The 110226-nt window shown below is 65.8% G+C and carries 111 protein-coding genes, 2 tRNA genes and 3 pseudogenes (2 of these 116 running past the window's edge); 50 read left to right on the forward strand and 66 right to left on the reverse strand.

From position 1 onward, the window contains the following. The 6 genes from KHC28_RS11175 to glpK form a co-directional block, all read left to right on the forward strand. Positions 1 to 807, forward strand: partial view of an ABC transporter ATP-binding protein gene (locus KHC28_RS11175; RefSeq protein ID WP_214008435.1) — the 3' portion only. 285 nt of this gene lie to the left of the window's left edge; the window shows 807 of its 1092 coding nt (coding positions 286-1092); its start codon lies beyond the left edge, outside the window; it ends in the stop codon at positions 805 to 807. A gap of 80 nt (positions 808 to 887) precedes the next feature. Beyond that, complete coding sequence (locus tag KHC28_RS11180; protein ID WP_214008436.1) at positions 888 to 1790, forward strand: carbohydrate ABC transporter permease; 903 nt, start codon at positions 888 to 890, stop codon at positions 1788 to 1790. Further along, complete coding sequence (locus KHC28_RS11185; RefSeq protein WP_214008437.1) at positions 1787 to 2596, forward strand: carbohydrate ABC transporter permease; 810 nt, start codon at positions 1787 to 1789, stop codon at positions 2594 to 2596. The genes KHC28_RS11180 and KHC28_RS11185 overlap by 4 nt, the downstream gene beginning before the upstream one ends. Before the next feature lie 10 nt (positions 2597 to 2606). Next, positions 2607 to 2912, forward strand: a complete 306-nt coding sequence (locus tag KHC28_RS11190) for a DUF2160 domain-containing protein (RefSeq protein WP_214008438.1) — start codon at positions 2607 to 2609, stop codon at positions 2910 to 2912. Positions 2913 to 2972: 60 nt separating this feature from the next. Continuing rightward, complete coding sequence (locus tag KHC28_RS11195) at positions 2973 to 4736, forward strand: ABC transporter substrate-binding protein (RefSeq protein ID WP_214008439.1); 1764 nt, start codon at positions 2973 to 2975, stop codon at positions 4734 to 4736. Positions 4737 to 5100: 364 nt separating this feature from the next. Further along, positions 5101 to 6600, forward strand: a complete 1500-nt coding sequence (gene glpK, locus KHC28_RS11200) for a glycerol kinase GlpK (RefSeq protein WP_214008440.1) — start codon at positions 5101 to 5103, stop codon at positions 6598 to 6600. A 604-nt stretch (positions 6601 to 7204) separates the two neighbouring features. Here glpK and KHC28_RS11205 read toward each other — a convergent pair. Then, positions 7205 to 8086: a methylated-DNA--[protein]-cysteine S-methyltransferase gene (locus KHC28_RS11205; RefSeq protein ID WP_312893165.1), complete on the reverse strand. Its 882-nt coding sequence runs from the start codon at positions 8084 to 8086 to the stop codon at positions 7205 to 7207. Positions 8087 to 8160: 74 nt separating this feature from the next. Beyond that, positions 8161 to 8724: a DUF2244 domain-containing protein gene (locus KHC28_RS11210; protein WP_214008441.1), complete on the reverse strand. Its 564-nt coding sequence runs from the start codon at positions 8722 to 8724 to the stop codon at positions 8161 to 8163. Between KHC28_RS11210 and nth the strand changes: the two genes are divergently transcribed. After that, complete coding sequence (gene nth, locus KHC28_RS11215; protein WP_214008442.1) at positions 8723 to 9634, forward strand: endonuclease III; 912 nt, start codon at positions 8723 to 8725, stop codon at positions 9632 to 9634. The two genes, KHC28_RS11210 and nth, sit on opposite strands and share 2 nt — an antisense overlap. On the opposite strand, the gene KHC28_RS11220 is transcribed toward nth, so the two are convergent. After that, entirely contained in the window at positions 9609 to 10280 is a 672-nt protein-coding gene (locus KHC28_RS11220) for a sulfate transporter family protein (RefSeq protein ID WP_214008443.1), read from the reverse strand. The two genes, nth and KHC28_RS11220, sit on opposite strands and share 26 nt — an antisense overlap. Positions 10281 to 10647: 367 nt before the next feature. On the opposite strand from KHC28_RS11220, the gene KHC28_RS11225 reads away from it, so the two are divergent. After that, the gene (locus KHC28_RS11225; protein WP_214008444.1) at positions 10648 to 11982 is read left to right on the forward strand and encodes a flavin monoamine oxidase family protein; all 1335 of its coding nucleotides are present in this window, start codon (positions 10648 to 10650) and stop codon (positions 11980 to 11982) included. Between the two features lie 300 nt (positions 11983 to 12282). Here KHC28_RS11225 and pheT read toward each other — a convergent pair whose 3' ends face one another. From pheT to KHC28_RS11250, 5 genes are all read right to left on the reverse strand, one after another. Further along, positions 12283 to 14688, reverse strand: coding sequence for a phenylalanine--tRNA ligase subunit beta (pheT, locus tag KHC28_RS11230; protein WP_214008445.1), 2406 nt, complete (start codon positions 14686 to 14688; stop codon positions 12283 to 12285). Between the two features lie 21 nt (positions 14689 to 14709). Further along, the gene (gene pheS / locus KHC28_RS11235) at positions 14710 to 15810 is read right to left on the reverse strand and encodes a phenylalanine--tRNA ligase subunit alpha (protein ID WP_376772673.1); all 1101 of its coding nucleotides are present in this window, start codon (positions 15808 to 15810) and stop codon (positions 14710 to 14712) included. 200 nt (positions 15811 to 16010) lie between these two features. Next, a complete protein-coding gene (gene rplT, locus KHC28_RS11240; RefSeq protein WP_214008446.1) occupies positions 16011 to 16379 on the reverse strand; it encodes a 50S ribosomal protein L20 in 369 nt (122 codons plus the stop codon). 34 nt (positions 16380 to 16413) lie between these two features. Beyond that, a complete protein-coding gene (gene rpmI, locus KHC28_RS11245; RefSeq protein ID WP_213353165.1) occupies positions 16414 to 16614 on the reverse strand; it encodes a 50S ribosomal protein L35 in 201 nt (66 codons plus the stop codon). A 253-nt stretch (positions 16615 to 16867) separates the two neighbouring features. Next, the gene (locus tag KHC28_RS11250; protein WP_214008447.1) at positions 16868 to 17758 is read right to left on the reverse strand and encodes an SH3 domain-containing protein; all 891 of its coding nucleotides are present in this window, start codon (positions 17756 to 17758) and stop codon (positions 16868 to 16870) included. 238 nt (positions 17759 to 17996) lie between these two features. Here KHC28_RS11250 and KHC28_RS11255 point away from each other — a divergent pair, with 238 nt between their 5' ends. Beyond that, positions 17997 to 18803, forward strand: coding sequence for an undecaprenyl-diphosphate phosphatase (locus KHC28_RS11255; protein ID WP_214008448.1), 807 nt, complete (start codon positions 17997 to 17999; stop codon positions 18801 to 18803). A gap of 82 nt (positions 18804 to 18885) precedes the next feature. Here the strand turns inward: KHC28_RS11255 and KHC28_RS11260 are convergent, their stop codons facing one another. Next, positions 18886 to 19911, reverse strand: a complete 1026-nt coding sequence (locus tag KHC28_RS11260) for a complex I NDUFA9 subunit family protein (protein WP_214008449.1) — start codon at positions 19909 to 19911, stop codon at positions 18886 to 18888. Positions 19912 to 20191: 280 nt separating this feature from the next. Here KHC28_RS11260 and KHC28_RS11265 point away from each other — a divergent pair. Then, a tRNA-Leu gene (locus KHC28_RS11265) sits at positions 20192 to 20276 on the forward strand. A gap of 118 nt (positions 20277 to 20394) precedes the next feature. On the opposite strand, the gene KHC28_RS11270 is transcribed toward KHC28_RS11265, so the two are convergent. The 3 genes from KHC28_RS11270 to KHC28_RS11280 form a co-directional block, all read right to left on the reverse strand. After that, complete coding sequence (locus KHC28_RS11270) at positions 20395 to 20946, reverse strand: hypothetical protein (RefSeq protein ID WP_214008450.1); 552 nt, start codon at positions 20944 to 20946, stop codon at positions 20395 to 20397. Continuing rightward, positions 20943 to 21470, reverse strand: a complete 528-nt coding sequence (locus tag KHC28_RS11275; protein ID WP_214008451.1) for a hypothetical protein — start codon at positions 21468 to 21470, stop codon at positions 20943 to 20945. The genes KHC28_RS11270 and KHC28_RS11275 overlap by 4 nt, the downstream gene beginning before the upstream one ends. A 378-nt stretch (positions 21471 to 21848) precedes the next feature. Continuing rightward, positions 21849 to 22988 (reverse strand): site-specific integrase, encoded by a 1140-nt coding sequence (locus KHC28_RS11280; RefSeq protein ID WP_214008452.1) that lies wholly within the window; start codon positions 22986 to 22988, stop codon positions 21849 to 21851. A gap of 79 nt (positions 22989 to 23067) precedes the next feature. Here KHC28_RS11280 and KHC28_RS11285 point away from each other — a divergent pair, with 79 nt between their 5' ends. Both KHC28_RS11285 and KHC28_RS11290 read left to right on the forward strand, forming a co-directional pair. After that, positions 23068 to 23409, forward strand: coding sequence for a hypothetical protein (locus KHC28_RS11285; RefSeq protein ID WP_214008453.1), 342 nt, complete (start codon positions 23068 to 23070; stop codon positions 23407 to 23409). Positions 23410 to 23531: 122 nt separating this feature from the next. After that, the gene (locus KHC28_RS11290) at positions 23532 to 23969 is read left to right on the forward strand and encodes a hypothetical protein (RefSeq protein ID WP_214008454.1); all 438 of its coding nucleotides are present in this window, start codon (positions 23532 to 23534) and stop codon (positions 23967 to 23969) included. Positions 23970 to 24022: 53 nt separating this feature from the next. On the opposite strand, the gene KHC28_RS11295 is transcribed toward KHC28_RS11290, so the two are convergent. Beyond that, positions 24023 to 24406: a DUF2513 domain-containing protein gene (locus tag KHC28_RS11295; RefSeq protein ID WP_214008455.1), complete on the reverse strand. Its 384-nt coding sequence runs from the start codon at positions 24404 to 24406 to the stop codon at positions 24023 to 24025. 135 nt (positions 24407 to 24541) lie between these two features. Between KHC28_RS11295 and KHC28_RS11300 the strand changes: the two genes are divergently transcribed. Continuing rightward, positions 24542 to 24859 carry a hypothetical protein gene (locus tag KHC28_RS11300; protein ID WP_214008456.1) on the forward strand — a complete coding sequence of 106 codons (318 nt, stop codon included), beginning with the start codon at positions 24542 to 24544 and terminating at the stop codon, positions 24857 to 24859. Between the two features lie 76 nt (positions 24860 to 24935). After that, the gene (locus KHC28_RS11305) at positions 24936 to 25304 is read left to right on the forward strand and encodes a DUF6173 family protein (RefSeq protein ID WP_214008457.1); all 369 of its coding nucleotides are present in this window, start codon (positions 24936 to 24938) and stop codon (positions 25302 to 25304) included. Between the two features lie 8 nt (positions 25305 to 25312). Here KHC28_RS11305 and KHC28_RS11310 read toward each other — a convergent pair whose 3' ends face one another. The 13 genes from KHC28_RS11310 to KHC28_RS11370 all read right to left on the reverse strand — a co-directional run bounded on the left by KHC28_RS11310 (position 25313) and on the right by KHC28_RS11370 (position 37435). After that, entirely contained in the window at positions 25313 to 26302 is a 990-nt protein-coding gene (locus KHC28_RS11310; protein ID WP_214008458.1) for a phage late control D family protein, read from the reverse strand. A 76-nt stretch (positions 26303 to 26378) separates the two neighbouring features. Then, positions 26379 to 26654 carry a hypothetical protein gene (locus tag KHC28_RS11315; protein ID WP_214008459.1) on the reverse strand — a complete coding sequence of 92 codons (276 nt, stop codon included), beginning with the start codon at positions 26652 to 26654 and terminating at the stop codon, positions 26379 to 26381. A gap of 1 nt (position 26655) precedes the next feature. After that, positions 26656 to 28926 carry a phage tail tape measure protein gene (locus KHC28_RS11320; RefSeq protein ID WP_214008460.1) on the reverse strand — a complete coding sequence of 757 codons (2271 nt, stop codon included), beginning with the start codon at positions 28924 to 28926 and terminating at the stop codon, positions 26656 to 26658. Positions 28927 to 29058: 132 nt separating this feature from the next. Beyond that, complete coding sequence (locus tag KHC28_RS11325; RefSeq protein ID WP_214008461.1) at positions 29059 to 29319, reverse strand: phage tail assembly protein; 261 nt, start codon at positions 29317 to 29319, stop codon at positions 29059 to 29061. Next, complete coding sequence (locus tag KHC28_RS11330; RefSeq protein WP_214008462.1) at positions 29312 to 29464, reverse strand: hypothetical protein; 153 nt, start codon at positions 29462 to 29464, stop codon at positions 29312 to 29314. The genes KHC28_RS11325 and KHC28_RS11330 overlap by 8 nt, the downstream gene beginning before the upstream one ends. Positions 29465 to 29589: 125 nt before the next feature. Continuing rightward, on the reverse strand, positions 29590 to 31242 hold the full coding sequence (locus tag KHC28_RS11335) for a phage major capsid protein (RefSeq protein ID WP_246564696.1): 1653 nt from the start codon (positions 31240 to 31242) through the stop codon (positions 29590 to 29592). 2 nt (positions 31243 to 31244) lie between these two features. Continuing rightward, complete coding sequence (locus tag KHC28_RS11340) at positions 31245 to 31868, reverse strand: hypothetical protein (RefSeq protein ID WP_214008464.1); 624 nt, start codon at positions 31866 to 31868, stop codon at positions 31245 to 31247. A 9-nt stretch (positions 31869 to 31877) separates the two neighbouring features. After that, positions 31878 to 32318 carry a hypothetical protein gene (locus tag KHC28_RS11345; RefSeq protein ID WP_214008465.1) on the reverse strand — a complete coding sequence of 147 codons (441 nt, stop codon included), beginning with the start codon at positions 32316 to 32318 and terminating at the stop codon, positions 31878 to 31880. A 169-nt stretch (positions 32319 to 32487) separates the two neighbouring features. Continuing rightward, positions 32488 to 33342, reverse strand: coding sequence for a hypothetical protein (locus KHC28_RS11350; RefSeq protein ID WP_214008466.1), 855 nt, complete (start codon positions 33340 to 33342; stop codon positions 32488 to 32490). Positions 33343 to 33664: 322 nt separating this feature from the next. Beyond that, on the reverse strand, positions 33665 to 34429 hold the full coding sequence (locus KHC28_RS11355) for a hypothetical protein (protein WP_214008467.1): 765 nt from the start codon (positions 34427 to 34429) through the stop codon (positions 33665 to 33667). A gap of 24 nt (positions 34430 to 34453) precedes the next feature. After that, a complete protein-coding gene (locus tag KHC28_RS11360) occupies positions 34454 to 34855 on the reverse strand; it encodes a hypothetical protein (RefSeq protein ID WP_214008468.1) in 402 nt (133 codons plus the stop codon). A gap of 313 nt (positions 34856 to 35168) precedes the next feature. Further along, complete coding sequence (locus KHC28_RS11365; protein WP_214008469.1) at positions 35169 to 35582, reverse strand: hypothetical protein; 414 nt, start codon at positions 35580 to 35582, stop codon at positions 35169 to 35171. A gap of 143 nt (positions 35583 to 35725) precedes the next feature. Beyond that, a complete protein-coding gene (locus tag KHC28_RS11370) occupies positions 35726 to 37435 on the reverse strand; it encodes an AAA family ATPase (protein ID WP_214008470.1) in 1710 nt (569 codons plus the stop codon). Between KHC28_RS11370 and KHC28_RS11375 the strand changes: the two genes are divergently transcribed. Next, positions 37419 to 37667 carry a hypothetical protein gene (locus KHC28_RS11375; RefSeq protein ID WP_214008471.1) on the forward strand — a complete coding sequence of 83 codons (249 nt, stop codon included), beginning with the start codon at positions 37419 to 37421 and terminating at the stop codon, positions 37665 to 37667. The two genes, KHC28_RS11370 and KHC28_RS11375, sit on opposite strands and share 17 nt — an antisense overlap. A 47-nt stretch (positions 37668 to 37714) precedes the next feature. On the opposite strand, the gene KHC28_RS11380 is transcribed toward KHC28_RS11375, so the two are convergent. The 4 genes from KHC28_RS11380 to KHC28_RS11395 form a co-directional block, all read right to left on the reverse strand. Continuing rightward, on the reverse strand, positions 37715 to 38506 hold the full coding sequence (locus KHC28_RS11380) for a hypothetical protein (RefSeq protein ID WP_214008472.1): 792 nt from the start codon (positions 38504 to 38506) through the stop codon (positions 37715 to 37717). Beyond that, the gene (locus KHC28_RS11385) at positions 38506 to 38721 is read right to left on the reverse strand and encodes a helix-turn-helix transcriptional regulator (protein ID WP_214008473.1); all 216 of its coding nucleotides are present in this window, start codon (positions 38719 to 38721) and stop codon (positions 38506 to 38508) included. Before KHC28_RS11385 ends, KHC28_RS11380 begins: the two co-directional genes overlap by 1 nt. A 141-nt stretch (positions 38722 to 38862) precedes the next feature. Continuing rightward, a complete protein-coding gene (locus KHC28_RS11390) occupies positions 38863 to 40020 on the reverse strand; it encodes a tyrosine-type recombinase/integrase (protein ID WP_214008474.1) in 1158 nt (385 codons plus the stop codon). A 1241-nt stretch (positions 40021 to 41261) separates the two neighbouring features. Further along, positions 41262 to 42116 carry a helix-turn-helix domain-containing protein gene (locus tag KHC28_RS11395; protein ID WP_214008475.1) on the reverse strand — a complete coding sequence of 285 codons (855 nt, stop codon included), beginning with the start codon at positions 42114 to 42116 and terminating at the stop codon, positions 41262 to 41264. A gap of 142 nt (positions 42117 to 42258) precedes the next feature. Here KHC28_RS11395 and KHC28_RS11400 point away from each other — a divergent pair, with 142 nt between their 5' ends. Genes KHC28_RS11400 through KHC28_RS11425 form a run of 6 tightly spaced genes read left to right on the forward strand, consistent with a single transcriptional unit; the run spans position 42259 to position 48477 of the window. After that, positions 42259 to 43539, forward strand: a complete 1281-nt coding sequence (locus KHC28_RS11400; protein ID WP_214008476.1) for an NAD(P)/FAD-dependent oxidoreductase — start codon at positions 42259 to 42261, stop codon at positions 43537 to 43539. Positions 43540 to 43580: 41 nt separating this feature from the next. Next, positions 43581 to 44687: an ABC transporter ATP-binding protein gene (locus KHC28_RS11405; protein WP_214008477.1), complete on the forward strand. Its 1107-nt coding sequence runs from the start codon at positions 43581 to 43583 to the stop codon at positions 44685 to 44687. A 53-nt stretch (positions 44688 to 44740) separates the two neighbouring features. Then, entirely contained in the window at positions 44741 to 45781 is a 1041-nt protein-coding gene (locus KHC28_RS11410) for an ABC transporter substrate-binding protein (RefSeq protein WP_214008478.1), read from the forward strand. Further along, positions 45778 to 46980 (forward strand): ABC transporter permease, encoded by a 1203-nt coding sequence (locus KHC28_RS11415; protein ID WP_214008479.1) that lies wholly within the window; start codon positions 45778 to 45780, stop codon positions 46978 to 46980. The genes KHC28_RS11410 and KHC28_RS11415 overlap by 4 nt, the downstream gene beginning before the upstream one ends. A 1-nt stretch (position 46981) precedes the next feature. Further along, a complete protein-coding gene (locus KHC28_RS11420; protein ID WP_376772674.1) occupies positions 46982 to 47818 on the forward strand; it encodes an ABC transporter permease in 837 nt (278 codons plus the stop codon). Between the two features lie 32 nt (positions 47819 to 47850). Beyond that, positions 47851 to 48477 carry a VOC family protein gene (locus KHC28_RS11425; RefSeq protein WP_214008480.1) on the forward strand — a complete coding sequence of 209 codons (627 nt, stop codon included), beginning with the start codon at positions 47851 to 47853 and terminating at the stop codon, positions 48475 to 48477. Between the two features lie 579 nt (positions 48478 to 49056). Here the strand turns inward: KHC28_RS11425 and KHC28_RS11430 are convergent. From KHC28_RS11430 to KHC28_RS11445, 5 genes are all read right to left on the reverse strand, one after another. Further along, entirely contained in the window at positions 49057 to 57606 is an 8550-nt protein-coding gene (locus tag KHC28_RS11430; RefSeq protein ID WP_214008481.1) for a GH36-type glycosyl hydrolase domain-containing protein, read from the reverse strand. Positions 57607 to 57676: 70 nt separating this feature from the next. Then, on the reverse strand, positions 57677 to 58045 hold the full coding sequence (locus KHC28_RS11435) for a hypothetical protein (RefSeq protein WP_214008482.1): 369 nt from the start codon (positions 58043 to 58045) through the stop codon (positions 57677 to 57679). Positions 58046 to 58100: 55 nt separating this feature from the next. Then, the gene (locus KHC28_RS11440; RefSeq protein ID WP_214008483.1) at positions 58101 to 58325 is read right to left on the reverse strand and encodes a hypothetical protein; all 225 of its coding nucleotides are present in this window, start codon (positions 58323 to 58325) and stop codon (positions 58101 to 58103) included. Positions 58326 to 58334: 9 nt separating this feature from the next. Then, complete coding sequence (locus KHC28_RS27740) at positions 58335 to 58463, reverse strand: hypothetical protein (protein ID WP_281419100.1); 129 nt, start codon at positions 58461 to 58463, stop codon at positions 58335 to 58337. A gap of 203 nt (positions 58464 to 58666) precedes the next feature. Further along, complete coding sequence (locus tag KHC28_RS11445; RefSeq protein WP_214008484.1) at positions 58667 to 58879, reverse strand: cold-shock protein; 213 nt, start codon at positions 58877 to 58879, stop codon at positions 58667 to 58669. A gap of 338 nt (positions 58880 to 59217) precedes the next feature. On the opposite strand from KHC28_RS11445, the gene KHC28_RS11450 reads away from it, so the two are divergent. Then, on the forward strand, positions 59218 to 60081 hold the full coding sequence (locus tag KHC28_RS11450) for a transglutaminase family protein (protein ID WP_214008485.1): 864 nt from the start codon (positions 59218 to 59220) through the stop codon (positions 60079 to 60081). Positions 60082 to 60371: 290 nt separating this feature from the next. Continuing rightward, positions 60372 to 61067 (forward strand): DUF2161 domain-containing phosphodiesterase, encoded by a 696-nt coding sequence (locus KHC28_RS11455; protein WP_312893166.1) that lies wholly within the window; start codon positions 60372 to 60374, stop codon positions 61065 to 61067. 156 nt (positions 61068 to 61223) lie between these two features. Here KHC28_RS11455 and KHC28_RS11460 read toward each other — a convergent pair whose 3' ends face one another. Further along, complete coding sequence (locus KHC28_RS11460) at positions 61224 to 61649, reverse strand: GFA family protein (protein WP_214008487.1); 426 nt, start codon at positions 61647 to 61649, stop codon at positions 61224 to 61226. Between the two features lie 111 nt (positions 61650 to 61760). After that, complete coding sequence (locus KHC28_RS11465; protein WP_312893195.1) at positions 61761 to 62948, reverse strand: MFS transporter; 1188 nt, start codon at positions 62946 to 62948, stop codon at positions 61761 to 61763. A 91-nt stretch (positions 62949 to 63039) separates the two neighbouring features. Here KHC28_RS11465 and KHC28_RS11470 point away from each other — a divergent pair, with 91 nt between their 5' ends. Continuing rightward, positions 63040 to 63969: a LysR substrate-binding domain-containing protein gene (locus KHC28_RS11470; RefSeq protein WP_214008489.1), complete on the forward strand. Its 930-nt coding sequence runs from the start codon at positions 63040 to 63042 to the stop codon at positions 63967 to 63969. Between the two features lie 104 nt (positions 63970 to 64073). Here the strand turns inward: KHC28_RS11470 and KHC28_RS11475 are convergent, their stop codons facing one another. From KHC28_RS11475 to KHC28_RS11490, 5 genes and pseudogenes are all read right to left on the reverse strand, one after another. After that, positions 64074 to 64406 (reverse strand): DUF3768 domain-containing protein, encoded by a 333-nt coding sequence (locus KHC28_RS11475; RefSeq protein WP_214008490.1) that lies wholly within the window; start codon positions 64404 to 64406, stop codon positions 64074 to 64076. Continuing rightward, complete coding sequence (locus tag KHC28_RS28080) at positions 64403 to 64672, reverse strand: helix-turn-helix domain-containing protein (RefSeq protein ID WP_446680408.1); 270 nt, start codon at positions 64670 to 64672, stop codon at positions 64403 to 64405. Before KHC28_RS28080 ends, KHC28_RS11475 begins: the two co-directional genes overlap by 4 nt. Further along, positions 64646 to 64975, reverse strand: a pseudogene (locus KHC28_RS28085) (recombinase family protein); the annotation flags it as partial. The pseudogene KHC28_RS28085 and the gene KHC28_RS28080, both read right to left, overlap by 27 nt. A gap of 52 nt (positions 64976 to 65027) precedes the next feature. Next, positions 65028 to 65347 (reverse strand): annotated as a pseudogene (locus tag KHC28_RS11485) (transposase); the annotation flags it as partial. A gap of 213 nt (positions 65348 to 65560) precedes the next feature. Beyond that, positions 65561 to 66349 (reverse strand): LytTR family DNA-binding domain-containing protein, encoded by a 789-nt coding sequence (locus KHC28_RS11490; protein ID WP_214008491.1) that lies wholly within the window; start codon positions 66347 to 66349, stop codon positions 65561 to 65563. 144 nt (positions 66350 to 66493) lie between these two features. On the opposite strand from KHC28_RS11490, the gene KHC28_RS11495 reads away from it, so the two are divergent. From KHC28_RS11495 to KHC28_RS11505, 3 genes are all read left to right on the forward strand, one after another. Further along, positions 66494 to 67318 (forward strand): MipA/OmpV family protein, encoded by an 825-nt coding sequence (locus KHC28_RS11495; protein WP_214008492.1) that lies wholly within the window; start codon positions 66494 to 66496, stop codon positions 67316 to 67318. Between the two features lie 10 nt (positions 67319 to 67328). Beyond that, on the forward strand, positions 67329 to 67958 hold the full coding sequence (locus KHC28_RS11500) for a methyltransferase family protein (RefSeq protein WP_214008493.1): 630 nt from the start codon (positions 67329 to 67331) through the stop codon (positions 67956 to 67958). A 99-nt stretch (positions 67959 to 68057) separates the two neighbouring features. Further along, a complete protein-coding gene (locus tag KHC28_RS11505) occupies positions 68058 to 68645 on the forward strand; it encodes an SDR family NAD(P)-dependent oxidoreductase (protein ID WP_214008494.1) in 588 nt (195 codons plus the stop codon). Between the two features lie 543 nt (positions 68646 to 69188). On the opposite strand, the gene KHC28_RS11510 is transcribed toward KHC28_RS11505, so the two are convergent. Genes KHC28_RS11510 through KHC28_RS11520 form a run of 3 tightly spaced genes read right to left on the reverse strand, consistent with a single transcriptional unit; the run spans position 69189 to position 70729 of the window. Beyond that, positions 69189 to 70268 carry an acetamidase/formamidase family protein gene (locus tag KHC28_RS11510; RefSeq protein ID WP_214008495.1) on the reverse strand — a complete coding sequence of 360 codons (1080 nt, stop codon included), beginning with the start codon at positions 70266 to 70268 and terminating at the stop codon, positions 69189 to 69191. Between the two features lie 31 nt (positions 70269 to 70299). Beyond that, entirely contained in the window at positions 70300 to 70491 is a 192-nt protein-coding gene (locus KHC28_RS11515) for a DUF1427 family protein (RefSeq protein ID WP_214008496.1), read from the reverse strand. Position 70492: 1 nt separating this feature from the next. Further along, positions 70493 to 70729: a XapX domain-containing protein gene (locus tag KHC28_RS11520; protein WP_246564698.1), complete on the reverse strand. Its 237-nt coding sequence runs from the start codon at positions 70727 to 70729 to the stop codon at positions 70493 to 70495. 169 nt (positions 70730 to 70898) lie between these two features. Here KHC28_RS11520 and KHC28_RS27745 point away from each other — a divergent pair, with 169 nt between their 5' ends. Both KHC28_RS27745 and KHC28_RS11525 read left to right on the forward strand, forming a co-directional pair. Beyond that, positions 70899 to 71021, forward strand: coding sequence for a hypothetical protein (locus tag KHC28_RS27745; protein WP_281419102.1), 123 nt, complete (start codon positions 70899 to 70901; stop codon positions 71019 to 71021). A 165-nt stretch (positions 71022 to 71186) separates the two neighbouring features. Further along, entirely contained in the window at positions 71187 to 73478 is a 2292-nt protein-coding gene (locus KHC28_RS11525; protein WP_214008497.1) for an acetamidase/formamidase family protein, read from the forward strand. A gap of 231 nt (positions 73479 to 73709) precedes the next feature. On the opposite strand, the gene KHC28_RS27750 is transcribed toward KHC28_RS11525, so the two are convergent. The 4 genes from KHC28_RS27750 to KHC28_RS11540 all read right to left on the reverse strand — a co-directional run bounded on the left by KHC28_RS27750 (position 73710) and on the right by KHC28_RS11540 (position 78828). After that, positions 73710 to 73838 carry a hypothetical protein gene (locus KHC28_RS27750; RefSeq protein WP_281419103.1) on the reverse strand — a complete coding sequence of 43 codons (129 nt, stop codon included), beginning with the start codon at positions 73836 to 73838 and terminating at the stop codon, positions 73710 to 73712. Positions 73839 to 74574: 736 nt separating this feature from the next. Beyond that, positions 74575 to 75357, reverse strand: coding sequence for a Bax inhibitor-1/YccA family protein (locus tag KHC28_RS11530; protein ID WP_214008498.1), 783 nt, complete (start codon positions 75355 to 75357; stop codon positions 74575 to 74577). A 148-nt stretch (positions 75358 to 75505) separates the two neighbouring features. Further along, the gene (locus tag KHC28_RS11535; protein WP_214008499.1) at positions 75506 to 78109 is read right to left on the reverse strand and encodes an ABC transporter permease; all 2604 of its coding nucleotides are present in this window, start codon (positions 78107 to 78109) and stop codon (positions 75506 to 75508) included. After that, positions 78106 to 78828 (reverse strand): ABC transporter ATP-binding protein, encoded by a 723-nt coding sequence (locus tag KHC28_RS11540; RefSeq protein WP_214008500.1) that lies wholly within the window; start codon positions 78826 to 78828, stop codon positions 78106 to 78108. Before KHC28_RS11540 ends, KHC28_RS11535 begins: the two co-directional genes overlap by 4 nt. Before the next feature lie 88 nt (positions 78829 to 78916). On the opposite strand from KHC28_RS11540, the gene KHC28_RS11545 reads away from it, so the two are divergent. After that, positions 78917 to 79579 carry an arylesterase gene (locus KHC28_RS11545; RefSeq protein WP_214008501.1) on the forward strand — a complete coding sequence of 221 codons (663 nt, stop codon included), beginning with the start codon at positions 78917 to 78919 and terminating at the stop codon, positions 79577 to 79579. Between the two features lie 143 nt (positions 79580 to 79722). After that, positions 79723 to 80781: an NADP(H)-dependent aldo-keto reductase gene (locus KHC28_RS11550; RefSeq protein ID WP_214008502.1), complete on the forward strand. Its 1059-nt coding sequence runs from the start codon at positions 79723 to 79725 to the stop codon at positions 80779 to 80781. A 313-nt stretch (positions 80782 to 81094) separates the two neighbouring features. On the opposite strand, the gene KHC28_RS11555 is transcribed toward KHC28_RS11550, so the two are convergent. The 4 genes from KHC28_RS11555 to dapF all read right to left on the reverse strand — a co-directional run bounded on the left by KHC28_RS11555 (position 81095) and on the right by dapF (position 84982). After that, entirely contained in the window at positions 81095 to 81724 is a 630-nt protein-coding gene (locus KHC28_RS11555) for a septation protein A (RefSeq protein WP_214008503.1), read from the reverse strand. Between the two features lie 132 nt (positions 81725 to 81856). Further along, entirely contained in the window at positions 81857 to 82795 is a 939-nt protein-coding gene (ftsY, locus tag KHC28_RS11560; protein WP_214008504.1) for a signal recognition particle-docking protein FtsY, read from the reverse strand. A 16-nt stretch (positions 82796 to 82811) separates the two neighbouring features. Then, the gene (mtaB, locus tag KHC28_RS11565; RefSeq protein WP_214008505.1) at positions 82812 to 84104 is read right to left on the reverse strand and encodes a tRNA (N(6)-L-threonylcarbamoyladenosine(37)-C(2))-methylthiotransferase MtaB; all 1293 of its coding nucleotides are present in this window, start codon (positions 84102 to 84104) and stop codon (positions 82812 to 82814) included. A gap of 11 nt (positions 84105 to 84115) precedes the next feature. Then, positions 84116 to 84982 (reverse strand): diaminopimelate epimerase, encoded by an 867-nt coding sequence (gene dapF / locus KHC28_RS11570; RefSeq protein ID WP_214008506.1) that lies wholly within the window; start codon positions 84980 to 84982, stop codon positions 84116 to 84118. A gap of 303 nt (positions 84983 to 85285) precedes the next feature. Between dapF and KHC28_RS11575 the strand changes: the two genes are divergently transcribed. The 5 genes from KHC28_RS11575 (at position 85286) to KHC28_RS11595 (ending at position 90058) form a co-directional block, all read left to right on the forward strand. Then, positions 85286 to 86026: a GyrI-like domain-containing protein gene (locus KHC28_RS11575; RefSeq protein WP_312893167.1), complete on the forward strand. Its 741-nt coding sequence runs from the start codon at positions 85286 to 85288 to the stop codon at positions 86024 to 86026. Between the two features lie 89 nt (positions 86027 to 86115). Beyond that, positions 86116 to 86784: a methyltransferase family protein gene (locus KHC28_RS11580; RefSeq protein WP_214008508.1), complete on the forward strand. Its 669-nt coding sequence runs from the start codon at positions 86116 to 86118 to the stop codon at positions 86782 to 86784. 95 nt (positions 86785 to 86879) lie between these two features. Then, positions 86880 to 88109 (forward strand): dual-specificity RNA methyltransferase RlmN, encoded by a 1230-nt coding sequence (gene rlmN / locus KHC28_RS11585; protein ID WP_214008509.1) that lies wholly within the window; start codon positions 86880 to 86882, stop codon positions 88107 to 88109. Positions 88110 to 88113: 4 nt separating this feature from the next. Continuing rightward, entirely contained in the window at positions 88114 to 88725 is a 612-nt protein-coding gene (locus KHC28_RS11590; RefSeq protein WP_214008510.1) for a hypothetical protein, read from the forward strand. A gap of 106 nt (positions 88726 to 88831) precedes the next feature. Beyond that, a complete protein-coding gene (locus tag KHC28_RS11595; RefSeq protein WP_214008511.1) occupies positions 88832 to 90058 on the forward strand; it encodes an argininosuccinate synthase in 1227 nt (408 codons plus the stop codon). Positions 90059 to 90128: 70 nt separating this feature from the next. Here KHC28_RS11595 and KHC28_RS11600 read toward each other — a convergent pair whose 3' ends face one another. Continuing rightward, positions 90129 to 90632, reverse strand: a complete 504-nt coding sequence (locus KHC28_RS11600; protein WP_214008512.1) for a pyridoxamine 5'-phosphate oxidase family protein — start codon at positions 90630 to 90632, stop codon at positions 90129 to 90131. Positions 90633 to 90981: 349 nt separating this feature from the next. Between KHC28_RS11600 and KHC28_RS11605 the strand changes: the two genes are divergently transcribed. Beyond that, a complete protein-coding gene (locus KHC28_RS11605) occupies positions 90982 to 92133 on the forward strand; it encodes a site-2 protease family protein (RefSeq protein ID WP_214008513.1) in 1152 nt (383 codons plus the stop codon). 97 nt (positions 92134 to 92230) lie between these two features. Then, on the forward strand, positions 92231 to 92530 hold the full coding sequence (locus KHC28_RS11610) for a hypothetical protein (protein WP_214008514.1): 300 nt from the start codon (positions 92231 to 92233) through the stop codon (positions 92528 to 92530). Between the two features lie 7 nt (positions 92531 to 92537). Here the strand turns inward: KHC28_RS11610 and KHC28_RS11615 are convergent, their stop codons facing one another. Further along, positions 92538 to 92780: a hypothetical protein gene (locus KHC28_RS11615; RefSeq protein WP_214008515.1), complete on the reverse strand. Its 243-nt coding sequence runs from the start codon at positions 92778 to 92780 to the stop codon at positions 92538 to 92540. Positions 92781 to 93028: 248 nt separating this feature from the next. On the opposite strand from KHC28_RS11615, the gene KHC28_RS11620 reads away from it, so the two are divergent. The 3 genes from KHC28_RS11620 to KHC28_RS11630 all read left to right on the forward strand — a co-directional run bounded on the left by KHC28_RS11620 (position 93029) and on the right by KHC28_RS11630 (position 95959). After that, entirely contained in the window at positions 93029 to 93283 is a 255-nt protein-coding gene (locus KHC28_RS11620; RefSeq protein WP_214008516.1) for a hypothetical protein, read from the forward strand. Positions 93284 to 93429: 146 nt separating this feature from the next. Beyond that, positions 93430 to 95259, forward strand: coding sequence for a translational GTPase TypA (gene typA / locus KHC28_RS11625; protein ID WP_214008517.1), 1830 nt, complete (start codon positions 93430 to 93432; stop codon positions 95257 to 95259). 190 nt (positions 95260 to 95449) lie between these two features. Next, positions 95450 to 95959 (forward strand): GNAT family N-acetyltransferase, encoded by a 510-nt coding sequence (locus tag KHC28_RS11630; RefSeq protein WP_214008518.1) that lies wholly within the window; start codon positions 95450 to 95452, stop codon positions 95957 to 95959. A 92-nt stretch (positions 95960 to 96051) separates the two neighbouring features. On the opposite strand, the gene KHC28_RS11635 is transcribed toward KHC28_RS11630, so the two are convergent. Together KHC28_RS11635 and KHC28_RS11640 are read right to left on the reverse strand one after the other, a co-directional pair. Further along, entirely contained in the window at positions 96052 to 96363 is a 312-nt protein-coding gene (locus tag KHC28_RS11635; RefSeq protein WP_214008519.1) for a DUF167 family protein, read from the reverse strand. A gap of 11 nt (positions 96364 to 96374) precedes the next feature. Next, on the reverse strand, positions 96375 to 96653 hold the full coding sequence (locus KHC28_RS11640; RefSeq protein WP_214008520.1) for a YggT family protein: 279 nt from the start codon (positions 96651 to 96653) through the stop codon (positions 96375 to 96377). Positions 96654 to 96920: 267 nt separating this feature from the next. Between KHC28_RS11640 and KHC28_RS11645 the strand changes: the two genes are divergently transcribed. After that, positions 96921 to 96996 (forward strand) — tRNA-Ala (locus KHC28_RS11645). A 5-nt stretch (positions 96997 to 97001) separates the two neighbouring features. On the opposite strand, the gene KHC28_RS11650 is transcribed toward KHC28_RS11645, so the two are convergent. Continuing rightward, positions 97002 to 97382 carry a hypothetical protein gene (locus KHC28_RS11650; RefSeq protein WP_214008521.1) on the reverse strand — a complete coding sequence of 127 codons (381 nt, stop codon included), beginning with the start codon at positions 97380 to 97382 and terminating at the stop codon, positions 97002 to 97004. 914 nt (positions 97383 to 98296) lie between these two features. On the opposite strand from KHC28_RS11650, the gene KHC28_RS11655 reads away from it, so the two are divergent. The 3 genes from KHC28_RS11655 (at position 98297) to KHC28_RS11665 (ending at position 100162) form a co-directional block, all read left to right on the forward strand. Beyond that, positions 98297 to 98545, forward strand: coding sequence for a BrnA antitoxin family protein (locus KHC28_RS11655; RefSeq protein ID WP_214008522.1), 249 nt, complete (start codon positions 98297 to 98299; stop codon positions 98543 to 98545). Between the two features lie 241 nt (positions 98546 to 98786). Further along, the gene (locus KHC28_RS11660) at positions 98787 to 99230 is read left to right on the forward strand and encodes a DMT family transporter (protein WP_214008523.1); all 444 of its coding nucleotides are present in this window, start codon (positions 98787 to 98789) and stop codon (positions 99228 to 99230) included. 719 nt (positions 99231 to 99949) lie between these two features. Beyond that, positions 99950 to 100162: a hypothetical protein gene (locus KHC28_RS11665; protein WP_214008524.1), complete on the forward strand. Its 213-nt coding sequence runs from the start codon at positions 99950 to 99952 to the stop codon at positions 100160 to 100162. Positions 100163 to 100297: 135 nt separating this feature from the next. Here KHC28_RS11665 and KHC28_RS11670 read toward each other — a convergent pair whose 3' ends face one another. Further along, complete coding sequence (locus KHC28_RS11670; protein WP_214008525.1) at positions 100298 to 100507, reverse strand: hypothetical protein; 210 nt, start codon at positions 100505 to 100507, stop codon at positions 100298 to 100300. Further along, a complete protein-coding gene (locus tag KHC28_RS11675) occupies positions 100483 to 100968 on the reverse strand; it encodes a hypothetical protein (RefSeq protein ID WP_214008526.1) in 486 nt (161 codons plus the stop codon). Before KHC28_RS11675 ends, KHC28_RS11670 begins: the two co-directional genes overlap by 25 nt. A 135-nt stretch (positions 100969 to 101103) precedes the next feature. On the opposite strand from KHC28_RS11675, the gene KHC28_RS11680 reads away from it, so the two are divergent. Further along, complete coding sequence (locus KHC28_RS11680) at positions 101104 to 101565, forward strand: DUF4126 family protein (RefSeq protein ID WP_214008527.1); 462 nt, start codon at positions 101104 to 101106, stop codon at positions 101563 to 101565. Beyond that, positions 101562 to 102950 (forward strand): FAD-containing oxidoreductase, encoded by a 1389-nt coding sequence (locus KHC28_RS11685; RefSeq protein ID WP_214008528.1) that lies wholly within the window; start codon positions 101562 to 101564, stop codon positions 102948 to 102950. Before KHC28_RS11680 ends, KHC28_RS11685 begins: the two co-directional genes overlap by 4 nt. 369 nt (positions 102951 to 103319) lie before the next feature. Here KHC28_RS11685 and KHC28_RS11690 read toward each other — a convergent pair whose 3' ends face one another. The 4 genes from KHC28_RS11690 to KHC28_RS11705 form a co-directional block, all read right to left on the reverse strand. Next, a complete protein-coding gene (locus KHC28_RS11690) occupies positions 103320 to 104576 on the reverse strand; it encodes a porin (RefSeq protein ID WP_214008529.1) in 1257 nt (418 codons plus the stop codon). A 973-nt stretch (positions 104577 to 105549) separates the two neighbouring features. Next, positions 105550 to 106113 carry a fasciclin domain-containing protein gene (locus tag KHC28_RS11695; RefSeq protein WP_214008530.1) on the reverse strand — a complete coding sequence of 188 codons (564 nt, stop codon included), beginning with the start codon at positions 106111 to 106113 and terminating at the stop codon, positions 105550 to 105552. Between the two features lie 111 nt (positions 106114 to 106224). Further along, positions 106225 to 106935 carry an anti-sigma factor gene (locus KHC28_RS11700; RefSeq protein WP_214008531.1) on the reverse strand — a complete coding sequence of 237 codons (711 nt, stop codon included), beginning with the start codon at positions 106933 to 106935 and terminating at the stop codon, positions 106225 to 106227. After that, positions 106932 to 107492, reverse strand: a complete 561-nt coding sequence (locus KHC28_RS11705; RefSeq protein ID WP_214008532.1) for a sigma-70 family RNA polymerase sigma factor — start codon at positions 107490 to 107492, stop codon at positions 106932 to 106934. The genes KHC28_RS11700 and KHC28_RS11705 overlap by 4 nt, the downstream gene beginning before the upstream one ends. Before the next feature lie 171 nt (positions 107493 to 107663). Here KHC28_RS11705 and KHC28_RS27985 point away from each other — a divergent pair. The 3 genes and pseudogenes from KHC28_RS27985 to KHC28_RS11720 form a co-directional block, all read left to right on the forward strand. Continuing rightward, positions 107664 to 107903: pseudogene (locus KHC28_RS27985) on the forward strand (integrase core domain-containing protein); the annotation flags it as partial. 301 nt (positions 107904 to 108204) lie between these two features. Then, complete coding sequence (locus tag KHC28_RS11715) at positions 108205 to 108600, forward strand: response regulator (protein WP_214008533.1); 396 nt, start codon at positions 108205 to 108207, stop codon at positions 108598 to 108600. Between the two features lie 483 nt (positions 108601 to 109083). Continuing rightward, positions 109084 to 109335 carry a hypothetical protein gene (locus tag KHC28_RS11720; RefSeq protein WP_214008534.1) on the forward strand — a complete coding sequence of 84 codons (252 nt, stop codon included), beginning with the start codon at positions 109084 to 109086 and terminating at the stop codon, positions 109333 to 109335. 197 nt (positions 109336 to 109532) lie between these two features. Here the strand turns inward: KHC28_RS11720 and KHC28_RS11725 are convergent, their stop codons facing one another. Together KHC28_RS11725 and KHC28_RS11730 are read right to left on the reverse strand one after the other, a co-directional pair. Further along, on the reverse strand, positions 109533 to 110168 hold the full coding sequence (locus KHC28_RS11725) for a phosphoribosyltransferase family protein (protein ID WP_214008535.1): 636 nt from the start codon (positions 110166 to 110168) through the stop codon (positions 109533 to 109535). A 40-nt stretch (positions 110169 to 110208) separates the two neighbouring features. After that, positions 110209 to 110226, reverse strand: the end of a protein-coding gene (locus KHC28_RS11730; RefSeq protein WP_246564703.1) for a TIGR02301 family protein. Its footprint extends 366 nt past the window's final position; 18 of the gene's 384 nt are visible here — the last part of the coding sequence; its start codon lies off the right edge, out of view — the gene reads right to left on this strand; its stop codon occupies positions 110209 to 110211.

Below are 110226 nucleotides of genomic sequence, written 5' to 3' on the forward strand. Positions count from 1 at the left end.
ATGACGGTGCGCGAGAACCTCGCCTTCCCGCTGAAGAACCGGCATCTGCCGCGCGAGACCATCGCCAAGCGGGTGGAGGAGATCGCCGCCCGGCTCGACATGAGCGCGGCGCTCGACCGCAAGGCGTCCAACCTCACTGCCGACGCCAAGCAGAAGATCTCGCTCGGGCGCGGCCTGGTGCGCGCCGACGTCGCCGCCATCCTGTTCGACGAGCCTCTCACCGTCATCGACCCGCATCTGAAGTGGCAGCTGCGCTCGACGCTGAAGGAGCTGCATCGCGCGCTCGACCTCACCATGATCTACGTCACCCACGACCAGACCGAGGCGCTGACCTTCGCCGACACGGTGGTGGTGATGCACGACGGCGCGGTGGTGCAGACCGGCTCGCCGGAGGAACTGTTCGAGCGGCCGGCGCACACCTTCGTCGGCCATTTCATCGGCTCGCCGGGCATGAACGTGCTGCCGGCGCGGGTGGAAGGTACCACCGCCCATATCGGCGACGTCGCCGTGCCGCTGGCCCGCGCCTATCCGGCGCTGCCGGCGGGCGCGAAGATCGAGCTCGGCGTGCGGCCGGAATTCGCCACGCTGGCCCGCGCCGGCACCGGCCTGCCGGTGAGTGTGAAGCGCATCGACGACATCGGCCGCGCCCGCATCGCCCGCATCGAGATCGCCGGCCATCCCGCCGCCGCCATGGTGCCGGAGGGGCTCAGCCTCGACGGCGACCGGGCCGGGCTGAACCTGGAGACGCGGCAGATCCACATCTATGCCGGCGGCGTGCTGGTTCCCGGCGAGGGAGGCGTGGGATGAACCCGTCGCCATTCGCACCGTTCCCGACCTTCACCCCTCTTCCCGTCGGGGAGAGGGAGCCAGCCGCGAGGGCCTGAGCCATGGACAAGCCCGTCAACAACCGCGCCTGGTGGCTGGTCGCCCCCGTCTTCGCCATCGTCGCCTTCTCGGCGATCATCCCGATCATGACGGTGGTGAACTATTCGGTTCAGGACACCTTCGGCAACAACCAGTTCTTCTGGAACGGCCTCGGCTGGTTCCAGGAACTGCTCGATCCCTCGACCGAGCTCGGCGGCCGCTTCTTCGCCGCGCTGTGGCGCAACCTTTTGTTCTCCGCCATCATCCTCGCCATCGAGGTGCCGCTCGGCATCCTCGTCGCGCTGTCCATGCCGCGCGAGGGCTGGCGGGTCGCCGCCACGCTGGTGACGATGGCGCTGCCGCTGCTGATCCCGTGGAACGTGGTCGGCACCATCTGGCAGGTGTTCGCCCGCGCCGATATCGGCCTGCTCGGCTATGGCCTGAACGCGCTCGGCATCAATTACAACTACACTGGCGACGTGTTCTCGGCCTGGGTCACCATCGTGGTGATGGATGTCTGGCATTGGACCAGCCTCGTGGCGCTGCTCTGCTATGCCGGCCTCAAGTCGATCCCTGACGCCTACTATCAGGCGGCGCGCATCGACGGCGCCTCGCGCTGGGCGGTGTTCACCACCATCCAGCTGCCGAAGATGAAGCGGGTGCTGCTGATCGCGGTGCTGCTGCGCTTCATGGACAGCTTCATGATCTACACCGAGCCCTTCGTGCTCACCGGGGGCGGGCCCGGCAACGCCACCACCTTCCTGTCCATCGATCTCGTGAAGCTCGCCCTCGGCCAGTTCGACCTCGGCAAGGCGGCGGCGATGTCGCTGGTCTACAACCTCATCGTGCTCGCGCTGTGCTGGGTCTTCTACACGGTGATGACCCATGCCGGCAGCGAGCGGCCCGACCAGGGGAGCGCGGCATGAACCAGAACACGCGCGGCAGCGCCTTCATCATGGCGCTGTACCTGATCTTCCTGCTGCTGCCGATCTACTGGCTCGTGAACATGAGCCTGAAGACCAATTTCGAGATCAACACCACGGTCTCGCTGTGGCCGCAGGCGATCACCTTCGAGCACTACATCAAGATCTTCACCGACTCGAGCTGGTACTCGGGCTATATCAACTCGCTGACCTATGTGGTGCTCAACACCATCATCTCGATCAGCCTTGCCTTGCCGGCGGCCTACGCCTTCTCGCGCTATTCCTTCGTCGGCGACAAGCATCTGTTCTTCTGGCTCCTGTCGAACCGCATGGCGCCGCCGGCGGTATTCGCGCTGCCCTTCTTCAATCTCTATTCCGCCATCGGCCTGTTCGACACGCCGTGGGCGGTCGCTTTGGCGCACTGCCTGTTCAACGTGCCGCTCGCGGTGTGGATCCTCGAAGGCTTCATGTCCGGCGTGCCGCGCGAGATCGACGAGACGGCGGCGATCGACGGCTATTCCTTCCCGCGCTTCTTCGTGCGGATCTTCATGCCGCTGATCGCCTCGGGCATCGGCGTCGCGGCGTTCTTCTGCTTCATGTTCTCGTGGGTGGAACTTCTGCTCGCCCGCACGCTGACCGCCACTTTCGCCAAGCCGATCGCGGTGACCATGACCCGCACCGTCTCGGCGGCCGGCATGGACTGGGGCCTGCTCGCCGCCGCCGGCGTGCTGACCATCATCCCCGGCGCCTTGGTCATCTGGTTCGTGCGCAACTACATCGCCAAGGGCTTCGCCCTCGGGCGGGTGTGAGGAGGGAGCGATGGAGAATTTCACCGCCAGCCTTGCCGAGAACACCGCCTGGATGGCGTGGACCTGGCAGACCGGGCTGTTCTTCGCCTGCATCGCCAGCCTGCTGACCGTGTTCACCCTGCTCGCCTTGTGGCGGCCGGAGCGGGCGCGGGTCGGCATATTGCGCATCCCCACCACGCGCGGCGACCGGCTGTTCATCACGCTGCTGGGCAGCGCCTTCATCAACCTCGCCTGGCTCGGCCTGGTGGGACCCGATCTCGGCTGGGCGCTCGCGCTCTGCCTTGTCTACGCGCTGGCGGTGTTCCGCCTCGTGTGAATTCGCCCGAAGCGGCGGCAGGCCGCGCGGGCTCTGGGAGTGAAACGGGAGGAGAGACCCATGTCGACGTCTAAGAGCCGCACCCGGCTCCTGCTTGCCGCCAGCGCCGTCGCGCTGGTCGCCTTCGCGGCGCCGGTTCGCGCCGACGAAGCCGCCGCGAAGAAGTGGATCGACAGCGAATTCCAGCCTTCGACGCTGTCGAAGGAGGACCAGCTGAAGGAATTGCAGTGGTTCATCAAGGCGGCGGAGCCCTTCAAGGGCATGGAGATCAACGTCGTCTCCGAGACCATCACCACGCATGAATACGAGGCGAAGACCCTCGCCAAGGCGTTCTCGGAAATCACCGGGATCAAGCTCACCCACGACCTCATCCAGGAGGGCGACGTGGTGGAGAAGATCCAGACGCAGATGCAGTCGGGCAAGAACATCTACGATGCGTGGGTGAACGATTCCGACCTGATCGGCACGCATTTCCGCTACAAGCAGGCGGTGCCGCTCACCGACTGGATGGCCGGCGAGGGCAAGGACGTCACCTCGCCGACGCTGGACCTGCCGGACTTCATCGGCACCTCCTTCACCACCGCGCCGGACGGCAAGCTCTACCAGCTGCCCGACCAGCAGTTCGCCAACCTCTACTGGTTCCGCTACGACTGGTTCACCAATCCGGACCTCAAGGCCAAGTTCAAGGCCAAGTATGGCTACGAGCTCGGCGTGCCGGTGAACTGGTCGGCCTATGAGGACATCGCCGAGTTCTTCACCAACGACGTGAAGGAGATCAACGGCGTCAAGGTCTATGGCAACATGGACTACGGCAAGAAGGATCCCTCGCTCGGCTGGCGCTTCACCGATGCCTGGCTCTCCATGGCCGGCAATGGCGACCGCGGGCTGCCCAACGGCAAGCCGGTCGACGAATGGGGCATCCGCATGGAAGGCTGCCGCCCGACCGGCTCCACCGTGGAGCGCGGCGGCGACACCAACGGCCCGGCGGCGGTCTACTCGATCGTCAAGTACATCGAGTGGCTGAAGAAATACACGCCGCCGCAGGCGCTCGGCATGACCTTCTCCGAGGCCGGCCCGGTGCCCGCCCAGGGCAACATCGCCCAGCAGATGTTCTGGTACACCGCCTTCACCGCTGACATGGTGAAGCCCGGCCTGCCGGTGATGAACGCCGACGGCACGCCCAAGTGGCGCATGGCTCCCTCGCCGAAGGGCGCCTACTGGAAGGACGGCATGAAGCTCGGCTACCAGGACGTCGGTTCCTGGACGCTGCTGAAGTCGACCCCGGTGGAGCGTCGCAAGGCGGCCTGGCTCTATGCGCAGTTCGTCACCTCCAAGACCGTCTCGCTGAAGAAGAGCCATGTCGGCCTGACCTTCATCCGCGAGAGCGACATCTGGTCGCCGTCGATGACCGAGCGGGCTCCCAAGCTCGGCGGCCTCGTCGAGTTCTACCGCTCGCCGGCCCGCGTGCAGTGGTCGCCGACCGGCAACAACGTGCCGGACTACCCGAAGCTGGCGCAGCTGTGGTGGCAGAACATCGGTGACGCCTCTTCGGGCGCCAAGACGCCGCAGGCGGCGATGGACTCGCTTGCCGAGGCGCAGGAATCGGTGATGGCGCGCCTCGAGAAGTCGGGTGTGCAGGGCGAGTGCGGTCCGAAGCTGAACGAGAAGCACCCGATGGAGTACTGGGTGGAGCTCGCCAAGAAGGAAGGCAACCTCGCGCCGCAGCCCAAGCTCGCCAATGAGAAGCCCAAGGGCGAGACCGTCGACTATGACGCGCTGATCAAGTCCTGGCCCGCCACTCCGCCGAAGAAGTCGACCAACTGAGCCGATAGGGCCAGGCAAGGTCGGGAAGAGGCTCAAGGCCGGGTCAACCGGCCGGCGGCCAGCGGACAATGACCGCGGCTAGGAACCATCGCGACAACCGGGCGGACGCCGATGCTGGCGCCCGCCCGGCCTTCCCTTCCGGCGTCCCTCGGGCATTCGCCCACGGGGCGCCGACTTCACGCCTCCATCTTCATGCTTCCGTCTTCGGGCTGTCGACCCCAACGCCGTCGTGGAGATCGACGTCCGATGCCGCCGCCGGGCCTCGCGGGTTCGGCCGCGGCGGGATAGATCCCGGCACGGACCGCCGGAGGTCCGGGCGGGACGTCGCGGCGCGGCGGGCGAGCCCTTGCAACGTGGATTGCGCATGACCAGCTACCTTCTCGCCATCGACCAGGGCACCACCTCCTCGCGCGCCATCCTGTTCCGGCCGGATACCTCGATCGCGGCGCAGGCGCAGCAGGAGTTCCCGCAGCATTTCCCGTCCTCCGGCTGGGTCGAGCACGAGGCGCGCGACCTGTGGGAGACCACCCTCGCCACCTGCCGGGCGGCGATGGAGCAGACCGGGGCGAAGGCGGCCGACATCGCCGCCATCGGCATCACCAACCAGCGCGAGACCACGGTGGTCTGGGACCGCAAGACCGGCGCCGCCATCTACCGCGCCATCGTCTGGCAGGACCGCCGCACCGCCGAGCTCTGCGCCCGCCTGAAGGCGGAAGGCCACGAGCCGATGGTGAGCGCCCGCACCGGGCTGATCCTCGATCCGTATTTTTCCGGCACCAAGATCGGCTGGATCCTCGATCACGTGCCGGGCGCGCGGGCGCGCGCCGAGCGCGGCGAGCTCGCCTTCGGCACGGTGGATTCATGGCTGCTGTGGCACCTCACCGGCGGCGCGGTGCACGCCACCGACGCCACCAATGCCGCGCGCACCCTGCTGTTCAACATCCACACCGGCGAATGGGACGACGAGCTGCTGGCGCTGCTGCGAGTGCCGCGTTCCATGCTGCCGGAGGTGCGGGATTCCTCCGCCGATTTCGGCACCACGCTGCCGGAACTGCTCGGCGGCGGCATCCGCATCTGCGGCATCGCCGGCGATCAGCAGGCGGCCACCGTCGGTCAGGCCTGCTTCCAGCCGGGGATGATCAAGTCGACCTACGGCACCGGCTGCTTCGCGCTGCTCAATACCGGCACCACGGCGGTGACCTCGAAGAACAAGCTGCTCACCACCATCGCCTATCAACTGGACGGCAAGCGCACCTACGCGCTGGAAGGCTCGATCTTCGTCGCCGGCGCGGCGGTGCAGTGGCTGCGCGACGGGCTCGGCATCATCAAGGCCTCGGCCGAGAGCGAGGCGCTGGCCGAGGCGGCCGATCCCGCCCAGCAGGTCTATCTGGTGCCGGCCTTCGTCGGGCTCGGCGCGCCGCACTGGAATCCGGATGTGCGCGGGGCGCTGTTCGGGCTGACGCGTGGCACGGGGCGGGCGGAGATCGCCCTCGCGGCGCTGGAGAGCGTCTGCTACCAGACCGCCGACCTGCTCGACGCCATGCATGCCGATTGGGCCGAGGCCGGCGGCAATGGCGCGCCGACGGTACTGCGCGTCGATGGCGGCATGGTCGCCTCGAACTTCGCCATGCAGCGGCTGTCGGATCTGCTGGCGGCGCCGGTCGACCGTCCGGTGGTGCGGGAGACCACGGCGCTTGGCGCCGCCTATCTCGCCGGGCTGCATGCCGGCGTGCTGCCGAAGCCGCAGCGCTTCGCCGACCGCTGGCGGCTCGACCACCGCTTCACGCCGATCCTGGAGCCGGCGCTGCGCGAAACTAAGCTCGCCGGCTGGCGCGACGTGGTGCGGCGGCTGACCATGCCGTGAGAGGCGGGGTAGGGTTCCTGGACTGGCCGTAAGGGGTGGCCCCTGAGCACTCGTCTCCTTTGCCTCTCCCCGACCGAACTCGGCTGTAGCCGAGTTCGGGGCCGTTGAGGTCTAAGCTGGAAACATCCGGCTTCGACGGAGAGATGTCCCGCGAAGCGGGTCGGTGAGGGGTGACAACGCTGCGGAGCCGTCGAAAGCCCCTTGCCCCAGCCCTCTCCGTCAGCATCGGATGCATCCGGTGCTGACGTTGCGAGGTGCAGAACTCGGCTACAGCCGAATTCTGTGCGGGAAGAGGGAGCCGGGACGCTCGCTTCCATGCGTGTACTATCGCGCTCTGGGCCTGATGGTCGCCGACGTGGAACGTCCCGCCGGCCACCCTCGCCCCCCCGGCCAGTGACGCCGCAGGGGGAACGCCGATCCGGGTCGCGACCCGGGAGAGGCTCCTCGGCTGCGTTCTCTTCCAACCGGGCCGGCCACATCTGCCGGCACATCCCCGTGCGCTCAGGCAGGCCGCAGGGTCGCATCGGCTCTGCCAAAGTCCGGTCGGCGGAGCCATCTCCACCGCCCGGCTTCTTCCTGGCCATGCCCCTGAGGGGAGCCGCCCCTACTTCCCGCCCACCTGCCCGGCTTCCCAGCCGAGTATGGCGCGCTTGCGGGTCAGGCCCCAGTGATAGCCGGTGAGGTCGCCGCTCTTGCCGAGCACGCGATGGCAGGGCACCACGAAGGACATCGGGTTCTTGCCCACCGCCGCGCCGATGGCGCGCGCGGCCTTCGGCCGGTCGATGTGGCCGGCGATGGCGGAATAGGTGGTGGCGCGGCCCATCGGGATGCGCATCAGCGTCTCCCACACCCGCACCTCGAAGTCGGTGCCGATGAACACGATGCGCAGCGGGTCGTCCGGCCGCCAGCATTCCTGGTTGAAGATGCGCGCCGCATAGGGCGCGGTCGCCAGCGGGTCCTCGACATAGATGGCGTTCGGCCAGCGCTTGCGCATGTCGGCGAGCGCCTCGTCCTCGCCGCCCTCGTCGGCGAAGGCGAGGCCGCACAGGCCGCGCGGCGTCGCCATGGCGAGCGCGCGTCCGAACGGCGAGGGGTGGAAGCCCCAGCGGATGATCAGCCCGGCGGCACCGGTCTTCCATTCGCCGGGCGACAGCGATTCATGCACCACGAACAGGTCGTGCAGCCGGCCCGGGCCGGAGAAGCCGAGCTCATAGGCGGCCTCCAGCACGTTGTCGGACTGCGACAGCACCTGCCGGGCGGCGTCGAGCGTCACCGCCTGCAGGAACGATTTGGGGCTGAGGCCGCACCAGCGGCGGAACAGATCGGTGAGCGCGCGCGGCGAGACGCCGGCGGCGCGGGCGATCTCCTCGACCTCGGGCTGGTCGCGGAAGCGGCGGTTCACGAACTCGACGGCGCGTCGGACGGTCTCATAGTCGTTCGCGGCGATTTCGAGCGGGCGGGCATTCTCCAGAGTTGGCGCGAGCACGGCGGTGTCCTCCTGTTGCGCCCATTTGGACATGTCTGCCAGCAGGGGGCCACCCGATTTCGACGTGATGTCCATCAGAGGTCGGACCGCGCCACGCCGCGCTTGGCCTGGGCCAGCGCGCGGTCGAGCCCGAGCGCGAGCTCCTCCCGCTGCTGGGTGTGCAGGAAGCCGCCCACCACCACCGGCGTGCCGCGCGAGGTGAGGCTGAGGCGCTGCAGGCCGTAATCCTCGTGGAATTCCTTGTCGAGCCGGGTCCACAGCGGGTTGAGCCGCGCCTCGTCGGCGGCGCCGCGCGGGTCGATCTTGCGCACCTCGATCAGGCTCGGCGTCACCGTGATCTCCTCGCGGGCACGCGCCGAGCGGAAGCTCATGCGGAAGGCGATGTAGATGGCGAGCACGTCGAGGCCGAACACGCCGAACACCGGCCAGGCGCCCATCAAGAGGAAGGCGGTGCCGCAGACCAAGCTGACCCCGGCGACCAGCAGCATCACCAGCCGGAAGCCGCGTTCGTCGAGCGAGCGGTGCGGCGCGAGGCGGACCCGATAGAGGGTCGGCTCCTCGCCCGCCGCGTCGCCTCCGGCGAGGGCGGTCCGATCGTCGGCAAGGCTAGTGGCGGCAAAGCTCTTGGCAGCGCTCATGGCCCCGCATTATAGCTCGCAAATGGCTCGCGACGACAAGAAATCCCCGCCCGACACCTCCCCGCGCACACCCGCCCCGAAGCCCGCTGCCAAGCGGGCCGCGGCGACGGCCGAGCCCGACCGGAAGGCCAAACCGGCTGCCAACAAAGCGGTTGCCGGCAAAAAGGTCGCCCGCGAGGCGATCCCGGCGGCGCCCGAGGCGGTCAAGCGTCGCCGGGCGGTGGCCAATGCCGCCGCCGCGCTGGCCGGGCGCGACATCGCGCCGTGGACGCCGGCCGAGGTGGCGGAAGCCTTCGCCCGCTTCGAGGCCGCCGACCCCGAGCCCAAGGGCGAACTGGATTACGTCGATCCGTTCACCTTGCTGGTGGCGGTGGTGCTCTCGGCGCAGGCCACCGATGTCGGGGTGAACAAGGCGACCCGCACCCTGTTCGCCGCCGCGCCGACCCCCGAGGCGATGGTGGCGCTTGGCGAGGAGGGCGTCGCCGGCCATATCCGCACCCTCGGCCTCTATCGCGGCAAGGCGCGGAACGTGGTCGAGCTGTCGCGCCGGCTGGTCGCGGAGTTCGGCGGCGCGGTCCCCGCCGACCGGGCTATCCTCGAGACGCTGCCGGGCGTCGGCCGCAAGACCGCCAATGTCGTGCTCAACATCGCCTTCGGCCTGCCGACCATCGCGGTGGACACGCATCTGTTCCGCGTCGCCAACCGCACCGGGCTCTCCGCCGGCAAGAACCCGCTGGAAGTCGAGCTCGGCCTTGAGCGGATGATCCCCGACCGCTTCAAGCTGCACGCCCATCACTGGCTGATCCTGCACGGGCGCTATGTGTGCAAGGCGCGCGCGCCGGAATGCTGGCGCTGCCTGGTCGCCGACCTCTGCCGCTGGCCCGCTAAGACGGCAGCGCCCGCCGCGTGAGCCGCTTGTGCAGCCGCACCATGAAGATGGTGGCGAACACCGGGGTGACGAGGTTGAGGATCGGCACCGACACCAGCACGGCGATGATCAGCCCGGCGAGGAAGATCGACAGCCTATGCCGGCGGCGCAGCTCGCCCGCCTCCTCCTCGCTGCGGAAGCGCATGGCAGCGAGCTGGAAATATTCCCGGCCGAGCAAATAGCCATTGGCGATGTAGAACACCACGAGGTTGACGCCGGGCACCAGCAGCAGCGCCAGCGCGATCACGTTCACCACCAGCATGACGCCGAAGAACTTCAGCGTCATCGCCAGCGAGCGCACGAAGGGCAGCGCCCGCCCGGGCGGATCGGCGGGGAAATCCTCCACCTCCGCCCGCTCGGCCACCTCGTCGAGGAACAGGCCGGCGACCAGCGAGGTCACTGGCGGCACCAGGAAGATCGCGCCGATGAAGATGCCGACGGCGGCGAGTATGTCGAGCGTCAGCTGTGCCCAGCCCCAGTCCAGCATGACGAAATAGGTCAGCGCCCAATGCGCGCCGATGCCGAGCGCCGCCAGAAGGCCGAGGGCGATGAGCACGGAGCGGATGAGTACCCGGCGATAGGCGGGGGAGAAGGTGCGCCCGAAGGCGGCGACGGCGTCCTGGAGCATGGCGTCTCGCGTGGTGAGGTCGCCTGTAGCTAGTCATGCGGGCGTGTCGTTCAAAGGGGTGGCGCTGTTTCCGCTGCGTCGGCCGCGAGATTTTTTGCTTGCGGAATCACCGGTCCTGAGTCGGTCCTCGATTCGTTCCCTCGAACAAACCATGATTCCCGTCCCGCCTGCCGATGCGGCCCGGCGCGCGGCGCCGCGTGCGGAAACCCCTTCCGGGAGCTCTTTCCGGGGCGCTTCCGCCCGGTGGAATCGCCTGATCGGAAGGGCTCCGGATTCAACGAGCTGGAGCCTGTTCTCGCCGCGAAAGCCTTTCAGCTTTCGCGGAACATGCTCTAGCGTGGCGGCCGATGCCGGAGTTTCTTGCCGCATGATCCGATCCCCCCATCCCTCGCGCCGCGCGTTCCTCGCCGGCTTGGCCGGTCTGCCCGCCGCTGCGCCCGCGGCGCCAGCGCTGGCCCAGACCACCGGCACCGGCGTCGACGTCGCCATTGTCGGGGCCGGTGCGGCGGGCATCGCGGCGGCGCGCAAGCTGGCCGCCTCCGGGCGCTCCTATGTGCTGCTGGAGGCCGCCGCGCGGGTCGGCGGGCGGGCGCGCAGCGACACGACGCTCGGGCCGGCGGTCGATCTCGGGGCGGCATCCTTCGCGCGGATGGATGGCGGCCTTGCCGACGCCGCCACGGAAGCCGGCCTGCCGCTGGTCGCGGTTCCCGCCTCGGCGCGGCTGTTCGTCGACGGCCGCGAGGCGGCGGAGAGCGGCTATGACGCCTTCGCCCTCGCGCTCGGCCGGGCGCGCCGCGACATGCTGGCCGCCGCCGATGGCGGCAAGGACGGGCCGGCCGCGGCCTTCTTCGCCACGCGCGGCCCGTGGACCGCGACGGTGGAGGCGCTGCTCGGCCCGCTCGGCTGCGGCCAGCCGCTTTCCGCCGTGTCGACGCTCGATCTCTCGCGCCGGCAGGCGCCGCCGGACGACGTCACCTGCACGCTCGGGGTCGGCACCATGCTGGAGCGGCTGGCGGCGTGGACGAATCTGCGCACCAATGCGGTGGTGACGCAGATCACCAATGCCGGCCGCGTCTATGCGCTCGCCTTGCGCGGCGACCGCAACGTGATCCGCGCCCGCACCGTCATCCTCGCCGTGCCGGCGGCGGTGCTGGCCTCCGATGCCATCCGCTTCAACCCGGCCTTTCCGGCCCGCATCGCGCTCGCCTTGCGCGGCTGCCCGTCCGGCGCCATCGAGCAGGTGGCCTTCGAGCTGCCGGGCAATCCGCTGCACCTCGCCGATAACGAGACGGTGCTGGCGCAGGTGGGGGAGGGCACGCCGGCGCTGCTGCGCGGCCGCCTCGGCGGCAGCGACGTGCATGTGCTGCGCGTCGGCGGCGTGCCGGCGCGGGCGTTGTCGGGCAAGGGGGAGGCGGCGGCGCGCGAGGCGGCGCAGGCCTATATGCGCGCGGCGTTCGGCATTGGCGAGATCGGCAAGCTGGTGGCGTCGAACTGGACCGCCGACCCGCTCATTCGCGGTGCGATGGCGGTGGCGGCGCCCGGGCAGGGCGCGCAACGCAGCCAGTTCTCTTCGCCGCTCGGCCGCATCGTCTTCGCCGGCGAGTACGCCAATGTCAGCGGCTGGGGCACGCTCACCGGCGCGTGGAATTCCGGCGAGATCGCCGCCGAGCGCGCCATCCGCCTCACGGGCGGGCCGTCGTGAGCGCGGTCTGACGGCTGAGGTTCGGCGGCAGAGAGCTTGGTCCGCTCCCTCTCCCCGCATGGAACTCGGCTAGGGCTGAGTTCTGCGCCTCACAAAGTCAGCGCCGGATACATCCGATGCCCGACGGAGAGGGCTGGGGTGAGGGGGCTTCTTCGGGTCCGCAATCGCGCAACCCCTCACCGAGCCGCTGCGCGGGCCACCTCTCCATCGAAGCCGGATATTCCCGGTTTCGATCGTGCCGGAACTGCACTCGGCAACAGCCGAGTGCAGGCGGGGAGAGGATGACAAGGCCATCCGACCTCAGCCCCGCAGGCTGGCGCCGGTCTTCTTGGTCACGTCGGCGACGATCTTGCCCGCCACCGCCTCGATCTCGGCGTCGGTAAGCGTCTTCTCGCGCGGCTGCAGCGTGACGGAGAGCGCCACCGACTTCTTGTCGGCGTCGATGCCGGCGCCCTCATAGACGTCGAACACGTTCACCGCGACGATCAGCTTGCGGTCGACGCCGGCCACCGCCTTGACGATGTCGCCGGCCGCCACGGAACGCGCCACCACGAAGGCGAAGTCGCGCTCCACCGGCTGGAAGGCCGAGAGGTCGAGCAGCGGCTTCACCCGCGTCGCCTTGGCCTTCGGCTCGGGGATCTTGTCGAGCACGATCTCGAAGCCGACCAGCGGCCCCTCGACGTCGAGCGCCTCCAAGAGCGCCGGGTGCAGCTCGCCGAAATGCCCGATCACATTGGCGCCGAGCCGGAAGCTGCCGGAGCGGCCGGGGTGGAACCAGGACGGCGCATCGGTCGAAATCTGCAGATTGGCGACCGGGGCGCCGCAGGCGGCGAGCACGGCGAGCGCATCGGCCTTGGCGTCGAAGGCGTCGACCGGCGCGGCTTTCGCCGACCAGTGGCGGCCGGCGCCGGCGGGCTTGGCGAAGGCGCGGCGGATGCCGGTGGCGCAGATGAACTGGTCCTGCGGCCGGTCGCCCTTGAACACCTGCCCGACCTCGAACAGCGCGACGTCGCCCAGGCCACGGTCGGCATTGGCCTGGCCCGAGCGGATCAGGCCCGGCAACAGGCTGGGGCGCATGTCGGAGAGGTCGGAGGCGATCGGGTTGGCGAGCGCCAGCGCCTCGCTGCCGCCGCCGAACAGCTCGGCCGAGGCCTTGGGCACGAAGGACCAGGTGACCGCCTCGACGAGGCCGCGCGTGGCCAGCGTGCGCTTGGCCTTGCGGGTGCGGATCTGCAACGTGGTCAGCACCGGCTTGCGGGCGGTCTCGTCGCGCGGGAACGGCGTGGCCGGCACGCGGTCGAGGCCGATGATGCGCACCACCTCCTCGACGAGGTCGGCCTTGCCCTCGATGTCGCCGCGCCAGGACGGCGGCACGACGTCGACGGTGCCGCTGGTGCCCGAGACCTTGAAGCCGAGCTTGTGCAGCACGCCGATCTGCTCGGCATCGTCGGCGACGAGGCCGGCGAGCTTCTCGGTCAGCGACAGCGGGAAGGCGATCGTCCGCGTGGTGTCGGGGATCGCGCCGGCCAGCACCACCTCGGAGGGCTCGCCGCCGCAGAAGTCGAGGATCAGCTTGGTCGCCAGCTCCAGCCCGGGCACGGTGAAGGCCGGGTCGATGCCGCGCTCGAAGCGGAAGCGGGCGTCGGAGTTCAGCCCCAGCTTGCGGCCGGTCTGGGCGATGTTGATCGGCTCCCACAGCGCCGATTCCACCAGCACGTCGGTGGTCGCCTCGTCGCAGCCGCTCTCCTCGCCGCCCATCACGCCGGCGAGCGATTCCACGGCCTTATCGTCGGCGATCACGCACATGGAAGCGTCGAGCGTGTAGGTCTTGCCGTCGAGCGCCAGCAGCGTCTCACCGGCCGTGGCGCGGCGCACCACCAGGTCGCCATGCACCTTCCTGGCGTCGAACACGTGCAGCGGCCGGTTCTGGTCGAAGGTGATGAGGTTGGTGACGTCGACCAGCGCGTTGATCGGGCGCAGGCCGATGGCGCGCAGCTTGGCCTGCACCCAGTCGGGAGACGGGCCGTTCTTCACCCCGCGAATGAGGCGCAGCGCGAAAGCGGGGCAGGGCGCGTCGTCAGCGATCGTCACCTTCACCGGGCAGGGGAAGGCGCCCGGCACCGGCACGATCGCGTCCTCGATGAGCGTGCCGATCCCGGCGGCGGCGAGGTCGCGGGCGAGGCCGTGAATGCCGAGCCCGTCGGCGCGGTTCGGCGTCACGGCGATCTCGACCACCGGGTCGTCGAGGCCGATCCAGTCGACGTAAGTTGCGCCCACGGGGGCGTCCGCCGGCAGGTCGATGATGCCGTCATGGTCCTCGGAGAGCTGCAGCTCGGCGGCCGAGCACAGCATGCCGCGGCTCTCGACGCCGCGGATCGAACCGATGCCGAGCGTGATGTCCTTGCCGGGGATGTAGGTGCCGGGCGGCGAGAACACGCTCTTCATGCCGGTGCGGGCATTGGGCGCGCCGCACACCACCTGCACGGGCTCGCCGGTGCCGGTATCGACCATGCAGACCCGCAGCTTGTCGGCGTTGGGATGCTTCTCGGCCGAGATCACATAGGCGATGGTGAAGCCCTTGAGCTTGCCCGCCTTGTCCTCGACGCCCTCGACCTCGAAGCCGATGCGATTGAGGGCGCCGGTGACGTCGTCCAGCGTGTAGCTGCCGGAAAGGTGCTCGCGCAGCCAGGAGAGGGTGAATTTCATTTTATCTGTTCCTCTCCGGGCTCAGTTCGACAGGCCGCCGGCCAGCGTCGGGAAGTCGAGCGGGCGGAAGCCGTAATGCTGGAGCCAGCGCACATCCGCCTCGAAGAAGGCGCGCAGGTCCGGCATGCCGTATTTCAGCATGGCGATGCGGTCGATCCCCATGCCCCAGGCGAAGCCCTGATACTCGTCCGGGTCGAGGCCGCAATTGCGGATGACGTTCGGGTGCACCATGCCGCAGCCGAGGATCTCCAGCCAGTCATTGCCCTCGCCGAAGCGGATCTCGCCGGGGCGCGAGCGGTCGCACTGGATGTCGACCTCCATCGACGGCTCGGTGAACGGGAAGAAGGACGGGCGGAACCGCATCGTCACGTTTTCCACCTCGAAGAACGCCTTGCAGAATTCCTGCAGGATCCACTTCAGGTGGCCGAGATGCGAGCCCTTGTCGATGACGAGGCCTTCCACCTGGTGGAACATCGGCGTGTGGGTCTGGTCACTGTCCGAGCGATAGGTGCGGCCGGGGCAGATGACGCGGATCGGCGGCTTGTTCGCCAGCATGGTGCGCACCTGCACCGGCGAGGTGTGGGTGCGCAGCACCAGGCGCGAGCCGTCTTCCTTGGTCGGCAGGTAGAAGGTGTCGTGCATCTCGCGCGCCGGATGCCCCTCGGGGAAGTTCAGCGCGGTGAAATTGTGGAAGTCGTCCTCGATGTCCGGCCCCTCGGCCACCGCGAAGCCCATATCGGCGAAGATGGCGGTGAGCTCGTCGATCACCTGGCTGATCGGGTGGACGCGGCCTAGCTCGGCCGGCGCCTCGCGCACCGGCAGGGTGACGTCGAGACGCTCGGTCTCCAGCCGCTTCTCCAGCGCGGCGGCCTTCAGCGCGGTGCGGCGCTCGGCGAGCGCGGCGTTGAGGCGGTCGCGCAGGCCGTTAATGGCGGGGCCGGCGGTCTTGCGCTCCTCCGGGCTCATGCCGCCGAGGCTCTTGAGCAGTTCGGACACCGAGCCCTTCTTGCCGAGCGCGGCAACGCGCAGGGCTTCGAGGGCGGCCTCGTCGGCGGCGGCGGCGACGCCGGCATTCAGCTCGGCTTCGAGCGCGGCGAGATCGGGCAAGGTGGCGACGGACATGAAGTTTCCTCGGCGGTTCCTCGGAGGGAGCGGACGCGGCGCTTATAGCGAGGCGGAAGGCGGGCGCAAAGCGGCGGGCGGGGGAAGGCGGGGCCGCCGGCTATGCGGGCAGGCGCAGGAACGCGAAGAGCCCCGGCGCGGACGCGCGGGGCTCTTCTCATTTTCGGTCCCGGCAGATGCGGGGAGGTCAGGCGGCCAGATCAGGCGGCCTTGGGCTCCAGAGCGGCCTTGGCCTGCTCCACCAGCGCCTTGAACGCCTCGGGCTCATGGATGGCGATATCCGAGAGCACCTTGCGGTCGACCTCGATCCCGGCCTTGCCGAGACCGTCGATAAATCGGCCATAGGTGAAGCCGAGCTCGCGGGTCGCAGCGTTGATGCGCTGGATCCACAGGGCGCGGAAATTGCGCTTCTTCACCTTGCGGTCGCGATAGGCGTACTGCTGCGCCTTCTCGACGGCCTGCTTGGCGACTCGGATGGTATTCTTGCGGCGGCCGAAATAACCCTTCGCAGCCTTCAGCACCTTCTTGTGCTTGGCGTGGGAGGTTACGCCGCGCTTGACACGGGCCATGGGAAATTCTCCTGGTACGGGCTAAGGGCTGGCGTCAGCCGTTGGGCAGAAAATACTTGCGGACGACCACCGCATCCGGCTCCGCCATGACGGAGGTGCCGCGCTGGTTCCGGATCTGCTTGTTGGTGCGCTTGATCATGCCATGGCGCTTGTTCGCCTGGGCCATGATCACCTTGCCGGTGCCGGAGAGCTTGAAGCGCTTCTTCGCTCCGGACTTGGTCTTCATCTTGGGCATTTGGCTCGGTCTCCGCGGCCAGTTGCTCGCCTTGCGGCGTGCGCGGCCATATTGTTGGTGTTGAGCAGAAGAACCGCCGCGGCAGCCCTGATTGGCCGGGCGGTTCGATAAGGCCGCACCCCATACAGGAGCAGGCCGGTCATTTCAAGAGCCGTCAGGCGGCAAACCGGCACGGGCGTGGGAATTCGCCCGTGCCATCGCATGCGGAACGGCTGGCCAGATGGCTGGCCATGTCTCTGTCAGCCGTGCTCGGTCAGCACTGGCCCTTCTGCATCTGCACGCGCGGGCAGCCATCGTCGCTGCGCTGCGGGCCGGGGCGCTCGCCCATCTGCTGCGGCGGTCCCGGCGGGCGTCCCTGTTGCGGCGGGGGGCCGGAAGGCTGGGCCTGCTGCGGCGGGCGTCCCTGCTGCGGCGGAGGTCCGCCATTGCCGCCATTGCCGCGCGGCGGTTGTCCGCCACCGTTCCAGCCGCCCTGCGGCGGTTGTCCGCCGCCATTCCAACCACCCTGCGGCGGCTGCCCGCCGCCGTTCCAGTTGCCGCGCGGGGGCTGCCCGCCACCGTTCCAGCCGCCTCCCTGGGGCGGACCGCCATTCCAGCCGCCACCGCCGCCGCCATAGCCGCCACCGCCATAGCCGCCCCGCGGCGGAGGCGGGCCGTTGTTCCAGCCGCCACCGCCGCCACCCCAGCCGCCACCTCCCGGAGGCGGGCCGCCATACCAGCCACCACCCGGGGGCGGCGGAGGACGCCGGCCGGGGGGCGAGCCCCAGCGGTAGCGATCGCCATACCAGGGGCGGTCGCGGTAGTAGCGGCCCCAGTAATTGTCGACGCTGAAGCCGATGATCGGCACGCCGATCATCGGGGCATAGCTGGGAAATTCCACGCGTCGGCCGCGATAATCATATTCGAGATAGGCGGCGGCGACCCAGCCGCGATAGCCGCGCCAGTCGACATCGCACCAGCTATAGGTGTCGAGGCAGCCGAAAATGGAGAGCGGCGTCCCGGCGCCGAGCACCACGACCGCCGGATAGTCGGTGCCCGGCCCGGCGCGCAGGTTCACATTGGTGGTGACGAAGCCGCCCGTTTGCGCGGAGGCCACGCCGGTGAGGGCGATGAGGCCACCCAACGCGGCCAGAAGACGTTTCATGCGTATTCTCCAGAACGTTGCAACATGTCCGCAACGCCGACCCAGGGTAAAATGGATTACCTTCGTGAGGCGGAATCGTGATGACACGGTGTCGGCGCGGCGTCGACTGCGGATTCCCACCGTAGCGTCACGTTGATCGCCGGCCGCGAAGCGGACAGGATGCGGCCTCCGCTGTTCCTCGTCCGTCCTGCGGCGGTCGTCGGACGTCTTTTCCGCTGCCTCTCACCGGATCGTCTTCATGTCGTTCGGCAATCTGCTCGAAGCCTTCCTGCTCGGCCTTCTCGAAGGCTTCACCGAATTCCTCCCCGTCTCCTCCACCGGCCACATCCTGCTCGCCGGTCATTTCCTCGGCTTCGAGAGCCAGGGCAAGGTCTTCGAGGTGCTGATCCAGCTCGGCGCCATCCTCGCCATCGTGGTCGCCTACTTCCAGCGTTTCTGGCAGGTGCTGGTTACGCTGCCGTCGAGCCCGCGCTCGCGCAATTTCGTGCTCGGCATCCTCGTCGCCTTCCTGCCGGCGGCGGTGATTGGCGCCTTCGCGCATGGCTTCATCAAGCAGGTGCTGTTCGAATCGCCGGCGTTGATCTGCGTGATGCTGATTCTCGGCGGCATCGTGCTGTTGTGGGTGGACACGCTGAAGATCCGCCCGCGCTACACCGATCCCATGGCGCTGCCACCGCTGCTGACGCTGAAGGTCGGCTTCATCCAGTGCCTCGCCATGATCCCGGGGGTGTCGCGCTCCGGCTCGACCATCGTCGGCGGGCTGCTGCTCGGGGTGAGCAAGCCGGCGGCGGCGGAGTTCTCCTTCTTCCTCGCCTTGCCGACCATGGCGGGCGCCTTCGCCTACGACCTCTACAAGAACCGCGACGCCCTCTCGATGGATGACGGCATCCTCATCGTCGTCGGCTTCCTCGCCGCCTTTATCGCGGCGCTGGCGGTGGTGCGCACGCTGATCGGCTTTGTTTCCCGGCACGGCTTCACGCCGTTCGGCTGGTGGCGCATCGCGGTGGGCGGCGTCGGGCTGATCGCGCTGGCGCTGGTGGGCTGAGCCGCGCCTACAAAGGCCGCTCGAACGAAAAAGGCCGCCGGGGATCGCTCTCCGGCGGCCTTTTGATTGGATGGGAGCCGGCTCAGGCGACGAGGCGGGTGAACTGGCCGGCCTTGCGGTAGCGCCAGAGATAGCCCGGCAGCACGGCGCCGAGCGCGGTCGGATGGATGCCGAGGCCCTCGAGGGTGCGGCCCTCGGCGATCGCCTGGGCGGAGACGACATTGTCATGCGCCAGCAGCTTCACCTGGTCGCGGGTGAGCAGCGGGTTGGGCAGCAGCTCCAGCAGCCGCGCCTGCAGCGAGGCGATGGCGAAGGGCAGCGGCACCAGCAGGCGCTTGCGGTCGATCTCCTTCAGCATGATCTCCATGAGCTGCTTGAAGGTGAGGATCTCCGGCCCGCCGAGTTCATAGACCGTGCCGGGCTTGGCGATCTCGTCCACCGCCTTGGCCACCGCGCTGGCGACGTCGCCGACGAAGACCGGCTGGAAGCGGGTGGTGCCGCCGCCGATCAGCGGCAGCGCCGGGGCGAGGCGCGACATGGCGGCGAATCGGTTGAAGAAATTGTCTTCCGGGCCGAACACGATGGAGGGGCGGAAGATCACCGCCTCCGGCACCGCCTCGCGGGCGGCGCTCTCGCCGGCTGCCTTGGTGCGGGCATAGGAGGAGGCGGAGTTCGGATCGGCGCCGATTGCCGACACGTGGATCAGCCGCGCTCCGACCTCGCGGGCGGCCAGCGCCACCTGCTTGGCGCCGAAATTATGCACCGCCTCGAAGCTCTGCCGGCCGCCCTCATGCAGCACGCCGACGAGGTTGATCACCACCTCCGCGCCCTCGGCGGCGCGCAGCACCGAGGCCGGGTAGCGCAGATTGGCCTGTACCGGGTTGATCTGCCCGACGGCGCCGAGCGGCTGGAGATGGCCGGCGAGGTCCGGGCGGCGCACCGCGACGCGCACCCGCCAGCCCATGCGGGCGAGGGAGCGCACCACATGGCGGCCGATGAAGCCCGAGCCGCCATAGACGGTGACGAGGCGCTCCATGGGGGCGGAACGCGCCTCCAGTTCCGCTTCGTCGGGAAGCGGCATCTCGTCGGAGGTGGCGGCGTCGACCATGGTGCTCTCCCGGCCCGGATAATCCTGTATGCCAGACGATTAGCGCGCCGCTGCGCCAGCGTCCAGCGCCGAGCGGCCGACGCGGCGGCCTGTCGGCCTCATCGGTACCGCTCGTCCTCATCATACACCTCATCGGCCTGCCGCGGCGACGCGGCGAAGATCCGGCGAGGGGAGGGGCGGATGAAAAATTCCCCACAGGAGAAGCGAGAATGATGCGATTGCCTCGTTGACAAGCAGGAGGTCCCCCGACTATGTCTCGCCGCCGTGCCGCAAGGCATGTGCCCAGGTGGCGGAATTGGTAGACGCGCTGGTTTCAGGTACCAGTGGGTAACACCGTGGAGGTTCGAGTCCTCTCCTGGGCACCATATCCCATTGATTTTATTGGGATTTTTGTCGCTTTTAGCCATCCAATATGCAATTTGCCATAACGGCCCTTGGTGACGCCCCGCCGCACTGACGCGCGACGGGGCGTGGTGGCAGGGGCTACGCCGCTGCCGTGGTTGAAGGCCGCGCCCCAACGGGCGGCCGATCGAACATGACCACGAAGAGCTCGATATCCTTCAGCAGGGTGAGCCCCAGGGCCGATGCGGGGTGATACCGCAGGATCCGGCGGGCCTCCTTGAACAGCCACGGCTCTACGCGCCGTCGTTCGTCGCGTACCGAGACATAGCCGTTCTTGGCTTTGATCGCTTCGACGCCGTCGAAGTCTATTTCGCCATTCACTCGGTGCGCCGTCAGTATAGCCTCCCAGTACAGATCGCTCATCTGCTCACAAAGGGCACGATAGGCCTTCCGCTTCCGCATGAAGCGTTTGCCCAGTACAACCATGAGGCTCTCGCTCGGCGCGGGGTAGAACGACTCGCCCTGCTGGTAGGTGAGCAGTTCTATCTGCAGGAAGCCGGCCGCCTCGTACCAGGGCTTCCGCAGGTCCGCCATGGTGAGGAACTTCGGGAGCGGATCGCCCATCTTCTCGCAGAACGCGACGAGCTCATCGTGGTCGGACTGCTGGGTGGGTGCGGGGACGTGCATGTTCATCGCAGCACCTCCACCACCATGGGCATGCCGTTCACGACGACGCGCTCTCTGCTGAGTCCCTCCCGCGAAGGAGCGCGCTTCGGGTGCATCGTCACCAGGGGCCAGTGCATGGCCTTGAATGACTGGCCGGTAATGTCCGCAAGCTGCTGCAGCGCGGCGTTGCTGGCGTCGCGACGCTCGACGCGGGTGTCGCTCATGATCTGGGAGTACCAGAACTCATCGCGCAGCAGGTGGGCGGCATCCGGGTCGGCCGCCATGTCATCTTCGGCGTCATGTGGCTCGTCATTAATGTCGCCGCCGCCATCGTCGTCCGGCTCGGCCGTGCCGGATGCATCTAGCGTGCACCAGGCAAGGGCATGGTACTGATTGCCGCTCAGCGTCCAGCCGAGTTCTTGCTCGGCGTCAGCGTCGCCCTCCAGGGCGTCCAGGGCCTCTATGGCGCGCTCGATGATCTGTGTTAGCTCGCGACGCAGCGTGGCGCGGTCGGCGGGCGGGGCTTGCCCGTAGTCTTCGTGGATAAGCATGGGGTGCGTCTCAGGTTTCGGCTTGTCACGGCCGTGCCGACGGACAGAGTCGGCATCCGGGGGGTGACAACCAGCCTGAGAGACTGGCCGAACGCTTTTAAGGGTTGCCCCTCTGGACAGCACGTCCGACCCCGGACAATATTGATCCGGTCGGATCCGAGCCGCCAAGCTCGTCCGTCGCCTGCCATCGCTGGCAAGCATATTTAACCGCCGCCCAACGCTGCCAGGCGTCAGGGCAATTCCTGCCAGGGAATATGCGGTCTATCTCAGGTCCGGGTTGTCACGCCCACGGACACCTTCACCCCGATTCCGAGAATCTGCAAGCTTCCCCTTGTGGGGGCGGCCGCGTGCCGGTGCTTACAGGCACACGGAGAGGGTCTAGTTCATATTTGGATCGCCCTCTGACTTGTTCGCCGCCATTCGCTCGTGAAACGCACGCGCGAGCCGCCGCTGATTGACAGAGCGGGTGTAGCGGTCGACCTCCTTAGCGTTCCTATGTCCCGTGAATGCCATGATCTCACGATCGGTAGCGCCAAGCTCCGCGAGATGCGCTGAAAAGTATTTGCGCAGACCGTGCGCGGAGCGGCCTTCCAAGCCGGCCTTCTTGCACCAGATCCGGAATTGATTGCCGAACGAGTTGGCGCTCGGAAATGGGCGCCCGTGATCATTCACTAGGAACGTCTTGCGTTCGTTCGGGACCCCGGCCAGCGCCGCTAACAGCTCAGCGCCAATCGGGAGAGTTAGCGTTACCGGCTTTCGCTGCCGATTTTTCCATTGGGTGAATGTGATGCTGTCGTCATGCACCATGTCGGCGCCCAGCCTGTGGATGTCGGAAATCCGCTGGCCCAACTCGAGAAACAACAGCAGGGCAAGGTGAGCCATGGTGCCGGGTGGGTGAGTTCTGCGGAAGCGGGAGACATCCCAGTCGGTCCAAGCCGGTATGCCATCGGGCCGCATAGGGGGCAGATATCGGACGTCTCGCGCCGGGTTTGATTGCAAACTTCCGTGCACTTGAGCGTCGATGCCATAGGCAAAGACTTGGCGCAGCGCTTTTAGGCGACCGTTCGCCGCGGAGGGCGTTGGATTTCCGTGAACATCGCATGCCTTCCGGTCCCGGAGAGCGCGCACCGCCTTGCCGGTGAATTTGGCAAGCGAAACGGACGAATATGTACCCCTCCGCTCATCGCTACCGGGGACACTCTCTGCCAGGATCGAATCTACAATCTGCCGCCGCACGCGCTGCGTGCGGTCGTCGAGCCGCTTGAACTCGGCCGAGCCGTAGTACTGCAGGACCAGCCAGCCAAAGGTGCCCACGGACTCGCATTTGCGGTCGACTGGCTCTAGCGTAGGGGTACGCTGAAGTAGCTGACGATAGTGCGCGTTGAACGCCTCTGAGTAGGGCGGATCAGTCATCCGCACCTTCGCGCGACCGCGGCGTCGGAAGTAGACATAGACCTTGCCGGTCTTCCTATCCACCTCCTCGCTGACGTATTTCGGCAGGGTGCTGCGCTTGGCCATGGGGAGCTCCATCAACCGCCGCAGCATCATCGGTCCTAACGCGCGCGCAGCCAAGCAAGTCCCACCAGAGGACCACCCCATGCCCTTAAAACCCGCAGTCACCTACACCCCTGAAGAAGTCGAGAAGACCCGGCTCGAGCAGCTGGCCGCTGCTGCTGAGGAGCGCGAGACCACGCCGGAGGAGCTCGCCGCAGATTTCGCGCCGGGCACGTTCGGCTGCCATGAAGCGCTGCAAATGGCGTCGGTGTTCAATGACTCAGTTGAGCGACACCTGGCCGACCATCCTTCGATCCTGACGAACCCCGAATGGTATGCCCTCGCGCATGAGGCGGGGTTAGCGCTGTGGAACCTCTATCAGGCCATCGGCGGGGAGCACCTGCGAGGAGATGGGGACGGGCAGGCGGAAGAGGCTGCACCCTGACGGAGGACCGAGTGGTGCACGACGAGGATGAGGTAGGTAGAGGCTTTTTTAGAACCCCCGCCGGGAAGCACATAGCCTACGCTAAGCGGCACCTTGAGGGCGCCCTCACACTGACGGAGGCAATGCACGACAAGGGGCGAATACTGCACCTGCCCGCCCTACATCTTGCCGGCCACGGGTTGGAGCTTATGCTCAAGGCGGCCATTTTGTTCAATGGCGGCACTGTCAATACCGGCCGCGGTGGTCACGACATCGAACAGATGTGGAGACGGCAGGAGGCCGAGCCGGTTAGAATTCATGTCCGAATCAACGCCAACATCGCCCACTCAATCGAGTTGGAGGCTGACCGCTATTGCGGCGTCGAAGGCATCGAAGACGCGGCGCTGTTAGCCGAAGAGTACGTCCTTGCGCTCGGCAGGCTTCATGCGCTGGCCAAGAAATATCCGCTTCGATACCCAATGGACGAAGCCGTGGAGGCGCCCAGAGCTCCACTGCTCGTTCAGGCGCTCTGGCGAACATCAGATGATTTCGTCAAGCGCTGGGATGATTTTCGGGCGTAGATGGCGCCCGTCAGCACCTATCGCCGCGGAGCGTTCGCAACTGCAGCGGACCTTTAAAACTCCAACCCGGTCTTCTCCTGAAGTTGCTTTTTTCCGACCGCCTTCGCGATCTCCCAGATGAAATCCAGCGTAGCAACTCCGCCCTTTCCAGCCGCAGCCCTTGTGCGCTGCCAAATCTCCTGGTCGCGAACTGCAGACAAAAACTCGTGCCCGTTCCATGTAAGTTTGCGGAATATCAAATCCCCACTTGCGCCGAAGCTGGCCTCTATAAGGCCGCCATCAATCAGCATTTCAGCGTGAGCTACAATTTCATCAGGGGTTCTTCCATCGATGCTGAGATCTTCGTCTCCATAAGAAAATACAAATGTCGTAAGTGGTTTTGACGTGCCCTCGAGTCGGAAAAGTAATTCCCTGATCAGATCCATATCGCGCTTCATAAAGCCTCCGAGTTCCGTGGTTGCCAAAAGCTATCACCAATCACCTTACTCTTTGTCGTGCCGACTATCAGACTCAATAGTGACAATGGCAATGTGCCATGTCATCTTTGCTGCCGTCGAGACTGGGAGTGCAAAGTGATTGCTCTTGATAAGTCAGAGGTGAATGTTCGTGGCGACCAACTCGGTGACATTTGGTGGCGCGGGAAGCAATGGGCCGTTACGAGCGACGGCATAGAGGCGCTTGATGGCACCTATGTTGCCGAGAAGCATAGACTTCTTGAGGAAATCGAAGAGTGGCCCTGGCCTCGTCAATTGAGTGAAAAAACCTGGTGTGACAGCGATGAATTCGCCACAGCGTTTATGGTTGGTCTCGTTCTTCACGGATATTCGCGGGTAGATAGCGCGAAGCTTCGCAGGCATTTTGATAAGATGGCGCGAGCCAGTGAAGAGTAGATGTATTTGTGTAATTTACAGATAATATCTCCACGCCCATCGCTCTCGAATGTCTAAGTCATCGGATGAGCAGGAAATGACAAAAATTAATCCCGAAACATTTATGCGTGCGGTTGTAGATAAAGAAAACAAAGCGAAATGGATGCACGAGCGGGTGGTTCGGTCAATCGTTGAATTCGAGAACAAACTCGATGTTGATCAGGAGGTCGGAGCAAGGCTCGTAAATTTCTCAAACGACGAAACCATAGCTATAGATGATGTCGGCTTTTGGGGGCCGGACATCATAAAATTCTACGGAAAGAACGCCCAAGGAAATCCCGTGGAGCTTATTCAACATATTTCGCAACTGAGTGTTCTGTTGGTGGCGATAAAGGTGAAGAATGAATCTCCGAAGAGAATCGGGTTTACTTTAAGTCGCTACCTCGCAGATGGTGTCCCCGACTAACCCGCCCCTCAGGGCCTCAACCTCGCCTCGACGTCGACGGTGTATCCGGCCTTGGAAATCGTGTGCGTGGCCGTCTCGATGATGAACTGCAGCCCGTCTAGCTCAGGCCGGACGCCGGCATAGACGAACGGGCAACCCGCCCTGACGGTGGGATCACCGAATAGCGTCACCGACGTGCGGATGGTGTTGCTCTTTAGGTCTCTAGCCTTGGACTTTGCGGCCTTCTTGGCCTCGGCCTCGTCGGCATAGGGCTCGGGAAGCGTCAGGCTCGCGGAGCCCTCATCGTCGCTGTCTTCCTCGACTTCGACGAGCTCAGCTTTGGCGCGATCCTGGTGGCGAGCCTTCACGCTCTTGAATCGCTCACGCAGCGCGAACGTCGTGCGGCAGGAGCCCTCCACAATGTTGTACGGCGACGCCGTAATGGTGGGCATGGACTTGCCACTGGCCGTCGTGCCGCCGCCCTTCTTGGCAAACACCAGGCGGCCGGCCTTCACCGACACCAGGGCGTCGTGGCGCTCGGCGAGGCGAGCAACGACGTCTATGTCACCTTCATCCAATTGCCCGAACCACTCATAGGTGTGGGCGCCAACCTCGGCGTCGATCGCGGGCGTCAGGCCGTTGTCGTTGGCGATCTGGGTGACGATGTCCTTGACCGTCTTGTTGTCCCAGTGCCGGGCTTTGCGCTCTTTCAACTTGTCCCGGAAGTTCGCGCCCTTGCCGTTGACGGTCATGCCGTACGGGAGGCACTGAACCTCCGGGTCATCGGCGGTGTAGTCGCCGAAGAACACCACGCCGGTTTCGAGATAGCCGAGCGAAGCCGAGATGGTGTCGCCCTTCCGGGGGATGCGCGCGAACGGGCTGCCGTCGTTCAGCTGGCACGAGATGGAGTCGGACGTCAGGCCATCCTTGTCGGTAATGGTCACCGACACGAGTCGGTCATTGAACGTCGACGCCACCGGCTTGCCGTTGACGCTGATTTCGGCTGTGGGGGTTTTCATGGCCGTTGCTCCTGCACGGCCCGAAGGGCGAGCCAGTAGCCGATGACGATTCCGAGGGCGGTGAAGGTGGCGGCGATCATGCGGCAGCTCCTGGACGTTGTTCGTTGAACAGCTCTCGAGCCGCCCGCTGGACGGCTGCGCGGACCTGCTCGTCGACAATGGTGACGGCACCAGCGCCGACACGATCCGGCATCAGGACGGCGTGGCCGGCCCCCGTCGCGATAGCGAGACGCATCCGTCTGACGCGGATGGCCTCGCCGATCTCGAGGTCGAACTCGGCAATGGTTTTGGTGTTGCCCTGGCGAGCATAGGCGGGGCGAAGGTTGCTGACGCGGATGGTCAGGTCGCTCATTCTAATATGTCCTCACAAACGCGCCGCCGCGCTGGCGGGCGAGCTTGGCGTCGAGCTCGTGCATCACGGCGCGAGCGATGTCTTGCGGCGATTGACCAGGCGCAGTTGTGATGTGAATCCCGCCCACTTCGATCGTGGTGGCTCCGGCCATCCCGGCCGTCTCACCGGCGTCATGGACGTAGCCGCTGCGCCGCGGCGTGAACAATTCTGGCCCGAGCTCGCCGGTCAAATAAGTCCGCCCGGCCGACACCGGGCCGCCTGCAGCACGAGCGCCGTCGACGGTGGGCGCGCCCACGCCTGGCATGCCATTCCAGCCGGGGTCCGGCTTGTAGCCGCCAGCCGGCGGCGAGAAGCCGTTGTTGGGGCCGCCGCCTGAGGAGAAGACGTTGCCGATCGCCTTCGCCGCAGACCCGGCCAGTTCCATCAGCCTGGACAGCCAGCCGCCGACCTTCGACAGTCCTTCGATCAACGTCGCGACACCGCCGCCAGCGAGTGCGCCCAATCTCTCGCCCCATGCGCGCCATTTGGCGCCGCTCTCATCGATCGGCCCCAGCAGCCCGGTGATCTTTTTCCAAATGGTCGAAACCGCCGTGGCGAACTTCTCCACCAGAGGTTTCGCGGGTCCGAGAGCGTTCATGAACGACTTGCCAAAAGAGGAGAACATCTCCCCGACGCCGTCCCAGTTCTTGTAAATGAACACGCCCGCCGCGACGATGCCCGCAATGATCGCGCCGACGCCTGAGGAGACGAACGCGAACCGCAGAGCGATGCCCACTCCGCGGATGGCCACCCGGAACAGCCGCAGAGGATTGAGCAGGCCGAGCAGCGAGGCGCCCATGGTCGACAAGGCCGTACCGATGCCGCCGATCTTGGCCGCTGCCGCAAAGCCGATCATGGCAGTTCGAGCGCCACGGAGAGCTGCGCCGAAGGGAAGGAAGGCCAGGCTGGCAATCCGGGCGGCACCCGCGACGACGCGAAGGCCACCGGCGGCGGCCATGAGGAGGTTTCCCTTGAGCCACAGGCCGGCATAGCGGGCCGCCGTCATTGCGATGTTCAGGCCGATGAAGCCCGCCGACGCCGCGGCGATGCGGGTCGTCATCTGATGGTTCGCTGCCACCCATGTCTTAATTGACCGGATGTACGGCTTCAGCGCCTCGGTGCCAGCCACCACCGCCGGTTCGAACGCCTGGCCGATCTCCACCGACAGGTCGACGACTTCATTCCGCAGCATCTGCAGAGCGAATTTCGACCGCTGCGAGGCGATCTCAAACTCGCGCTGGGCCGATCCGGCGTACTTCGACTCGTCGGCTATATAGCTGAGGACTTCCTCGAGCAGCTTGCCGTTGGTGATGAGCGGGGTAAGCGCTCGAGCCTCGGCACCAAACAGCTGCCTGATCAGGGCGGCTCGCTTTTCCGGTTTCACCTTGTTGATGCGAGCGAAGACGTCGCGCATCGTGCCGACGGCATCTTTCTGCATCCCCTTAGCTACCTTGCGGTAGTCGAGGCCTAGCTGCTTATAGGCGCCAAGCTGTGACTTGGTCGCCGATTCGCCGGCCGTAAGCGCGGCGCCCATGTTGTTAAAGCTAGTAGCCGCAACGTCCGCCTGGAAGCCGGCGGACTCCATTCCGGCGCCGAGCGCGGCCGCCTGTTCCGTCGTGAAGCCGAACTGTTGGGCCATCGGGGCCGCGCGCAGAGTGAAGTCCAGGATGCGGCTGGCGCTGGCAGCGGTGTTGTTGCCGAGATAATTGATCGCGTCAGCGAGTTTGATGGTCCCGTCGAGCGTCCGGCCGGTGGACGTCTTGAGCTCGGCGAGCGCCTGACCCGCTTCCTGGCCTGACAGGTCCCATGCGACGCCGACCTTACTGGCCATTTCCGTGAATTTAGTGAGGTCGGCCGTGGCGATGCCGCCTTGGCCGCCCGCCGCCGCCAGCTTGGCCAGATCGTTCGCCGCCATCGGGATCCGAAGCGACATGTCGCGGATGACGGCGCCGAGCTCCTGGAGTCCGGTGGGCGTCGGGAAGTCGACCACCTTCTTGATGTCGGAGAGCGCGTCGTTCCAGGCGATGGCCGCCTCGGTCGGAGCCTTGATCGCCTCGTACAGCACCCATCCCGCCGCGGCGGCGTCGATCATCTGCCCACGGGCGACAGACAGCTTCTGGTTGTTGGCAGCAATGGCGGATTGCATCCGGCCGACAGCAGCGTTGACGCCTTTAATCGGCCCGCTGATCTTGTCGATCAGCGAGACAATGAGTTTACTTTCGAGAGTTGCCATCACCGGCACCATTTATGGCGCGGCACAGCTTCTCAGCAGCCGCGAGATATCGCTGAAATTTATCGATCGGCCAGCTCTCGACGACATCGACGGACGTCGAGAGCTGATAAGAAACGAAGGCGACCGCCTCGGTTACTCCGCCGCCAGTTCGGACAAAAAACCTTGAGTCGCCGCGCTGATCTTCTTGAAGTCGCGCATAGGGATCTTCTGGAATACGGGCAGAGTGCTGCCGGCCATCAGGGCAAGCACCGCAAGGGTTTTATTGAACTCGCCGTTCACCAGATCGGACGCGGCGTAGTCGCCGGTCACCGGCTCGCGGAAGGTGAAGCGGCTGTACGTCTTGCCCTCGTGCTCGAGCGGCTTCGACAATTCGACGGTGACGAGCTCAGACATAGGTCAGCTCCTTCAGTTTCGCCGCGACGGCGCGGCAGATGCGGGTGGCGGGCATGGCGTCGATACGGGCGGCGAAGCGCCGGGCGGGTTCAAGCGCGAGGCGCGCTCGGTCGATCGCGGCCTGCGCCGCGGTGGGGATGGGCATGGTGAGCTCCTAGGTGAAGTGAATGCCGGCCACGACAGCCTTGACGCTATTGACCTTCAGGGGGCAGCGAGGCGCTCTGCCTTTCTCGGACGGGCCGGCTGGCCCTCAATGGAGGTGCCCCCGAATTACTCGCCGGGGTTCTTCGCGAGCCCGCGGTGATCGATAGCTTTCGCACCCACGTCGAGGCGGGCGCGGAATTCTATGCCGTCGATGGAGAAGCCGACGCGGGTTTCAAGCTGCACCCGGCGCTCGCCGAGCAAATATGCAACTTCGACGGTGTCGATCGCCCCCGGCGCCGCGGCCATGAAGAACTGGCCGGCATTCCCGGCGATCGGTGCTCCCACGGCGGGATTGGAAATGCCCAGGTCCAGCCTCGGCTCGGCAATGATCTCAAGCTGCCGCAGCGAAGCGGGTAGCGCGTCGGCAGCAGTAGCGGGCCGGAAGTCGGTTTTCAGCAGCTGTTCGGCGCGGGTCTGAAGCTCGGCCGGCACGATCAGGTACTTCGGCCTCAAATTCAGCGGTTGCCCGGCGGGTGCGGTCTGCTTTCGAATCCGCGCATGCAGCACCTTGAGGGCGAGTTCGTCGAGATTGGCGCCCGGAGCGAGGTTGGCGTGAGCCCCAGAAAATAGCGCATGCCCGTCCGCCATTGCTGGGTTGCCCAGGATCTGAGCCCAAATCAGATCGCTTTCCAGCTGCGCGGCCTGCTGCGCGAACATCTGTCCGAGCCGGCCGAAGGCGTTGAGGTCGTCGTTGACGATCGCCTGCCGGCTGATGGCGACGATCTTGCCATAACTCGCGACGCGGTAGCGCTCTGCGGCCCCATCGTTCAGGCGGGCACGCTCGTATTCGCCGTGCTCCCCAATGCGGTCCAGCGGCGGCGCATCGCTGACCGCCACTCGGGCGAGCTCGCGAAAATCCGGCGCCGAGACGATGTTGACCAGCGGACGCCACGTCGCCGGAGCGGCTTCATATGCCCGCCGCAGAGTCCGGTTCACGACGTTGCTGAGGATCGTCGGGAAGTCAGTAGTGCCGTTGTAGCCACGCTGCGTCGCCAGGCCCGCGATCTCGTGGGGGCTCTTGCCTCGGGTGTCGGCGCCGTTGGCCTGCAAGAAGTCCCTGGCGATGCTGACCAGAGACATGCCGCGATACTCGCGCCCGCCATCTGTGAGTGGATTAGCCGGGTCGATGCGATGCAGGAGGGCATTCTCGACGAACTCGGCTCGACGCTCGCCAGCCTCGCGGAGGACACGCACCTCGATCGCCTCGCCGTTGAGCGACCGGACGTGCGCGCCGGGATCGGCGGGCACCGTCACCACTGAAATCTCCCAAGGCTCCCAACGAGTGAAACGCCGCACCGGCCAACCGTCGGCGCCGGATGCGTCCATTTGGAACTCAGTCTTGCCGTATCCAACCGACACGCCTCGAATGATGCCGTCCCGGATTTTCTGCACCCGATCGGCGTCCCCCGGCGCGCTCGACAGCAGAATGCGCGCCACCCCCTTGCGCCCCTCGAGCCTCGCCGAGCCGGGCACGACCGAGCCGATGACAGCGTCGACGCCGCCGAACATGTCATGGTTGTCGAGCAGGCTCGCGCCGGCGTTGAGGCGGGCCAGGTCGACATGCCCCTGCTGGCAGGAGAGTATCTCCCAGTAGGGCGTGCCGTCCGGCAGGACACGTGCGACAGGCGCTTCGGTGGCGAAGACGACCTCGATTGTGTTCGACCCCGCATCGTAGGAGGCGGCGCGGAACTCCCCGCCTGAATTTGCTCGATTATCCATTGTCATCCTCCAACCGTCGGGTTGGCCGTGGTGTCTTCAAATGCCGGCCAACCGATCGGCGCGGTCTGCTTTGTCGGCGGCAGGGCGATGAGGTTCGTGATCGAATACCCGCTGCCGGCGAAGTATTTGCCCCACAGCGTGGCGCGCACGCCCTTGATTCCGGCACCCAGAGCCTCGGCGAGCTCGGCGTCGCTGCCCGAGTACAGGGCGCTGTTCAGCCGCTCGATCTCGGCCTCCACCAGCGCCAGGTCGGCCGCGAGGGGGGCCAGCAGCTTGGCCGCCTTGGCGCCATCGGTGTTCCAACGGCGGACCAGATCGTCACGGCGTGCTGTGGTCTCGGCGACGCGCTGACGGGCGGCTTCTCGGCGCTCGGCTGCTTCGCTCTCGGCGAGGCGGCGCTTCAGTTCCTCGGCACGCGCGACGCCCTTGTCGAAGTCGCGACGGGCGCGATCCCGGCCGGTGTCAGCTTCGGCGATGGCGCGGTCGTCGTCGCCGAGAAGTGCAGCGCGATAGGCACCTTCCGCATGATCGACGGCGGCGCGGAGGGCGGCTTCATCTATGGCGGCGAGCGCTGCACGCAGGTCTGCTGATGGCGCGGGGGCGCCACGAAATAATTTCCCCAGCATGTTGGATCCTTATGTGGCGAGCCGCTCGAGGTCGGACTGGAGCGAGAGCCACACCGCCGAGAGATCGACCAGAGCTCGAGCGACCGGCTTGCCGTCGGCCTTGGAATGGGAGAAATCGACACTCTCGAACAGATGCGGCAGCACCGGAACGCCCGCCCGGTGGGTGGCGCGGTGGGCGCCGATGAACACCTCGTCAGAGGCGGGAAACCTGGCTCGATATAGTGAAGCCAGCACGCCCGCGACGTACACGCTGTGCGGCGTCAGCCGGCGGGAGCCGCTGATCTTCTGATGAAGCGGCACGCCTAGGGCTTTAGCCATGGCCAACCAGTGGCTAAGAGTGTTCTCGGGAAGATCAAGCAGCTTGGCGGCATCGCCGATGGAGATGACCGGATCGAGCAGCCACGGCGGGCGTGCAAGGTCGACCCGAACGACTGCGCTGTCGTCGGTCATGATGAATCCATTGTGAGGGACGAGCCGCGACGGCCCGCAAGGAAGAGTGAAAAAGAAAAGCCGCGGTCGCCGTCTAGGACCGGCGCCGCGACTTAGTCGAGGAGATGAGTGACCGACCGCTCCGAAGGTCCCTCAACATAAGTGCTTCGAAATACAGTTTAGGGACAATTCAGGCCGCTTCTTTCACCACACCGGCCGGAATATTGTCGTTCGCGGCTTCATGGGTGAGTGAATACACTCCGAACGCGTCTAGCGCTTCATTCACCATGCGGATGCCCCATCGCTCCGCGGTCTTGCCGGCCGCGCCGAACTGGTCGCCGATCTCGCGAGCGGTGGCCGAGGATATGGCCAGGTCGAGCACCGCAGAATGCCGGGTACCGATTGCGCGGCGGGCGGCGTTGGCCTCGATGCTGCTGGCCATACGCAGTTCGCACCCTGCATCCGGCTCGTCCACCACGGCCACCGCGCCAATGCCATGCTCTACGCCGTCGGCGCTACCGTGCGCGGCCTTCCGCCAGCGCGAGCCGGGCGCCACGTGGCGGGTACCGTAGGCCGCAGCGGTGACCTTTTCGAAGGGAGTCAGCGAGCGACCGCGCTTGTCGGCTCCCCAGCGCGCGAGGCTGCCCGCTTCGAATATGAGCTCGCCGAGCCGAACGGTGGTGCCCTCCACCGACCAGCCGGCGGGGTGGCGGACGGGCTGCCGCCAGCGCCAGCGACGGTCGCGGCGGGTGACGACGTAGGGGCCGCGGCCAGCCGCCTCGAGCAGTTCGTCTACATCCGGCCTGTCGATCCGATAGATCGGCGGCGCCATCGAGTCGTCGGCACGGTCCACGGTCGGTGCCGGTGCGGGTGGGTTCATCAGGTCTCGCCAGCAGACCAGCAGTCCGAGGCGGGGGCGGTCATTCCGCAGTCGCTCTGCCGTCGGCCACGCGAGCCTCTGCCGGGTGGACGTGCCGCACCCGGCCACGATGTGGCGATGTTCTTCAGGCGAGCGTGCGGTCCTGCCGTCCAGGTGGACGATCATGCGCGGTCTCCATGATGATGTGGGAACGGCCTCTTGGTGGGCCGCACTTAAATATAGCGTTTGGGCCTACCTCCCGCCCGCGCTCGTCGCCGAGAACCTCGGCGGGACGCACAAAATCGACCGACCCCAAAATTATGACAGTCACACAGGACTTGCATGTGGAAGGCCCCAGGGTGGGGGTTCCGCGTCGAAAACCGTTGAAAATGCTATATTCTGTGCGAGGGCGCGGAACCCCCTAGCGCAACTTTATACCGACGGAAAGCCCGCGGTAGCGCGTCCCCGCTCATGCCCTATAAGTTCCCAGTACCTAACCCAGGGGGGTCTAGGCTGCCTCCTCTACGTCGATGGCGTTGTCGTTGGCTGCGGTGAGGTCAGGAGTGGCGGTGGATTGAACCTGACGAGCCGTTTGCACTGCACGCCGGGATACGTTCAACATGGACGCCGCATCGTCCTGTGACATTGCCTGAATTTGAGCAATGTCCGTTCGCTCTCCTTGCCGCATACTCGCCAGCCGCGCCGCCACCATGGCACGCTGGCTTTCCGACAGGTGGCGGCGCTTGAGGTTGAGCGACACCACGAAGGCGAGCGGATCGTCGCCGTCGTACACCTGCGTGCCGATCGGCATCTCGGCCTGCATGGCCGCTCGATATCGGTTGCGGCCGTCGAGTATCTTGCCGTCGTAGAGCCAGATCGGCTCGCGCATGCCGTGCTCGCCGATGAATACGATGCGGCTCAATCGAGGGGGGAAATCCCTAGGCATGGCGGCAAGCGCGACCAAGTTTCCGGTTCCGAAACTTGGTCCGCGAAGGACATAGTCAGCCCGCGCGACATTCACGAAGCCCGCCAAATCCGCGATGCCGAGGCGGCAAGTCCTGGCGTTGTGCGGAGAACGCTGGATACGCTGATTGAGGCTGGCGAGGAGCCGGCATGATTGCTCCTGCCCGGCAGTAACAATCGGCGGTGCTCCACCAATGCGCCACCAGCGCAATTGGTGGATGGCGCTTGCGCCACCACCGATTTTTACTAAGGGCAATTTGGTGGTGGCGCAGCCGAAATTCTGAATCTCGTTGCGCCACCAATGCGCCACCAAATTTCGGTGGTGGCGCAGCCCTTAGGCGGCCCGGCCCGGACGGTTTGCCTCGACGACCCTCACGCCCTTACGGGCCTTGCGTTCGGCATCGTCGTGATACTCGACCTCCTCAATGACGCCGTTAGACCTCCAGGCCTTGAGGATCGATGCCGCCTGCTCTGGCACGACATCGGTGTGGCGGATGACGACGACGATGTGATGGGGTGAAATGTCGACGGCCGCCGCGATTACGTCGACGACCGACGACAAAGCAAATTTTGCCATGTCGGTAACCTCGTCGCGGCAATGCGCGACTTTCATGTTGGGAAATAAAAAAGCCGCCCGGGCGGGGCGGCTGGTGGTGGAAAACAACGCCAAGTCAGTCATCATGTGATTCGAGACTGACGGGGCAATAGACTCATCGGCGACGTAAGTCGTGCTCACATGCGAGAAGGTCCGGTTTGTCCGGGCTTGAGCAGCGGGCTCTCACCCGCTTGATGATGGAGGCGTCCGTGAGGAAGCTGAAGTTGGTCGCCGTGCGGGCTTATACCCGTTGGCGATTCCGACGGATGGAGCATGTCCGTGCTCACCACCGTTCGTGGCCGGGACAACTGTCCTTCGACTTCTAGGTCAGCGTCATAACCTGACTGCCCCGTCAGTCTCACCGAAGGCTTCGAAGAAGTACCCTTCTATATATACCCGTTTGTTTCGGTGTTTTCGGCGCGCCCAAGCCCGGTTTTGTATACGCTGCGGGAAATCACGCAGGTATTGCCGCGCGGGCCTTCAAAGCTGCGTCTCGCAGGGCGATGTCCCGTTCCAGCCGGGCTATCCGCCGGGCAGCATTGGCCATCGTCGACCGCTCCTGCGCCCTCTGGCTGGCGGCGTACGCCAAGAGCCGGCCAGCCGCCGCCAGCTGACCGGTGGCGAAGGCCACAGCCTGCACGCGGGTGGAATAGCCGGATGCGTCCCGTCCGGCCTCCTCCAGCGACTTGCCGTCCACCAGCACAGCGCTGGCGATGTCCACTAGCCCAGCATGTCGCAGCACCTCGTCGGCATCCGCGCGGAAGGTGGGGTCGGTTGCATACCGTCGGCACCGGAGCATCACGCCCAACTCGCCGGCCGGGGAGACGTGCCGAAGTACCTTGTTCAATGGATCGACGCGGGCGGTCATCTTTCTACTCCACTTAAGGGGTGGTTCCAGCGGACGGGGTTCCACCCCCTTCCAGCGGGTTCCACCCCGCCGGGGGGTATAAGGGGGGTGGAAGAACAGGGGGGTGGAAGGGGGTGGAACAGGGGTGGAAGGTGGGGTGGAAGCTATTCAACCGCCCCGCGATCCGGCCCGAAATCCTCGGCCGAGACGATCAGCCGCTGACGCTGTTTCGACGGCGGCCCCTCCCATATTACCTTGATCGTGCCATCGACGAGCAGCCGCTGCATGGCCGCTTCGAACTGCTTCTTGGTCGTGCCGCCTGCCTGCGGATGGTCCGCCATCACTGCCGGCGCGTAATTCACGCCCTTCGTTGAGGCGATGCGCTGCCCTGTGCGGTTGATCGCCGACAGGAGCTCCACGAAGATCTCGTCATGCCTCCGGTGCACCAACCCCAGCGCTGCGGGCTCCAGCGGCGAGTCCGCGACGAAAGCGCCGGCTTCCCACCTGAAGCGCATCTTCTCGCCGACGGCGCCGTAGTTCGCCTTCATCACCTCCAACTCGCGGACATTGGGGTCTGCGGCCTCGCCCGTCGGCCTGGTCAGATAGAGCCTGCTCCGCACGCTGTTCGACCAGCCCGTGCTGCCGGACGTGCCGGTGCCGCTCTGCATCCCCGACACCGAAGGGTGCGCGAGCAGCAGCACAGCCGGGCCGGAAAGGGCCAGCTTCCGCAGCGCCGCGATGAAATTCCGAACTTGGTTCCGCTTGATCTCGTCGCCCGCGAACAGGTCGGCTGCCGTGTCTAGGATGAGCAAGTCAGGCTGGAATTCCGCCACCTTCCGCTCAAGGGCCGCGTGGAGCCGAGTAAACAGCAGCGTGCCGTCTCGCCCCGGCGCGGCAAGGGTGGCGTCCTGATCGGCGAGCGGTGCAATCAGCATCTGGCCGCTAAGGTCGGCCAGATCGCCGCCCAGCGCTTCGACGATGTCGACGGTGCGCCGGTGGATCTCGTCGATGTCGTCCTCGGCCGCGACGTACAGCACCTTGCCTTCTGCGGGACTAAGGCCTGCCGTTGACACGCCGAACGCCGATGCGACGCCGAGTTGGAGTGCGAGCAAGCTCTTGCCCGTCCCGCCGTCGCCGGTCAGGAGGGTAACCTGCCTGGCGGGGATCAGGGCGGGCAGGAACCATTCCCGCTCTGGCACAGGCTGCCCGGCCCAGGCGGCGGGGTCGAGCGTTGGCAGGCGATGCAGGATATCGTCAGCGGCTTCGCGGGGAACCTGTAAGGGCTGCAACGGAGTCGTTTCCATCTCCCGGCGCGCCATCCGCTCGATGAGCTTATCTGAGGCGTTCGGATGTTGCCTCTCCACCCGCGCGCAGATCTCGTCGAACGTCTCTGCAGGTCGCTCCGGGGAAGCTGGCGCCGCCGTAGCAAGCGCACCAGCCAGCGAGCGTGACCGCTCTTGGCGCTCACGCAACGGCTGGCCGGTACGGACCGCCTTTCGCACCATCTCTACGGCTGCTGAAAATGGGTCAAGACAATCAATCTGCTGGATTTGCACGTCGCCGCCACGATCCAGTACCGCAACGCGGACGCCGATGGGAGCGTCCGGCCGGAAGCGCTTGAATGTATCGACCAGCACGCCGAGTCGGCGCTCTTCCCCGGCCGGCAGCGCATCTAGATCACCCGTGTAGAAATCGAAGCCGGCGGTATCGATCGCGGCAGTATCGAGCGAGCCGTCAGGCGCGACGGGGAAGAGCGCTATGTCTCCATACAGCTGGGTCCGCATCTGGCGCACCCGGCCGAAGATGGCGGCGCGCTGCGGGAGGTGAATGACCTCGGCTTCTGCGGAATTAGCCTGCATGCGCGGCACCGCCATCCAGCGCCGCCAAGGCAGCGCGACCGATCTTGTCTGCGACGTCCACGGTGAACGCAGCGACGTGCTCGCCGCGGTGGCGGGGCGCCCAAGCCCTCAGCCGGCCGTCCGAGCCGCGGCAGATCTCTATGTTAAATACGCGCAGGCCGCCGGCATCGACATCGACGACGGCGAGCGCGCGCGATCCCGCCGCAGCGCGGCGGGCCGAAACTATGTGCATGGTGGAGTCCCCTAGGGGGTGAGTGGTGCCCGCGCGATGCGGGCGGCTGCTTGGGCAGGTGGTTAGGCGGCGCGGGCTGCTGGCTCGACGTAGGCGTGCAGCTCTTCGGTGATGTTCCTGGCCTTGGCGGGATCTATGACCACCTCCGACTCCCGGCCGGATGTCTCCCACAGGGCGAGAATGTGCTTTACCGGGTAATCGCAAGTCAGAACTGCGGCCCAGCTGCCTCCGCAGGCGTTGCCGTTCGCGAACCGCTCTGCGGTCGCTCTGTCGCGCGACCAGGACATGCCTCGGCATCGGGCGCTCGTCACCTCGGCAGGCCTTCCCGTTCCGCGATAGATCCTGACGGTTGTCCCGGTTGTTCGGAGCGCGGCCATCGTAGCCATCTCCTCCTCGTCCATCAGAAGGGCGTGTCCGGCTTCTCGGAAATACTCCCGAAGTATGACCTTGCTCGTGGCATTAACGTAGAGTGCTCCGACCGCGTTGCCCGCGACGAACCCTTCCTTCAACAGCGCAGCCCGCACGCGCGGACCACCGGCCCGCATGTAAAGCAGAAAGTCTGGAATCTGACCCCGGCATTCACCGTCCACCGTCCAGGTAAGACTGGCTGCCGCTTCACATGCCTCGTCGTCATCTCGAACCTGGACGAACACAAGGTCGATGAATCGGTCGATAGCCTTCAGGTGCCAATCCATCGGGTCGTCGGAATTGCCGTGGAACATGCCTTCGGCGCGGAGCCGGGCATGTCGGGAGACGATGCAGGCAATGGCGTCCTTGCGGAAGCGTTCGGCCTGCTCGTCTGGCGTCAGCTTCGACCACCGGTAGGCGGCATATTCTCGATTGAAGTTCACCATCACGCCGCGCTCCGCAGGTCGCGCGCGGCGATGCGGGCGTCAATCCATGCGTCGACCTCCGTGCGGATAAACGCTATGCGGCGATCCCCCAAGGGAACCGCTGCGGGGAAGGTGCCTGCCGCCCTGCGCTTGAAAAGTTCGGCACGTGAAAGGCCGATTTCGCGTACAACATCGTTCACGCTCATCAGGCGAGCGCGATTATCGTTAGCCGGCATACTTTACTCCCATCTTGGGAGGTGGTAGGGGAGGGTTGCTAGTGCGAGCACTGACGCCCGTTACGTCAAATAAGGTAACTCCGACCCAGCCGCAGCGCTATGTGCCCAAGCGGGAGAAACTCGACGCGACGCACATAATCGTCAGGAAGAGCAGTAGTCCGCCCACGCTTCCATCAGCAGCCGCCTCTTCGCCAGGGCGTCGCCGCGCCGGTAGGCCCTCTCAACGGAATCGCCGACGGCGTGCGCGAGGGCAGCCTCAGCCACCTCCCGAGGAAACTCGGTGGCATCGCCGCACCAATCTCGGAAGGTGGATCGAAGGCCATTTATTGTAGATTTATCGCCACTGGCCCGCCGCAGTGCGACGACCATTGCGGTATCGCTGACCGGAAGCCCGGCTTTCTCGCCCTCGAAGACGAGCGGCCCTCGGGCGACCTGCTGGCGCTCCCGAAGGATCTCGAGCGCGCGGCCCGTGAGCGGTACGGTGTGTTCGCGCTTCATCTTCATCCTGCCGGCCGGCACGGTCCAAAGTTCGGCGTCGAAATCAATTTCGTCCCATGTCGCGCCGCGCACTTCGCCGGCACGGGCGGCGGTCAGTGCCTGGAATTCGACGGCGCGCGTTCCGGTGCCCTTCGCCGCGCGCAGGGCCGCCATTATCGCCGGGATGCGCGCATGGGGTGCCGCCGCGTTGTGACCTCGGGTCAGCTTCTTTCTGGCTGGCAGCAGGTGCTGGAGGCGACCGGTCCATTGAGCGGGATTGTCACCCTGATAGAGATTACGTGCGCGCGCATGATCTATGACTGCGGCCACCCGCATGCGCAGCCGGTCGGCGATCTCGGGCGTTTTCTGCCAGATGGGCGAGAGCAGCGTAACGATATCGTCGACGCCTACGTCGGCGATCGGCTTGTCGTGCAGCAACTCGGCCTGCACTTCGAGCGAATGGCGCCATTGCCAGCGTGACTTAGCGTTTTTAAGCGCAGCATCCTTAACTGCCAGCGTGTCATCTGCGACGTTCTTGAATGTCGTAACCTTCCGCTTACCCGGTCGGGGATCTTCGCCGCGGGCGAGTTGGTCCCTAATGACGTCGGCTTTCTCGCGAGCCAGCTTGACGGACACTGGCGCCGTGCCTTGACCGTATCCGCCAAGGCCGATCTCGGTTCGAGTCCTTCCCCGTCGATATACGAAGAACCATTGCTTCGAACCGCCGTCGCGGACCCTCACGAACAAGCCGTCGCCGTCGGAATACATCCCCGGACGGCTGAGCGCCTTAACCTGAGCATCCGAAAGCTTGTTCCGTGCCATCGTCGAGTCCCGATGCCATAACCATAGTATCGTCACTGATGTCTTTTGGTGTGTCTAGTGTCAATAAAAGACCTTACAAATCAATATGTTGGCTCCTCTCCTGGGCACCATCGCTCTCTTAGAGCGTTGATTTTGCTGAGAACCTTGAATAATCAGGCTTTCTGATGCGCCGACCGGTACACACGGGCGGTACACATGGTTCTCAGGATGACCCGGCCAATGCGCCGTAAGGACAGTTCATTCATCGCCTTCCGAAAGCGTGTCCCTGCCGATGTCGTTGGCAAGGCGGATGGCTGTTCCGTCGTTATCCGCTTCCCTGCTGAAGGCCCCGATCCCCAGCACGTGGTGTTTGCTACGGTGGGGAATGCCGAGGTGAAATTCTCCCTCCGTACCCGTTATCCCGCCATCGCCAAAAGCCGCTCAGGCATCGCAGAGGCGCACCTACAGCGGCTCTACGCGAGCCTCCGACAGGGCGCCCGGCAGCTCACCCGTCGCGAAGTGACGGCCCTTGCTGGCGAATGGTACCGCGCCGGGATGGTCCGCTGGGAGGATGAGCCGGGTTCGGGAGCCGTGTGGCAGAAGCTGCAAGACGTTATGGCGAAGGCTGCCGATGATCCGGCCCTCTTGGAAAAGGAGATGGCCCCTTTCGTTAACGAGCTTCTAGCCGAGAAGGCGATCATCGTCGACGAACAGAGCCGGATGGCCCTGATGCAGGGCATGCGCCGAGCCATCGCTGATGCCGCTTCAACGCTCCAGCGAAGATCTGAGTTCGATTACGGTCCCGACGAGCTTGCCGCCCGCTATCCGGCTTGGGAGGAGGCTTCCGCGTCTCCGGCTACGGGACAGCCCAAGCGTCCCTCTCCAGCCCCCAAAGACGGCAAGGCGGTCTCCATACGTGGCCTCGTGGATAGCTGGTGGCAGGAGGCGCAAGCGGCCGGCCTCTCCCGTAAGACGCATCAAGCCTATGGCAGCGCCATGGATCGCCTTATCGAGCACGTTGGCCACGACGACGCCTCCCGGATCACCCCTGAGGACGTGTTGGGTCTTAAGGACGCTCGTCTAGCTGCTGGCGTGGGACCTCGGCCTTGGCAGCTCGAAACGGTGCGCGAAAAACATCGGCGCATTGGCAGAATGTACGGAAATGCCGGGCGACGTTTTCAAGCGCGCTTCAGCCGGCTTTGCATGTCGGCATTCTGCCGGATCAACCGATTACTCGTCAGGCAGCGGCATGCGGGGGCATGTCACGTCCTTGCCAGGAAGAGTGTCTCGCCCGGCCGCATCTCGTTGCGGACGGCCTTCTTGATCGCGGCGGGAATGGACGCCTCATCCAGTTCGAAAGTCCCTAGCCGGTTCAGGGCAGCGCGGATGTCGATCTCGGTGCCGAGAAACTCCATCACGACCCGCGCCGCGCCGATCGAGCGGCCGGAACCATGGCTGACGCCGACCATCACGCCGTCGAGGCGCTTCAATATGCGGCCCTTCGGATAGAAGATCGTCATCGAGACTTCACGATCTGAATCGCGGTGATAATCGATGGTGACGAGGCGGTCGCCGAGGGAACTGACGATGCCGCGATAGGTGATGAACAGCGACGACGGGTCGCCGGTCTCGTCATCGCCAAGGTAGCGTTGCTTAACCGTTGAGAGGAAGGTGCCCTTTTCGAAGCGCCAATGCACTAATTCGCGCTTGATCCGCTCCACGCCGAGATAGGTGTAGAAATAGCGGAAGTAGAAGCCCTGGTACTCAGCGAGGGCCTCAGCGTCGCCGCCGGTCAGCTTCTGGAGAAGGGCGAGGCTCGTATCCGACATCGCCGGCTGGGAACCTACGCGTCGCTTGAACGACGCGGCGAACGCCTCGTGTGGCGTGAAGAGCTCGTCCTCCTCCAGCCCGAAGAAATCGCAGATGCGCTTGTGATTGTGGCGCGAGGGCACGGCAGTCCCGCCGAGATAGCGGTTGAACTGCTGGCGGTTGATCTTCAGGCGCCGGCATACGTCCGACACCGAACGATAGTGATCGCAACAGAACTGGAGATTGGCGCGATAGTCCGCCTGCCGTTCCGCCAACAGCACGCGGAAGCGCGTCGCAATATCGGCCATGCCGGACTCCGAAGCGAATTGGTGCGGAAAGCGCATAAACTTGCGTCAGATAGCACATATGATTTGGATGGAACAGGCGAAACTGCCGTGTAACGCTGCAATCTCCAAAAAGCTCATAAAATAGTCAGCAGTGGTTACCCGTATGGAACAGCCGGCACCGCAGGAGTGGGATTGCATCGTCATAGGCGGCGGAATCGTCGGCGCCGCAGCGGCCTACTACGCCGCCCGCAACGGCATGAAGCCGCTGATCGTCGAGAAGGACCACGTCGCCGGGCAGCAGTCTGGCCGCAGCCTTGGCTTCGTGCGCCAGCAGGGGCGTGACTTCCGCGAATTGCCGCTGATGATCGAGGGCAACCGGCTTTGGAATGGCCTCGAAACCGAACTGGGGCGTCCGGTCGGCTGGATGCAGACCGGCAACCTCGCCACCGCCCGCACGCCCAAGCATCTCGCTGCCATGGAGCAGTGGGTGGCGCAGGCCGCGCCCTATAATATCGGCGTGCGCATGGTGACGGCAGCCGAGGTCACCGCGCTCACCGGCAACATGCAGCACGACTATATCGGCGGGATGTACACGCCCTCGGACGGCAAAGCCGATCCGGCACGCTCGACACGCGCATTCTTCGAGGCGGCGATCGAGGCCGGCGCCAAGGCCGTCATCGGGCGCGGCGTCGACGCCATCAACGTGGCGGGCGGTCGCGTGACCGGCGTCACGATCGGCGGGCGCGAATTCCGGAGCCGCATCGTGATCTGCGCCGCCGGCGCGGCCACCGGGCGCATGCTCGCCCCGCTCGGCGTCGTGGTGCCGCAGGACTGCGTGCGCATCACCGTCTGCCGGACAGTGCCAATTCAGGAGCGTATCGATCCCGGCATCTGGGGCGTCGACATTGGCATCCGCCAGGGACAGGACGGCTCCATCCACATCGCCGACAATGCCGCCGACTATGACATACGCTGGGACTCGCCGGCCTCGCTGCGCTGGTTCCGGCCGCTGTTCGACAAGAACCGTCATCTGGTGCGCCTGAATGCCGGACCGATGTTCGGGATCGGGCGCCACGCGCCCGAAGCAGTGCTCGATACCCCGCAGCCGGCCAACGCCCCGCCAGCGAACATGAAACGCGTCGGCGCGGTGCTCGAAATGTTCCGCCAGCATTACCCCAGCCTGCGCTCGGTCGGCTTGATGAGCTGGTGGGCCGGCAGCATCGACCACACGCCCGATGCGGTGCCGGTGATCGGTGCAGCCCCGAACATCGAGGGGTTGCTGATCGGTACCGGCTTCTCCGGCCACGGCCTCGGCCTTGGACCGGTGGGCGGCAAGGCTCTGGCGCAACTAGCCACCACGGGCGCGACCAACTCCGCCATCCAGCCCTTCGTCGCCGACCGTTTCGCGAAGGGCGAATGGCTGCCACCCGCCAATGTTCTCTAGAGAACGACGGGTCAGGCGCGGCAGCGCGAAGGGATAGTCACATGCTGGCAAGGGCGGAACACGCGGGTGAAGCAAGGGGCGCAGGCCTGGAGATCCGGGCGCTGCACAAGAGCTATGGCCATTTCCATGCGGTGAAGGGCATCGATCTGACGGTGCAGCCGGGCGAGTTCCTGACCTTCCTCGGCCCGTCCGGTTCCGGCAAGACCACGACGCTCAACATCATTGCCGGCTTCGAAACCCCAACCGCCGGCGAGGTGCTGTTCGACGGGCGCCCGCTGGTCAACACGCCGCCCTACCGACGCGACATCGGAATGGTGTTCCAGAACTACGCGCTGTTCCCCCATCTGACCGTGGAGGAAAACGTCGCCTTCCCGCTCACCGTCCGCAAGCTGAGCCGCGCGGCCGTTGCCGAGAAGGTCGCGCAGGCGCTCGGCATGGTGCAGCTGGGGCATCTCGGCGCGCGTTATCCGGCACAATTGTCAGGCGGCCAGCAGCAGCGGGTCGCCCTCGCCCGTGCGCTGGTGTTCAATCCGCGGCTGGTGCTGATGGACGAGCCACTCGGCGCCCTCGACAAGAAGCTGCGCGACCACATGCAGGTCGAGCTCATGCACCTGCACCGCTCGCTCGGCGTGACCATCATCTATGTCACCCACGACCAGGGCGAGGCGCTGACCATGTCGAACCGGATCGGCGTGTTCCAGGATGGCCGCCTCGTCCAGGTCGACACGCCCGACATCATCTACCGCAGCCCCGCGACGCTGTTCGTCTCGGATTTCGTCGGCGAGAACAACCATCTCGACGGAACCGTCGAGGAGCGGCATGCCGAGGGCTGTGCCGTACGGCTGGAGAGCGGACTGCGCATCGAGAGCCGGTCCGGTGAGGTCGGTCCCGGCGATGCCGTGCGGCTGACGCTGCGCCCCGAGAGCATCGCCATCCTGCCGGCCGGGACGGTTTCCGGGGAAGATAACCGCTTCGCCGGCCGCGTCGTCGAGCGGATCTATTTCGGTGATCACCAGCGCCTCGTCGTCCAGCTCCAGGGCGGCGTCACCGTCATGGTCAAGGCGTCACCCTCGCTCGCCTTGCCACCGGGAAGCCCGGTCGAGCTCGGCTGGCCAGCGGCGGCGTGCCACCCCTTCAGGCTGTCCTGAAACGACCCGAACCTCGCGTGCCACACAAAAGCAATCTCCAGAGGATCATCATAATGCACCGGAAGACACTCCTTGCCCTGAGCGCCGTGCCGGCGCTGCTGATCTCCGCGACGCTCGCGCAGGCCGACGACCTCGTCATCATGTCGTCGGGCGGCGCCTGGCAGGCGGCGCAGCGCCAGGCCTGGTTCGAGCCCTTCGCCAAGGAGAAGGGGGTGAAGGTGGTCGAGCAGGAGTTCCTCGGCGACCTCGCCAAGGTGAAGGCGATGGTGGACACCAAGAGCACCAGCGTCGATCTGGTCACCCTCGACGCCGACCTCGCCACCGTCGGCTGCGACAGCGGCATCCTGGAGAAGATCGACTATTCCAAGATCGCCGATCGCGCCTCCTATGGCGGCTCGGCCTTCGACTGCGCCGTCGGCCTCGACGTGACCGGCACCGTCGTTGGCTATGATCCGACCGTGCTCAAGGACGAGCCGATCGAGGTCTCGGCGCTGTTCGATCTCCAGCGCTGGCCGGGCCGGCGCGGCATCCGCAAGGCGCCGCAGTCCACCCTCGAATTCGCGCTGATCGCCGACGGCGTGGCCGCCGACAAGGTTTACGAGGTGCTCGGCACGCCGGAAGGTATCGATCGCGCCTTCAAGAAGCTCGACACCATCAAGAAGGACATCGTGTGGTGGGAGGCCGGTGCACAGCCCGCGCAGCTGCTCGCCTCGCGCGAGGTGGTGATGTCGACCGCCTGGAACGGACGCATCTACAACGCCGTCGTGCAGGACAAGAAGCCCTTCAAGATCGCGTGGAAGGGACAGATGCTGCAATATGACGTCGTCAGCATCCCCAAGGGCGCGCCGCATCCCGAGCTCGCCTACCAGTATCTCGCCTATGTCGCCAAGCCGGAGAACAATGTCCGCATCACCAACTACATTCCCTACGGCCCGGTAGTCGCGGGGGCGACGGAACTCGCCGATCCGGCGATCCTGCCGCATCTGCCGAATGCCAAGGATCACCTGCCCGGCTCGTTCGAGCTCGACGCGGTGTTCTGGGCTGATCATGGCGAGGAACTCACCAAGCGGTTCAATACGTGGCTGAGCCAGTGACCGATACGCCCGTCGCGGGCAGGTCCGGCCGGGACGGTGCGCGCTCGCGTGCCGTCCTGCTTGCCGCGCCGCTGCTCGGGCTGATGGCGCTGGCGTTCTTTGCCCCCATTCTTTGGCTGCTGGCGATGAGCGTCTACGATCCCACCGTGGCGCGCGGCCTACCGGCTACCGCCGAAGCTCTGGCGGGATGGAGCGGCGACGGGAACGCACCCGCCGCCGTCTACCCGGCCTTCGCCGCCGATCTCGGCGCCGCCCGGGAGGCGGGCACGCTGCTCGATCTCGCCCGCGCGCTGAACACCCGCCTTCCCGGCATCCGCAGCCGGGTGGTCTCCGCCGCCCGCGCCAATATCGACCCGGCCGCGGCGGATGAGGCGCGCTTCGCTGCCCTCCACAAGAGCTGGGTCGATCCGGCCACCTGGCGCGCGGTGCAGGCGAGCACCAGCCCATGGACCGGCTTTCATCTGCTGGCCGCGCTCGATCTGCGGGTCGGCGCTGATGGGAGCATCGAGCGCGTGCCGGCCGAGCAGGCGATCTTCCTCAAGGTGTTCCAGCGCACCTTCCTGCTGGCGGCGGCGGTAACGCTGCTCACCCTCATACTCGCCTTTCCGGTGGCCTATTTCGCTGCGCAGGCCCCACGGCCACTGGCCACGCTCATTCTCGCGCTGGTGCTGCTGCCGTTCTGGACCTCGATGCTGGTGCGTACGGCGTCATGGATGGTGCTGCTGCAGAAGGAAGGCGCGGTCAACCAGATCCTCGCCCTGTTCGGCCTCGGACCGCTGAGCCTGATGTATTCGACCTCCGGCCTACTGATCGCCATGATGCATATCCAGCTGCCCTTCACCTTCCTGCCGATCTACAGCGTGATGAAGAACATTCCGACGCAGCAGCTGAAGGCGGCCTATTCGCTCGGCGCGCCTCCACTCACCGCGTTCCGGCGCATCTACCTGCCGCAGGCTATGCCGGGTGTCGCGGCGGGATGCTTGCTCACCTTCATCCTGTCGCTCGGCTATTACATCACGCCGGCGCTGATCGGCGGCCCGCAGGACCAGGTGATCAGCAACAGCGTTGCCAACTACATCAATGCCGAGCTGAACTGGCACATGGCCGCGGCTCTGAGCGTGGTGCTGCTCGCCTTCACCTTCGTGCTCTACGCCGCCTTCGGCCGCTATCTGGCGCCCTCCAGCTTGAAGGCGAAATAGCATGGCGGACGGGATGCATGTTTCGTTCTCGGCCCGCCTGCGCACCGGCCTGCTGGCCGGCTGGACCGTGCTGGTGCTGCTGTTCCTGGTGGTTCCGATCCTCATCCCGGTGGTGCTGTCGTTCAACAGCGAGCGCTTTTTCCTGTTTCCGCCGAGCGACTTCTCGCTCCGCTGGTATCAGGAAGTGCTTGGGGAGGAGCGCTGGCGGGCTTCCATCGTCAACAGCCTCGTCGTCGGGTTCGGCGCCACCTGCCTCGCCACCGTGCTGGGTACCATGGCGGCGCTCGGGCTCGACGCGCCAGCCTTCCCCGCCCGACGGCTGGCGCGGGCGCTGATCATGTCGCCGGTGATCACACCGATCGTCATCACTGCCGTCGGCAGCTACCTGTTCGCGGCGCAGGTGGAGCTCATCAATACCTACGCCGGGCTGATCCTCGCCCACACCATTCTCGGCGCGCCCTTCGTTGTCGTCACCGTCTCGGCCAGCCTCACCGGCTTCGACGCGAACCTGATGCGCGCGGCCAGTATGTGCGGCGCGCCGCCGCTTCACGCCTTCCGGCGGGTGATGCTGCCGCTGATCCTGCCAGGCGTGCTGTCTGGGGCCGCCTTCGCCTTCGTGACCTCCTTCGACGAGGTGGTCATCGCGCAGTTCCTGACCGGTGCTACCCATCGCACGCTGCCGTTGCAGATGTTCACTGGTCTGCGCGAGCAATTGAGTCCCGCTCTCGCGGCGGCCGCCACCTTCATGATGCTGCTCTCGCTGGTCCTGCTCGGCGTCACCGAGATCCTTCGCCGCCGTACGGCCCAGCGCGTCGCGCGGGCGCGCATTCCTGCCTAGCCGCTCCCACTTGCCGCCAGAGGATTTTCCCGATGAAGCTCGATCATTTCGCGTGGGCGACACCCGACCTCGATGCTGCGGTGGCGGATATCGAGGCGCTGGGCGGGGTGCGCGCGGCGGCCGGCGGCGCCCATCCCGGCAAGGGCACGCGCAACGCGCTCCTCGATATCGGCAACGGCGCCTATCTCGCCATAGACGGTCCCGATCCGCAGCAGCCTCTCGTCGACAACAATGGCGCCCGCCTGCAAGCGCTTGATCATCGCGTGCTCATGCTGTTCGCCGTCCAGACCGACGATCTCGAGCTGGCTACGAAAGTGCTCGCGGAGGAGGGTCTTGATACCGGAAAGGCGATTGGCGCCCGCGCCACGCCGTCAGGCGAGCATCTGGAGTGGGAGTTTATCGAGGTGCCGGCCGGCCATGATCTCGGAGCGGCCCTGCCGATCATAAAGAAATGGAGGACGGCGAAGCACCCGTCCGCCGATGCGCCGTCTGGCTGCGTTCTCGCGGACTTCAAGGTGCTTCACCCGGATCCGGAGCGGGTACGTGGGCTTTATCAGCGTCTGGGGCTCGACATCCCGGTTGTCCAAGCCGACATGATATCGCTTGTCGCTGTCTTTGAGGGCAACAACGGGCGCTTTGAACTGCCAGGTGGACTTTGATGAGATGGCTGCGTCGACCTGTCACACCGTCGACTTCAAGATTCGCCCTGGACGCATGAGGCCGTCGATGTGTTTTGCCGCTGTCGCGGCTACTCGGCGACTGTCGGTAGTGCGCGACCCGGCTGAAAACCCTGCCAAAGGATTTCCGTACATTCCACCAATGCGACGATGTCTTTCGCGCACCATTTCGGGCTGCCAAGGCCGAGGTCATAGATTGCGGCGGCGATGGTCGATTAACACCTGTTTTTCGGCAGGTGTCGCCGTGAAGCCCAACGCCACTGGTGAAAGTCGGCAGCCGGTGTTGACACTTTCCCGACTCTGGAAACGTCCGGTTTCGGGCAATCACGCATGACAAGGGGAGTTTGGCTGGGCCCGAAGTCGCCCGCCGGCGTCTTGGCTAGGATGACGATCTTGAGCAGCACGCGTAACGCCGGAATGTCCATTGTCCATCGCGGAATGCGTAAACTCGGCGCCGATCATGCCTTCCGGCACCATCGCGATGGTTGCGTAAACAACAACGGCTGGCGGCAAGCACGCTAGGTTAATCGTCGAGCGCCAGAAAAATCACCGTCTAGGATATCAGACTATCATCAGCAAATCATGGTTGAGGCCGTCGAGAAGGATGCGGGCGGATTTGTCGGGCAACGGGATGCGTATTCCGTCAAGCACGGAATATGGTCCATCACTATCGCCCTTTCCCATAGCCCGAACCTCAATCGTGCAGACTGCTCCATCGAGCGTCACCGTTGCTGCGAAGCCGGGCCATGCCGAGGGGATGCAGGGCGCGACGACGAGGACGCCGCCCTCCCGGCGAATGCCGAGAATGCCCTCGATGCCAGCGCGGTGCATCCAGCCGGCGGAACCGGTGTACCAGGTCCAGCCGCCGCGGCCGATATGTGGAGCGACAGAGTAGATGTCGGCGGCGACGACGTAGGGCTCGACCTTATAGCGTTCGGTCTCCTCCGGCGTGCGGGCATGGTTGATCGGGTTGAGCAGTGCGAAGAGCTCATGCGCTTTGTCACCCGCGCCCAGTTTTGCGAAGGCGAGGACCGCCCACATGGCGGCGTGGCTGTATTGCCCGCCATTCTCGCGCAGGCCCGGCGGGTAGCCCTTGATGTAGCCGGGGTCGAGCGGCGTTCTGTCGAAGGGCGGGGTGAACAGCAGGGCCAGCCCCTCGTCGCGGCGGATCAGATGACGCTCGAGCGAGGTCATCGCGATGCCGGCGCGCAGGGCATCAGCGGCGCCGGACAGCACGGCCCAGGACTGTGCGATGGAGTCGATGCGGCATTCCCTACTGTCCTTGGAACCGAGCCAGGTACCATCGTCAAAAGTTGCCCGGCGATACCACTCGCCATCCCAGGCTGACCGCTCCAGTGCCCGCCGCACTGAGGCGGCATGCGCACGCCAGCGCCGGGCGCGTTCGGGATCGCGTGCTTCCGCCAGTGGTGCAAAGATGTCGATGGTGCGGATCAGCAGCCAGCCGAGCCAGACGCTCTCGCCTTTTCCGCCTTCGCCGACGCGGTTCATGCCGTCGTTCCAGTCGCCGATGCCCATCAGCGGTAGACCATGCGCGCCGGTGAGCGAAAGCGCGTGCTCGAGGCCACAGGCGCAGTGCTCGAACAGTGAGGCTGTCTCGTCCGCCAGCATCGGCTGGAAGAAATGCTCGTGCTCCTCCGGCCGCAATTGCGGCCCGTCGAGATACGGTACCCTCTCGTCGAGGATCGCGGCATCGCCCGAGCTTTCAATATAGGTCGCTGCGGCAAAGGCGAGCCATACATGATCATCGGAGATGCGGGTGCGCACGCCCTGGCCCGATTGCGGCAGCCACCAATGCTGGACGTCGCCATCGACGAATTGTCGTCCGGCTGCGCGCAAGAGATGGCTGCGCGTCTCCTTTGGCAGTGCCAGCGTCAGCGCCATGCCGTCCTGCAACTGGTCGCGGAAGCCATAGGCGCCGCTCGCCTGGTAGAAGGCGGAGCGCGCGGTGATGCGACAGGCCAGCGTCTGGTAGAGCAGCCAGCCGTTCAGCATGATGTCCATCGCCCGGTCCGGCGTCTTCACCTGGACGGTGCCGAGCACCGCGGTCCAGTGATCGCTCACCGAGGCGAGGACGGCATCGAGGTCGGCCTGGCGATAGCGCGCGACGAGCGCCCGGACTTCGTCCACCGACCCGCATTGACCGATGAAGGAGACGACCTCGACGGTCTCGCCGATGCCGAGCTCCACCACCGTCTGCAGGGCGGCGCACGGATCGAGGCCGGCGCCGGTCCTGCCGGACAGCGGGGCCATGCTTGCAAGCCCGAGCGGTGACGCGGGTCCGCCATCGCGGCCGAGGAATTCGGTGCGGTCCGCGGTCCACGCGGTCTGCCGTCCGGCGAGATCGGTGAAGGCGATGCGGGAGCCGAAGGCGGCGCTCCAATGATTACGCGCCAGCATCACGCCGTTCTGCGGGTCGATCTCGGTGGCGATGAAGGGGGCGGAGGCGCCGCGCGACGTGCCGAGTACCCACTCCGCATAGCCGGTAATAGAGAGCTGCCGCGGCCGGTCGGTCAAATTGGTGAGCTTGAGGCGGGAAATCTTGATTGGGTCGCCGAGCGGCACGAATTGCAGCAGGTCGAGCGCGACGCCGTTCGCCTCGTGCTCGAAGCGGCTGTAGCCGAAGCCGTGCCGCGCGACATAGATGCCATCGTCGCGGATCGGCCGCGCCGTCGGGCTCCACACATCGCCGGTCGCCTCGTCCCGCACATAGAAGGCTTCGCCGACCGGATCGGCGACGGCGTCGTTGGACCATTGGGTGATCTGGTTCTCGCGACTATTGGCCGACCATGTGTAGCCGCTGCCCTCGGCCGAAATCTGGAAGCCGAAGCCGGCATTGGCGACCACGTTGATCCAGGGTGCGGGCGTCGTTCGGTCCTGCGCGAGGACGGTCACATACTCCCGCCCGCCCTTGTCGAACCCGCCTAGGCCGTTAAAGAATTCGAGGGTGGGCGGTTCGGGCGACGGCACGGGACCGTGCATCGAGGTCAAGTTGTGATCACGGCGGCGGATGGCCGGAGGATGCGGCGCCCGGTACACGCGAGCGAGTTGGTCGACGATGGCGCCGCGCCGCGCCGGCAACACCACGCGGGCAACCGACTGCACAAGGGCGCGTGCCTCCACGCTCATGAGATCGGCACGCAGCACATAGACGGCCCCCCGCGCCGGTTCTTCCCCGAGGAGTGGGCGCGATGCGTTGGTCCGCACCGCCGTCTCTATGGCGATTTGCAGATCCTGCACGTAGGAGGAGGAGCGCTCATTGATGATGACGAGATCGACGGCGAGGCGCTTCATCCGCCAGTATTCATGGGCGCGCAGCAATTGGCGCACCTGGGCGATGTCCTCGATATCGTCGATCCGCAGCAGCACGATCGGCAGGTCGCCGGAGATGGAATGCTGCCAGAGGCCCGATTGCGGCCCGGCTCCGCGAAGGATCGTCTCGGATGGCGACCTGAAACGCCCATCGGCATAGAGCAGAGGAGCGGCGAGGCGCTGGAAATCGGCAGCTTCCTCCACATTGACGTCAAGATGTCGAAGCTGAACCTGCGCCTGTGTCCACGCCAAGGTCTTGGCGCGGTCGAACGCACTACGATCATGATGCGTGTCGATGAGATCAAGGAGTTCCGCCCGCGACGAGGCCACAACGGTCCAGAAGGCGACGCGTGCGACTTTGCCCGGCGCGATGCGCACGCTTTGACGCAGCGAGAAGATCGGATCCAGCACCGTCCCCACGGTGTTCGACAGCGACAGGCGGCCCGACATGGCGTCCGCCGTACCCACGTCGCGCCCGCGGCCGATGAAACGGCCACGGTCAGTCTCATATTGCGGGGTAGCCGCGATCTCGCCTTCCACCACCGCGAAATGTGCCGCCCATATCTGCGGCTCGCCCGGCGTCCGGAGCCGTCGCGTGGCGAGGAGGGCGCCGAACTCCGGCAGATGCTCGGTCTCGACGAACATCTTGGCAAAGGCCGGGTGGGCTTCATCGGTGGCCGGCGTGGTCAGGACGAGCTCGGCATAGGAGGTCAGCTCGATCTTCCGGGTCAGCCGCCCGCTATTGGTCAGTGAAACCCGCCGGACCTCGCCATTGTGCTCGCCGGAAACGATGACATCCATCGTCGTGGTCAGGCCGACATCGTGGCGGATGAACTCGGCATGGTCCTCGCCGAACACGACATCGCTTTCGCTGGCGCCGCCCGCCATCGGCTGGGTGGTAGCGGACCAGACGTTGCCGCTCCTCATGTCGCGAAGGAAAACGAATGAACCCCAGTCGTCGCGGGTGGCGTCCTCGCGCCAGCGCGTCACTGCAATGTCTCGCCATCGGCTATAGCCGCCGCCGGACGCCGTCATCATGACGGCGTAGCCGCCATTGGAGAGCAGATGCGTGATCGGCGCACCGGCCGTGGGCGCGACAAGGCGGCGTACCGTGGCTGCTTCGCTGCGGGCATCGACGGCCGCGGCGCGGACTTCCTCGGCACGTGGACGGGCCACGACGACGTCGCGGGGCGAGCGCTCCTGTAGCAGCAGCTCGCTTGCCCGGATCATCGGCTCACGGTGGAAACGGGCGCGCATCTCGCCACCCAGCAGCGTGTTGGCGATGGCGACGATGGTCATGCCCTGGTGATGGGCCATGAAGCTGCGGACGATGGCGACGCTCTCGTCTTCCGGAAGCCGAGAACGGGTGAAGTCGAGCGCCTCATAGAAGCCGTAGCGGCCCTGCGCCCCCAACTCGGCGAGGCGAGCATAATTCTGCCGCGCGCGCTCGGGATCCGCCATGCTGGCGAGGCCGGTCGCATAGGGCGCGACCACCACACTCTCCGAGAGCCCGCGCTTGAGGCCGAGGCCCGGCACGCCGAAATTGGCGTACTGATAGGTAAATTCGATGTCGCGCGCATTATAGGCGGATTCCGACATGCCCCAAGGAACGCCCAGCGACCGGGCATAGGATTGCTGCCGCTCGACCACCAGGCGGTTGGTCTGCTCGAGCACGCTGCCGGCTGGTGCACGCATCACCAGCGATGGCATGAGATATTCGAACATTGATCCCGACCAGGAGATCAATGCCGAGCCGTTGCCGAGCGGCGTCGCGAGCCGACCGAGCCGGAACCAGTGGCGGGTCGGTGCGTCGCCCTTGGCGATGGCGAACAAACTGGCGAGCCGCGCTTCGGACGCCAGCAAGTCGTAGCAGCTCGGGTCGAGGCCGTTGTCTGCCAGCGAATAGCCGATGGAAAGCAGCTTCCGCTCGGGATCGAGCAGAAATGCAAAGTCCATCTCCATCGCCATGGTCCGGGCCGTGTCCGCCAGCGCGGTCAGCCGCAATTTCGTGGCTGCCGGTGCCGCCAAGAGCTGGAGGTGGTCGCGCTGGTATTCGTTCACCGCCCTGCCGATCGTCTCGATCCAGTAGGCGATGTCCGTAGTGCCATCCCCACCTGTCGCCGGGAGGATCTCCTGCGCAACTCTGTGGGCCCTGTCAGCGAGCCGCTTCAGAATGGGCGCCGTCGCTTCCAGTGTCTGCACGCCGTTCAACTGCGCGTCGATCTCGTCCAGTCCCGCCGCCAGCGCCTGTCCTTGTGCATTGCCAACCATCGGCAGGGCCGTCATCGCCTGGCGCGCCAACGCCAGAGCGTCGGCGATGCCCGCGCGAGCGTTCACCCCGATGGGCGCATCCCTCCATTCCTCACAGGCATTGGCGAGTGCGATCAGATGGCCAGCGAGATTGCCGCTGTCGACGGACGAGACATAGGCCGGCGGCAACGCGGCGAGGTCTTGCGTCCCGTACCAGTTGAAGAAGTGTCCGCGGAAACGGGGCAGCTGCTTCAAGCTGGCGAACGTCGCTTCAAGCCGCTCGATGGTCTCTATCGTGCCGGTCCAGCCGAAGTCGCGGGCGGCGACCGCCGAGAGCAAATAGAGGCCGATATTGGTCGGCGAGGTCCGATGGGCGACGATCGGTTTCGGCTCTTCCTGGAAATTGTCCGGCGGCAGCATGTTCTCGGCCGGCGTAACGAAGGTCTCGAAATAGCGCCATGTGCGCCGGGCGATCAGGCGTAGGTCGCGGGCATCGGTATCTGCAAGGTCGAGGTGTTGCGGCACCCTGGGCGAACGGCTCGCCCATTGCGCCATGAGGGGTGCGCCGAGCCAGAGCAGGGCAAATGGCAGGATGAGCGGCCAGGAGGCGAGCGCCAGGACAAGCGCGCCTGCGGTCATCGCAAGGGCCAGCAAGGTGCCGCTGGCCATCTGTCGATAGAAGCCGAGGACATCCAGCCGGGGGACTGCGGAGGACTTCGCGGCGGTCGTCCATTCCAACAGATGGCGTCGCGTCACCAGCAGCCGCACCAGCGTGCGCATGGCGGCATCGCCCGCCCGCCACGCCTGATCGGCCAGAAAGACGAGCGACAGCAATGTCTGGGAGGCGGCGAGCTGCAATTCAGCCACCAGTCTGGCGAGGTGGCTGCGCAGCCTTACGTCGGGGTGACGAGGAAATACCGAAGACGCGATCGGCAGGACGGCGGGAACCATGATCGTCATGATCATCAGCAAGGTGCCGACGAGCGCCGCCGGCATGGGAAACAGCCAGCATAGGCTCAGCCCCAGCAGGGTCAGCGGGGCCAGCGTGGAGCGGCGCAAATTGTCGAACATCTTCCAGCGACCGACCGGCGTCAGCGCGCGCCGTCCCACTCCCACACTGGAAATCCACGGAAGCAGCTGCCAGTCACCGCGTATCCAGCGATGCTGCCGCTTGGCGACAACGTCGTAGCGCGAGGGGAACTCCTCCACGACCTCGACGTCCGAGGCGAGGCCGGCGCGGGCAAACACGCCTTCGAAGAGGTCGTGGCTGAGCAGCGTGTTCTCCGGGATACGGCCGGCGAGAGACGCCTCGAAGGCATCGATGTCGTAAATTCCCTTGCCGGTGTAGGAGCCTTCGCCGAACAGGTCCTGATAGACGTCGGAGACCGCCGCGGCATAAGGGTCCATGCCACCGCCGCCGGAGATGACCCGCTGATAGAACGAGCCCTCGCTGCCGATAGGAAGCGAGGGAGTAACGCGCGGCTGGAGTATGCCGTGGCCCCCGACCACCCGTTGCCCGACGGCATCGAATTTCGGGCGGTTCAGCGGATGCGCCATCTTGCCGACCAGCCGGAGCGCGGCGTCGCGCGGCAGCCGCGTGTCGGCATCGAGCGTGATGACGTAGCGCACATCCTGCGGGACATGCGGGATCCGGCCACCGACGGGCAGGAAGGAGGTGTCGTCCGCGCCGCGCAGCAGGCGGTTGAGTTCATGCAGCTTGCCGCGCTTGCGTTCCCATCCCATCCATTTGCCTTCGCCTTGGTCGAACCGGCGACGGCGGTGCAGCAGGAGAAAGCGGTCACCCGCAGGGCCTGGGCCATAGCGCAGATTTAGCTGCTCGATCCCCTGCTCTGCGAGCTCCAACAGCGCCGCATCGCCCGGCAAGATCTCGGAATCGGCGTCTATACCGTCCGACAGTAGGACGAAGGTGAGATCGCCGCCGATCCCGGAGAGAAAGTGGACCTCGAGCCTGTCGATCTGCTCCTGCAGGTCTGCCTCGCTGGTAAGCAGCGTCGGCACGGCGACGAGGGTGCGGAGGGACCCTGGAACGCCATCCGCGAGCTCGAGGCCGGGCAGAATGGTGGCGCCGAACATCCATGCCACGCCCCGGTTCACCAGCGCGGTCGCCACCTCGCTTGTCGGGACGAAGCCGACGAGGGCGAAGACGGCCAGCCAGCTCCCGGAGAGACCGGCCGCGGAGAGAACCCAAAGTGCCACCCCGATCAGACTGAGCGTGACGGCGAGGATGGCGCCGACATATCCGCCAATGCCGAGGCGAATGCTGACGCGGCTCAAGCGCAGCCGAGGTGGCGGGCGGAAGTGGATGGCCTGTTCGAACGCGCGCCGCCCTTCGGCGATGAGATGGTAGCCGGGATCCTCTATGGGGTCGGCGTCCGCATGCTTCTGTGCCGGAGACGCCGCCAGTGCCGCGACCTCCAGCGCGCGCTTGGCGATGTCAAGCTCTGACAGCTCGGAGCCGCGGGCGAGTTGCTCAATCGCGCTGCGGTAGAGATTGCGGGTGGGGAAATCCATCGAAGCGAAGGCACTGCCGGCTCGCAGTCTGTCGTCGACCAGGCTGACGCTCTCGAACAGGTCGGCCCAATCGATGTCGGAAATCAGCCGCATGCTGGTGATGACGTTTCGCACGCTTACATTGGAGGCGCCGAGCCGCTGTTGAGCATGCTGCACAACGCCGTCGACCGAAGCGCCCTGCGCTGCCAGCCGTGCCTCCAGCCATCCCAGTGCCGGCGTCGTTCGCGGGTCCTGGTCCCGGAGTCGCTTGACCAGCTGAGCGGCGAAGACCTCATCCAGCGGCCCCGGCGAGCGGGTCAGGATGTCCGCTTCGAGCGCTGAACGCGCTTCGCCCGAGATGAAAAGCCGGTCGGCCAGCAGGTCGGCCTCCCGGCGTGATCGGCGCCCGGTGGTGATCTGATCGGCGAGCCGGCGCAGGTTCTCGATGAGCACGATGCGCAGCGTGATTGCCACCGCCCACAGCTCGCCGATCGTCAGCGGCTGGACCTGCTGGTACGCCCCGATGAAGCGGCGCAGCGCCTCGGGATCGAAATGGCTGTCCGTGTGCGCGACATAGGCCCAGGCGAGGCCCAGCACTCGCGGGTAACCGGCGAACGGCCCTTCGGCGAGCTTCGGCAATTGTCGGTAATAGCCGGGCGGCAGGTCGTCTCGAATCTCGCGTATCTGCTCTTCGACGAGATGATAATTGTCGAGCAGCCATTCGGCGGCGGGCACAACGCTCCGCCCGGCTTCGGCATCGGCCGCCGTCGCACGATAGGCGACGAGCAGGGCGCCGGCGTTGTTTTTCAGGCGGGCATGCAGGGAGGGGACGGATGGCGGCTGCGATGTGGTCGGTTGAGCCGCTGCCAGGCTCCGGGCATGCTGCTCCAGCCGCTCTGTGCCGAAGAGTTCCTCACGGATCGGCGCGGGATCATTCCAAGCGGAACCTTGCCATGCGCGTTTCCGCCACAACGAGATGTATGAACCGCAGCGACGGCGGAGACTGGCGATTGGATTCATATATGCCTTCCGGTCAAGAATACGCGAGAGGCATGGGCAGGCTGATGCCTATCTCCGTAGGATGTAATGGCTACAGGCGACGAATCGGGAATCGGGTCGGTTCGCGTGCCGGCCGCGGCGCGTGCCAGCCCGATCGTCGGCGCCAGTCGGCTGCCATCGGCAATTCACCGTGGACATCGACATGAGCCGCACTGTCGTCCCGCGAAAGGTGCCTCTCGGAGAACTGCAGGCTGAGCACCCGTCCCTCGGCGGTCCGCAAGCGCAAATCGACGCGCCCGAACACTTCCCTGAGCGTCGATGCCGACAAGCGAATCTCCCCGCAGCTTGTCACCCGGCCGGAGTTCGAGAGGTAGCCATCGAAATCATATTGCACTGGTGCGACCGACGCGTTTCCGCACAGGAGAAGGCCGGTCCCGCGAAGTCCGCCGAGATAGTCCATGGTCGATATCCCTGGGTACAAGGCCAGGCGTCGAGGTCGACCTTCCGCGCCTTCGTCAATTCGTTGGCGATGACGTTAAAAACTCGGCCGAAATCGCCAGGCAGAGTGAGGCGGGCCGCTGTGTCGTGACGGGACAGCAATAGGCGGGGAAGGAAATGCCAGGAACTTCCTCCTCGTCGATCACCAGCCGGCAGATGCCGGCAGGCTGTAGCTGCTCAAGCTTGCTCGGCTTGAGCGGATGCCTGGACGTGCCCGTGGTTTCCTTGCCACGAATGGTCATGTCAGCATCTCACCCCTTCTTCTTTGGCAACGCGATCGGCGCGGACATTCCCTTCACGAGGACGGGAGCAGCCACAGGCTCCTTTTTCTTCTTCGGCTTCTTCGCTTCTCGATTGCCGCGCAACTGACCCTTGGCCATGGCCGTCTTCCTTCATGCTGCATTGATCTGTATCCGACGGCACGAAAAACCCCGCGACCTCGGGGGGGCGCGGGGCCAATAGACGCTGGGCGCCTCGGCTCGCTTCGGCATCGCTCGTTGAGGTCGCCGGTACATCCGTGGTCGACCGGAAGACGATGACCTTGTCGGCGGGCCTGAAGTTCGGCGCCACCAACACCATGCAATCAGCTCAACGACTGGAGCTTGTCGGCGGTCATCTTGCCGCTTTTCTTGTCGGGGATAAGCTCGAAGCCCACCTTCTGACCTTCTCGCAGCTCGCTCAGACCGGCACGTTCTACGGCACTGATGTGAACGAACGCATCGCTGCCACCGCTATCCGGCGCGATGAATCCAAAGCCCTTCTGGGCATTGAACCATTTTACGGTTCCCGTGGTCATGGGATACCCTTTCGCAATCGTAATTCTGGCTTACCTGCAAATATACAGGCCGTCGAAATCGCATTTTCAGGAAAAGAGAACATAACAGTGCGGAAATAAATTCCGCGAGATGGATGTTCATCTTGCCGTTTATCGACCCAACCAATATGTATCTCGGAACGGAATATTGCAAGGACAATGAATTTTTAAATCAACGAAGTTGGAAATTTCCGGCCAGAATTGAGAAAAACAAAGGGAATGAGCCGGAATCCTTTCCGTGACGTCGGTGGCCCCAAAGCACATAGGTGGACAGCGGCCAATGCATCGATGCCGCCGAGGGATACCCAAGGGGAAATTCAATGATCACATTGCGAATTCGCCACCGGACCACCTACGGCTACAATCGGCCGGTGAGCCTGCGCCCACACCGCCTCATGCTTCGTCCTCGCGAAAGCCGGGAGCTTCGCCTGCGTTCGATGAAGCTCACGGTGGAGCCGCAGGCGATGGTGACATGGGCGCATGACGTGGCCGGCAACATGGTGGCAACCGCTACCTTCCAGGTTATGACGGACAAGCTGATCATTGAAAGCGTCACGGAGCTTGAACTCGATGCTGTGGAATGGCCGGTCTTCGACGTTGCCGCTTCGGCGATCTTTCATCCTTTCCAGTACAGTGCGGATGAGCGGACCGATCTCGGCGCGCTGTCCGTTCCCCAGCATCCCGATCCGGTAGGACGACTACAGACATGGAGTGAAGCCTTCGTCTGCAGCACGCCGACGGACACGCTCGCGCTTCTGAAGGATATCAATGCCGGTATCCTGGAATGGATCTCCTATCAGGAGCGCGAGGATGAGGGCACCCAATCGCCGATCCAAACCTTGGACCGTGGATGGGGATCTTGTCGCGACATGGCCGTGCTTTTCATCGAGGCGGTCCGGACGCTGGGCTTTGCGGGTCGGATCGTGTCGGGTTATCTGCACAACCCCTCCCTGGAGATAACAGGGTCGGCAGGCATGGGAACGACCCATGCTTGGGCGGAGGTCTATGTACCTGGCGCCGGCTGGATCACATTCGACCCGACGAACCGTAGCGTTGGTGGGGCAAATTTAATACCCGTCGCGGTGGGGCGGGACATCCGGCAGGTGATGCCGGTGGTCGGCGAGTTCATCGGTATGAGCGATGCCTTCGACGCCATGTCCATTGAGGTGTCCGTCCAGGCATAGGCGCTTCGTCTCGTCTCACCAACCACCCTTCCATCGCTCGCGCCAAGGGAAGTATCGCCTTCAAGGCGGTGCACCGCCAGGCGTCGTCCCCGAAATTTAGACGTCCGCTCTTGGTCAAGGCGCGAACTGCCGCTTTTGGCGCAACAGGCACGGCCAGCCCAGGCGAGAGGGGGAGATCGTGACATGAATGTCATGAGCAGTCCCGCTCTCCCGCGGGACCGAGTCGCCGTTTGCGGCTCCTAAACCTCTTGCGGGTCATGTTCGGCCCGGTCTGCAACCGGAGGCGCGATGTGGAAACGTCCCTGTATGAGCCCGTCAAACGCTTCCTCGAGCAACTCGGCTACGCCGTCAAAGGCGAGGTCGGGCATTGCGACATGGTCGGCCTGCGGGACGATGATGCGGTGGTGGTGATCTGCGAACTGAAGATGGCGTTCAATCTTGAACTCATCCTGCAGGGCGTCGACCGGGCAAGCGCCGGCGACGAAATCTGGCTGGCGGCGCAACTTTCCGTCCGCGGCAAGGGGCGGGAGAGCGATGCGCGTTATCGCAATCTGTGCCGACGGCTCGGCTTCGGGTTGCTGGGCGTTTCCAACTCCGGCCGCGTCGACATCCTTGTCTCCCCGATAGCACCAATGCCACGCAAGGATCCCCGCCGGCGCTCAAGGCTGGTGGATGAGCACAAGCGACGCCAGGGCGATCCGGTGGCCGGCGGCGGCACGCGCAAGCCGATCATGACGGCCTATCGCCAGCAGGCACTCGCCTGCGCCGCCGCGATGGCATGCGCTCCGCAGCGGCCCCGCGATCTCAAGGCGTCATTTCCCGATGCGCAGAAAATCCTGCGCCGGAATGTCTATGGCTGGTTCGAGAGATCGGAGCGCGGCGTCTATGCCCTGACCGAAACGGGGCGGAGCGCGCTGGCAGCATGGGGCCCGGCCTTGCCCGCATGCGCTGACGACGAAGGGATGAATAGAAGCAACGTTGCATAAGCGAGTTGCACCGCGCGACGCCGGCTGTCGGGCGACCGTCCAAGTTCGGCTTCTGACGCTCAACGACAAGGCGGCTTGCACTGGGTATGGCAAACATCGGCGACAAAGACGGAGCCAGCTCCTTTTGCCGAGCAGGCCTTTTGGGATACGTGACGGTCAACCAGCCGGCGTGAAGCGGAGAGTGCCGGCTCGGCGCGTTGCCTTTCCGGTGTCGCTCGTGTGGTTGACGCCGTCCATCACGGGAACCTCGGAGAAATCGAACGGGCTCATTCCGTCCAGGCAAGCGACATTTACGGCATACAGGTTCTGATTGGATCGTCGTTGATGGTGCGTATAGATCCCGCAGCGAGAACAGAAGAAGTGCTGCGCTGATCCAGTATGGAAACGGTAGGTCGTCAGCACCTCCTCGCCCTGCAGGATGTCGACCCCGCCCATTTCAGCCATCACGACGACGGCACCACGCATGCGACAGTAGGAGCAGGTGCAGCGCCGGATCGAGTTGAAGCCGTCGCTGAGCGACACCTCGAAGCGCACCGCGCCGCAATGGCATCGGCCAGCCCGGACGTTTGTGTTGCTCACCATGTTGTCGCTCGTCCTATTTTCATCGCGCGTCGGCCTTAGGAAACTGCGTTTGAAAAGTGCATCGCCTCATACCGTGACCGGCAACCTCAAGCGCAACGGGATGATTGCCGCTCATCGCCTTGCGAGCCTCGGCCCGAGGGCGAGGGCGAGTGGCAGGTTCGCCAGTGCAGCGGCGGCGGTTCCCAGCGTCGCGACGACCGGCCCCGCCTGATCGCCCACCACGCCGAACAGCAGCGGCGACAGTGCTCCAGAGCCGATCACGCCCGTGTAGAAGATGGCGAAGGCGCGCTCGGTCCGGTCGGTGGGCGCCAGCTCCGGCACGGTGCCGTAGAGTACCGAGGAGGTGCCGTTCAGCGTGAGCCCGAGCAGCGGCAGGATGACCAGCAGCGGCAGGAGCGGCAGGGCGGCGGCGAGCGCGATCATCAGTGCCGTAAGCCCCTCGGTGCACAGGGTAACGCCGACGACACCCCAGCGCTGCGCGAGCCAGCCGCAGGCGAGCTTGCCGGCCGCTCCGCCCAGGAAGACGAGGGCAAGGGCGGTGCCGATGAGCGGCTGCGAGGCCCCTTTGAGCTGCAGCAGAAACGGCAGGAAGGTCAGGAAGCCCATGCGCACGCCGGTGTCGATCACCCCGATCGCCAGCAGCAGCGGGAAACCACGTCCGTCGCGGCGTGGCACTTCCCGCGTGGAGGTGGGCGGCGATGGCGTCGGCTCGATCCTGGGCATTGACAGTGTGAGCAGGGCCGCGACAACGATCCCCGCCAGCGCGAGCAGCCACAAGGCCGGCCGCCACGGCGCGAACGACAGGCCGAAGGACAGCGCGGCCGGAATGAGAGCCTTTCCGAGATCGCCGCTGAAATTATAGGTGCCGAGCGGCCCGCGCGCCGCCGTCCCATAGGCACGCGACACCGCGCTGGAGGCGATCGGATGCTGGACGCTGGAACCGGCGCCGGAGACGAACAGCGCGACGCAGAGCCCCATCGCGCCGCCGCTGAACCCGGCGAGGGCATAGCCCGCTGCGGCGAGCGCCGTCCCGAGGATCAGCACGGCCCGGCCGCCGACATGATCGGCAAGCCAGCTCGCGGGCACCTGCAACACGGCCATGGCGCCGGCATAGAGGCCGCGAAGCATCGCAAGAGCAACATAGTCGAGCCCGAACTCGGCCCGCCAGACCGGAAGGAGCACGTAGATGGCGTCGGTGTAGCCGTCGTGCAGGGCGTGGGCGAGGCCGGCGAGAGCCAGAGTGCGCCGGCGGGACTGCGACGTCTGCGACAGCGCCGACGGCTCGGCGGAAGTGGCTATGCTGGATGAATTTGTCACGTCAGCACTCTGCGCCTGCTAGAATACCGCATGCAAACGACTAATTCGGCTGTTCGATGTTAGAAAAACTCATATGAGGGGCCCCTCGAAAGACCGACCTCTGCCGCCTCTCAACGCCGTCCGGGCGTTCGAAGCTGCCGCACGCCGGTCGAGCTTCAAGGATGCAGCGGCGGAGCTCGGCGTTACACACGGCGCGGTCAGCCGGCAAATGAGGCTTCTGGAGGAATGGCTCGGTCCGCCTGCGTTGTTCCGCCGCCTGAGCCACGGGGTTGCCTTGACGGCGGAGGGCCGCGCGCTGCTCGCCGAAATCCAGCCCGCGCTCGAGCGCATCTCCCAGGCCGCGGCGGTTCACGGCCGGAAGGCCAGCGGCACGGTGGTGCTTCGGGTTAACGCGCTCGCCACCTTCAGCCTGCGCTGGCTGGTGCCGAAGCTCGGCCTGTTGCGGGAGACGCATCCCGAGATCGAGATCGAGCTGACGACCGGCAACGAGCCGGTGGACGGGCTAGCCGGCGACTATGACCTGATCATCCGCGGCGGGCCTGATGCCTTCCACGGCTTCGCGGCCCGCCTGCTGCTTCCGGAGAGACGGCTCCCCGCCTGCAGCCCCGCGCTGCTGCGAAGCCGGCCGCTGGATCAGGTAGGGGATCTCGCGCGGCACACGCTTCTCCATGTCGCCAGCATGCCGAGGCTCTGGCGCGATTGGCTGGCGAAGGCCGGGCATGGCTCTCTCGAACCGTCGGCGACGCTGACGCTGGACCACTTCTATCTGTCGATCCAGGCGGCCGTGGACGGGCTTGGCGTGGCGATGGCGCCTTCCGCCCTGATCGAAGACGATCTGCGCGCGGGACGGCTGGTGACGCCCTTTCCGGACATCTCACTGCCGTCGCGCAGCTACTTCGCCTATACGCCACTCGACTCGCCGCTGCGCGCCGCCAGCGACAGAGTATGCGCCTGGATCGAGGGCTTCGACAGCACGCCCGGACTGCAAATCGGTGACCAGTAGTGATTGGCCACCATTATGGCGTTGTTTGAATGTCCGCTTCCCGGCAGAGCGCTAACGACCGCTCCTGGCGCTACCGGGGCATTGAGAAATCCTGGCGCAAGCGCTCAATACTCCTGCGCGAGCATGATTGTCAGCACGCGACAGGTCATGGCTGGATCGGCGGGGTCCGTGCTGCCGGCTGTGAGCGTCGGGTCATAATAGTTGATCTTCCACAAGATCCGGCCGGCTTCGGCATGGTAGATGGCGCCAAAGTCGTGCTCGCCATAAGGGTTGTTGTCGGCGGAGAAGTCGCTGAAGGCGCGAACCCTGGCGAGCACGGCGAGTTGCGTTTGCATCGGCAGGGCCCGGATGCCGGGGGGCAGCATGACGTGGCCGCTGGTGGGGGTCGTGCGCAGCCGGTCGTTGAGCGCGGCGATGGTTGAGCGGCGATCGGTCATGACGTACGCTCCGGCATAGCGACGCGCGAGCGATGTTCGACCCGCCCCATGGCGCCGCTGAGGGTCGAGCGTGCCACCCCGAAGCTGCGGCACACGCTCGCTTTCGACGCGCCGGCATCGAGGGCGGCGAGGATCTGCTGCAGCTTTTCGTCATCGATGGCACGCGGGCGCCCACCCTGCCGGCCCCGGCGCTTGGCGGCGGCAAGGACAGCGATGACGCGCTCACGAGTGAGCGCCCGCTCGAACTGCGCCAGTGCGCCGAAGATCGAAAACAGCAACTCGCCATGCGGGGTGGTGGTGTCCATCTGCTCGGTGAGCGAACGAAACGCGATGCCGCGCTGTTTCAAGTCCTCGATGAAGGTGAGCAGGTGGATCAGCGAGCGGCCGAGCCGGTCGAGCTTCCACACGACCAGACAATCGCCGGGGCGTAGGAAGACGAGGCACTGCTGAAGCCCCGGCCGATCGTCACGGGCACTGGATGCTTTGTCATGGTGGAGATGACGTTCGTCGATGCCGGCGGCGGTGAAGTGCTCGACCTTCAAAAAAGGTCGAAGCGCGCGGCACGTTTGAAATGGCGCAACGGCTTCGTGGGATCTGTAGTCGTGTCTTTCGCTATGCCGTGCGTACCCACAGGCTCGAAGCCGTACGGTGCGCCTTCAGACAGGTCGCGTCGATCATAACCGTGCGGTGCTCGGCCTGGGGATGGACAGGGGCTCATCATCCGGATGAGCCTGCCGCGCTCCGGCGCTTCCAGCGATCGTACAGCGTCTTGCGCGGACTATAGACTGCCGGCGCATCGCGCCAGCGCAGACCATTGCGGTTGACGAAGATGATCCCGCCAATACCCGGCGATCATCCACCCTGCGCTTGCCGTGGCTCTTGGGAAAATAGGGCTGCAACCGAGCCATCTGCTCGTCCGCCAGCCAATACAGGCCACCGATATCCGGTCTCCTCAGGAGCCTGAATCAGATCGACCAAAGCAAATCAGCGGATCCTGAGCCTAAGGTAGGAGATGCCAATTGCCCACGGCCCAGCCAATTCGGCGGCGGGCCGTCGATGGTCGTCCGCAATCTGAACAGGCCATGTCCTCCTAACGAGAGCAGGCTCGCCGGTGCCAACCGGCTGTGGCGGAGAGCGTGCCTCGCGGACTTGGCTCACGAAAACGAGGCTTCGACCGATCTCAAATAGCGCTGCGACACTGGCGCACGCGACCCGTTGCGGAGATGAAGCATGCCGGTTCTCCCAACCCGCTCGAACTCTTCCACCGCCTCATCGCTCACCCACCACGAGCGATGAACTTGGCGCCCCTTCACTGGATGTGCCTCGTTCATCGCGTCGCTGAGCCGCATTAACACCAGTGCCGCGCCTCTATCCGTGTGGACACGAACGTAGTGGTCTTCCATTTCCAGACAGAGAATGCGCCCTCGTACATCAAGCGGCAGCCGCGCCACCAATGGGCTCATGGCCTCCGGCACAGACGGCACCAACTCCTGAGGCGGGGCTTCTGGCATCGCCGGCTCCGTTCTCCACGGCAGTACTGCCTTGGCCACCAGCGTGACGATCGAGCCGACCAGCGCGATCTGCCAGTACAGTTCCACGACTTGGTAGACACTGGCCTGCCAGCCGGAAAGTGCATTGGTCGCGATCCCAGCGACGATGATCATCGGGAACGCCGCGATCCCGATGATCGCCATGCGACGCGCGGACGGGGAAAGGTTCCGAAAGAAGGGGCGGTTGGCCACCAGCATCTCGAGCGCCGCCATCAGCATGAACCAGCACACCAGCAGCCCGCTCCAATAGCCTAGCCGGGCAAAAAAGGTCTGTTCATCGACGCCGAACGGGCGAACCCATGCAAAGACTGGGCTGAGGCCGAGTGCCAAACATACCTCGGCACCACGTCGCTGTAGCCAGTTGCTACTCTGCAAATTGGCGAAATCACGCATCGCGAGCGGCCCTTGAGTACCCTCGGTGCACTTTCGCGAAAAGTTTGGCGCAATTGCGAAGCCAGTCTGGTGGCGAAAAGGCCGCCGCGAAAAGAGTGGGGAGATCCTGAGGAGTGTCTTCGGGACCGTCCCGCGAGCTTTTTGATGAGACATCACAAGGTGGCCCTCGTCGGCCTTCACTTGGTCGTACCGTTCATTCCCTTCGACCTGGCGTTCGCCGCCGACATCGAGAAAGAGGATGTGACCCACACCACCTCCATCGACCGCCTCGCCTTCGTCAGCCAGAAGCTCGCCGAATGGAAGGTCGTGCTCGGCGGCGGAGCGATGATGGCACCGAAGTATGAGGGCTCCGACGAGTTCGACATCCAGCCCATCCCCTTCGTCACCGCCACTTTCGGCGAGCGGGTCAAGGCCGATCCGCGCGGCATCTCGGTGAACATCTATAGCGTCGGAAACCTCAATTTCAGTGGCCAGCTCGGCTACGACATCGGGCGCAAGGAAGACGATTCCAAGCGACTGCGCGGGCTCGGCGATGTCGATATGGGCGGCGTAGTCGGCGGTATGGTCACCTATGAGATGGGGCCGGCCGAGTTCTACGCCTCGCTCAGCCGCACGATAGGCGGCAGTGAGGGGCTGGAAGCCAAGATCGGTTTCGACCTCGCCCACACTATCGACCTGTTCCGTTTCTCGGCCGGTCTGTCGGCGACATGGGCGGACGAGACCTACATGGAGACCTATTTCGGCGTTACCGCAGCGCAGTCCGCCGCCTCTGGACTGCCGCAATACGACATCGGCGCTGGCTTCAGACGCATCGATCTCGATCTGGCTGTCACCTATATGGCGAGCGAGCACTGGCTAGTGCGCGGGCAGCTTGGCATCGGCTATTTGCTCGGCGACGCGGCCGACAGTCCTATCGTGCAGGAGGCGTTCCAGCCCTCCGTGCTGCTCGCCATCGGCTATCGGTTCTGAGGGCGCCGCCATGTCCTCGAACATCCAAAGCCCCGCCCGTTACACCAGCCAGACCCGGCGCATCCTTGCCATCAAGGTCGTCGCGCTCATCACCGTCGTGCTGATTCTCGTTTCGCACAGCGCATGGGGCAAGGACTCGCTGGCCACCACCGCGATGCGCACCACTGGCCTCTGCCTCATCATGGCAACGGTGATAGGGCGGCTATGGGCGACGCTCTATATTGGCGGGCGCAAGAATGCTGCCCTCATCACATCAGGCCCGTACTCCATCACACGCAACCCGCTCTATTTCTTCTCGATAGCCGGCGCTGCGGGCATCGGTCTGGTGTTCGGCAGCCTTGTCATTGCGGGCTGCCTCAGCAGTTTCATCGCGGCTCTTCTGATAGCCAAAGCCCGCGATGAGGCAGCGATGCTCGGCGCGCGCTTCGGCGTCAGCTACCAAGCCTATGCAGCGCGCGTCCCGCTGCTATGGCCCCGCCCGTCGCTGTATCGGGACGCCGATGCACCCAGCTTCCTGCCACACGCTCTCCATCGTGCACTGCGCGATGGCTCGCTGTTCCTGCTTAGCGTGCCGATGGGAGAGTTGGTCGCTTATGCCAAAGACGTCGGTCTATTGCCTGAGCTGATTGCATTGTTTTGATGAAGCTAGGCCGGCAGGGAGGCTGACACTCGCCGCTCTTCGCTCCGCTGTCGAGCCGCGCCAGCCACCGCCGAGCTGCGTGCATCATGGCGACCGTGGATGGCACTACGCCGCCAGCCTCTACCGGCGGGTTCTGGCCGATCCCAGCCTCGCGGGCTCGATGGGCCGGCGCGGGAACCCGCACGAGTGCTGCACATGCCGGACCCCGCCATGCGCGACATCGTCGAGCGCGAACTGGTGGCGCCGGCCCTGATCATGCAGGAGGCGGCGCGCCGGATGGTGGCCAAGGGCCACGGCCGTATCGTCGTGTTCTGTCCAATGTCGGGCAAGACCGGTGTGCACACCAAGGTCGCGCCGTTCGCCACAGCCAAGGGCGGCCTGGCCGCCTATCTTCGCGTGATGGCGGCCGAACCTGCCGGCGCCGGCGTGACCGTCAATACCGTGGCGACCTCGCTGTTCGAATCGCAGGTTGCGAACCTCGATCCCGCCGAGCGGCAGGAGCTGAGGCGCGGCATCCAGGTACGGTGCTTCGGCCGCGCCGACGAGGCCGCGCTGCCGCGCTGTTCCTGGTCTCGCGCAAGATCGCACTTCTATTGCTGTGGTCCCGCTCCGATGCTCGCGAGCAGGCGCATGTCGAGCATTTCTCGGCGACGCAGGCCACCGCCACGAACGGTGGCTTCACGCTGAAACTCGCTGGCAGCGGCATGGAACTATAGGTGCAGTCGGGGCGGATCATTCTGGAGAGTTACGGCCAACGGCGTGGACGTGAACTGCTCGTGCGAGCAGGGCCTTTGTGGTGTGTGCGAAACCGATGTGCTGTCACGGGCGTGCCCGATCCCCGCGACAGCGTGCTCACGGAAGCCGGCGGGCCGAGGGCAGCAAGACGGATCGGCTGGTGCTCGACATCTGACGACGAGGGTCTGCGGGCTTCGATACCGGCCCGCTTCGCGGACGATGCGCCGCTAGGCCTCATCATATTCGAATGAACGTCGAGGAAACGATGAAACTGCTTCGCTTTCGCGACCGGTATGATCTCCGGCGATCACCGATGGTGAGAGCGATGTCTCCGATGCCGAACGGATCAGCCGCCATTGCGGGCTGGCAATGACGGCTGATCCGTTAAGCATCTAACGTCTCCTCATGGCGCGCCATGCTGGTTCCTATTGGCCCAGCAGGTGCGGATTGGGCGACGCGACGTGTATCGCGCCGCCCGACTTGTCTCACACTCGATCAGCGCTTGATGTCACGCCGCATGGCCATGTGTATGCCCTTCACGCCATCGACAACCTGCGTCACGCGCAGATCGCCCGCGATGGAGCACAGCGAATAGGCTTCCACGCGGGTGATACCCCATTCGCGCACGAGCAGGTCGATCATCTCCAGCACGGCCTCGCGGGCGGCTTCGTCGAGATCCTCGTTGAAGCCGTGGGTGATCCAGAGTTCCGGCGTCTCCAGAACCGGATTTCTCATGGTCCGGCCGGGATTGTGGACACCCTTGCCCTTGTGCAGGATGAGCTGGATCGTCGCGTTGACGTGCGCCTCGATGGCGGTGCCGTTCACCTCGCCATCGCCCTCCGCGAAATGGGTGTCGCCGGCCCAGAACAGCGCGCCCTTGCGGTTCACCGGATAGAACATCGCGGTGCCGGCGACGAATTCGCGGTTGTCGACATTGCCGCCCCATGAGCCGGGAGGCACGGTGCTGAGGCGCCCATCCTGCGCCGGGCATACGCCCGCCGTGCCGAAATGCAGGCGCAGAGGCACCGCGATGCCTTCCGGCGCCGGCTTGCGCTGCGAAGCATCCACCGTGGTGATGCGGCCCGGCACACTCTTCTCCGGGCTGTCATATTCGAACTGGAACACCGGCCGGGCAACGTTCTTGTGCACGTCGGCCTCGTAGATCAGCACGTGTTCCTTGCGGCCGAACTCCTCGTGCAGCAGGCCCCATTGCGCGACGAAGTTGACGCCGTATTTCAGGCGCGGGGCCATGTGCAGCACTCGGCATTCCAGCGTGTCGCCGGGCTCGGCGCCTTCGACATAGATCGGGCCGGTGAGGATATGCACGCCCGGGGCGCGAGTTTCTTCCGGCACCTTTTCGTAGATCTCGCGGATGACGTCATCCATCAGATAATCGGGCGCGTCGCCGGCGTGATGGCACAGGCACTCGATCTCGACATAGTCGCCCGAGTTGACGCGGAGCACGGGCTCGACGCTGCCGTCGAAATAGCCCCACTGGATGGTTTCCAGCGTGGCGGGGAGATGATGGACCTTGTGCGAGGTCTTCTCGGCCTTGATGGAAGTAACGGCGTTCATGGTCGTTTCCTTGTTTTTCTGGATGTAGCTGTCACCCGAAGGTGAGTTGGCCGCGTGTGGCGGCGACGGCCGCAAAGCCGATGAACGTGCCGATGATGGCGAAGATGCCGCCAAGTACGTTCGGAGCGGGGATCGGGGCGCGTACGGTCGTGTAGAGAAGACCTGTCACCAGACCGACGGCTGCGGCCTGAAGTTCGATGGCGCCAATTGCGATATTGAGCATCTCATTCTCCCGGGGCGAAGCTTTTGTTGATGGCCGGCGGTGGTCCGAAGGCGACCTGGCCGCGAATTTTCTGCACGATCACGTAGCCGATGAAGGTGAAGATGATCGCGATGATGCCGCCGATCACGTTCGGTGCCGGAATTGGCAGCCCAAGCCATGAATAAAGCGTCCCGGTTACGAGACCGACGACGAGCGCGACAAGTTCATTTCGTCCCACATAGATGTAATGCATGGACATGCACGCTTGCTCCCGCGCGCCTGAGATCATCAGGCGCCTGTTTGTTCTGATTGTTTTCCATTGCGCCGCGCCGTCAGCGGCACGGGCACGCCGGCGTTCGACGAGAATGTCGAAGTGTCACCCTCGACAAAGGCAAGAGTTCGCTTCGACTTGGTTTCGAGATACTTCGATGCACGCCATTTTCGTCGCCAGCCAGGAGACGCTAGCGCTACAATTCCTGTTCGGCTACACGCGAATACTCGAATTCGACGCCGGGAAGGCGGCGGCGCTCGTCTCGGTTCCGAGGATGTAAAGGCCGGAATTTCAAAGGGTTGGCATCGCCCGGCGGTTATCGGCAGGCGATCTGCGGTGCGCGATCGTCACAATCTTTGATCGCGCCCATCCCAATCGGCTGCCGCTAATTTGCTAAGCTTCAATGGCGGCGGCAACGTCGCCGATGGTGAACAGGTGGCGAGCGATGCATGTCAGCCTTGCGACGATTCCGCTGGCGGCGCAGCGCGGCAAATGGGCCGAAGCGCTCGCCCATCTCGGCTTGCAGGAAGCGGGCGGAATCGACACTCCCGTCTCGGCCACCGTCGATGTGCAGACGGCCCCCAGCGGATCGCTTTTCGCCCGCATTCGCAGCGGCCCCATGGAGCTCGCCTACCGTCCTGCCGTCGCTACCCGTGCGAGCGCCTATGTGACCTTCGAGCGGACATCGCCCGATGCCCTTGGCCAAGGAGGCGCGCTCCACGTCGCTGACGGCGCGCTACCCTGGTCGCTGGGATTCGATGGCGATGTCGATCTTCTCGTGCTGCGGGTACGACGAGACCTGCTTTTCGGTTCGCTCGGCTCAGGCGCCTCCCCCTCGCCACTGCGCCTTGCGGGCGGAGCCCTCGGCCACTCGGCGCGCCAGTTGCTCGACACGATCCACAATCGTTTCGATGCGCTGGAGCCGACGGAACTCGCGCCGCTCGAGACGGCTCTGGTGGGGCTTCTGTCATCACTCGTCCGTCTGGATCGTCGCCTGGACGAGGGCGGAGCGACACAGGTGCAATTCGCGCACTACCAGCGCGTAGCTGCCGCAGTAGAGGCGAGACTATCGCAACCCGGACTTGCCATGCGCGATGTCGCGGCAAGCGAAGGCATGTCGCAGCGTTACCTGCAGAAGCTGTTCGAGCTTCATCACACAACATTCTCGGACTTCGTGCGCACGCGCCGGCTCGAAAAGGCGCGACTGGCATTGCTCGCCCAGGACCAGAAAAGCACGAGCATCGCGCAGATCGCGTTCCAGTGCGGGTTCAGCGACCAGGGGCATTTCAGCCGCCTGTTTCGGGCCGCCTTCGGGGTCACGCCCCGCGCCTGTCGAGGGATGACGCAGGAGCCGACGACGACAAGACCGTATAATCGCGGGCGACCGGCGGGAAGCAATCACACCGCGCTGCCAATGGAGCCGGACGCCCCCCGGGCACTCTTCCATCAGGATGCCTCTGTGCTCGATGGCGAGCCGCTACGGGTGAGGGCCAACGCGGACACGGTCCATTGGGGCTTTCTGAGCCGGGACATCCTGCCGGTTCTCAGGGTGCGATCGGGCTCCGAGGTCGTGATCGAGACCCTCACCCAGCACGCCTCGGATGACTACGAACGCATGATCCGCGGCGACGTCGGGGCGGAGAGCGTGTTTCACTGGACCGCGGAAGGAAAGAATGTCGAACGCCGGGGCGCCGGCCCGCTCGATGCTTCGCTGCTCGGCCGCGGCGCCGGAGAAGGGTTCGGCGTACACATCCTGACGGGGCCGATCTTTATAGAGGAGGCCGAGCCTGGGGACATATTGGAGGTCCAGGTACTGGACATCGCGCCCCGGCCGAGTGCGAACCCGCAATTCGAGGGCCGCAGCTTCGCGAGCAATGCGTCCACCTGGTGGGGCTACCAGTATTCCGACTATCTCGACAGCGCCGACTTGCGCGAGGTCGTCACCATCTTCGAGGTCGAGCCCGAAGGCGATACGGCCCGTGCGGTCTATTCGTTCCGCTGGACACCGCAGACCGACCCCTATGGTATCCGCCACGCGACCATCGACTACCCCGGCGTTCCGGTCGATCACGCGACGATCACCAAGATCTTCGATCCGATGCCGAACATCCGGGTGCCGCTGTTCCCCCATTTCGGCTGCATGGCGGTCGCGCCGAAGGAGCGTGTGCTGGTCGATTCCATCCCGCCCGGCAATTTCGGCGGCAATCTCGACAATTGGCGTGCCGGCAAGGGGGCGACGTTGTACCTGCCCGTTCTCGTGCCGGGAGCGCTTTTCTCCGTGGGCGACGGGCATCTCGCACTCGGCGATGGCGAGATGAACGGGACGGCACTGGAATGCTCGTTGAACGGCACCTTCCGCTTTGTCTTGCACAAGAAGGGCGAGACGGCGAGCAAGCCATTCCTTGCCGGCCTGAACTGCCCGCTTCTCGAAACCCCTGCCGAATTTGTCATCCATGGTTTCAGCTATCCCGACTATCTACGGGATCTCGGTCAGGATGCGCAGGCCGAAGTCTACAAGCGCTCGTCGCTCGACCGGGCCTTGAGGTCGGCGTTCCGTGTAACGCGCAAGTTCCTCATGGATGCCTGGAAACTGGAAGAAGATGCGGCCATCACCTTCATTTCGACGGCTGTCGACTTCGGCATCACTCAGGTAGCGGACGGCAATTGGGGCATTCACGCCGTTATTCCGAAAGCAGCCTTCGTGCAGGAACGTTTCGCTGGCAGCGACTGGAAATAGCCGCCATCTGGCTGCCGCCGTCGACTTCCGGCATGAAGCGGCACGTCCGTTACTCACACAAGCGTCGCGACGTCGCGAAAGCACTGCTCGCCGCTGCCCGGCGACGGCAATTCGGCTGCCGGAGGATCAGCGGGCCATTCCAAATCGTTACGTAGCGCGCTTCATGATCTTGGAAGGTCGAGAGCGCTTGATCCGGCGATGCGCGGAAAGCGCCGACGGTGAAAGGCATCCTCAATCACCCTTCAGCGCCCACCAGGCTCCGCGGATTCCCACCAGAAGAAGGTAGAGCAGCACGGCCGTCAGAGCGATGAGCGGGACGGACAGCACAGCAATCAGAGCCAGTGAAACGATGCCGATCATCCGTGTCGCTGCCGATTCAAAGCACGGAGGAGGAGATGCCTGCCGCGCAACCGAAGCGGTTAAAACCCGAAACCTCGGCGGAGCCAAGGCCCGTCGCCACTAGCTCGCGGGAGATTGACGGCGGCTCAAGAGCCAGCCGATCCATCCGGGGCGCCACGTCAAGGGTGATCGTGCCGGGACGCACGCCGATTGCGGGAAAGGTCGGGACGCCGGCGGCCGACGGGGCTACCAAACCCAGCAACAGGATTGCCGCCAGACTGTCGGCGAGCCGCCGCTGAAGCTCACCGTGCGCATGCTCGCCATCTGCCAGCCTCCATCGAGACGGCCGTAAAGCCATGCCGGGGAGGCTTGTGCTCGTCTTCGGGCGAATCCTCTGCCCGGCGCGCGACGGATGGTGCCAAGAATTGAGGGGAAGGGGAGATGCAATCCGGCTTCGGTCGCGACGTGAACCGGGGGCCGTTGCGTTGCACCGCGCTCGTCGACCCGAGCCCCGTCAGCTGGCTTCGCCGATGAAAGGACGCGGCGACAGGTGCGCGAGGGGCTGGGGAAGTCCGATGTCAGGTTCGATGCCCGACATCGGGGAGGCGTCGTCTGGGGAAAGTGTCGTTCCCCGTGCGACGCTTTGCGGCTGTAAAGCGCGGCTCGCCCTCTTCGCCTCGGCATGCCGAATCCAGGCACGCTTTGGGAGCAGAATCCCGGCGAGCCCACCGAGGGCACGCCGGGACGCGGGTGTCGCTTAGTTGTTGCGGTTGCCGAACAGCTGCAGCAGCATCACGAACAGGTTGATGAAGTCGAGATACAGCGTCAGCGCGCCCATGATCGCCTTGCGGCCGGCCACCACGTCGTCGTCGCCGGCGAAGTACATCTCCTTGATGCGCTGGGTATCGTAGGCGGTGAGGCCGGCGAACACCAGCACGCCCACCACCGAGATGATGAACTGCAGCATCGACGAGCCGAGGAAGATGTTCACCAGGCTGGCGATGATGATGCCGAACAGGCCCATGATCAGGAACGAGCCCATCGCCGACAGGCTGCGCGGCGTGGTGTAGCCGTAGAGGCTCAGCGCGCCGAAGGTAGCGGCGGTGATGAAGAACACCCGCACGATGCTGTCATGGGTGTAGACGAGGAAGATCGTCGACAGCGAGACGCCGACGAGGCCCGCATAGACCCAGAACACCGTCTGCGCCGCCGCCACGCTCATGCGGTCGACGCGGAAGGACAGGAAGAACACCGCGGCCAGCGGGGCGAACACCACCACCCATTTCAGCGGGCTGACGAACAGCGCGTAGCCGAACTGGGTGAGGTAGACATTGGCGCCGAGCGCATACTGGGTCGGCTCGGCCGAGACGGCGAGCATGTAGATGCCGAGCGCCGCCGCGCCGGTGATGGCGAGGCCGAGCGTCATGTAGTTGTAGACGCGCAGCATGTAGGAGCGCAGGCCCTGATCGATCGCGGCCTGCGTCCGCGTCGCCGTCGAGCCGTAGCGCGGGGCGGTAATGTTGCGATCGTAGTCGGACATAATGAAGGGCCCCTTTCAGACGCCTGCTGCCGCGATCCCTGAACGGACCACGGCGAAGCTCATGCGAAATATGAGCAAGGCCGCCCTCTCCCGCAAGTGAAGTTTCGGCAAGAAATGCCGCAGCGGCACATATCGTTAGGGCTCGCCGTCACAGGCTGCGCAGGATCCGAGCCGGCTTCTGGCCCAGTGCCCACCAGGTGCCGATCAGCCCGAAGGCGACGGTGAGGACCAGCGCCACCGCCACCGCGCCGAGCGCCGAGGCGAGCGAGAAGGCGAAGCCGATCTTCATCACCCCAACCACCACGGCATAGGCCGCGACCGAGCCGGCCAGCACCGCCACCAGCGCGGTGGCGAGGCCCAGCGCGGCATATTCCAGCGCATAGGCGGCGAGCAGTCGCCCCCGGGTGGCGCCGAGCGTCTTCAGGATGACCGCGTCATACACCCGATGGTGCTGCCCGGCGGCCAGCGCGCCGGCCAGCACCAGCACGCTCGCCACCAGCGTCACCAGGCTGGCGCCGCGTATGGCGAGCAGCAGATTGGCGACGAGGGCGCCGATTTCCGCCAGCGCCTCCTTCACCCGCACGGCGGTGATGCCGGGATAAGAGCTTGTCACTGCTCGCGAAATGCTGCGTTCGGTGGCTTCGTCGGCCTTGTCCGGGAAGGCGAGGGTGGCGAGCGAGGTATGCGGCGCGCCGCGGAAGCTATTGGGCGAGAACACCATGACGAAGTTGATCGCCAGCCGCTCCCATTCCACCTTGCGTAGATTGGCGATTTCGGCGGTGATCGGCCGCCCCAGCACATTCACCGTGACGCTGTCGCCGACCTTGAGGCCGAAGGCGTCCGCGATCTCTTTTTCCAACGATACCAACGGTTTGCCGGAATAGTCCGCCGGCCACCAGGAGCCCTCGACCAGCGTGGAGCCCTCCGGTATCTCAGCGGAATAGGTGACGCCGCGATCGGAGGAGAGCACCCAGGCAAATTCCGGCGGCGGGGTGATCTGCTCCACCGGCCGGTCGCCGAGGCGGATCAGCCGGCCGCGCAGCATCGGCACCACCTCGACCTTGCCGCCTGGCGCCTCCTTGGCGAGGAAGTCAGAAAACTGTTGTGTTTCAGTGCTTTGGATGTCGAGGAAGAAGAAGCTCGGTGCCTGGTCCGGCAGGCGGGCGGTGAGCTCGCGGGTGAGGGAGCGGTCGATCAGCGACAGCGTCACCAGGAGGGTGAGCCCCAGCCCGAGCGACAGCACCACGGTCGGGGTGAGCGCCGCCGGACGGTGGATATTGGCCAGCGCCAGCCGGGCGCCGGTGGAGCGCGGGCGCGGCAGACGGCGGGCGATCGCCATGATGCCGGTCGCCACCAGCCGCAACGTGACCAGCACGGCGGCGGAGGCGAGCAGGTAATAAAGCGCGATGCGCCGCTCTTCGCTGGCGGCGACGGCGAGGGCACACAGCGCGAGAATCGCGAGCGCGGTCAACAGGATATAGGTCCTGCGCGGGCGGCTCGGCGCCCCCTCGTCCCATTCGCGGAACAGGGCGGAGACCGGCACGTCATGCGCGAGGCCGAGCGGCCACAGCGCGAAGGCGAGCGCGATCAGGATGCCGTAGCCGAAGGCGAGGGCGAGCGCCGCCGGCTGCACGCTCGGCGCGATGGCGATCGGCAGCAGATGGCCGAAGGCGGCGTCGAGCGCGAAGGGCAGCGCCGTGCCGGCGATCAGGCCGATGAGGAGGCCGATGAGAGCGATCAGCACGACTTCAAGCACATAGATCGCGAAGATCATCCGGCCCGGCGCGCCAAGCGCCTTGAAGGTGGCGATCACCCCGCGCTTGGCGTCGAGATGGCTCTTCACCGCATTGGCGACGCCGACCCCGCCGACCAGCAGCGCGGTGAGCCCGACCAGAGTGAGGTACTGGGTGAAACGCCGGACATTGTCCTCGAGGCGCGGGGCGGCGGCCTCGCGGGTGCGGACCTCGAAGCCGGCCTGCGGCGCCTTGGCCTTCACCTCGTCGGTGAGGGCGGCGAGGCGGCCTGGGTCGTTCAGCTGTACCCGGTAGTGCCAGCGGGCGAGGCTGCCCGGCTGGATCAGCCCGGAGGCGTTCAGGGCGTCCAGCGAGACCAGGAGGCGCGGCCCGAAGCCGAGCCCGGTCGCCAGCAGGTCGGGCTCGTTGGCGATCAGGCCGGCGACCCGCAGGCGGGCGGCGCCGAGCTGCAGGTCGTCGCCGAGCTTGAGCCCCAGCCGCTCGGCCAGCACCGGGTCGAGCACCGCGCCGAAGCGGCCATCCGTCTCGGCGAGGGCCTGCGTCGGCGGCATCGGCGGGTCGAGGGCGAGCGTGCCGGTGAGCGGGTAGGCGCCGTCGACCGCCTTCACTTCGGCGAGGGTGGAGTTGAGGCCGGCGCCCTCGCCTGTGCGGGCCATGGCGCGCAGCGTGGCGATGGTGGAGACCCGCCCGGCGCCGGTGAAGAGCTGCATCTCCTCTGGCGTCGCCTGGCGCTGCACCAGCGTGAAGGCGGCGTCGCCGCCGAGCAGCGTGGTGCCCTGCTGCTCCAGCCCGTCGGTGAGTGCGCGCGAGAACGAGCCGACGCCGGCGATGGCGGCGACGCCGAGGGCGAGGCAGGCGAGGAAGACGCCGAAGCCGCGCAGGCCGCCGCGCAGCTCGCGAAGCGCGAAGCGCAAAGCGAGGGCGAGCGAGAAGCCGCCGCGGCCGGCAGGAGTGGCCCGGGCGGCGACGGGGGCGTCGTCGCTGGTTGTCACGCTCATGCTGCGTCTCCGCCGATCAGCGCGCTTTCCTCGATCTGGCCGGAGCGCAGCCGCACCGTGCGGTCGCAGCGGCGGGCGAGGTTGAGATCGTGGGTGACGATGACCAGCGTCGCGCCGCGCCGCGCCTGGGCGGCGAAGATCAGCTCCATGATCTGGTGGCCGGTGGTCTCGTCGAGATTGCCGGTCGGCTCGTCGGCGACGAGGATCGCCGGCTCCGGCGCCAGGGCGCGCGCGACGGCGACGCGCTGCTGCTCGCCGCCGGAGAGCTGCGAGGGGTAGTGGTTCTGCCGGTGGCCGAGGCCGACCAGCTCCAGCTCGGCGCGGGCGCGCTCGAAGGCATCGGCGCGGCCGGCGAGTTCCAGCGGAACGGCGACGTTTTCCAGCGCCGTCATGGTGGGGATGAGGTGGAAGGCCTGGAAGACGATGCCGACATGCCGGCCGCGGAAACGGGCGAGCGAATCCTCGTCGAGCCCGGCCAATTGCTGGTCGGCGACGACGACGCTGCCGGAATCCGCCCGCTCCAGCCCGGCCAGCACCATGAGCAGGCTCGATTTGCCCGAGCCCGAGGGGCCGACGAGGCCGACCGCCTCGCCTTGCCCTATATTCAGCGAAATGCCCTTGAGGATATGGACACGCGCCGCGCCCGACCCCAGAGACAGCTCGACCTTGTCGAGCGCGATGGCGGGAGCGGCGGCACTGAAACGGGAGTCCGGCTGCATGTTTTCCTGTCGTTTTCGCGGTGCTGTTCGAAAGTCGGCTCAGCTTTCGCCAGCATATGGGCCGGTGTGCACCGCGGAAAAGAGCCGGATGGAACACCTTGTCGTCAAATGGCTGGCGCCGGTGCTGCTGGCGGTCGCGGTGCTGGCGGCGCTGCCGCCCGCCGCCGCGCGGGCCGAGCCTGTGCGCCTCGTCGCGCTCGGCGACAGCCTGACCGCCGGATACGGCCTGCCGGCCGCCGATGCCTTCCCGGTGAAGCTCGCGGCGGCGCTGAAGGCGCGCGGACACGATGTCGTGATCGACAATGCCGGGGTTTCCGGCGACACGGCGAGCGCCGGGGCCGCCCGGCTCGACTGGTCGGTGCCGGACGGCACGCAGGGGGTGATCCTCGAACTCGGCGCCAATGACGCGCTGCGCGGCATAGACCCGGTGGTGACCGAGAAGGCACTCGACGCCGCGCTGGCCGGGCTGAAGCAGCGCGGCATCCCGGTGCTGATCGCCGGCATGCTGGCGCCGCCGAACATGGGCGCGGACTACAAGGCGCGCTTCGACGCGATCTATCCGGCGCTGGCCGCCAAATATGGCGCGCCGCTCTACCCTTTCTTTCTCGACGGCGTGACCGGGCAGGGCCCGACGCTCAACCAGGCCGACGGCATGCACCCTACCGCCGCGGGGGTGGACGTGATGGTGGTGAAGATCCTGCCCGCGGTGGAGGCCTGGCTGGCAACGCTGAAGGCCGGTAAGGCCGGATAGCGGAAGTCGCGGACGCGTGCATGGCGGCTTCCGCCCGGCATGCGTGGCTCCATCCCGGCTTTCCTGAGCGTCACCTTGCGGCGGCGTCGAGGGACGGCGTATGACAAACGCAACCATCCCTCCCCGGCATCCCGGAACATCCCATGCACTATCGTCCGCTCGGCCGCACCGGCCTCGAGGTGAGCGCGCTTTGCCTCGGCACCATGACTTACGGGCAGCAGAACACCGAAGCCGAAGGTCATGCCCAGCTCGACTACGCCCTCGGCGAGGGCATCAACTTCATCGACACCGCCGAGCTCTATTCGATCCCGCCCAAGCCCGACACGCAGGGCTCCACCGAGCGCATCATCGGCACCTGGCTCAAGGCGCGCGGCAACCGCGACAAGGTGATCCTCGCCACCAAGGTGGTCGGCCTCTCCGAAATGACCTGGTTCCGCGACGACGGGTCGCCCGGCAAGCCCAACCGCGTGCAGATCCGCGAGGCGGTGGAGAAGAGCCTCAAGCGGCTGCAGACCGACTATATCGACCTCTACCAGCTGCACTGGCCGGGTCGCGAGATGGCCTGGGGCTCCAACCCGACCCGCTGGCCCGAGGGCGCCGATGGCCGGCCGACGCCGGACGAGACGCCGATCCTCGAGACGCTGCGGGCGTTTGGCGAGCTGGTGAGCGAAGGCAAGGTGCGCCATATCGGCCTCTCCAACGAGAGCGCGTGGGGCACGATGCGCTTCCTCGCGGAAGCCGAGAAGCACGGCCTGCCGCGCGTCGCCTCGGTGCAGAACGCCTACAACCTCGTCAACCGCACCTATGAGACCGCGCTCGCCGAGGTGAGCCTGCGCGAGGACGTGGCGCTGCTCGCCTATTCGGCGCTGGGGCAGGGCTTCCTGACCGGCAAGTACCAGAACGGCGCCCGGCCGGCCGGGGCGCGCACCACGTTGTTCGACCGTGGCCAGCGCTACCAGAAGCCGGGCACGGAAGCGGCGATCGACGCCTATCTCGCCATCGCCGCCGAGCATGGCCTCGACCCGGCGCAGATGGCGCTCTCCTTCGCGCTGTCGCGCGGCTTTATGACCTCGGTGATCCTCGGCGCCACCACCATGGAGCAGCTGAAGACCGACATCGCGGCGCAGGATTTGGTGCTGGCGCCGGAAGTGATCGAGAAGATCGACGCCGTGCACCAGCTGACCGGCAACCCGGCACCGTAACGGGCCTCCCTCTCCCTTTCCCCGCACCGAGCCCGGCCGTTGCCGCGTTCGGTCTCCACGAAGGTCAAACGCGGCATCGGCCGGGTGTGACGGACAGGGATGGGGCGAGGGGGGCTTCACGCCTCCCAATGGCGTCGCCCTCACCGACCCGCTGGCGCGGGTCATCTCCGTCGAAACCGGAAAGATCCGGTTTCGACCTTGCCGGAATCGAACTCGGTAACAGCCGTGTTCGGTGCGGGGAGAGGATAAGAAGGGGACAAGGGCGGAAGGGGCGCCCGCGAGGTGGCTCCTCGGTGGTGTTCGGCCGTTGCCGCTACTCGCCGGCCTCGGGCGCGCCGGTCTTGGGAATCCCGGTCTTGGCGGTGCTGCCGGCCGGGGCGCCGTGGCGGGTCATCAGCGGCACCTGCGCCATCGCGAAGACCAAAGTGAGCGGCAGGTAGCCGAAGGTCTTGAAGGCGACCCACGTGTCCGTGGATACCGAGCGCCAGACGATCTCGTTCAGCACCGCCATGGTGATGAAGAACACGCCCCAGCGGATGGTGAGCACGCGCCAGCCTTCCGGCGTCAGCTCGAACACGTCGCCGAGCACATAGGGCAGCAGCGGCTTTTTGAACGCCAGCCCGCCGAGCAGCGCCGCGCCGAACAGCGCGTTGACCAGGGTCGGCTTCATCTTGATGAAGTGGTCGTCCTGCAGGACGATGGTGAGCGTGCCGAACACCAGCACCACGGCGGCGGAGATCAGCGGCATCACCGCGATCTTGCGGGCGATCAGCCACATCAGCGCCAGCGCCACGAAGGTGGCGACCATGAAGGCGCCGGTGGCGGCATAGATGCCGGCACGGCCATTGGCGATGAAGAAGATCACCAGCGGCCCGAGCTCCAGCGCGATCTTGACGAGCGGGCTCATGCTGCGGGGCGCGGCCGGGGGACGGTTATCGTTCATCGCGGTGGAAATCCTCACTTTCCAGCGTTGTCGCCCGGCAATGCGGCGCGATCAAGGGCCGCGCGATCACGGCACGGTTTTCCCGCCTGCGTTTTCGCGACGCAGCCGCACCCGCCGCGCGCGAAGATTCCCTCAGTCGTCGAGGCCGACCACGGCGCGGGCGAAATCGCGCGCGGCGAAGGGCTGCAGATCGTCAATGCCCTCGCCGACGCCGATCAGATGCACCGGCAGGCCGTATCTGGCGGCCAGTGCCACCAGGATGCCGCCGCGCGCGGTGCCGTCGAGCTTGGTCATGACGAGGCCGGTGACGCCGGCGACGCGCTGGAACGCGTCCACCTGCGACAGAGCGTTCTGGCCGACCGTGGCGTCGAGGGTGAGCACCACCGCATGCGGCGCGGTGGGATCCTGCTTCTTGATGACGCGGACGATCTTCTCCAGCTCCGCCATCAGCTCGGCGCGGTTCTGCAGCCGGCCGGCGGTGTCGATGATCAGCACGTCGGCGCCCTCGGCCCTGGCCTGGGCGAGCGCGTCGAAGGCGACGCCGGCGGCGTCGGCGCCCGGCGGGCGGGAGACCAGGGCGGCGCCGGTGCGGTCTGCCCACACCTTCAGCTGCTCGGTGGCGGCCGCGCGGAACGTATCGCCGGCGGCGAGCACCACGCGCTTGCCCTGCGCCCGCAGCACCGAGGCGAGCTTGCCGATGGTGGTGGTCTTGCCCGAGCCGTTGACCCCGACCATCAGGAGCACGAAGGGCTTGGCCTCGGTGCTGAAGCTCAGCGGCCTGGCGACCGGGGCCAGCACCTTCTCGATCTCGGCGGCGACGAGGCCGCGCACTTCCTCCGGCTCGATCTGCTTGTCGTAGCGGCCCTTGCCGACGACTTCAGCGATGCGGGCGGAGGTCTCGACGCCGAGATCGGCGCGGATCAGCACGTCCTCGAGGTCCTCGAGCGTGTCGGCGTCGAGCTTGCGCTTGGTGAACAGGTCGGTGATGCCGGTCGACAGGTTCGACGCGGTGCGCGTCAGCCCCTGTGTCAGGCGCTTCCAGAAGCCGGGGCGGGGAGTGTCGTCGCTCATGTCGCTTCCGAAAGGTTCAGGCGGCGATCAGCCGGGTGCCGAGGAGATGGGTGCCGTCATGCCCGGCGATGCGGACCTCGCCGATGCGGCCCGCCTCCATCGGGGTGACGAGACGCACCGGGGTGAAGGCGCGGGTACGGGCGAGGCCCCCGCGCTCGGCGAGCACTTCCGCCCTGGTGCCGATTTCCGCCGCCAGGTGGCGCAGCAGCGCGGTGGCGCCCTTCTCGCGCAGGCGGCGGGCGCGCTCCTTGACCGCGTCGCCCGGCAGCTGCGGCATGCGCGCCGCCGGCGTGCCGCGCCGCGCCGAGAACGGGAAGACGTGCAGATGCGTCAGCCCGCAATCGTCGACGAGGGCCAGCGAGTTGCGGAAATGCGCCTCGGTCTCGGTCGGGAAGCCGGCGATGATGTCGGCACCGAACACCATGTCCGGTCGGGCGCGGCGGATGCCGGCGCAGAAGTCGATAGCATCGCGGCGGGAGTGACGGCGCTTCATCCGCTTGAGGATGAGGTCGTCGCCGGCCTGCAGCGAGAGATGCAGATGCGGCATCAGCCGCTCTTCCTCGGCGATGGCGCGGATGAGTTCGTCATCCGCCTCGACGGAATCGATGGAGGAGAGCCGCAGGCGCCGCAGCTCCGGCACGTGGCGCAGGATCGCGCGCACCAGCGTGCCGAGCTTCGGCGAACCCGGCAGGCCGGCGCCCCAGGAGGTGAGGTCGACGCCGGTGAGCACGACTTCCGCGTAGCCGTTCTCGACCAGCCGGCGCACCTGCCCCACCACTTCGCCCATCGGCACCGAGCGGGAATTGCCGCGCCCATAGGGGATGATGCAGAAGGTGCAGCGATGGTCGCAGCCGTTTTGCACCTGCACGAAGGCGCGGGTGTGGCCCTCGATCCCGTCGACCTGTAGCCCGTCGATCAGGTGCAGCGCGGTCTCGCGCACGCTCATGATGTCGCCGACGACGGCCTTTTCCTCGTTGCCGATGCCGAAATCGAGCGCCTGGCGGGTGGCGGCCCAAGTCTCCGGCCTCGCCTTCTCGGCATTGCCGACGACGCGCTCGACCTCTTCCATGCCGGCGAAGGTCTCCGGCTCGGTCTGGGCGGCGCAGCCGGTGACGACGATGCGCTTGCCCGGCTGCTCGCGCTTCAGCCGGCGGATCGCCTGCCGGGCCTGGCGCACCGCCTCCGCCGTGACGGCGCAGGTATTGACCACCACGAGGTCGTCGAGCCCCGCCGCGCTGGCGGCGTTCTTCACCGCCGCGGATTCGAGCGTGTTGAGGCGGCAGCCGAAGGTGACGACGTCGATGGACATAAGGCGGTCCTTCAGGCCGTCACGCCGAGCATGTCGGGGGTGAGGCGGCCGGAAAACTCCAGCTCGGCCGGGCCGGTCATCAGGATGTGGTCGTCGGCCTCGCGCCACTCGATGGTGAGGTCGCCGCCGGGAAGGGTGACGGTGACGCGGCGCCCGGTGAGGCCGAGGCGGACGGCGCAGACGGCGGTGGCGCAGGCGGCCGAGCCGCAGGCACGGGTGAGCCCGGCGCCGCGCTCCCACACCTTCAGGAGGATGCGGTCGGGTGCGAGCACCTGCGCCACCGAGATGTTGGCGCGATCCGGGAAGGCGGGATGATGCTCGAGCTCCGGCCCGTAGCGGCCGAGATCGATGGCGGCGGCATCCGGCACGAAGAACACCGCGTGCGGGTTGCCGACATTGGCCACCGCCGGGCCGGCCAGCACCGGGGCTTCCGCCGGGCCGGCCTGGATGTCGATGGCGCGGGTATCGGCCACCGGGCCGGCGAGCGGGATGTCGGCCCAGCCGAAGCGCGGCGGCCCCATGTCGACGGTGATGCCACTGGCGGCGACATTGCAGTCGAGCAGGCCGGCGACGGATTCGAAGCGGATATGGCTGCGGCCGGTGCGGCCATGCTCGTAAAGCGCGATGCAGCGCGTGCCGTTGCCGCAGGCGCCGGCCTCCGAGCCGTCGGCATTGATGATGCGCACATAGGCGTCGATGCCCGGCACGGCGGCGGGGTAGAGCGCCATGATCTGGTCGAAGGGCAGCACCTCCGGCCGGGCGAGGGCGCGCGCCTCCGCCGGCGGCACCGGCACCGGCTCGTCGCGCAGGTCGAGCACGACGATCTCGTTGCCGAGGCCGTTCATCTTCACGAAGGGGCGGTCTGCCAGCGAAGCCATGGTGTTCCGAGAAATGCCCAGCCGGGCGCTCAAGCGGCGGAATTCCGCCCTTATATGGCGAAGCCGGGCGCGAAGGCCAGTGCGTTTGCCGCAGCGCGCCCGTTCCGGCGCCGCAGGCGGGGCCGGGTGCCGGCGATGGAGGCGTGGCGCACAGGCGTGGCGCCGCTGCCGCGCGGGCGGGGAAACGTGGCGGCGGGGGCTTTGCGCCATCGTCGCGCCACCGGCGGGATGCTAAGGATGGGACGGCGTCATGCCGTGCCCGGGTGAACCATGCAGCTTGTCCTTCGGCTCCTGAATCCTCTCGTGAAATCCGTGCTCGCGCTGGCGCTGCTGGCAACGGTGGCGCTGCCGGTCCGGGCGCAGTCGCCCGCGCCGGCTGCCGAGGCACCGGCCGCAGCTGCCCCGTCTCCCGCCGCCCCGTCTCCCGCCGCGCCCGCGACGCCGGATCCGAAGGCCTCCGAGGCTCCCGCCGCGGAGGCTCCTGGCGCCGGCGAGGGCGACATGGTGGCACCGCCGGTGGTCGATCCCAAGGGCGTCGGCACCACGGCGGTGGCGCCGGGCGGCGACCCGCTGCAACGCCCGGACGGCTTCGGCGATCCCGCCGAGATGGTGCCGGTGCCGGTGCTGCAGAAGAGCGCCAAGAGCAACTGGGACGACGGCTTCGCCACGCTGGTGGCGACGCTGAAGGAGGTCTATGCCGAGCTCGACCGGCTGAAGTTGAAGCGGGTCGGCGCGCCGTTCATCGTCTACACCATGACCGACGATGCCGGCTTCGAGTTCGAGGCGGCGGTGCCGTTCTCCGGCGCTACCACCGAGAAGCCGGGGGCGGGCTTCGAATTCTCCGCCTCGCCGGCCGGCAAGGCGCTGCGCTTCACCCATCGCGGTCCCTATGACGCCATGGACCCGACCTATGAGCAGATCGCCAACCTGCTCGATGCCAAGGACCTGGAGGCGCAGGACCTCTATGTTGAGGAGTACCGAGCCGATCCGGTGACGACGCCGGAGGACGATCTCGTCATCGACATCTGGGTGCCGCTGAAGTAGCGGCCGACGTCGAAGCGCGGCCGGCGCTGGCGGGAACCGCGCGGGTCCGCCGGCGGTTGAATCGGGTTCGGCATCACCGGGAGGCCATGATGGCATCCGCGCTGCGCTCGCCGGCCCTCATCGCGTTCTCGCTGCTGGCGACGCTCGCCTATCTCGGCCTCGCCGTGCTCGGCTGGGGCGGCATCGGCGCCTTCTTCGCCGATCCGGCGCGCACCGCCGCCGCGCTGGTGCTGTTCGCGCTGGCGGTGGCGGCGTTGTTCACGCAGGGCAATCTCAGCCCCGGCGAGCGCGAGGACCGCGGCAATCGCTGGGTGCTCGCGGTATTCGGCGTCCTCGGCCTCCTCTCGGCCTGGCTGCCGGCCTATACCGACCAGCTCGATGTGTGGACCTTCGGCGGCGCGGGCGTGCGCTGGCTCGGCCTGCTGCTGTTCGCCGCCGGCGGCGCGCTGCGGCTGTGGCCGGTCTTCGTGCTCGGCAACCGGTTCAGCGGGCTGGTGGCGATCCAGCCCGGCCACAGGCTGGTGACCGACGGCCCCTACCGCCTCATCCGCCATCCCAGCTATGCCGGCCTGCTCATCTGCTCGCTCGGCTGGGCGCTCGTCTTCCGCTCGACGGCCGGGGTGCTGCTGGCGCTGCTGCTCATCCCCCCGCTGATCGCCCGCATCCGGGCGGAGGAGGCGCTGCTGAGCGAGACGTTCGGCGAAGAATATGACGCCTATTGCGCCCGAACCTCGCGGCTGGTGCCCTGCCTCTGGTGACCGCACGGCCGCTTCATTCGCGCCGGCGCCACTTCTGTGCTATGAGGCGCGAAAGCAGTCATTTGCGCACCCGTTGCTGGGCTTATCCGACCGACATGAACACACTGATCGAAACCGCGCCGCGTCCGGCGGCCGGTACTCTTCCTCCCGTCGCCGCCGCGCCGGCCAAGCGCTCGCTCGCCGGCCTCGACCGTGAGGGCCTTTCCGCCGCGCTCGCCGAGATCGGCCTGCCCGAGCGCGAGCGGCGCATGCGCGTCGCCCAGCTCTGGCACTGGATCTATCTGCGCGGCGCTACCTCCTTCGACGCCATGACCAATGTCGGCAAGGGGCTGCGCGAGAAGCTCGGCACAGCCTTCACTCTCGACCGCCCCGAGGTGGTGGTCGAGCAGGTCTCCGCCGATGGCACCCGCAAATGGCTGCTGCGCCTGCCGCCCGACATCGCCGGCGACAAGCCGCACGATGTCGAGATGGTCTACATCCCCGAGAGCGACCGCGGCACGCTGTGCGTCTCCTCGCAGGTGGGCTGCACGCTGAACTGCTCGTTCTGCCACACCGGCACCCAGCGGCTGGTGCGCAACCTGACCGCCGCCGAGATCGTCGCGCAGGTGATGGTCGCGCGGGATCGTCTGGGCGATTACCCCGGGCAGGAACGCGCCGTCGGGCCGGGTCTGCCGACCGAGGGCGACCGCCTGGTCACCAACATCGTGTTCATGGGCATGGGCGAGCCGCTCTATGCCTATGACTCGGTCGCGAAATCCATCGAGGTGCTGGCGGATGGCGAGGGGCTCGGCATCGGCAAGCGCCGCATCACCGTTTCCACCTCCGGCGTGGTGCCGGAGATCGAGAAGCTCGGCGCCGAGGTCGGGCCGATGCTCGCCATCTCGCTGCACGCGGTGCGCGACGAACTGCGCGACGTGCTGGTGCCGATCAACAAGAAGTACCCGCTGCGCGAGCTGCTCGACGCCTGCCGTAACTACCCGGCGGCGTCGAATGCCAAGCGCATCACCTTCGAATACGTCATGCTCAAGGGCGTGAACGACAGCCCGTCCGACGCCAAGGCGCTGGTGAAGCTGCTGGCCGGCATCCCGGCCAAGATCAACCTGATCCCGTTCAACCCGTGGCCGGGCACCAAATATGAGTGCTCGGACTGGGAGACCATCGAGCAGTTCTCCGACATCGTGTTCCGCGCCGGCTATTCGAGCCCGGTGCGCACGCCGCGCGGGCGCGACATCCTCGCCGCCTGCGGGCAGCTGAAGAGCGAGACCGAGAAGCTGTCCGCCCGCGAAAGGCTCGCCCTGCGCGCCATGGCGGCCTCGGCGGAATAGCGGCGTGGACAGCCTGCTGCGTCTGTTGCTGCGCTTCGTGCTGGTGCCGTTCGGGCTGGTCTGCGCCCTGATCGTCTCGGTGATGGTGATGATCGCCGGTTCCTGGCGGGTCGGCGACATCCTCGCCGGTACGCAGGACATCGACGCGATCCGGCTGTTCGACGCGGCGATGATCTCCGGGCTCGCTCTGTCCGGCGCGGCGCTGATGATGTGGGCGGTGGCGCTGATCGGCGTTTTGTTCGCCGAGATGTTCGGCGTGCGTTCCTGGCTGTTCCACGTGGCGAACGGGGCGATTTCCGCCTGGCTCGGGGCGCAGCTGTTCCCGCCCTTCCCGGAAGGCGCGGCGCTGGCCAGCTTCGACGTCAACCTCTACATCCTCGGCGCCGGGCTCGCCGGCGGGCTGGCCTACTGGCTGGTGGCTGGGTGGAGCGCCGGCTTCTGGAAGCCGGTCTTCGCCGAGCGCATTCCGGCGCCAGCGGCGGCGCCTCTCCCGCCGGCACAGCCGGTTCCCCCGTCGCAGCCTCTTCCCCCGTCGCAGGCCTTGCCCTTGCCGGAGGCGACCAAATCGCCGCCCTCCGCGCCGAGTGGTGGACCCGCTGCGCCGCCCACCCCCTGAGCGCCGCAGATGAGCGTCGCACTTGCGCATGCGCGCGCCATGCCTATAGTCCGCGCGCTTTCAAATCCCCTGCCTCTCTTCCTGTCTTCTCGCGGAATCCTTCGACATGGCTGACGTCAAGCGCGTGGTCCTCGCCTATTCGGGCGGTCTCGACACCTCGGTGATCCTCAAATGGCTGCAGACCACCTATGGCTGCGAGGTGGTGACCTTCACCGCCGATCTCGGCCAGGGCGAGGAGCTGGAGCCGGCGCGCAAGAAGGCCGAGCTGCTCGGCATCAAGCCGGAGCACATCTTCATCGAGGACGTGCGCGAGGAGTTCGTGCGCGACTACGTGTTCCCGATGTTCCGCGCGAATGCCCTTTACGAAGGCCTATATTTGCTCGGCACCTCGATCGCCCGGCCGCTGATCGCCAAGAAGCAGATCGAGATCGCCCGCAAGGTCGGCGGCGATGCCGTCTCGCATGGCGCCACCGGCAAGGGCAACGACCAGGTGCGCTTCGAGCTGAGCTATTACGCGCTCGAGCCGGAGATCAAGATCATCGCGCCGTGGCGCGAATGGGACCTGCGCTCGCGCGAGCAGCTGATCGCCTTCGCCGAAAGCCACCAGATCCCGATCGCCAAGGACAAGCGCGGCGAGGCGCCGTTCTCCGTCGACGCCAACCTGCTGCACTCCTCCTCCGAGGGCAAGGTGCTGGAGGACCCGTCGGTCGAGGCGCCGGAGATGGTGTATATGCGCACCATCGCCCCCGAGGACGCGCCGGACAAGGCGACCTACATCACCGTCGATTTCGAGCAGGGCGACGCGGTGGCCATCGACGGCGAGACGCTGTCGCCGGCCGCGCTGCTGACGCGCCTCAACGCGCTCGGCAAGGAAAACGGCATCGGCCGGCTCGACCTCGTCGAGAACCGCTTCGTCGGCATGAAGTCGCGCGGCGTCTACGAGACCCCCGGCGGCACCATCCTGATCGCGGCGCATCGCGGCATCGAGAGCATCACGCTGGACCGCGGCGCGGCGCATCTCAAGGACGAGCTGATGCCGCGCTATGCCGAGCTGATCTATAACGGCTTCTGGTTCTCGCCCGAGCGCGAGATGCTGCAGGTGCTGATCGACAAGAGCCAGGAATTCGTCACCGGCCAGGTGCGGCTGAAGCTCTACAAGGGCAATGTCGCCGTGGTCGGCCGCTCCTCGCCCTATTCGCTGTACAACCAGGACCTCGTCACCTTCGAGGAAGGCGCGGTCGCCTATGACCACCGCGACGCCGCCGGCTTCATCAAGCTGAACGCGCTGCGCCTGCGCACGCTCGCCAATCGCGACCGCAAGGTCGGCGGCTGAGCGGCGCTTCCGGGGACACGAGGATGAAGGCCCGGCCGCGCGCCGGGCCTTTTCTTTTTGGCGGGCTCGTTCAGCCCAGCGGCACCTTGCGGTTCTCGCCGAGATCGGGCCTTCCGCCGGCCAGGCGGGCGGTGGCCAGCTTGAGCGCGATCACCACCGAGCTCGACGGGCCGTCCCAATATTCCGCGTCCTCGGGCAGGAAGCGCAGCACGCAGATATCGGGATCGTCCTTGCCGGCCGGCCAGAAGGCGCGGGCAGCATCGTTCCACAATTCATCGATGCGCAGCCGGTCATGGCTGATCTCGGTCTCGCCGGAGACCGACAGATAGTCGTTGCGGCCGGGATGGGCGAAGATCAGCGCGCCCTGCGGATCGCGCTCCAACTCCTCGTCCATGTGGCCGCGCCGGTCGGACAGGAACCAGACGCAGCCCTCGCCGCGCGAGGGCATGGCATGCATCGGCCGGCCGCGCAGGGCGATACCCTGCTTGGTCACCAGCATGCAGGTGCGGATGTCCTCCATCATCTTCCACACATGGTCGATGGCTTCGGTCGTGGTGCGGACGGTGCGTTCCATGGCGAAAGCTCCCTTGCTGGCCGGGTGAGGGACGACTGCCATGCCAACCCGCAAACGCCGGTGCCGGTTCCGTCACATGCTGTCGCGGCCGGGCATGGCGAGGCCGGCCGTTGCCGAGCTTTCGTGAAGCGGGTGCTAGAGCCTGTTCCGCGAACGCTGAAAGGCCTTCGCGACGAAAACAGGCTCCAGCTTATTGAATCGAGAGCATTTTCTTATCGATCGGGCGATTTCACCTGATCAGGAAAGGCTCTAGCGTTTAAACTCGCGGTGCGGCATGGCTGTACCGGGCGGGCGGGAAACCGCCGTTACGGGAACCGCCGCCGCGGGGAACTCGCAAGGGAGACGTCGCATGCCCTGGTCGCTGACCGTCGGTCACATCTACGGCACCGCCGTGCGCATCCACGTCACCTTCCTGCTGTTCCTGGTGTGGATCTGGGTGGCGTACTACCAGCGCGGCGGCAGCGGCGCCGCCTGGGAGGGTGTCGCCTTCGTGGCGCTGCTGTTCCTGTGCGTGCTGCTGCACGAGTTCGGCCACATCTTCGCGGCGCGCCGCTACGGGGTGAAGACGCCGGAGGTGACGCTGTGGCCGTTCGGCGGCATCGCCCGGCTGGAGCGCATTCCCGAGAAGCCGTCCGAGGAGCTGGTGGTGGCGCTGGCCGGCCCGGCGGTGAACGTGGTGATCGCGCTGGTGCTGATCCTGGTGCTGGGCGGCACCACCGGCGTCGAGCATCTGGAGAACATCGACAACCCGCAGATCGGCCTGCTCGCCAAGCTGGCAGGCGCCAACATCTTCCTCGTGGTGTTCAACCTCATCCCGGCCTTCCCGATGGATGGCGGGCGGGTGCTGCGGGCGCTGCTCGCCATGCGGATGGGCCATGCGCAGGCGACCCAGACCGCCGCCTCGATCGGGCAGGCGCTGGCCATCGGCCTCGGCTTCCTCGGCATTTTCGGCAACCCGATGCTGATCATCATCGCCGTCTTCGTGTTCCTCGCCGCCTCCGGCGAGGCCGGGACCGTGCAGATGCGGCAGGCGGCGCGGGGCGTGCTGGTGCAGGACGCGATGATCACGCATTTCGAGACGCTGGGGACGCAGGCGAGCGTCGGCGACGCCGCCGAAGCGCTGATCCGCACCACCCAGAAGGAATTCCCCGTCGTCGACGGCGGCGGGCACCTGCGCGGCGTGCTCACCCGCGACGCCATGATCCGGGCGCTGCAGGCCGGCGGCCCGCAGGCGCCGGTGATCGAGGCCATGCAGGCCGACATCCCGACGCTGCCGGTGCGCGCGCCGCTCGACCAGGCGCTCAAGCTGCTCACCGAGAGCCGGGCGCCGGTGCTCGGCGCGCTCGACGCCGAGGGGCGGCTCGCCGGGCTGCTGTCGCCGGAGAATGTCGGCGAGATGATGATGCTGCGCGCCGCCCAGCCCGAGGCGCGCTTCGGGCCCTGGGCGCGGCGCGGCGCCGGGCCGAGCGGTCCCACCGGGCCGGGCATCGGCGCCGGCTAGGCGTCGTGCGAAGATCGCCGCCGACCGCTTCGCTCTCCACGGCCGGGCCCGACCAACGGGGCGGCGCTTTCCGGCCAGCAGCCGCACAGGACGAGACATGACCTATCAGGGCCCGCCGCCGCCCCCTCCCGTGACGCTTCAGGACCGGCTGGAAGGGCCGGTGCTGGTCGCGATCTTCGTGATCGCGACGGCGCTTATGGGGTTCTCCGGCGCCGGGGAGCTGTATCCGGCGCCGATCGCCATCGTCGGGGCGCTGTTCTGGCACGACCGGGTGCGCCGCCGTAACCAGGAGCGCGGCCAGTTCGCCCCGAACCTGGTGGGCTATCTGCTGATCTTCGTGGTGTTCGCGTATCTTGGCTACGGCGTCGGAAGCTTCGCCGCCGACCAGATGTACTGAACCGCCGCTACTCGGCCTGCTTCACCCCGGTGATGCCGGTGAAGGCCGGCGGGTCGCTGGCCGGGAAGCTCTCGTCGAGCGCCTCGTCGATATCCGCCTCGCTCGGCGGCGGCGCCGGCTTGTTTTCCGGGATCGGCACCGCGCCGGTGATGCCGGAGAACGCCGGCGGATCGCTGGCGGGAAAGCTTTCCTCCAGCGCCTCGTCGACCTCGGCCTCGTCCGGTTTGTCGGCCTCGGGACGTCCGTTCATCGCAACCCCTCCGTATGACCCGCGCGATCGGCCATGCCGACGCGTCTCTCATGACAACTGGGATGGCGGCGCCGTCATTCAAGCCGCCGGGCCGGTCATCCTGCCGAGACTGTCATGTACTCGCCGCCGGATCTTGCGGAAGGAACCGTCCGCCGCCTCGGGCGTTCCTCATGTCCGCCGTGGACGGACCCACGGTGAGCCGGCGTGCCGGCTTGCGGCGCGCCACCCCGATGAGGAGGAGCATCGCCATGGAAAAACGACCCGACCACTCCGGCGCGGACCATTCCCTGGCCCGGCTGCAGTATTGGCCGGCCTCGCATGACGTCCACGGACCGGACCACTGGCCGGACAGCTACGAGTTCGAGACGGTGGACGATGCCGTCGCCTTCGCCATGACGCAGTCGCCCGCCGGGCGCGACGTCGCCTGGCTGCGCACACCGGAGGGAGAGATCCTCAAGGCCGGGCAGATTCGGCGGCTCTGGGAGATGCGCCACCCGCACTGAGCCGGCTCCGACCGGCTTTCGCCGGGTCGCGCGCGGCTTTTGCGCGGCCCGGCGTTGCCTTTGCGGGCTTTGTGAGTATAGTGCGCCGCAAAATTTCTCATGCGGGTCCGAACTGCCTTCGGGCCCGCTTTTTGGTGTTTGACCTTATGAAGCTGCGCAACATCGCCATCATCGCCCACGTCGACCACGGCAAGACCACGCTGGTGGACGAACTGCTCAAGCAGTCCGGCTCCTACCGCGAGAACCAGCGCGTCGCCGAACGGGTGATGGACAGCAATGATCTCGAAAAGGAGCGCGGCATCACCATCCTCGCCAAGGCCACCTCGGTGGTCTGGAAGGATACCCGCATCAACATCGTCGACACCCCCGGCCACGCCGATTTCGGCGGTGAGGTGGAGCGCATCCTCAACATGGTGGACGGCGCCATCGTGCTGGTCGACGCCGCCGAGGGCCCGATGCCGCAGACCAAGTTCGTGGTCGGCAAGGCGCTGAAGGTCGGGCTGCGTCCCATCGTCGCCATCAACAAGGTCGACCGCTCCGACGCCCGCTCGCAGGAAGTCATCAACGAGGTGTTCGACCTGTTCGCGGCGCTCGACGCCAATGACGACCAGCTCGACTTCCCGATCCTCTACGGGTCCGGCCGCAATGGCTGGATGGCGCATTCGCCGGAAGGCCCGCAGGACGAGGGCATGGCCCCCCTGTTCGACCTGGTGCTCAAGCACGTGCCCGAGCCCACCGTCGATGACGGCCCGTTCCGCATGATCGGCACGCTGCTGGAAGCCAACCCCTTCCTCGGCCGCATGATCACCGGGCGCATCACCTCCGGCTCGATCAAGCCGAACCAGTCGGTGAAGGTGTTGGCGCAGGACGGCTCGGTGGTCGAGCAGGGTCGCGTGTCCAAGATCCTCGCCTTCCGCGGCATCGAGCGCCAGCCGATCGACGAGGGCGTGCAGGGCGACATCATCGCCATCGCCGGCCTCTCCAAGGGCACCGTCGCCGACACGTTCTGCGACCTTTCGGTCGACGCCCCGCTCAAGGCGCAGCCGATCGACCCGCCGACCGTCACCATGTCGTTCATCGTCAACGATTCGCCGCTCGCCGGCACCGAGGGCGACAAGGTGACCAGCCGCGTCATTCGCGACCGCCTGCTGCGCGAGGCGGAAGGCAATGTGGCGCTGAAGATCGAGGAATCCAGCGACAAGGACAGCTTCTTCGTGTCCGGCCGCGGTGAACTCCAGCTTGCCGTGCTGATCGAGACCATGCGCCGCGAAGGCTTCGAGATCGCCGTCTCGCGTCCGCGCGTGGTGTTTACCAAGGACGCCGACAGCGGCGAGATCCTCGAGCCGATCGAGGAAGTGCTGATCGACGTGGACGAGGAATATTCCGGCGTGGTCGTTCAGAAGATGAGCGAGCGCCGGGCCGAGATGGTGGAGATGAAGCCTTCGGGCGGCAGCCGCCAGCGTCTGGTGTTCTACGCGCCCACCCGCGGCCTCATCGGCTATCAGGGCGAGCTGATGACCGACACGCGCGGCACCGCGATCATGAACCGGCTGTTCCACGCCTATCAGCCGCATCGCGGCGAAATCCCCGGCCGCCGTAATGGCGTGCTGATCTCGAACGAGGCGGGCGAGGCGGTGGCCTATGCGCTGTGGAACCTCGAGGATCGCGGCCCGATGATGATCGAGCCGGGCTGGAAGGTCTATCAGGGCATGATCGTCGGCGAGCACAACCGCGAGAACGATCTCGAGGTGAACGTGCTCAAGGGCAAGAAGCTCACCAATATCCGCACCACCTCCAAGGACGAGGCCGTGCGCCTCACCCCGCCGATCCGCATGACGCTGGAGCGTTCGCTGGCCTGGATTCAGGACGACGAACTGGTCGAGGTGACGCCGAAGTCGATCCGCATCCGCAAGCGCTGGCTCGACCCGAACGAGCGCAAGCGCGAGGAGCGCCGCAAGGAAGCCGAGGGCGTCTGACGCTCCGGCACCCTCGCCGACCCGAGACAATGACGGCCGCTCCTCCCGGGGAGCGGCCGTTTTCTTTGCGGGCCCGGCGGGCGGGTCGCCCTTTGGCGGCGGGGCTTTGGTGGCGGGCTTTGGTGGATCGTCGCGCGATTTCGCCACAAAGCTACTTGATCCCGCGCCCGGCTTTTGCTCCCATCAGGGCATGGGCACGCTTCTCATCGAAACGCGCCGGGCCCGCCCGGCTGATGCGGCCGACGTCGCCGAGATCCACGACTCGGCGTGGCGCGCGGCCTATCGCGGTCTCATTCCCGGCGTGGAGCTCGAAAAGATGATCGAGCGGCGCGGGCCGGGCTGGTGGGAAACCGCCCTGCGGCGCGGCTCGCGCGTGCTGGTGCTCACCCATGCCGACCGCATCGCCGGCTACGCCAATCTCGGCCGCAACCGCGCCCGTGGCCTGCCCTATGAGGGCGAGATCTACGAACTCTATCTCCGGCCGGAATATCAGGGGCTCGGCTTTGGTCGCCGGCTGTTCGCCGATTCCCGCAAGGAACTCGCCAGCCTGGGCTTCGACGGCGTGACGGTGTGGGCGCTGGCCGCCAACGAGCCGGCGCTCGCCTTCTACCGCGCGCTCGGCGGCGCCAATATCGCCCGCTCCTCCGAGACCTTCGGCGGGCGCACGCTGGAAAAGCTGGCTTTCGGCTGGGCCGGCTGAGCCCGGCGCCGGTGCCGGCCTGACGCGGCTGCGGGGCCGACGTTTTTCACAGCCTGACGTTTTTCAGGATCCGACACGCCCCGCACGGGCCATCACAAGGCGGCGAGCCTGCCGGCGATCGCCTCGGCATCGCCGCGGATGCGGAAGGTCTTCAGTCGGGCCGTGGCGCCGGCAACCAGTTCCACCTGCGTCGCCGGCACGTCCAGCAGCCGCGCCAGCAGGCGGATGACGGCGGCATTGGCCTTGCCGTCCTCCGGCGCGACGCTGACCCGCGCCTTCAACGCCTGCCTGCCGTCCGCCAGATCGACGAAGCCCTCGACGGCGTCGCGCCCGCCGCGCGGCGTGACGCGCACGCTGAGCGTCACGCCGTCGGCGGTGGGCGTCCAGGCGGCTTGCCCGGTCACGGTCGTCTGGCTCAGGCCAGCAGTTCGAACACCAGGTTGCGGATGAAATACAGGCCGATGATCAGGATGATCGGCGAAATGTCGATGCCGCCGAGATTGGGCAGCAGGCGGCGGATCGGCGCCAGCACCGGCTCGGTGACACGCCACAGGAACTCGCCGACACTGCGCACCACCTGGTTGTGCGGATTGACCACGTTGAACGCCACCAGCCAGGAGAGGATGGCCGAGGCGATGAGGATCCAGACATAGAGCGAGATGATCGTGTCGAACAGCCAGAGCAGCGAATACATCGCGAACCTCAAGGAGGGCGGGCGGCGCGGGGCCGAAGCTGACGAATGCTTAAAGGCGCCGCCGCATCGCGGCAACCCCGATCGCACGGGAGGCCGCGCTTCCCGCCTTCCCGAAGGGGCGGGCCGGCGTGAGCGGCCGGTGTCCGGCGATTTACAGGACGGGCGGCGCGGCCTTCCCCGGGGAAGGCGACTTCGCCTGTGCGTGGCATCACGAGCCCGCTTGACAGGGCGGCGGAGGCGAACGTACAAGGCGCGGCCTGATGGTGAGGGGCCGTAGCTCAGTTGGGAGAGCGCTGCAATCGCACTGCAGAGGTCAGGGGTTCAAATCCCCTCGGCTCCACCATCGGATTAGCATAGCGACTTGATTTTATTTAATAAAAAATCAGTCGCCAAGGCAGCGCCCCGATAATCGCCCCAACTACTGACGCCGGTAGGACCGATGGCGACGACTTCTGCGCTGCATTTCCTGCTTGCGATACAATCAATCCGCGTAACTAAATGGCCGCTCGCGCGCTGATGCAGGCTTTCCTCGTGCAGGAGGCCTTCATGGTTGACTTGCGAGTGATCGACGGCGGCGGCGGCGGACGAGGCGACAAGCAGGCGCAATGGGCAGAGGAAATGGCCGCCCAAGCGTTGGAGCGTCTTGGGGGCGAGATACTTCGTGGCGCCGCTCGTGGGCCTGAGAATGCATGCCGTGTGGGCGCCGCCGTCCGGAATCTCTACGAGCACCTCACTCCTGTGCCACCATGGATGCCGGCCTTCGAAGCGCGAACGGCCGGCCACTGCCGGACAATCCCGATAAGTGGGACGAAGAACCCCCCTGGCTGCTGAACTGTGCTCTCCGACCAGCGGCAGAGACCATCGCGGCGGATGGGTTCGCTTGCGGCCACACCTCTCAGCGTCGCCGGGACTTCGATCATGCCGTCGAACAGTACCTCCCTCAAAGGGAAGGGCGCTGGCATGAGGGCGGCTGAAGCCATCTGACGCGATTGCTGGAGCAGTTGCCGCCTTTGTGGCCACCGCCTTCGCCTGGCCGGGTTAGCCGAGCCAAGAAGCGGCAGCCTACCACCAAACCAAAGCAGCCGGCCTAGTTGCGAACCGGGGAGGGGACCCAGCACTTCGGGATAGTCACCAGGACGCACTCGGAGAGGAGTGCGCCGCTTGCTTCAAGGCCAATATGCGAGCATTGGCGCTTGGTGGCCCTGTGTGTTCGTATTCTACCCCGCTGCGCTCGGAGAGTGCCGTCTTCCGCGAAGTCAGTGATCAGAGCAGATCGGATTGCCTCGGGATATCTCCCGGCAAAATGCGGAGCCGGATGCGCCATCTTGATTGTTCTGATTGTTTTCAATCGGTCATGGCGTCTGCTCCCGCATTCCGCCTCCGCCTTCCGCCTAGCCGCAAGTTTGAATGTTTGATTTTCATTCAAGCGGGTCGCAGTTTCACCGGCCCGCATTGAATCCTCTCGGACCTGATAAAACTCGCCGCGCGCCGCCTTCCATCTCGTGATGGCGCTCGCCAAGTTATTAGCGGTCGAGCCCGGCTGCCGCTGGCAGCAGAGGGGAGTTGAGGATAGCGCCGCCGCAAAAAAGGTGCCCACTCCCCCGAGCCGCTATATTTGTTCGATTCGATTGATCGGAGCCCCCATGGTAAGCACGCCCACTCGCCGCTCATTTGGTTCCGCCCGCGATGCCGCAGAAGCGGCCTTCAAGAGCGCCACATCTAAACCCGCCACTCTGCCCGACAGCTCCCCAGGCAAGGCCCCCTCTTTGCCGCACGCCAAGGAGCAGGTTTCGATCCGTCTGGACCGAGAAGTGCTGGAGCGGTTTCAGGAAGGCGGGCCCGGTTGGCAAGACCGGATCAATGCGGCGCTGCGGAAGGCGTTGGGGCTGTAGATGTCTGGCCTGATCGGGGTGGGGTAGGTTGCGCCTCGCGCGCTCGCGCGTACTGGTCGCGAAACGGCTCTCGGTGTCCATTTTCGCCTCCTTTAGACGCATCGGGCACCCATGCCCACCCTCACTTCGTTCCCGGCTAAAGTGTTTTCGAGGGGAACAAGGGGGCAGGGCTGGCGCAGGGGGTGTTCCGTGGTTCCGGAACGCGGCAATCGCCGCGCGTGCCTCGCGATAGGATCACGGTATGAACCTGATTTTCTATTTCATCGTGGTCGCCGCGGGCATCGCCGTCGCATTCCAACAGGTGCTCAACGCAAATCTGCGAGCGGATCTCGGTTCACCTTATTGGGCGGGGTTCGTGAGCTATGCCGTCGGCATCTTCTCGATGGTCGCCGTGCTGCTTCTGACGGGCAGTTCCGTGCCGTCCGCTGCCGCCATCAACCGAACGTCCTGGTGGTCCTGGTCGGGCGGTTTGTTCGGCGCAATGTTCATCCTGGCGGTGATCTTTGCCGTCCCGCGTGTCGGTGCAGCCACCACCTTGGCGCTCATAGTCGTCGGCCAGATGGTCGGATCACTGGCTTTCGACCATTTCGGCATACTCGGATTGCCACAGCAATCGGTGTCTCTGACCCGTCTCGCCGGCGCAGCCTTGCTTGTCGCGGGGGTGTTTCTGATCCAGAGGTCGTGAGGAGCTGCCTCGCGTCTGCCATCTGCCAGATCAAGCGGAGGCCAACAACATCGTGTCTGGTTCGGCCCGTTGCTGAGCGGACTTGACCACCACCTCGCCGCCGACGTCGGCCACGCCTTTTCGAGCTTGCTGCCGGCCCGGTCGGCGAACCGGTCAGGAAGCCCGACTGCAATCTCCGTTACATCGGCAGGAAGCACGTGTCGCTGGAAGCCGAAGCAGGAGACGCCCTTTCCGCCGGTCAGTTCCGTCGAGATCCAGCAATTGGTCGCGACTTGACCGTGATGTTCTCCATTCCGGAGCGGGAGCCTCGCGACCTTGGCAGGAAGGGTGCCGGGCTCAAAATTAAAACCCTCAACCGGAAGGTTCGTTCTACCTGCGCCCCGCGCGGCATTGGCACCATCGAACCACCCCTAGAAAGATAAGCCAGATAGCACCACGGTTCCCGGAACGAACGTCACTGCCAGCATCAAAGTAATTTACGCTCACATTCCAGACATTTTTGAAGCGCTGAAATGTCGCATCAGAATGCCCATCCCCGGAGGAAATCAGGCTCAATATCCGCGGCTTCGAATTTGTCGAGGATCCAGTATCGGATTACCGGAAAAATTCCCCTTATCCCACCCCAGCACCCGCGTCGTTCGCCATGTGGTTGAGCGCGTCCAGTTTATTTTGTCTCGAGGCACGGATAAGATGCACGCCGTGCGGATGAAGGACAGTTTGTGAAAACCGCCACTCGCTCGACGATGACGTCGACTTGGAACGCCTTTGTCCTCATTCCGGGTGAGACTGAGGCCCGTTTCGCCGCCATTCAGGCTAACGGCATAGACGACGCCCTGCGCCGGCTGCGCGAGAGGCCGGATATGCTGGGCGCCATCGTCCTTGGATTGATCCACCAGGACATTCCGGTGAACGACGCACGTCGCGACGACTAGATCGCCCAGCAGAAGGGGCGAGCAGGTATGCCCTTTCCTTCAGATACTCCCCATACCCTTCCTCGCAGGTGATCGCCCGCGACCACCAAGCCGGCCTGCCGCGCACCTTCTGCGGTGAATTTGCAGCCGGCTCCGTCACTGGGTCTTCCCCGGTACAGGCGGGCCATTCAGAACCCCGAACTCGTCCGCCACCCGGAAGAGGGCATTGCGAGACAGATAGAAGGCGCGCTGCCTGACGCCTGTGTCGGCGGCCTCGTCATTTGCCAGCTGCATCTGACAATGGGCGATCCAGGCAAGGACCTTGATGTCGTCGAAGCCTTTCACCGGAGCAGAGGCAAGCGCCATGATCTGCGGATCGAGGGCCTCAGCCGTGCCGGCATATCCATCATAACGGACGGCACGTTCCGCACGGGCGATGGGGTCCATGGCGACCTCGGATGCGCTCGATATTGTCGTGTCCACCATCCCCCGAACCAGTGCATGGTCTCGACCGGCATATGTGAGGTGAAGACACTGCCGATGGCGCCGAACCAGTCGGCAGGATCCGAAACCCCGATGAGCCGGCTGACCAAGCCGGCCTGACAGGCATCGAGAGCTTGTTTGCGCTCAAGTGCAAGGCGGGCGAATGTTTCCGCGGCTTCGACCGGACCGGCCAGCATGCGGTCTATCTCGGGCAGGGCGCGAAGGGCATCAGCTTGCTGCCGGCGCCATGTGGCGACCTTGGCCGGGTTCCGCGTGCCGTCGGCTTCTTCCGCAGCCCTTCGCAAGGTCGACACCGCATAGTCGCGGATCAGCACCAGCAGCATGGGGTCGCGCGCCAGCCCGTTGACCCGGCACTTGTCAGAATTCCTGCGCCGTCGCTTGATAGAAGAAGCGGAGCACAACAGGGCCACTCGGAGCCATGCGGCACCCCTTGTGGCAATCGATTCATTGGGGGGCGTATGTTCTACTTGCTGGCCTTGTTGATAGGGATCGTGGCCGGACTGCGGGCCATGACCGCACCTGCTGCGATCTCCTGGGCGGCCCATCTCGGCTGGATTGATCTTTCTGCCTCACCGCTGGCCTTCATGGGCTATGCGTGGGCGCCATGGATCTTCACGGCGCTGGCCTTGGTCGAGTTCGTCACCGATCAGCTGCCGACAACCCCAAGTCGGACGGTGCCGCCGCAATTCGCTGCGCGCCTGATCAGCGGAGCGCTTTGCGGTGCCTGCCTAGGCGTTGCCGGAGGCAGCCTGTCGATCGGCGCGGTCGCCGGGGTGATCGGCACCGTGATCGGTACGCTGGGTGGGCGTCTGGCGCGTGCGGGCCTTGCCGAGGCGTTCGGGCAGGATCGGCCCGCCGCTTTGATCGAAGACGCCGTGGCGATCATCTGTGCTGTCGTCATTATCTTGGTGGCAAGATGAATGACCCGGCACGTCGCTTCGACGCCATCATCATCGGTACCGGCCAGGCAGGGCCCTCGCTTGCCGGTCGGCTGACGGCCGCCGGCAGGAGCGTCGCGATGATCGAGCGGCGCCATTTCGGTGGCACCTGCGTCAATACCGGCTGCAAGCCGACCAAGACGCTGGTGGCCAGCGCCTATGCCGCCCGCATGGCCCAGCGGGCCGCGGAATACGGCGTGGTGCTGGACGGCACGCCAGGCGTCGACATGAAGAGGGTTCAGGCCCGCGCCGCGAAGATCATCCAGGAGGGGCGTTCCGGTATCGAGAGCTGGCTGGACGGCATGGACGGCTGCACCGTGCTTCGCGGCCATGCCCGCTTCACCGGCCCGCATGACATCGAGGTCGACGGCGCGAAACTCACCGCGCCGCAGATCTTCATCAATGTCGGCGGCCGGGCGTCGGTGCCGGACCTGCCCGGCCTTGGGGACGTGCCCTATCTTACCAACACCGACATGGTCGAACTCGATACCGTGCCCGGGCATCTGGTGGTCATTGGCGGCTCCTATATCGGCCTCGAATTCGCGCAGATGTTCCGCCGCTTCGGCGCCCGCGTGACCGTCGTCGAGAAGAGTGGTCGCCTGATTGCGCGCGAGGACGAGGATGTCTCGGCTGCAATAAGGGAGATATTGGAGGCTGAAGGCATTGATGTACGGACCAACGCCGAATGCCTGAGCTTCGCGCGGCACGACGACGGCGTGGCGGTGCGGGTCGGCTGTACCGAAGGCGCGCCGGAAGTCGTCGGCACGCATGTGCTGCTTGCCATCGGCCGGCGGCCGAACACCGATGATCTCGGGCTGGAAGCCGCCGGCATCAGGACCGATGCGCGCGGCTATATCACGGTCGACGATTTCCTCGAGACGAGCGTGCCTGGCGTCTACGGGCTGGGCGACTGCAACGGACGAGGGGCCTTCACCCACACGGCCTATAACGACTTCGAGATTGTCGCGGCCAACCTGCTGGATGGCCAGGACTGGAAGGTGAGCGAGCGGCTTCCCGGCTATGCGCTCTACACCGATCCGCCGCTGGGGCGGGTCGGCATGACAGAAGCGCAGGCTCGCCAGACCCGTCGACCCCTTCTCATCGGCAAGCGGCCAATGAGCAAGGTCGGCCGCGCGGTGGAGAAGGCCGAAACACTGGGCTTCATGAAGGTGGTGGTGGATGCCCAAACGCAGCGCATCCTCGGGGCAGCGATACTCGGAACCGGCGGTGACGAGGCCATTCACGGACTGCTCGACATCATGAATGCGAACGTCCCCTGCACGGTCTTCCAGCGCGCAGTGCCTATCCATCCGACGGTGTCGGAGCTGATCCCTACGCTGCTGGCGGAGATGAAGCCGGCAACGTGATGGGGAACGGACAGGCCCGAATTCCGAGCGCGCGCGACGGTGTCCTGACTGACGCCGGTTCCTTCGGCGACAAAGGAAGCAATCCCCTTCGGCCTGTAGCCTCGGCCGTGCTCTCGCTTATTTTCAATCGACGCAACTTGCGTGGCGCAACTTGCGTCGATTGACCCACTAGCTCCGCGTCGTGCCGGATCTGCCGATCCTGCTCCTCTTTCGCGAGGTCGGCGCGGTTCGGCCACACGAGCCTCGATGTTCACATCTGTTGACAGCCGGGATGCGGCAGATCGGCTTTCTTCATAGCCAGCCGCGACTGCGCATGCTCGCTAAACCCTGGCTCTACGCCAGGGTTTAGCGCTTTCAGATCCAAAAGGATCAGAAGGAGCGACGGACCGACAGCAGGACCTGCTGGTTGTCCGAGCTGTCGATGAAGGAACCGTAGGGGTTCAGCACCGGGTTGTCGTAGCTGGTCTGCGCGTAGGTGTACTGCGCGACGAAGATCAGGTTCTTGACCGGGGCCCAGTTCAGGCTGCCGCCGACGGTCCAGATGTTGTAGTCGGAGAAGCCAGTGTCGACGGCGGCGGCCGGGACGCTGAGTTCGCCGTAATTGCCGTACAGCACGCCGAAGACCTGGGGCGTGAAGTAGTGGGTAAGCTCGGCGGCGATCGTCCAGGCGTCACCCGACTGCAGGCTGTTGGTCGCCGGGTTGTAGTAAAGGTCCTGAGCCGCCTGATCCGAGATAGTCGAGTAGCCACCGTTGATGCCGGTGTAGCCGGCAGCGGCGCTGCCATAGGCGGCTTCGATGTACAGTTTGTCGCCATCGCCGAGGGTCGGCAGGTTGAACTTCACGCCGCCGAGCACGGCCCAGCCCACGGAGTCATCGGTGGTGATGCCGACGGGGTCATAGTAGGAGTCGTCGAGCTGGCGGATGGCACCGGAAACCTGGAAGCCGCCCCACTCGCCTTCATAGTTGATGTTGGCGATCAGCGCCGGAATGTCGGGCTGAGCGGTCTCACCAAGGCTGTCGCCGTTCGAACGCGAGGAGTCATCTTCGATCGAGATCGTGGCCGTAAGGCCGCCGCCGAAGTCAGCGGTGTAGGCGGCTGCGGTCACGTCTTCGTCGGCCGTGAGCTCCACATTGTCGAAGCCCCAGACGTTGTTGTCGGCGTAGTAGTCGAAGAACGACTGCACCTTACCGAAGGTGAAACCAGCGAACTGGATGTAGCCCTTGTCGAGGTTCAGAGCGGTCGAGTCGCCGCCGTCGCCGTAGACGTTGCCGAGACCGTCGCCATAGGTGGCGCGCAGGTCAATGAACGAACGCAGGGTGCCGTACTCGGTCTGTGTGCGGGCATCCAGACGGAGCGAAGCGCGCGAACGGAAGTACGAGGACTGGAAGTCCGCGTTGTTCAGGTAATCGTAGTCCTGATAGTAATAGTCGGCCTGCACGAAGCCGCCGACCTTCAGGCAGGTATCGGTGCCCGGAATGTAGTAGAAGCCCGCGCCGTAGGTCGAGCAGATCTTCACATATTCCGCAGCCTTCGCCTTCACAGGCAGATCGGCCGCCGCAGCGGTCCCGACCATCGCAAGCCCGGCGACTGAGCCGAGTAGAAGGTTATTCATCAAGGATTTCATTCCACATATCCAAAATTGAGTCCGTGTTCACATTAAAGTGTTGGGACTCACCCGATGAGCAAAAAGATCATCGTAGAGGATGATGTTTGAATCGATCCCGCGGCGCAAAGCCAAAGTGCTGGATAAAGGCGCTGAGACGGCCTTTTTTGGGCGGGTGTTGCATCCGTGCACGGATCACGGCTGCGTGAAATCAGCCGAGTTGTGAAGGGTTTACTTAGCGGTATACGGGAATTCAGGCGGGATGCTAAGGCGTACCGATCGCTTGCAATCGTCCTTCTGCCCGCGTGTCTCCGACGCGTGGGCGGGACGAAGGCATCCTGTTCATCTGAACGAGGCTTTGCCGACGCGGTGGGACACGTACGCCTCGGGTTCGACGGCGCCATGTCCGCGGGCGTGGATCGCGGCTACCTGTTCGGCGACAGTCGGTTTTGCAGCAGCATCGAGCCGAGCTGAGCGGTTGCCGTCCATTCCCGTCTCACGTGCCGCCTCCTTTGCTTCACCAGACAGAGTCGCGACCGTGGTTGCCCGGTGCGCATCCGCCTTCGATATCCCTAGATCGCGCCCCGCTTCGCCAGCCGTACCCCTGCGCCACCGCCGTTCTCTGGGATGAATTCTGGCCGCCGGCGAGGATGGAAAGCCGCAGATCAAGACACGCTTGCCCGGCTTCACCTCCTCTGTCCGCCGCTACGTGATCACCCCGTGCATCCTCGGTGATGAGGAGAATGAAGGGGAGGCTCGGGCCACTCGGCGAGCCCAGTTCTAGGGGAAGGGGGCCATGACAGCTCGTTTCGCCGCCTTTTCCCGGCATCGCACCGAAATTGCTCCCCTGTTCCCCAGGCCCCGGCAAGTTGGGGAACAGGACGGGGAACACCACAAACCAACGCTACAGAACGATTTGAGGAGCCGCCACGATGAGCCGGAACTCCACAAACAGAAGCCCGGCCGAAGCCGGGCTTCTTGTCATGGCCTGTCGTCACATCACAGGCATGAGGACGGTATCAATGACATGAACGACGCCGTTGGACTGCAAGACATCCGGCGTTTCGATCACCGCGACGTGGCCGCCCCGATCAACCACGACCCACTTACCCATCTTTTCCTCGACAGTCAGCGTCTCGCCGGCGACGGTCTTCAGCGTGGCCTTGCCACCATGCTTCATCGCGTCGGCCTTCAGATCCGCAGCGGTGAACTTGCCCGGCACCACGTGATAGGTGAGGATTTCGGTGAGTTGCTTCTTCATGCCGGGCTGCACGAGCTTGTCGACGGTGCCGGCCGGCAGCTTGTCGAACGCGGCATTGGTGGGAGCGAACACGGTGAACGGACCCGTGCCGTTCAGAGTATCGACGAGGCCGGCAGCCTTTACGGCGGCAACCAGCGTGGTGAGATTCTTGGCCTTGGACGCATTGGTCGGGATTTTCGCGTCGGACATCATTGCCGCACCGCCGACCATCACCGAGGTGGCGGCGAGAGCGGGGGCCGCCACGAGCAGCCCGGCGGTCGCACAGAACATGGCGAGCTTCGAAACCGAAAGAGTCATCGAACGTCTCCCTGAAACCCATGCACTGCCGCATGGTCGAGAGAGATACGGCGGACATTCGGGGAAAGATGCAGAAGCCGCGATTTTTGTTTTCGAGTATCCAAGCCCGGCTCAGAGCGCCTGAATCTTTCCGTTGGCAATAACCGGCCCGGTCGGTTGGCCCGTCGGCGACCCACCGGGAGGCTCAACGGAGACAGCAAGAGTGACGCCGGCAGTGACGCTGCCGATCACGGCAGGCGACAGTGTCACGCGCGCGGCTCCCGCCGGATCGAATACGCCAAGCGAGACCGGCACGCCGCCGGTCGGCACCAGCCAGAGTTCGGGAACGCGGCCGGGAGCGTCCCAGGACAGCTGGGGTACCAACGTTGCTCGACCAAGCGTGTGGTCAATGACGGCAGTGAAGGTCGACCGGCCGTCTGGTGCCAGCAATGCGGCGATCTGAAGGGAAGGCGGCGCCGTCGGCCTGGCAAGAAGCAAAGCGGCCGCAATGCTGGCAGCCGCGACCGTCATGGAACCAAAACTGACCCAGCGCCAGAATGCGAGACCATATGTTGCCTGCGATGGACGCGTGGTGGGCGAAGGTTTTGTAAGGGCGTCGATGCGTGCCCAAACCTTCTCCGGAGGAGAAACGGAAGCAACCTCCTCCACCAGCGGGCTCAATCGCATGTCCCACCTCGCGATCAGCGCCGCAAAGCTCGGGTCACGGGCACTGAGCGCCTCGGCGTGCCGGCGTTCGCGCTCATCGAGCACCCCTAGTGCATATTCTGCCGCAAGTTGCTCGCGGTCTTCGTCGTGGGGAGGGATCGGGGGTACGTCGCTCATCTCTCCAGACACTCCCGAAGCGTGATGAGGCCGCGACGTATCCAACTCTTCAGGGTTCCCAGCGGCTGACCGATACGCCGGGCCAACGCCTCATAGGTCTCGCCTCCAAAAAATGCTTCCCTTATGGCGTCGCGGGAGCGCGGCTCCAGAGCGTCAAGGCAACGGCTCAGCCGGGCATGTTCTTCGTTGTGTTCAAGTTCAGTCAGCGCGTCCGGGGCGCCATCCGCGACCGAGGCCGAGAGGTTGTCGTCAATCTGACGGTCCGCGAGACGAGCACCGAGCGCACGCAGCCGATCGATAGCCTTGTTTCGAGCGATCGTGGCCAGCCAGGTGATCGGGCTCGACCGGGCGGGGTCGAACAGGTCCGCGCGATGCCAGATATTCAGATATACCTCTTGCAACACGTCCTCCGCTTCTTCGCGTGTGCCCAAGATACGCAAGCACACACCGAAAAGCTTCGAGGAGGTGAGATCATAAACATCGCGCAGTGCCGCCCGGTCTTGGCCCGCGACAGCTTTCAACCTCTCTGAAAGATGCTCTCTTGCTAGATCGCTCACGTTCGATCATGGCACCTTCGCCGCCGTCAATGTCAATACGACGTGACCGTCCATCGCGTCCGACGACGGGCGTCGATACCTCGAAAGTCCGTGGAACTTGTAGGGTGTCTGACCTGAGCCCCTGATCCTCCTCCAGATTTAGGTAGCGTCCGTCGATCATGGAGACGGACGATGCGAGCCTCACGGTTCACAGAGGAACAGATGATAGGGATGCTGAAGGAGCAGGAGGCGGGCGCGAAGACCGCTGACGTCTGCCGCACGCACGGCATCCGGGACGAGTGCTTGAACGAGACCCTGTTCTCGAGCCTGGGTCAGGCCCGTGCCACCATCGCCTCATGGAAGGAGGACTACAAGCTGAACCGCCCTCATTCAGCTCTCGGCAATCGATCCCCCGCCCAGTTCGCCGCAACAATCCCACTGGAAACCCAGGCCGCCTGAGGCCACAAAGCAACCCTCGGACTCTCTCCTAAGCCGGAGGAGAAAAGGGTCTCACGTCAGGACGTGTAGCCGTCAGTTGGAACATCGCTGACGGTCTACTCATGCTTCGGGGGCGTGAAATCGGTGGTCCCGCCGTCCGCCCGCCTACGCGGAAAGGTTTCGGATCCCGGCTCATCAATATGGGGATCGTTGGAACGGGGGGCGTCGAGCTTCGTTACCCGAGCACTGGGTTCGAAGCTGATTTCTCGGCTGCTCTCTCTCAGGTGCAACACCAATGAGCCGGGAGACACCCGTGCAAGGCCCGCAAGCTTCATCCAGACCAATCGTACTCGTCGTCGAGGATGAACCGATCTTGAGGATGACTGCCGTCGACATGGTCGAGGAGGCAGGCTTTGAAGCCTTGGAGGCCGCAGACGCCACCGAAGCCATCCAGATACTGGAGGCCCGTCTCGATATCTGCATCGTTTTCACCGACATCGACATGCCCCGCGGTATGGACGGCATGAAGCTGGCTACGCTGATCCGCGATCGGTGGCCACCGATCGAAATCATTGTGACCTCCGGCCACATCGACGCGCGCCATGTTCATTTGCCGGTGCGCAGCCTCTTCTTTCCAAAGCCCTACGACGAGAAGCACGTGATGGCTGCGATGAGAAGGTTCGCAGCCTGACAATGCCCGCAGAGTGTCAGGCATAAGGGAAATCCGAGAGCGTGCCGTTCCTGCGGAACAGAAAGACCCAACGCCCTGAGCCATCGGCTCGGTGACACGGCAAAGGCCGCCCCCGGCAGGGAGCGCCGGCAGGGAATGCCCGTGCCGGGACACCCAAAGAAACATCACAGCAACATCTTGTAACACCCCCCACTGCCGCGCCGCGCTAGGCTGCAATCAGCCCGGTGAACGCACAACACATCGGGCTCGGCCGGGCACTGAGCAATCGCCGCACATCGTGTCCGGCCGTAAAGCGTCTGAGCGCGATCTCGGCCCTTGGAGCGCGAAGCCGTCGAACGCCGGGTGCCGTCGCGGACCCTGGGCGTGGCGGCTCCTGTGTCCCCGGGTGTCAGCCGGCCTCGCTCGACGACATTCCATCAAGCGGTCGGAGCAGCGTATTCAGTGAGGCACAGGCGGCGAGCGAGCGAAGAACTGACGCCACCGATGCTGGCGGCGCTCCGCGCGATGGAATCGATGCCGCTCAACGTTTTGATGCTGAGGGGAAAAACCAATCTGGGCGCCCTGTACGGGCCGATGAGCCGGGGCACGCTCGACGCGCTTCAGCGGCGCAGGCTGGTACAGCTCACCGACATTCAGGGTGCGCAATATACCTACGCCATCACCCCTGCCGGCCGTTGCGTGCTCGGAGAGACGGCGGAGGCCGTCCCGGCGTCGGCGCCCGCGTCGGGATCGTGATGCGCGCCACCATCCGGTCTGCCACACCTCCTCCGAGCCATCGCCCCGGCTGGTGAAGCCGGCTTTTCGGGCGCGCGGGGGGCTCCCGACCCGCGAATGGCCGCCCTGCGGGCAGGGACGAGGCGTGCGATGGCGGCTGCCGGTTCCGCCGCTCTCCCTTCGGCGCGCCGGTCCACGAGCCGCGTGTCTGCCAGCCCCTACAGGAAACTGTCGGGGATCGGCTGCCAGCTGCCGGCTTTCGCCTCGAACTGCGGAATATGGCCGAGGCTGCGGATCAGCGCGGCGTCCTCGCCGAGCACCGCCTGCCAGGCGCGCGCCTCGGTGAGGATCACGCCGGCGCCGATCACCTCGCCGCCGGCACGGCGCACCAGGTCGATCGAGCCCTTCAGGCTGGAGCCGGACGCCACGACGTCGTCGACCACCACCACACGGCGGCCGGCCAGCAGCGGGATCATCCGGCGATCCAGCAGCAGCTTCTGCTCGCCCTTGGAGGTGATGGAGGAGATCGTCTGCACCAGCGCGTCGCCTAGATGCACCTTGGGCGATTTCTGCAGGATCACATACTGGTCGAGACCGAGCGCGCGGCTGACCTCGATGGCGATGGGAATGCCGAGCGTGGCGGCGCCGACCACCACATCCGGCTTCAGCGGGCGCAGCCGGTCGGCAAGGCGGGTGCCGACAAAGGTGCCGAACGTCACCCCGAGATCGATGACCATCATCAGCGAGATGGCGAAATCCGGCCCCAGCGGCACGATCGGCAGCTCGACGTCGAGGCCGTCGACATCGACATGCCAGCTCTGGGCGGCGATCGGCGGGGGCGCGTCTGCGGTCATGGCGTCATCCGTGTCGCATCATCCGGGTCATCTTGCGCGGCTAGTTGCTGCCGTAGCG

Source organism: Ancylobacter sonchi, assembly GCF_018390695.1.
Classification (GTDB): Bacteria; Pseudomonadota; Alphaproteobacteria; order Rhizobiales; family Xanthobacteraceae; genus Ancylobacter; species Ancylobacter sonchi.

Coding starts and splice junctions, on each gene's coding strand:
- KHC28_RS11180 (WP_214008436.1), top strand. CDS start 888: ATGGACAAGCCCGTCAACAACCGCGCCTGGTGGCTGGTCGCCCCCGTC.
- KHC28_RS11185 (WP_214008437.1), top strand. CDS start 1,787: ATGAACCAGAACACGCGCGGCAGCGCCTTCATCATGGCGCTGTACCTG.
- KHC28_RS11190 (WP_214008438.1), top strand. CDS start 2,607: ATGGAGAATTTCACCGCCAGCCTTGCCGAGAACACCGCCTGGATGGCG.
- KHC28_RS11195 (WP_214008439.1), top strand. CDS start 2,973: ATGTCGACGTCTAAGAGCCGCACCCGGCTCCTGCTTGCCGCCAGCGCC.
- glpK (WP_214008440.1), top strand. CDS start 5,101: ATGACCAGCTACCTTCTCGCCATCGACCAGGGCACCACCTCCTCGCGC.
- nth (WP_214008442.1), top strand. CDS start 8,723: ATGGCCCCGCATTATAGCTCGCAAATGGCTCGCGACGACAAGAAATCC.
- KHC28_RS11210 (WP_214008441.1), bottom strand. CDS start 8,724: ATGAGCGCTGCCAAGAGCTTTGCCGCCACTAGCCTTGCCGACGATCGG.
- KHC28_RS11220 (WP_214008443.1), bottom strand. CDS start 10,280: ATGCTCCAGGACGCCGTCGCCGCCTTCGGGCGCACCTTCTCCCCCGCC.
- KHC28_RS11225 (WP_214008444.1), top strand. CDS start 10,648: ATGATCCGATCCCCCCATCCCTCGCGCCGCGCGTTCCTCGCCGGCTTG.
- pheT (WP_214008445.1), bottom strand. CDS start 14,688: ATGAAATTCACCCTCTCCTGGCTGCGCGAGCACCTTTCCGGCAGCTAC.
- pheS (WP_376772673.1), bottom strand. CDS start 15,810: ATGTCCGTCGCCACCTTGCCCGATCTCGCCGCGCTCGAAGCCGAGCTG.
- rplT (WP_214008446.1), bottom strand. CDS start 16,379: ATGGCCCGTGTCAAGCGCGGCGTAACCTCCCACGCCAAGCACAAGAAG.
- rpmI (WP_213353165.1), bottom strand. CDS start 16,614: ATGCCCAAGATGAAGACCAAGTCCGGAGCGAAGAAGCGCTTCAAGCTC.
- KHC28_RS11250 (WP_214008447.1), bottom strand. CDS start 17,758: ATGAAACGTCTTCTGGCCGCGTTGGGTGGCCTCATCGCCCTCACCGGC.
- KHC28_RS11255 (WP_214008448.1), top strand. CDS start 17,997: ATGTCGTTCGGCAATCTGCTCGAAGCCTTCCTGCTCGGCCTTCTCGAA.
- KHC28_RS11260 (WP_214008449.1), bottom strand. CDS start 19,911: ATGGTCGACGCCGCCACCTCCGACGAGATGCCGCTTCCCGACGAAGCG.
- KHC28_RS11270 (WP_214008450.1), bottom strand. CDS start 20,946: ATGAACATGCACGTCCCCGCACCCACCCAGCAGTCCGACCACGATGAG.
- KHC28_RS11275 (WP_214008451.1), bottom strand. CDS start 21,470: ATGCTTATCCACGAAGACTACGGGCAAGCCCCGCCCGCCGACCGCGCC.
- KHC28_RS11280 (WP_214008452.1), bottom strand. CDS start 22,988: ATGGCCAAGCGCAGCACCCTGCCGAAATACGTCAGCGAGGAGGTGGAT.
- KHC28_RS11285 (WP_214008453.1), top strand. CDS start 23,068: ATGCCCTTAAAACCCGCAGTCACCTACACCCCTGAAGAAGTCGAGAAG.
- KHC28_RS11290 (WP_214008454.1), top strand. CDS start 23,532: ATGCACGACAAGGGGCGAATACTGCACCTGCCCGCCCTACATCTTGCC.
- KHC28_RS11295 (WP_214008455.1), bottom strand. CDS start 24,406: ATGAAGCGCGATATGGATCTGATCAGGGAATTACTTTTCCGACTCGAG.
- KHC28_RS11305 (WP_214008457.1), top strand. CDS start 24,936: ATGACAAAAATTAATCCCGAAACATTTATGCGTGCGGTTGTAGATAAA.
- KHC28_RS11310 (WP_214008458.1), bottom strand. CDS start 26,302: ATGAAAACCCCCACAGCCGAAATCAGCGTCAACGGCAAGCCGGTGGCG.
- KHC28_RS11315 (WP_214008459.1), bottom strand. CDS start 26,654: ATGAGCGACCTGACCATCCGCGTCAGCAACCTTCGCCCCGCCTATGCT.
- KHC28_RS11320 (WP_214008460.1), bottom strand. CDS start 28,926: ATGGCAACTCTCGAAAGTAAACTCATTGTCTCGCTGATCGACAAGATC.
- KHC28_RS11325 (WP_214008461.1), bottom strand. CDS start 29,319: ATGTCTGAGCTCGTCACCGTCGAATTGTCGAAGCCGCTCGAGCACGAG.
- KHC28_RS11330 (WP_214008462.1), bottom strand. CDS start 29,464: ATGCCCATCCCCACCGCGGCGCAGGCCGCGATCGACCGAGCGCGCCTC.
- KHC28_RS11335 (WP_246564696.1), bottom strand. CDS start 31,242: ATGGATAATCGAGCAAATTCAGGCGGGGAGTTCCGCGCCGCCTCCTAC.
- KHC28_RS11340 (WP_214008464.1), bottom strand. CDS start 31,868: ATGCTGGGGAAATTATTTCGTGGCGCCCCCGCGCCATCAGCAGACCTG.
- KHC28_RS11345 (WP_214008465.1), bottom strand. CDS start 32,318: ATGACCGACGACAGCGCAGTCGTTCGGGTCGACCTTGCACGCCCGCCG.
- KHC28_RS11350 (WP_214008466.1), bottom strand. CDS start 33,342: ATGATCGTCCACCTGGACGGCAGGACCGCACGCTCGCCTGAAGAACAT.
- KHC28_RS11365 (WP_214008469.1), bottom strand. CDS start 35,582: ATGACCGCCCGCGTCGATCCATTGAACAAGGTACTTCGGCACGTCTCC.
- KHC28_RS11375 (WP_214008471.1), top strand. CDS start 37,419: ATGCGCGGCACCGCCATCCAGCGCCGCCAAGGCAGCGCGACCGATCTT.
- KHC28_RS11370 (WP_214008470.1), bottom strand. CDS start 37,435: ATGGCGGTGCCGCGCATGCAGGCTAATTCCGCAGAAGCCGAGGTCATT.
- KHC28_RS11380 (WP_214008472.1), bottom strand. CDS start 38,506: ATGGTGAACTTCAATCGAGAATATGCCGCCTACCGGTGGTCGAAGCTG.
- KHC28_RS11385 (WP_214008473.1), bottom strand. CDS start 38,721: ATGCCGGCTAACGATAATCGCGCTCGCCTGATGAGCGTGAACGATGTT.
- KHC28_RS11390 (WP_214008474.1), bottom strand. CDS start 40,020: ATGGCACGGAACAAGCTTTCGGATGCTCAGGTTAAGGCGCTCAGCCGT.
- KHC28_RS11395 (WP_214008475.1), bottom strand. CDS start 42,116: ATGGCCGATATTGCGACGCGCTTCCGCGTGCTGTTGGCGGAACGGCAG.
- KHC28_RS11400 (WP_214008476.1), top strand. CDS start 42,259: ATGGAACAGCCGGCACCGCAGGAGTGGGATTGCATCGTCATAGGCGGC.
- KHC28_RS11405 (WP_214008477.1), top strand. CDS start 43,581: ATGCTGGCAAGGGCGGAACACGCGGGTGAAGCAAGGGGCGCAGGCCTG.
- KHC28_RS11410 (WP_214008478.1), top strand. CDS start 44,741: ATGCACCGGAAGACACTCCTTGCCCTGAGCGCCGTGCCGGCGCTGCTG.
- KHC28_RS11420 (WP_376772674.1), top strand. CDS start 46,982: ATGGCGGACGGGATGCATGTTTCGTTCTCGGCCCGCCTGCGCACCGGC.
- KHC28_RS11425 (WP_214008480.1), top strand. CDS start 47,851: ATGAAGCTCGATCATTTCGCGTGGGCGACACCCGACCTCGATGCTGCG.
- KHC28_RS11430 (WP_214008481.1), bottom strand. CDS start 57,606: ATGAATCCAATCGCCAGTCTCCGCCGTCGCTGCGGTTCATACATCTCG.
- KHC28_RS11435 (WP_214008482.1), bottom strand. CDS start 58,045: ATGGACTATCTCGGCGGACTTCGCGGGACCGGCCTTCTCCTGTGCGGA.
- KHC28_RS11440 (WP_214008483.1), bottom strand. CDS start 58,325: ATGACCATTCGTGGCAAGGAAACCACGGGCACGTCCAGGCATCCGCTC.
- KHC28_RS27740 (WP_281419100.1), bottom strand. CDS start 58,463: ATGGCCAAGGGTCAGTTGCGCGGCAATCGAGAAGCGAAGAAGCCGAAG.
- KHC28_RS11445 (WP_214008484.1), bottom strand. CDS start 58,879: ATGACCACGGGAACCGTAAAATGGTTCAATGCCCAGAAGGGCTTTGGA.
- KHC28_RS11450 (WP_214008485.1), top strand. CDS start 59,218: ATGATCACATTGCGAATTCGCCACCGGACCACCTACGGCTACAATCGG.
- KHC28_RS11460 (WP_214008487.1), bottom strand. CDS start 61,649: ATGGTGAGCAACACAAACGTCCGGGCTGGCCGATGCCATTGCGGCGCG.
- KHC28_RS11470 (WP_214008489.1), top strand. CDS start 63,040: ATGAGGGGCCCCTCGAAAGACCGACCTCTGCCGCCTCTCAACGCCGTC.
- KHC28_RS11475 (WP_214008490.1), bottom strand. CDS start 64,406: ATGACCGATCGCCGCTCAACCATCGCCGCGCTCAACGACCGGCTGCGC.
- KHC28_RS11490 (WP_214008491.1), bottom strand. CDS start 66,349: ATGCGTGATTTCGCCAATTTGCAGAGTAGCAACTGGCTACAGCGACGT.
- KHC28_RS11495 (WP_214008492.1), top strand. CDS start 66,494: ATGAGACATCACAAGGTGGCCCTCGTCGGCCTTCACTTGGTCGTACCG.
- KHC28_RS11500 (WP_214008493.1), top strand. CDS start 67,329: ATGTCCTCGAACATCCAAAGCCCCGCCCGTTACACCAGCCAGACCCGG.
- KHC28_RS11505 (WP_214008494.1), top strand. CDS start 68,058: ATGGCACTACGCCGCCAGCCTCTACCGGCGGGTTCTGGCCGATCCCAG.
- KHC28_RS11510 (WP_214008495.1), bottom strand. CDS start 70,268: ATGAACGCCGTTACTTCCATCAAGGCCGAGAAGACCTCGCACAAGGTC.
- KHC28_RS11515 (WP_214008496.1), bottom strand. CDS start 70,491: ATGCTCAATATCGCAATTGGCGCCATCGAACTTCAGGCCGCAGCCGTC.
- KHC28_RS11520 (WP_246564698.1), bottom strand. CDS start 70,729: ATGTCCATGCATTACATCTATGTGGGACGAAATGAACTTGTCGCGCTC.
- KHC28_RS27745 (WP_281419102.1), top strand. CDS start 70,899: ATGCACGCCATTTTCGTCGCCAGCCAGGAGACGCTAGCGCTACAATTC.
- KHC28_RS11525 (WP_214008497.1), top strand. CDS start 71,187: ATGCATGTCAGCCTTGCGACGATTCCGCTGGCGGCGCAGCGCGGCAAA.
- KHC28_RS27750 (WP_281419103.1), bottom strand. CDS start 73,838: ATGATCGGCATCGTTTCACTGGCTCTGATTGCTGTGCTGTCCGTCCCG.
- KHC28_RS11530 (WP_214008498.1), bottom strand. CDS start 75,357: ATGTCCGACTACGATCGCAACATTACCGCCCCGCGCTACGGCTCGACG.
- KHC28_RS11535 (WP_214008499.1), bottom strand. CDS start 78,109: ATGAGCGTGACAACCAGCGACGACGCCCCCGTCGCCGCCCGGGCCACT.
- KHC28_RS11540 (WP_214008500.1), bottom strand. CDS start 78,828: ATGCAGCCGGACTCCCGTTTCAGTGCCGCCGCTCCCGCCATCGCGCTC.
- KHC28_RS11545 (WP_214008501.1), top strand. CDS start 78,917: ATGGAACACCTTGTCGTCAAATGGCTGGCGCCGGTGCTGCTGGCGGTC.
- KHC28_RS11550 (WP_214008502.1), top strand. CDS start 79,723: ATGCACTATCGTCCGCTCGGCCGCACCGGCCTCGAGGTGAGCGCGCTT.
- KHC28_RS11555 (WP_214008503.1), bottom strand. CDS start 81,724: ATGAACGATAACCGTCCCCCGGCCGCGCCCCGCAGCATGAGCCCGCTC.
- ftsY (WP_214008504.1), bottom strand. CDS start 82,795: ATGAGCGACGACACTCCCCGCCCCGGCTTCTGGAAGCGCCTGACACAG.
- mtaB (WP_214008505.1), bottom strand. CDS start 84,104: ATGTCCATCGACGTCGTCACCTTCGGCTGCCGCCTCAACACGCTCGAA.
- dapF (WP_214008506.1), bottom strand. CDS start 84,982: ATGGCTTCGCTGGCAGACCGCCCCTTCGTGAAGATGAACGGCCTCGGC.
- KHC28_RS11580 (WP_214008508.1), top strand. CDS start 86,116: ATGGCATCCGCGCTGCGCTCGCCGGCCCTCATCGCGTTCTCGCTGCTG.
- rlmN (WP_214008509.1), top strand. CDS start 86,880: ATGAACACACTGATCGAAACCGCGCCGCGTCCGGCGGCCGGTACTCTT.
- KHC28_RS11595 (WP_214008511.1), top strand. CDS start 88,832: ATGGCTGACGTCAAGCGCGTGGTCCTCGCCTATTCGGGCGGTCTCGAC.
- KHC28_RS11600 (WP_214008512.1), bottom strand. CDS start 90,632: ATGGAACGCACCGTCCGCACCACGACCGAAGCCATCGACCATGTGTGG.
- KHC28_RS11605 (WP_214008513.1), top strand. CDS start 90,982: ATGCCCTGGTCGCTGACCGTCGGTCACATCTACGGCACCGCCGTGCGC.
- KHC28_RS11610 (WP_214008514.1), top strand. CDS start 92,231: ATGACCTATCAGGGCCCGCCGCCGCCCCCTCCCGTGACGCTTCAGGAC.
- KHC28_RS11615 (WP_214008515.1), bottom strand. CDS start 92,780: ATGAACGGACGTCCCGAGGCCGACAAACCGGACGAGGCCGAGGTCGAC.
- KHC28_RS11620 (WP_214008516.1), top strand. CDS start 93,029: ATGGAAAAACGACCCGACCACTCCGGCGCGGACCATTCCCTGGCCCGG.
- typA (WP_214008517.1), top strand. CDS start 93,430: ATGAAGCTGCGCAACATCGCCATCATCGCCCACGTCGACCACGGCAAG.
- KHC28_RS11630 (WP_214008518.1), top strand. CDS start 95,450: ATGGGCACGCTTCTCATCGAAACGCGCCGGGCCCGCCCGGCTGATGCG.
- KHC28_RS11640 (WP_214008520.1), bottom strand. CDS start 96,653: ATGTATTCGCTGCTCTGGCTGTTCGACACGATCATCTCGCTCTATGTC.
- KHC28_RS11655 (WP_214008522.1), top strand. CDS start 98,297: ATGGTAAGCACGCCCACTCGCCGCTCATTTGGTTCCGCCCGCGATGCC.
- KHC28_RS11660 (WP_214008523.1), top strand. CDS start 98,787: ATGAACCTGATTTTCTATTTCATCGTGGTCGCCGCGGGCATCGCCGTC.
- KHC28_RS11670 (WP_214008525.1), bottom strand. CDS start 100,507: ATGGCGCTTGCCTCTGCTCCGGTGAAAGGCTTCGACGACATCAAGGTC.
- KHC28_RS11675 (WP_214008526.1), bottom strand. CDS start 100,968: ATGCTGCTGGTGCTGATCCGCGACTATGCGGTGTCGACCTTGCGAAGG.
- KHC28_RS11680 (WP_214008527.1), top strand. CDS start 101,104: ATGTTCTACTTGCTGGCCTTGTTGATAGGGATCGTGGCCGGACTGCGG.
- KHC28_RS11685 (WP_214008528.1), top strand. CDS start 101,562: ATGAATGACCCGGCACGTCGCTTCGACGCCATCATCATCGGTACCGGC.
- KHC28_RS11690 (WP_214008529.1), bottom strand. CDS start 104,576: ATGAAATCCTTGATGAATAACCTTCTACTCGGCTCAGTCGCCGGGCTT.
- KHC28_RS11695 (WP_214008530.1), bottom strand. CDS start 106,113: ATGACTCTTTCGGTTTCGAAGCTCGCCATGTTCTGTGCGACCGCCGGG.
- KHC28_RS11700 (WP_214008531.1), bottom strand. CDS start 106,935: ATGAGCGACGTACCCCCGATCCCTCCCCACGACGAAGACCGCGAGCAA.
- KHC28_RS11715 (WP_214008533.1), top strand. CDS start 108,205: ATGAGCCGGGAGACACCCGTGCAAGGCCCGCAAGCTTCATCCAGACCA.
- KHC28_RS11720 (WP_214008534.1), top strand. CDS start 109,084: ATGCTGGCGGCGCTCCGCGCGATGGAATCGATGCCGCTCAACGTTTTG.
- KHC28_RS11725 (WP_214008535.1), bottom strand. CDS start 110,168: ATGACCGCAGACGCGCCCCCGCCGATCGCCGCCCAGAGCTGGCATGTC.